The 110,873-nt window shown below is 66.5% G+C and carries 113 protein-coding genes, 1 tRNA gene and 1 pseudogene; 65 read left to right on the plus strand and 50 right to left on the minus strand.

Going from position 1 to position 110,873, the window contains the following annotated elements:
- The first annotated feature begins 134 nt into the window (after positions 1-134).
- The 4 genes from S2M10_RS09120 (at position 135) to S2M10_RS09135 (ending at position 2,036) form a co-directional block, all read left to right on the plus strand.
- Complete coding sequence (locus S2M10_RS09120) at positions 135-554, plus strand: helix-turn-helix transcriptional regulator (RefSeq protein ID WP_168845853.1); 420 nt, start codon at positions 135-137, stop codon at positions 552-554.
- A gap of 63 nt (positions 555-617) precedes the next feature.
- Positions 618-965, plus strand: coding sequence for a hypothetical protein (locus tag S2M10_RS09125; RefSeq protein WP_168845756.1), 348 nt, complete (start codon positions 618-620; stop codon positions 963-965).
- 56 nt (positions 966-1,021) lie between these two features.
- Positions 1,022-1,510 (plus strand): hypothetical protein, encoded by a 489-nt coding sequence (locus S2M10_RS09130; protein ID WP_168845757.1) that lies wholly within the window; start codon positions 1,022-1,024, stop codon positions 1,508-1,510.
- The gene (locus S2M10_RS09135; RefSeq protein ID WP_211090957.1) at positions 1,461-2,036 is read left to right on the plus strand and encodes a MarR family transcriptional regulator; all 576 of its coding nucleotides are present in this window, start codon (positions 1,461-1,463) and stop codon (positions 2,034-2,036) included. Before S2M10_RS09130 ends, S2M10_RS09135 begins: the two co-directional genes overlap by 50 nt.
- A 60-nt stretch (positions 2,037-2,096) precedes the next feature.
- Here the strand turns inward: S2M10_RS09135 and S2M10_RS09140 are convergent, their stop codons facing one another.
- Entirely contained in the window at positions 2,097-2,309 is a 213-nt protein-coding gene (locus tag S2M10_RS09140) for a hypothetical protein (protein WP_168845759.1), read from the minus strand.
- 693 nt (positions 2,310-3,002) lie between these two features.
- Between S2M10_RS09140 and S2M10_RS09145 the strand changes: the two genes are divergently transcribed.
- Positions 3,003-3,437, plus strand: coding sequence for a hypothetical protein (locus S2M10_RS09145; protein ID WP_168845760.1), 435 nt, complete (start codon positions 3,003-3,005; stop codon positions 3,435-3,437).
- A 24-nt stretch (positions 3,438-3,461) separates the two neighbouring features.
- On the opposite strand, the gene S2M10_RS09150 is transcribed toward S2M10_RS09145, so the two are convergent.
- Positions 3,462-4,583, minus strand: coding sequence for a hypothetical protein (locus tag S2M10_RS09150; RefSeq protein WP_168845761.1), 1,122 nt, complete (start codon positions 4,581-4,583; stop codon positions 3,462-3,464).
- 263 nt (positions 4,584-4,846) lie between these two features.
- On the opposite strand from S2M10_RS09150, the gene S2M10_RS09155 reads away from it, so the two are divergent.
- The 6 genes from S2M10_RS09155 to S2M10_RS09180 all read left to right on the plus strand — a co-directional run bounded on the left by S2M10_RS09155 (position 4,847) and on the right by S2M10_RS09180 (position 12,277).
- On the plus strand, positions 4,847-5,704 hold the full coding sequence (locus S2M10_RS09155) for a hypothetical protein (protein ID WP_168845762.1): 858 nt from the start codon (positions 4,847-4,849) through the stop codon (positions 5,702-5,704).
- A gap of 147 nt (positions 5,705-5,851) precedes the next feature.
- On the plus strand, positions 5,852-6,304 hold the full coding sequence (locus S2M10_RS09160) for a hypothetical protein (RefSeq protein WP_168845763.1): 453 nt from the start codon (positions 5,852-5,854) through the stop codon (positions 6,302-6,304).
- Between the two features lie 141 nt (positions 6,305-6,445).
- The gene (locus tag S2M10_RS09165) at positions 6,446-8,776 is read left to right on the plus strand and encodes a hypothetical protein (protein WP_168845764.1); all 2,331 of its coding nucleotides are present in this window, start codon (positions 6,446-6,448) and stop codon (positions 8,774-8,776) included.
- Positions 8,769-9,806, plus strand: a complete 1,038-nt coding sequence (locus S2M10_RS09170) for a TniB family NTP-binding protein (RefSeq protein ID WP_168845765.1) — start codon at positions 8,769-8,771, stop codon at positions 9,804-9,806. The genes S2M10_RS09165 and S2M10_RS09170 overlap by 8 nt, the downstream gene beginning before the upstream one ends.
- A complete protein-coding gene (locus S2M10_RS09175) occupies positions 9,806-11,614 on the plus strand; it encodes a hypothetical protein (protein WP_168845766.1) in 1,809 nt (602 codons plus the stop codon). The genes S2M10_RS09170 and S2M10_RS09175 overlap by 1 nt, the downstream gene beginning before the upstream one ends.
- Positions 11,615-12,001: 387 nt before the next feature.
- The gene (locus S2M10_RS09180) at positions 12,002-12,277 is read left to right on the plus strand and encodes a hypothetical protein (protein WP_168845854.1); all 276 of its coding nucleotides are present in this window, start codon (positions 12,002-12,004) and stop codon (positions 12,275-12,277) included.
- A 12-nt stretch (positions 12,278-12,289) separates the two neighbouring features.
- On the opposite strand, the gene S2M10_RS09185 is transcribed toward S2M10_RS09180, so the two are convergent.
- Together S2M10_RS09185 and S2M10_RS09190 are read right to left on the minus strand one after the other, a co-directional pair.
- Complete coding sequence (locus tag S2M10_RS09185) at positions 12,290-13,582, minus strand: MFS transporter (protein ID WP_168845767.1); 1,293 nt, start codon at positions 13,580-13,582, stop codon at positions 12,290-12,292.
- A complete protein-coding gene (locus tag S2M10_RS09190; RefSeq protein ID WP_168845768.1) occupies positions 13,579-13,902 on the minus strand; it encodes an antibiotic biosynthesis monooxygenase in 324 nt (107 codons plus the stop codon). Before S2M10_RS09190 ends, S2M10_RS09185 begins: the two co-directional genes overlap by 4 nt.
- A 62-nt stretch (positions 13,903-13,964) precedes the next feature.
- Here S2M10_RS09190 and S2M10_RS09195 point away from each other — a divergent pair, with 62 nt between their 5' ends.
- Positions 13,965-14,726: a sulfite exporter TauE/SafE family protein gene (locus tag S2M10_RS09195; RefSeq protein WP_168845769.1), complete on the plus strand. Its 762-nt coding sequence runs from the start codon at positions 13,965-13,967 to the stop codon at positions 14,724-14,726.
- Positions 14,727-14,841: 115 nt separating this feature from the next.
- Here S2M10_RS09195 and S2M10_RS09200 read toward each other — a convergent pair whose 3' ends face one another.
- Positions 14,842-15,777, minus strand: a complete 936-nt coding sequence (locus tag S2M10_RS09200) for a ribose-phosphate pyrophosphokinase (RefSeq protein ID WP_168845770.1) — start codon at positions 15,775-15,777, stop codon at positions 14,842-14,844.
- 116 nt (positions 15,778-15,893) lie between these two features.
- Between S2M10_RS09200 and gltX the strand changes: the two genes are divergently transcribed.
- The 8 genes from gltX to S2M10_RS22660 all read left to right on the plus strand — a co-directional run bounded on the left by gltX (position 15,894) and on the right by S2M10_RS22660 (position 22,086).
- Positions 15,894-17,225 (plus strand): glutamate--tRNA ligase, encoded by a 1,332-nt coding sequence (gene gltX, locus S2M10_RS09205; protein WP_168845771.1) that lies wholly within the window; start codon positions 15,894-15,896, stop codon positions 17,223-17,225.
- An 88-nt stretch (positions 17,226-17,313) separates the two neighbouring features.
- The gene (locus S2M10_RS09210; RefSeq protein ID WP_168845772.1) at positions 17,314-17,988 is read left to right on the plus strand and encodes an energy transducer TonB; all 675 of its coding nucleotides are present in this window, start codon (positions 17,314-17,316) and stop codon (positions 17,986-17,988) included.
- Between the two features lie 73 nt (positions 17,989-18,061).
- Positions 18,062-18,409, plus strand: coding sequence for a hypothetical protein (locus tag S2M10_RS09215; protein WP_168845773.1), 348 nt, complete (start codon positions 18,062-18,064; stop codon positions 18,407-18,409).
- 14 nt (positions 18,410-18,423) lie between these two features.
- Positions 18,424-19,371 (plus strand): bifunctional diaminohydroxyphosphoribosylaminopyrimidine deaminase/5-amino-6-(5-phosphoribosylamino)uracil reductase RibD, encoded by a 948-nt coding sequence (ribD, locus tag S2M10_RS09220; RefSeq protein WP_168845855.1) that lies wholly within the window; start codon positions 18,424-18,426, stop codon positions 19,369-19,371.
- Positions 19,371-19,979, plus strand: a complete 609-nt coding sequence (locus S2M10_RS09225) for a riboflavin synthase (RefSeq protein ID WP_168845774.1) — start codon at positions 19,371-19,373, stop codon at positions 19,977-19,979. Before ribD ends, S2M10_RS09225 begins: the two co-directional genes overlap by 1 nt.
- A complete protein-coding gene (ribB, locus tag S2M10_RS09230) occupies positions 19,966-21,102 on the plus strand; it encodes a 3,4-dihydroxy-2-butanone-4-phosphate synthase (protein WP_168845775.1) in 1,137 nt (378 codons plus the stop codon). Before S2M10_RS09225 ends, ribB begins: the two co-directional genes overlap by 14 nt.
- Entirely contained in the window at positions 21,102-21,521 is a 420-nt protein-coding gene (gene ribH, locus S2M10_RS09235; protein WP_084584239.1) for a 6,7-dimethyl-8-ribityllumazine synthase, read from the plus strand. The genes ribB and ribH overlap by 1 nt, the downstream gene beginning before the upstream one ends.
- A gap of 193 nt (positions 21,522-21,714) precedes the next feature.
- On the plus strand, positions 21,715-22,086 hold the full coding sequence (locus tag S2M10_RS22660) for a hypothetical protein (protein ID WP_348770560.1): 372 nt from the start codon (positions 21,715-21,717) through the stop codon (positions 22,084-22,086).
- Here S2M10_RS22660 and S2M10_RS09245 read toward each other — a convergent pair.
- Positions 22,074-23,189, minus strand: a complete 1,116-nt coding sequence (locus S2M10_RS09245; RefSeq protein WP_168845776.1) for an alkene reductase — start codon at positions 23,187-23,189, stop codon at positions 22,074-22,076. The genes S2M10_RS22660 and S2M10_RS09245 overlap by 13 nt on opposite strands.
- A 55-nt stretch (positions 23,190-23,244) precedes the next feature.
- On the opposite strand from S2M10_RS09245, the gene S2M10_RS09250 reads away from it, so the two are divergent.
- Positions 23,245-24,150 (plus strand): DMT family transporter, encoded by a 906-nt coding sequence (locus tag S2M10_RS09250; protein WP_168845777.1) that lies wholly within the window; start codon positions 23,245-23,247, stop codon positions 24,148-24,150.
- A 39-nt stretch (positions 24,151-24,189) separates the two neighbouring features.
- Complete coding sequence (locus S2M10_RS09255) at positions 24,190-24,846, plus strand: COQ9 family protein (protein ID WP_168845778.1); 657 nt, start codon at positions 24,190-24,192, stop codon at positions 24,844-24,846.
- Here the strand turns inward: S2M10_RS09255 and S2M10_RS09260 are convergent.
- Genes S2M10_RS09260 through hemC form a run of 6 tightly spaced genes read right to left on the minus strand, consistent with a single transcriptional unit; the run spans position 24,831 to position 30,137 of the window.
- Positions 24,831-25,949 carry a CaiB/BaiF CoA-transferase family protein gene (locus tag S2M10_RS09260; protein WP_168845779.1) on the minus strand — a complete coding sequence of 373 codons (1,119 nt, stop codon included), beginning with the start codon at positions 25,947-25,949 and terminating at the stop codon, positions 24,831-24,833. The two genes, S2M10_RS09255 and S2M10_RS09260, sit on opposite strands and share 16 nt — an antisense overlap.
- Positions 25,946-26,464 carry a GNAT family N-acetyltransferase gene (locus S2M10_RS09265; protein ID WP_168845780.1) on the minus strand — a complete coding sequence of 173 codons (519 nt, stop codon included), beginning with the start codon at positions 26,462-26,464 and terminating at the stop codon, positions 25,946-25,948. Before S2M10_RS09265 ends, S2M10_RS09260 begins: the two co-directional genes overlap by 4 nt.
- Complete coding sequence (locus tag S2M10_RS09270) at positions 26,464-27,648, minus strand: acyl-CoA dehydrogenase (RefSeq protein WP_168845781.1); 1,185 nt, start codon at positions 27,646-27,648, stop codon at positions 26,464-26,466. Before S2M10_RS09270 ends, S2M10_RS09265 begins: the two co-directional genes overlap by 1 nt.
- A gap of 1 nt (position 27,649) precedes the next feature.
- Positions 27,650-28,540, minus strand: coding sequence for a hypothetical protein (locus S2M10_RS09275; protein ID WP_168845782.1), 891 nt, complete (start codon positions 28,538-28,540; stop codon positions 27,650-27,652).
- Between the two features lie 32 nt (positions 28,541-28,572).
- Entirely contained in the window at positions 28,573-29,235 is a 663-nt protein-coding gene (locus S2M10_RS09280; RefSeq protein WP_168845783.1) for a uroporphyrinogen-III synthase, read from the minus strand.
- Positions 29,232-30,137, minus strand: a complete 906-nt coding sequence (gene hemC / locus S2M10_RS09285; RefSeq protein ID WP_168845784.1) for a hydroxymethylbilane synthase — start codon at positions 30,135-30,137, stop codon at positions 29,232-29,234. The genes S2M10_RS09280 and hemC overlap by 4 nt, the downstream gene beginning before the upstream one ends.
- A 106-nt stretch (positions 30,138-30,243) precedes the next feature.
- Between hemC and tsaD the strand changes: the two genes are divergently transcribed.
- Together tsaD and S2M10_RS09295 are read left to right on the plus strand one after the other, a co-directional pair.
- Positions 30,244-31,269, plus strand: coding sequence for a tRNA (adenosine(37)-N6)-threonylcarbamoyltransferase complex transferase subunit TsaD (gene tsaD / locus S2M10_RS09290; RefSeq protein WP_168845785.1), 1,026 nt, complete (start codon positions 30,244-30,246; stop codon positions 31,267-31,269).
- Positions 31,266-32,243, plus strand: a complete 978-nt coding sequence (locus S2M10_RS09295; protein WP_168845786.1) for an NAD(P)H-dependent glycerol-3-phosphate dehydrogenase — start codon at positions 31,266-31,268, stop codon at positions 32,241-32,243. The genes tsaD and S2M10_RS09295 overlap by 4 nt, the downstream gene beginning before the upstream one ends.
- 160 nt (positions 32,244-32,403) lie before the next feature.
- Here the strand turns inward: S2M10_RS09295 and S2M10_RS09300 are convergent, their stop codons facing one another.
- Both S2M10_RS09300 and mgtE read right to left on the minus strand, forming a co-directional pair.
- Complete coding sequence (locus tag S2M10_RS09300; RefSeq protein WP_168845787.1) at positions 32,404-32,805, minus strand: DUF1489 domain-containing protein; 402 nt, start codon at positions 32,803-32,805, stop codon at positions 32,404-32,406.
- A 36-nt stretch (positions 32,806-32,841) separates the two neighbouring features.
- Positions 32,842-34,245, minus strand: coding sequence for a magnesium transporter (mgtE, locus tag S2M10_RS09305; RefSeq protein WP_168845788.1), 1,404 nt, complete (start codon positions 34,243-34,245; stop codon positions 32,842-32,844).
- Between the two features lie 116 nt (positions 34,246-34,361).
- On the opposite strand from mgtE, the gene S2M10_RS09310 reads away from it, so the two are divergent.
- From S2M10_RS09310 to S2M10_RS09335, 6 genes are all read left to right on the plus strand, one after another.
- Positions 34,362-34,817 carry a peptidylprolyl isomerase gene (locus S2M10_RS09310; RefSeq protein WP_168845789.1) on the plus strand — a complete coding sequence of 152 codons (456 nt, stop codon included), beginning with the start codon at positions 34,362-34,364 and terminating at the stop codon, positions 34,815-34,817.
- 265 nt (positions 34,818-35,082) lie between these two features.
- Positions 35,083-36,282, plus strand: coding sequence for an ADP-forming succinate--CoA ligase subunit beta (gene sucC, locus S2M10_RS09315; protein WP_168845790.1), 1,200 nt, complete (start codon positions 35,083-35,085; stop codon positions 36,280-36,282).
- Complete coding sequence (locus S2M10_RS09320; RefSeq protein ID WP_348770561.1) at positions 36,279-36,752, plus strand: GFA family protein; 474 nt, start codon at positions 36,279-36,281, stop codon at positions 36,750-36,752. The genes sucC and S2M10_RS09320 overlap by 4 nt, the downstream gene beginning before the upstream one ends.
- A 60-nt stretch (positions 36,753-36,812) precedes the next feature.
- Entirely contained in the window at positions 36,813-37,562 is a 750-nt protein-coding gene (locus tag S2M10_RS09325) for an electron transfer flavoprotein subunit beta/FixA family protein (protein WP_168845791.1), read from the plus strand.
- A complete protein-coding gene (locus S2M10_RS09330; protein WP_168845792.1) occupies positions 37,562-38,491 on the plus strand; it encodes an electron transfer flavoprotein subunit alpha/FixB family protein in 930 nt (309 codons plus the stop codon). The genes S2M10_RS09325 and S2M10_RS09330 overlap by 1 nt, the downstream gene beginning before the upstream one ends.
- Positions 38,492-38,498: 7 nt before the next feature.
- Positions 38,499-39,161, plus strand: a complete 663-nt coding sequence (locus S2M10_RS09335) for a phytanoyl-CoA dioxygenase family protein (RefSeq protein ID WP_168845793.1) — start codon at positions 38,499-38,501, stop codon at positions 39,159-39,161.
- Positions 39,162-39,243: 82 nt separating this feature from the next.
- Here S2M10_RS09335 and S2M10_RS09340 read toward each other — a convergent pair whose 3' ends face one another.
- From S2M10_RS09340 to S2M10_RS09350, 3 genes are all read right to left on the minus strand, one after another.
- Positions 39,244-39,807: a fasciclin domain-containing protein gene (locus S2M10_RS09340; RefSeq protein ID WP_168845794.1), complete on the minus strand. Its 564-nt coding sequence runs from the start codon at positions 39,805-39,807 to the stop codon at positions 39,244-39,246.
- Positions 39,808-39,892: 85 nt separating this feature from the next.
- Positions 39,893-40,588 (minus strand): anti-sigma factor, encoded by a 696-nt coding sequence (locus S2M10_RS09345; protein WP_168845795.1) that lies wholly within the window; start codon positions 40,586-40,588, stop codon positions 39,893-39,895.
- Positions 40,581-41,156 (minus strand): sigma-70 family RNA polymerase sigma factor, encoded by a 576-nt coding sequence (locus S2M10_RS09350; RefSeq protein ID WP_168845796.1) that lies wholly within the window; start codon positions 41,154-41,156, stop codon positions 40,581-40,583. The genes S2M10_RS09345 and S2M10_RS09350 overlap by 8 nt, the downstream gene beginning before the upstream one ends.
- A 107-nt stretch (positions 41,157-41,263) precedes the next feature.
- On the opposite strand from S2M10_RS09350, the gene S2M10_RS09355 reads away from it, so the two are divergent.
- Entirely contained in the window at positions 41,264-42,343 is a 1,080-nt protein-coding gene (locus S2M10_RS09355) for an AI-2E family transporter (protein ID WP_247650721.1), read from the plus strand.
- 141 nt (positions 42,344-42,484) lie between these two features.
- Positions 42,485-43,603, plus strand: coding sequence for an MFS transporter (locus S2M10_RS09360; RefSeq protein ID WP_168845859.1), 1,119 nt, complete (start codon positions 42,485-42,487; stop codon positions 43,601-43,603).
- Here the strand turns inward: S2M10_RS09360 and nhaA are convergent.
- Both nhaA and S2M10_RS09370 read right to left on the minus strand, forming a co-directional pair.
- On the minus strand, positions 43,504-44,769 hold the full coding sequence (gene nhaA / locus S2M10_RS09365) for a Na+/H+ antiporter NhaA (protein WP_168845797.1): 1,266 nt from the start codon (positions 44,767-44,769) through the stop codon (positions 43,504-43,506). The two genes, S2M10_RS09360 and nhaA, sit on opposite strands and share 100 nt — an antisense overlap.
- A 25-nt stretch (positions 44,770-44,794) precedes the next feature.
- Positions 44,795-46,390 (minus strand): lysine--tRNA ligase, encoded by a 1,596-nt coding sequence (locus tag S2M10_RS09370; RefSeq protein WP_168845798.1) that lies wholly within the window; start codon positions 46,388-46,390, stop codon positions 44,795-44,797.
- A gap of 220 nt (positions 46,391-46,610) precedes the next feature.
- Here S2M10_RS09370 and S2M10_RS09375 point away from each other — a divergent pair, with 220 nt between their 5' ends.
- Positions 46,611-48,164 carry a PQQ-binding-like beta-propeller repeat protein gene (locus tag S2M10_RS09375; protein WP_168845799.1) on the plus strand — a complete coding sequence of 518 codons (1,554 nt, stop codon included), beginning with the start codon at positions 46,611-46,613 and terminating at the stop codon, positions 48,162-48,164.
- A gap of 45 nt (positions 48,165-48,209) precedes the next feature.
- Here the strand turns inward: S2M10_RS09375 and S2M10_RS09380 are convergent, their stop codons facing one another.
- The 3 genes from S2M10_RS09380 to S2M10_RS09390 all read right to left on the minus strand — a co-directional run bounded on the left by S2M10_RS09380 (position 48,210) and on the right by S2M10_RS09390 (position 51,407).
- Positions 48,210-50,066 (minus strand): ferrous iron transporter B, encoded by a 1,857-nt coding sequence (locus S2M10_RS09380; protein ID WP_168845800.1) that lies wholly within the window; start codon positions 50,064-50,066, stop codon positions 48,210-48,212.
- Positions 50,063-50,341, minus strand: a complete 279-nt coding sequence (locus S2M10_RS09385) for a FeoA family protein (protein WP_168845801.1) — start codon at positions 50,339-50,341, stop codon at positions 50,063-50,065. The genes S2M10_RS09380 and S2M10_RS09385 overlap by 4 nt, the downstream gene beginning before the upstream one ends.
- A 262-nt stretch (positions 50,342-50,603) precedes the next feature.
- On the minus strand, positions 50,604-51,407 hold the full coding sequence (locus S2M10_RS09390) for a DUF72 domain-containing protein (protein WP_168845802.1): 804 nt from the start codon (positions 51,405-51,407) through the stop codon (positions 50,604-50,606).
- Positions 51,408-51,470: 63 nt separating this feature from the next.
- On the opposite strand from S2M10_RS09390, the gene S2M10_RS09395 reads away from it, so the two are divergent.
- Positions 51,471-52,166, plus strand: a complete 696-nt coding sequence (locus S2M10_RS09395) for a FadR/GntR family transcriptional regulator (RefSeq protein ID WP_168845803.1) — start codon at positions 51,471-51,473, stop codon at positions 52,164-52,166.
- 381 nt (positions 52,167-52,547) lie between these two features.
- On the opposite strand, the gene S2M10_RS09400 is transcribed toward S2M10_RS09395, so the two are convergent.
- Both S2M10_RS09400 and S2M10_RS09405 read right to left on the minus strand, forming a co-directional pair.
- Positions 52,548-53,285 (minus strand): class I SAM-dependent methyltransferase, encoded by a 738-nt coding sequence (locus tag S2M10_RS09400; protein ID WP_168845804.1) that lies wholly within the window; start codon positions 53,283-53,285, stop codon positions 52,548-52,550.
- A gap of 126 nt (positions 53,286-53,411) precedes the next feature.
- Positions 53,412-53,486, minus strand: a tRNA-Gly gene (locus tag S2M10_RS09405).
- A gap of 219 nt (positions 53,487-53,705) precedes the next feature.
- Between S2M10_RS09405 and S2M10_RS09410 the strand changes: the two genes are divergently transcribed.
- The 4 genes from S2M10_RS09410 (at position 53,706) to S2M10_RS09425 (ending at position 57,130) form a co-directional block, all read left to right on the plus strand.
- Positions 53,706-54,602 carry a tetratricopeptide repeat protein gene (locus S2M10_RS09410; protein WP_168845860.1) on the plus strand — a complete coding sequence of 299 codons (897 nt, stop codon included), beginning with the start codon at positions 53,706-53,708 and terminating at the stop codon, positions 54,600-54,602.
- Positions 54,599-55,207 carry an LON peptidase substrate-binding domain-containing protein gene (locus tag S2M10_RS09415; RefSeq protein ID WP_168845805.1) on the plus strand — a complete coding sequence of 203 codons (609 nt, stop codon included), beginning with the start codon at positions 54,599-54,601 and terminating at the stop codon, positions 55,205-55,207. Before S2M10_RS09410 ends, S2M10_RS09415 begins: the two co-directional genes overlap by 4 nt.
- Before the next feature lie 145 nt (positions 55,208-55,352).
- Positions 55,353-55,691 (plus strand): P-II family nitrogen regulator, encoded by a 339-nt coding sequence (locus S2M10_RS09420; protein WP_010542740.1) that lies wholly within the window; start codon positions 55,353-55,355, stop codon positions 55,689-55,691.
- 14 nt (positions 55,692-55,705) lie between these two features.
- Positions 55,706-57,130 carry an ammonium transporter gene (locus tag S2M10_RS09425; protein ID WP_168845806.1) on the plus strand — a complete coding sequence of 475 codons (1,425 nt, stop codon included), beginning with the start codon at positions 55,706-55,708 and terminating at the stop codon, positions 57,128-57,130.
- Between the two features lie 264 nt (positions 57,131-57,394).
- On the opposite strand, the gene S2M10_RS09430 is transcribed toward S2M10_RS09425, so the two are convergent.
- Positions 57,395-57,820: a TIGR01244 family sulfur transferase gene (locus tag S2M10_RS09430; RefSeq protein WP_168845807.1), complete on the minus strand. Its 426-nt coding sequence runs from the start codon at positions 57,818-57,820 to the stop codon at positions 57,395-57,397.
- Positions 57,821-57,884: 64 nt separating this feature from the next.
- Positions 57,885-59,654 (minus strand): DNA helicase RecQ, encoded by a 1,770-nt coding sequence (recQ, locus tag S2M10_RS09435; protein ID WP_168845861.1) that lies wholly within the window; start codon positions 59,652-59,654, stop codon positions 57,885-57,887.
- Positions 59,655-59,766: 112 nt separating this feature from the next.
- Here recQ and S2M10_RS09440 point away from each other — a divergent pair, with 112 nt between their 5' ends.
- The gene (locus tag S2M10_RS09440; protein ID WP_247650722.1) at positions 59,767-60,276 is read left to right on the plus strand and encodes a GAF domain-containing protein; all 510 of its coding nucleotides are present in this window, start codon (positions 59,767-59,769) and stop codon (positions 60,274-60,276) included.
- Between the two features lie 75 nt (positions 60,277-60,351).
- Positions 60,352-61,803 carry an ATP-binding protein gene (locus S2M10_RS09445; RefSeq protein ID WP_168845809.1) on the plus strand — a complete coding sequence of 484 codons (1,452 nt, stop codon included), beginning with the start codon at positions 60,352-60,354 and terminating at the stop codon, positions 61,801-61,803.
- 3 nt (positions 61,804-61,806) lie between these two features.
- Here S2M10_RS09445 and S2M10_RS09450 read toward each other — a convergent pair whose 3' ends face one another.
- Together S2M10_RS09450 and S2M10_RS09455 are read right to left on the minus strand one after the other, a co-directional pair.
- Positions 61,807-62,481: a phosphatase PAP2 family protein gene (locus S2M10_RS09450; protein WP_168845810.1), complete on the minus strand. Its 675-nt coding sequence runs from the start codon at positions 62,479-62,481 to the stop codon at positions 61,807-61,809.
- Between the two features lie 213 nt (positions 62,482-62,694).
- A complete protein-coding gene (locus S2M10_RS09455) occupies positions 62,695-64,980 on the minus strand; it encodes a CDC48 family AAA ATPase (RefSeq protein WP_168845811.1) in 2,286 nt (761 codons plus the stop codon).
- A gap of 294 nt (positions 64,981-65,274) precedes the next feature.
- Between S2M10_RS09455 and S2M10_RS09460 the strand changes: the two genes are divergently transcribed.
- The 4 genes from S2M10_RS09460 to S2M10_RS09475 are packed head-to-tail and all read left to right on the plus strand — an operon-like array spanning position 65,275 to position 69,383.
- Positions 65,275-66,180 (plus strand): LysR substrate-binding domain-containing protein, encoded by a 906-nt coding sequence (locus S2M10_RS09460; RefSeq protein ID WP_168845812.1) that lies wholly within the window; start codon positions 65,275-65,277, stop codon positions 66,178-66,180.
- 59 nt (positions 66,181-66,239) lie between these two features.
- Complete coding sequence (locus S2M10_RS09465; RefSeq protein WP_168845813.1) at positions 66,240-66,740, plus strand: sterol desaturase family protein; 501 nt, start codon at positions 66,240-66,242, stop codon at positions 66,738-66,740.
- Between the two features lie 34 nt (positions 66,741-66,774).
- Complete coding sequence (msrB, locus tag S2M10_RS09470; RefSeq protein ID WP_168845814.1) at positions 66,775-67,188, plus strand: peptide-methionine (R)-S-oxide reductase MsrB; 414 nt, start codon at positions 66,775-66,777, stop codon at positions 67,186-67,188.
- Between the two features lie 44 nt (positions 67,189-67,232).
- Positions 67,233-69,383, plus strand: a complete 2,151-nt coding sequence (locus S2M10_RS09475; protein WP_168845815.1) for a PBP1A family penicillin-binding protein — start codon at positions 67,233-67,235, stop codon at positions 69,381-69,383.
- Positions 69,384-69,419: 36 nt separating this feature from the next.
- Here the strand turns inward: S2M10_RS09475 and S2M10_RS09480 are convergent, their stop codons facing one another.
- Genes S2M10_RS09480 through S2M10_RS09490 form a run of 3 tightly spaced genes read right to left on the minus strand, consistent with a single transcriptional unit; the run spans position 69,420 to position 71,100 of the window.
- Positions 69,420-70,091, minus strand: coding sequence for a SprT family zinc-dependent metalloprotease (locus tag S2M10_RS09480; protein ID WP_168845816.1), 672 nt, complete (start codon positions 70,089-70,091; stop codon positions 69,420-69,422).
- Positions 70,088-70,531: a YcgN family cysteine cluster protein gene (locus tag S2M10_RS09485; protein WP_168845817.1), complete on the minus strand. Its 444-nt coding sequence runs from the start codon at positions 70,529-70,531 to the stop codon at positions 70,088-70,090. Before S2M10_RS09485 ends, S2M10_RS09480 begins: the two co-directional genes overlap by 4 nt.
- A complete protein-coding gene (locus S2M10_RS09490; protein WP_168845818.1) occupies positions 70,519-71,100 on the minus strand; it encodes an SCO family protein in 582 nt (193 codons plus the stop codon). Before S2M10_RS09490 ends, S2M10_RS09485 begins: the two co-directional genes overlap by 13 nt.
- 71 nt (positions 71,101-71,171) lie before the next feature.
- Here S2M10_RS09490 and S2M10_RS09495 point away from each other — a divergent pair, with 71 nt between their 5' ends.
- A complete protein-coding gene (locus S2M10_RS09495; RefSeq protein WP_168845819.1) occupies positions 71,172-71,792 on the plus strand; it encodes an ankyrin repeat domain-containing protein in 621 nt (206 codons plus the stop codon).
- Between the two features lie 7 nt (positions 71,793-71,799).
- Here the strand turns inward: S2M10_RS09495 and S2M10_RS09500 are convergent, their stop codons facing one another.
- From S2M10_RS09500 to S2M10_RS09550, 11 genes are all read right to left on the minus strand, one after another.
- A complete protein-coding gene (locus S2M10_RS09500) occupies positions 71,800-72,267 on the minus strand; it encodes an MmcB family DNA repair protein (RefSeq protein ID WP_168845820.1) in 468 nt (155 codons plus the stop codon).
- A gap of 115 nt (positions 72,268-72,382) precedes the next feature.
- Complete coding sequence (locus S2M10_RS09505) at positions 72,383-73,000, minus strand: cell wall hydrolase (protein WP_348770565.1); 618 nt, start codon at positions 72,998-73,000, stop codon at positions 72,383-72,385.
- Between the two features lie 197 nt (positions 73,001-73,197).
- Entirely contained in the window at positions 73,198-73,539 is a 342-nt protein-coding gene (locus tag S2M10_RS09510; RefSeq protein WP_168845822.1) for a DUF1491 family protein, read from the minus strand.
- A complete protein-coding gene (locus S2M10_RS09515) occupies positions 73,536-74,003 on the minus strand; it encodes a PaaI family thioesterase (protein WP_168845823.1) in 468 nt (155 codons plus the stop codon). Before S2M10_RS09515 ends, S2M10_RS09510 begins: the two co-directional genes overlap by 4 nt.
- A complete protein-coding gene (locus tag S2M10_RS09520) occupies positions 73,990-74,457 on the minus strand; it encodes a PTS sugar transporter subunit IIA (RefSeq protein ID WP_168845824.1) in 468 nt (155 codons plus the stop codon). Before S2M10_RS09520 ends, S2M10_RS09515 begins: the two co-directional genes overlap by 14 nt.
- A gap of 43 nt (positions 74,458-74,500) precedes the next feature.
- Positions 74,501-75,100 carry a ribosome-associated translation inhibitor RaiA gene (gene raiA, locus S2M10_RS09525; RefSeq protein WP_168845825.1) on the minus strand — a complete coding sequence of 200 codons (600 nt, stop codon included), beginning with the start codon at positions 75,098-75,100 and terminating at the stop codon, positions 74,501-74,503.
- A gap of 35 nt (positions 75,101-75,135) precedes the next feature.
- On the minus strand, positions 75,136-75,846 hold the full coding sequence (gene dnaQ, locus S2M10_RS09530) for a DNA polymerase III subunit epsilon (RefSeq protein WP_168845826.1): 711 nt from the start codon (positions 75,844-75,846) through the stop codon (positions 75,136-75,138).
- Positions 75,847-75,853: 7 nt separating this feature from the next.
- Positions 75,854-76,459, minus strand: a complete 606-nt coding sequence (gene coaE / locus S2M10_RS09535; RefSeq protein WP_168845827.1) for a dephospho-CoA kinase — start codon at positions 76,457-76,459, stop codon at positions 75,854-75,856.
- Positions 76,456-77,265 (minus strand): shikimate dehydrogenase, encoded by an 810-nt coding sequence (gene aroE, locus S2M10_RS09540; RefSeq protein WP_168845828.1) that lies wholly within the window; start codon positions 77,263-77,265, stop codon positions 76,456-76,458. The genes coaE and aroE overlap by 4 nt, the downstream gene beginning before the upstream one ends.
- Complete coding sequence (locus tag S2M10_RS09545; protein ID WP_211090960.1) at positions 77,262-77,855, minus strand: nucleoside triphosphate pyrophosphatase; 594 nt, start codon at positions 77,853-77,855, stop codon at positions 77,262-77,264. The genes aroE and S2M10_RS09545 overlap by 4 nt, the downstream gene beginning before the upstream one ends.
- Before the next feature lie 5 nt (positions 77,856-77,860).
- Entirely contained in the window at positions 77,861-78,676 is an 816-nt protein-coding gene (locus S2M10_RS09550) for a pyruvate, water dikinase regulatory protein (protein WP_211090965.1), read from the minus strand.
- A gap of 302 nt (positions 78,677-78,978) precedes the next feature.
- On the opposite strand from S2M10_RS09550, the gene hemE reads away from it, so the two are divergent.
- From hemE to S2M10_RS09570, 4 genes are all read left to right on the plus strand, one after another.
- Entirely contained in the window at positions 78,979-80,010 is a 1,032-nt protein-coding gene (hemE, locus tag S2M10_RS09555) for a uroporphyrinogen decarboxylase (RefSeq protein ID WP_168845863.1), read from the plus strand.
- Positions 80,007-80,459 (plus strand): CopD family protein, encoded by a 453-nt coding sequence (locus S2M10_RS09560; RefSeq protein WP_168845830.1) that lies wholly within the window; start codon positions 80,007-80,009, stop codon positions 80,457-80,459. Before hemE ends, S2M10_RS09560 begins: the two co-directional genes overlap by 4 nt.
- A gap of 176 nt (positions 80,460-80,635) precedes the next feature.
- Complete coding sequence (rho, locus tag S2M10_RS09565; RefSeq protein WP_010542711.1) at positions 80,636-81,892, plus strand: transcription termination factor Rho; 1,257 nt, start codon at positions 80,636-80,638, stop codon at positions 81,890-81,892.
- Between the two features lie 135 nt (positions 81,893-82,027).
- Positions 82,028-82,747: a YjbE family putative metal transport protein gene (locus tag S2M10_RS09570; protein WP_168845831.1), complete on the plus strand. Its 720-nt coding sequence runs from the start codon at positions 82,028-82,030 to the stop codon at positions 82,745-82,747.
- 59 nt (positions 82,748-82,806) lie between these two features.
- On the opposite strand, the gene S2M10_RS09575 is transcribed toward S2M10_RS09570, so the two are convergent.
- Positions 82,807-83,502, minus strand: coding sequence for a dienelactone hydrolase family protein (locus S2M10_RS09575; RefSeq protein WP_168845832.1), 696 nt, complete (start codon positions 83,500-83,502; stop codon positions 82,807-82,809).
- A complete protein-coding gene (locus S2M10_RS09580; protein WP_168845833.1) occupies positions 83,499-83,978 on the minus strand; it encodes a methylated-DNA--[protein]-cysteine S-methyltransferase in 480 nt (159 codons plus the stop codon). Before S2M10_RS09580 ends, S2M10_RS09575 begins: the two co-directional genes overlap by 4 nt.
- Before the next feature lie 52 nt (positions 83,979-84,030).
- On the opposite strand from S2M10_RS09580, the gene S2M10_RS09585 reads away from it, so the two are divergent.
- From S2M10_RS09585 to S2M10_RS09645, 13 genes are all read left to right on the plus strand, one after another.
- Positions 84,031-84,267 (plus strand): DUF6489 family protein, encoded by a 237-nt coding sequence (locus tag S2M10_RS09585; RefSeq protein ID WP_168845834.1) that lies wholly within the window; start codon positions 84,031-84,033, stop codon positions 84,265-84,267.
- A gap of 9 nt (positions 84,268-84,276) precedes the next feature.
- Positions 84,277-85,560 (plus strand): tRNA uridine-5-carboxymethylaminomethyl(34) synthesis GTPase MnmE, encoded by a 1,284-nt coding sequence (mnmE, locus tag S2M10_RS09590; RefSeq protein ID WP_168845835.1) that lies wholly within the window; start codon positions 84,277-84,279, stop codon positions 85,558-85,560.
- Positions 85,561-85,642: 82 nt separating this feature from the next.
- Entirely contained in the window at positions 85,643-87,478 is a 1,836-nt protein-coding gene (gene mnmG / locus S2M10_RS09595; protein WP_168845836.1) for a tRNA uridine-5-carboxymethylaminomethyl(34) synthesis enzyme MnmG, read from the plus strand.
- Positions 87,475-88,098, plus strand: coding sequence for an RsmG family class I SAM-dependent methyltransferase (locus S2M10_RS09600; protein ID WP_168845837.1), 624 nt, complete (start codon positions 87,475-87,477; stop codon positions 88,096-88,098). Before mnmG ends, S2M10_RS09600 begins: the two co-directional genes overlap by 4 nt.
- Positions 88,095-88,877: a ParA family protein gene (locus S2M10_RS09605; RefSeq protein WP_168845838.1), complete on the plus strand. Its 783-nt coding sequence runs from the start codon at positions 88,095-88,097 to the stop codon at positions 88,875-88,877. Before S2M10_RS09600 ends, S2M10_RS09605 begins: the two co-directional genes overlap by 4 nt.
- A complete protein-coding gene (locus S2M10_RS09610; RefSeq protein ID WP_168845839.1) occupies positions 88,874-89,770 on the plus strand; it encodes a ParB/RepB/Spo0J family partition protein in 897 nt (298 codons plus the stop codon). Before S2M10_RS09605 ends, S2M10_RS09610 begins: the two co-directional genes overlap by 4 nt.
- Before the next feature lie 62 nt (positions 89,771-89,832).
- Positions 89,833-91,035: an FAD-binding domain-containing protein gene (locus tag S2M10_RS09615; protein ID WP_168845840.1), complete on the plus strand. Its 1,203-nt coding sequence runs from the start codon at positions 89,833-89,835 to the stop codon at positions 91,033-91,035.
- 297 nt (positions 91,036-91,332) lie between these two features.
- On the plus strand, positions 91,333-92,019 hold the full coding sequence (upp, locus tag S2M10_RS09620; RefSeq protein ID WP_168845841.1) for a uracil phosphoribosyltransferase: 687 nt from the start codon (positions 91,333-91,335) through the stop codon (positions 92,017-92,019).
- 61 nt (positions 92,020-92,080) lie between these two features.
- Entirely contained in the window at positions 92,081-93,019 is a 939-nt protein-coding gene (locus S2M10_RS09625) for a DUF808 domain-containing protein (RefSeq protein WP_168845842.1), read from the plus strand.
- Positions 93,020-93,224: 205 nt separating this feature from the next.
- A complete protein-coding gene (locus tag S2M10_RS09630; RefSeq protein WP_168845843.1) occupies positions 93,225-93,725 on the plus strand; it encodes a 2Fe-2S iron-sulfur cluster-binding protein in 501 nt (166 codons plus the stop codon).
- Positions 93,722-94,705, plus strand: a complete 984-nt coding sequence (locus S2M10_RS09635) for a xanthine dehydrogenase family protein subunit M (protein WP_168845844.1) — start codon at positions 93,722-93,724, stop codon at positions 94,703-94,705. The genes S2M10_RS09630 and S2M10_RS09635 overlap by 4 nt, the downstream gene beginning before the upstream one ends.
- Before the next feature lie 14 nt (positions 94,706-94,719).
- Positions 94,720-96,906 (plus strand): xanthine dehydrogenase family protein molybdopterin-binding subunit, encoded by a 2,187-nt coding sequence (locus tag S2M10_RS09640; RefSeq protein WP_168845864.1) that lies wholly within the window; start codon positions 94,720-94,722, stop codon positions 96,904-96,906.
- Positions 96,907-97,107: 201 nt separating this feature from the next.
- Positions 97,108-97,845, plus strand: coding sequence for a Crp/Fnr family transcriptional regulator (locus tag S2M10_RS09645; protein WP_348770566.1), 738 nt, complete (start codon positions 97,108-97,110; stop codon positions 97,843-97,845).
- Between the two features lie 6 nt (positions 97,846-97,851).
- Here the strand turns inward: S2M10_RS09645 and S2M10_RS09650 are convergent, their stop codons facing one another.
- Both S2M10_RS09650 and S2M10_RS09655 read right to left on the minus strand, forming a co-directional pair.
- Positions 97,852-99,783: an ATP-binding protein gene (locus S2M10_RS09650; RefSeq protein ID WP_168845845.1), complete on the minus strand. Its 1,932-nt coding sequence runs from the start codon at positions 99,781-99,783 to the stop codon at positions 97,852-97,854.
- A 116-nt stretch (positions 99,784-99,899) separates the two neighbouring features.
- On the minus strand, positions 99,900-102,302 hold the full coding sequence (locus S2M10_RS09655; protein WP_168845846.1) for a membrane-bound PQQ-dependent dehydrogenase, glucose/quinate/shikimate family: 2,403 nt from the start codon (positions 102,300-102,302) through the stop codon (positions 99,900-99,902).
- Between the two features lie 243 nt (positions 102,303-102,545).
- Between S2M10_RS09655 and S2M10_RS09660 the strand changes: the two genes are divergently transcribed.
- From S2M10_RS09660 to S2M10_RS09670, 3 genes are read left to right on the plus strand one after another with little or no spacing between them, the layout of a single operon-like run.
- On the plus strand, positions 102,546-103,733 hold the full coding sequence (locus S2M10_RS09660; RefSeq protein ID WP_168845847.1) for a hypothetical protein: 1,188 nt from the start codon (positions 102,546-102,548) through the stop codon (positions 103,731-103,733).
- Entirely contained in the window at positions 103,730-104,728 is a 999-nt protein-coding gene (locus S2M10_RS09665; protein WP_168845848.1) for a KpsF/GutQ family sugar-phosphate isomerase, read from the plus strand. The genes S2M10_RS09660 and S2M10_RS09665 overlap by 4 nt, the downstream gene beginning before the upstream one ends.
- Positions 104,721-106,049, plus strand: a complete 1,329-nt coding sequence (locus tag S2M10_RS09670; RefSeq protein WP_168845849.1) for a hypothetical protein — start codon at positions 104,721-104,723, stop codon at positions 106,047-106,049. The genes S2M10_RS09665 and S2M10_RS09670 overlap by 8 nt, the downstream gene beginning before the upstream one ends.
- Positions 106,050-106,150: 101 nt before the next feature.
- Here S2M10_RS09670 and S2M10_RS09675 read toward each other — a convergent pair whose 3' ends face one another.
- The 4 genes and pseudogenes from S2M10_RS09675 to dinB all read right to left on the minus strand — a co-directional run.
- The gene (locus S2M10_RS09675; protein WP_168845850.1) at positions 106,151-106,375 is read right to left on the minus strand and encodes a DUF3072 domain-containing protein; all 225 of its coding nucleotides are present in this window, start codon (positions 106,373-106,375) and stop codon (positions 106,151-106,153) included.
- An 81-nt stretch (positions 106,376-106,456) separates the two neighbouring features.
- Complete coding sequence (locus S2M10_RS09680; protein ID WP_168845851.1) at positions 106,457-108,820, minus strand: hypothetical protein; 2,364 nt, start codon at positions 108,818-108,820, stop codon at positions 106,457-106,459.
- Positions 108,821-108,885: 65 nt separating this feature from the next.
- Complete coding sequence (locus tag S2M10_RS09685) at positions 108,886-109,827, minus strand: YihY/virulence factor BrkB family protein (RefSeq protein WP_168845852.1); 942 nt, start codon at positions 109,825-109,827, stop codon at positions 108,886-108,888.
- Between the two features lie 84 nt (positions 109,828-109,911).
- A pseudogene (gene dinB / locus S2M10_RS09690) lies at positions 109,912-110,748 on the minus strand (DNA polymerase IV); the annotation flags it as partial.
- Positions 110,749-110,873 lie beyond the last annotated feature (125 nt).

Below are 110,873 nucleotides of genomic sequence, written 5' to 3' on the forward strand. Positions count from 1 at the left end.
CCCAACGATCAGGCTTCTCATCCCCCGGCAGGTGGCCGGGAATTAATCGGAATACCGGCCGGGATCAGGTCGGAACGCCGGCCGGGATCAAATCGGAATGGTGGCCGGGATAACCTCGGAATCCGCAGCCTTCGCTGAAGAAACAGCAGGAAGCATGTCTCGAGCTTGTTGCGGAAGGAATGAGTTCGAAAGAGATCGCGCAGCGCCTGGGTCTGTCCCCAAGGTCGGTAGACGCATATCTGACTGCTGCGATCGCCACCCTGCAAGCTACGAACCGTCGAGAAGCTGCCCGAATTTTCATATCGCAGAAGCGACTGCAAAAATTACCATCGCAATCGCCACCACTTGCGGAGCCTGTGATCATCGAGAATGTTGATCACGGGACGGGATTGAAGTGGCTAGCGCACGCCATCTTCCCGATCCCGATGGGAGGCCGGATCAATAGCCTTGGCGCGTCGGAGAAGCTCTTCTATTCTGCTAGGATTGGCTTGTCGGGAATAGTGCTTCTACTTGCGATCACCACTACGTTCATGGGCTTGTTGGCCGTCCTCTGAGCACGCCGAAACGATAGATAGCCGCGTTGCCATTGAGGTTGCGCGTTTAGAGGAGCCTGTCCGATGCATACGTTCGATGCTGGTGTTGCCTTGGTCATCGCGAACGATGTTCGTTCGACCTTGCAGTCTGTGGATAGTGCGCTGGCGGACGGCGCGCGGCTGCTCGGAGCTATGCTGGAAACGGCGCACGCATCGGGGCTGCCGGTCACGGAAAGTCAGCGGGTGCTGGAGAACGTCACGTCGTGTCTGTCCAACGTCGTCCAAGGCCGCAGCGACATGGTCGATGCGGTGAAGCGAATGACTGTGATCAAGCGGAACAGCAATCTCGATGTGGTGGATGTTGGCTGCGACAATCCGCTGCCGGCCAAACCAAGCACGTTCTTTACGACAGCAGAAGCGAAGGTGGCGTAGAGGCGCCGCGCGAATGTATGGTCTGGCGCCTTTGCTGCCGCTGGGAGCGTCGGATCATGCTGATAGTCTACATGTTCATCGCGCTTGCGGGCCTGTGCTGCGCTGTCGCGGCCGTGAACGGCGGGTGGGAAGGAAGGTGGGCCGGCGGCCTGACCATGCTGACCATCCTCGCTGGACGTGCCGTCGGCACGTTCGACCTGCAGCTCGCCACGTCCCCGGAATTCAAACTGTGCCTTGACGGCGCGCTACTCGCCGCCTTCGCTGCAATCATGCTTCGTAGTCGGCGCTGGTGGCCGATCTGGCTCGTTGGGCTCCAGGGGAACGCGGTGCTCGCCCATGTATCCGGCATCATGATCCCGAGCCATACGGCAATCATCTATCGAGGGCTCGAGAGTTTTTGGGGCATCCCCATGGTGCTGGTGCTGGCGACGGGGCCGCTGTTGGACCGTGCGGTGAAACTGGCCACGAACCAAGGATCCGATGGAGGTAGGGGAGATGGGACAACTTCATCGAGCGCGTGCGCTCGTCCAGATGCTGGCGGATGAACTCGAGCTACCGAGCGGTATGGCAAGTCGTGTGTTGCTTGCGGCACCGCTGCACCAAGACCTGCTGCCGAACGAGCGGGATCCCAGGGGCGAGGGTGCGCTTGCAGTAGTGGTGCGGCGCTACGCGAAGCTGCGCCGGAAGCGCATCCACTATCTGCACGCGGACGTGTTTGCCGATCCAGCGTGGGACATAATGCTCGACCTCTTTGCCGCCTCGTTGGAGGGGAAAACTGTATCGGTGAGTAGCGCGTGCATCGCCGCAGACGTGCCCTCGACAACCGCTTTACGTTGGCTGTCCGTTCTCGAACGGGAGCGCATGATCGAGCGCGTCTCTGACCCCAACGATCGACGCAGGACCTTCGTCCGGTTGATGCCGTTGGCCCTCGAAGGGGTCCAGGCGTGGTTTGAAGCTATGCTGGACAGCCTGAAACCGTCACATCGACACGGGGCGCCCCGCCTCGTCGAAGGCGGTTCCGCTCACCCTGCCGACATGGAGCAGCCAGCCTCCATAGTCATAGGTCTCTAGGTCAATGTGCCAGCGATGCGCCAGCCAGTTGGTCCGCGCGATCGCATCCATTGTGGGGCGTCAGGCACGCGTCTGCTGCGCGAACAACGTCAATTGCCGAGCCCGCTCGTTGAGGATGGTCCGGGCCTGCTGCGCTGCGCCGACTGCTTGCAAGTAACGCGCAGTTCTGAAGCTTTCTGCCTCGTCGAAGCGAAACGCCGTCCCATCTTCACCTGCGTAGCAGGAATCGTAGATTGCCCGCGCAGCCGCGCGCAGCTTGAGGTCATGCTCCACAGCCAAGCTCCCAGAGATGTCGAGTCGCCGCCTCTCGCGGCAAGGCACAAATAGAACAAAAAGGGTACAAGCTTGCAAGGGCGGATCGCGCTATTGGGCACACTGCCAAGAGTAGCGATCTCCCTGCGGCGGCCGGCGCTCGCGGTTTGCGCCTGCTCCAACACCGGCGGAGATGGAAGATAAACCTTTGATCTAATGGAGGAAAAAATGAATGAATGTCTAGACCTAGCGGATGTCGATCCGCTTAAGTGGGCAGAGATCCGTAAGCGAGTAGCGGTCATACGCGATTACCTCGCCATCCCTCACCCGACTGGCGCTGACCGAGACCGGCACGCAGCCCAGCTCGGGTTGGGACCAGGGCAATTCTATAACCTTGTGCGCGCGTGGCGAGCGCACCGAAAGCCGTCGGCACTGATTACGGGAATTCGCGATGTCGCGCGTCCCAGTAAAAGTCGACGTGGAGGCGTCGATCCCCGCGCTCGCGAAATCGCGCGCGACGTGATTTCGGAACTCGGTAGAACGGCAACTCTCACCACGCTTACTACGGAGGCAAAACGACGCTGCGCGCTAGAGCACATAAGCCCACCTTCTCGTGGCACAATCTATGCGCTCGCCAGGGAGGGGGGAGAATCCGTAGACGCATCGCCCGCGCAAAGCATTCTGGTAGCGCGCGCATTTATGCGACTGCCCACAATGATCGAGGGCAATGTGACATTTCCGACATCGCTTTTGGCGGTGGAAATCCCAAACGGTCGCATTCTGAGAATTGTGTTGACGGAGGGGGTTAATAGCGATGAGGTGAGTCGTCTGGTCCCCACGCTCAGGGAGCGCCTCCTTCAAGCGGACCTCCCCATTACGGCCGCCGAAGCGGACATAGGCTCCTTGGAGCAGGCACTGCCCGACGCGCGATATAATCGCGCAACGAGCCAAAACGTCGCGAGGCTGCTGGCGACCACCGTCGGACGGCGCATTGGATACATCGAACTGCGCACAAGCCATCCTACGGCTTCAACAGCGGCGGTCATGCAATCGGCCCGCGATGAAGCCTTGTCCAAGGCAGACGCAGAGACAGCTTTAGAAATCGCTCGGCAGCATCACAACCGGTCAAGGCTAGAGCCAAACGCCTGACCTCGCCCCGCCGACATGACTACGTCAGCGTTGCGAGACCAGCTCGAGCAATCTGATCATTTCTCTCGGCGCTTCTGCCGCGCCACAACCGCTCAAGCCCGATAGCACCTCCCCGTTGTGGGCAGATACCGCCAGTTCCATCCGAGCCTGAGCATCGGACGCACTCAGTCCGTCGGCCGCCTTCCACTCTGTCGGCGGCGCATTCTCCACCGTGCGGTTAGGTAGAAACCTGATTGGCCCGATTTTCAGACTGAATTGCTGTCGCGCGTATCTGCCGTAGCTTCCGGCCCTCAACAGCTGCGGCGCAACGCCTCCTAGTACATCGCGGATGTTACCGGAAAGCGCTGCTAGCGCTTCAACGTCTGTCCCGGGCACGAGTTGGGAACGCTCAGTCGCAGTTGCCCATATATTGCTGGGGAGCAGCCCCTTGAGGATACGTGAGCGGCAATCTGCGGCTGCGGCAGCATACCCTGCTGCACTGTTCGAGACGTCCCCTATGGAATGGCCGATGATCATGCTGCTACCAGCATCGATCACCAAGAATGCCACATGGTGGGAACCATCTACCCTGCGCAGTGACGTTGCCGTGCAGTCGAACTGAATCTCCTGCCCGGCCAACCCCTTCTGCTCGATGCGACGCAGTTCGCGCTCGACGAATGGCCGGAGGGTATTCGGCGCCTTCTTTACACCAGTCTGTTGCCCCAGCCTTCTGACAAGGGCCGCTACCGAGTCGTTGGGATTTGCTGCAACGATCTCAACGACGGCTGCCTGGAGAGCTTGCGCCACTTCTGGATCGATACGCTGACGTGTCTGTGTCGTGGACGCGAAGGCGCCCACACTCGCCAAGGACTGCCTTTCAGACCATGCGCGTGCCATCTGGTAGAATCGCCCGAGCGTAACCCCTGCTTCCTGAGCTGCTTGCTTCGCAGAGACTGCACCGTCCGCACGAGCATGGCGATCCAGAGCTACCAGTCTCTGCAAGGCCTTATCTCGCTTGGACGGCGGGATCGAGGCCCAGATCTCCAATTCCGCATCCGGAACCGGCTTTCCGAAGAAGCCTTCCAGCTTCTCGGCACCCGGCACTCCTTTCGAGGGGGAGCCTTCATCCATCGATTTGGCCACTTCGATCTCCACTGCGTCGGCCAAACCATAGCAGTCTATGGCTAACGATCAAATAAGCATTATTGTCATTCAAATAGGGATTGCACAGCCTTTTGCGAATGCATATACAGGCTGTCTAATCCTTATTTGAAAGGAATCTGAATGCCTGACTACCTCTCACCGATCATCTGTGCCGCGCCTCCGCTGCAGTGTAGTCACACCATCGCGCGAACGAACTTCAGTACCTCCGACTCGCAGAACGCCACCGCACACCGCACCCGAACACGTTGCGCGGTGGAGGGCTGAATATGCGGATCAAAGATCAGCAGCGTCGACCACGAACGAGGCGGATTGAAATTCGCCATCCTGATAAGCGTATTCCTAGCTATCTGGATGCGAACGAGCCGGCATCACGCTCACGCGTCCGTCGACCGGTCAAGCGCTGGGAGGGGCTCGAAGAAGCCAGCAAACTCGCTCAGGTCGTAGTCTTGCGCCACGGGGGTCATGCACGACCCGTTATCAACCGTGGACAGCGCCATCTGCGATCACGGATGAGTTCGCGCAAAACGGGCTTACAGCAGGTGATCGAAGGGCGGGGACACCGCGATTTTGCGATGTGGAACGAGGTGAATCCACACGTCATCGATTTCGAGGCGCATCCCTTTCACTTCATCGTCCACGTCAATGGGAAGCGTGTAGCCTATTATCCCGACCACGTGCGGTTGCTGCGCGATGGTACGATCGAGCTGATCGAGGTGAAACGAACGCCAGCAGATCTCGACGATGAGGATTATCGCCAAAAGCTGGGCGTCGTCGCGGAAGTCGCGCGCCGCTGCGGCTGGGTGTTCCGGATCCTCTATCATGCTGATATCACGGGCCCGAAGTGGCGGATGCGGAACGTCGAGGCCATCTACTCGCGCCGCTACATGATCGTCACGCGCGAAGAGCAGGACGCCATCAGCCAGTTCGTTGCGCGTGGTGCGCCGGCGACCTGGGCAGCATTGCGCGATGCCGTTGCGCCTGACGACACACGTCGCGGCAACGCCGTGTTGGAAAACGCAGTTGCGCTCGGCCGCATCGGCATCGAACTCGACGATCGCATCACCGACGATACAGAGGTCACACCGCTTCCGCCTGTCGCTCACCGCAATCAGATTCGCCTCTGACGATGGGTGATGCAACCGAAGAGCTGACAGCTCCGCGCCCGCCGCCGCCACCGCATCAATCTCAGCTTTAGAAACCTCATCATCGCGCAAGTTCTCCTCGCCGACACGGTCTGCGGGGGCTGAACTTCTGCGCTTAGGAGAATTGAGATGAAATCGTCTCTTAAACAGTCGCCAGGCGACATATTTGCATTTGACGGCATTGAATACATTTTTGAACGTAGAGATCCAGACGGGAAACTCACGTACCGTCACATCTATACCGGCTTCGAGTACACGATTACCGACATAGAGACAGGCTACCCGTGCAAGCCGACGGATGAAGACATCGTCCGGCTTATGGCGGAGGGCAAGGTCGTCCAGTGTGCTGAGGATTTAGAAGAGCGTCCTCGGCGCGCAGGGCGGAAGCGCCACCTCAACGGCGCAGCTGCACGCGCTGCCAATCCGCGTTTCGAGTTCCGGACCATCTGTCGCGGCAACGCCTTGTTGGAAAACGCAGTTGCGCTCGGCTGCATCGGCATCGAGCTCGATGATCGCATCACCGACGATACGGAGGTCACACCTCTTCTCCCTGTCGCCCACCGCAATCAGATTCGCCTCTGACGATGGGTGATGCAACCGAAGAGCTGACAGCTCCGCGCCCGCCGCCGCACAGAACTCAGCTTTAGAAACATCAACATCGTGCAAATTATCCTCGCAGATTGGGTCTGCGGGGCGTGAACTTTTGCGTCCAGGAGAAATCGAATGAAACCGTATCTTAAACAGTCGCCCGGCGACATATTTGCCTTCGAAGGCACCGAATACATCTTTGACCGTCGGGATCCAGACGGAAAACTCACGTACCGGCACATTTCTGAAAGTGTCGAGTACATGATCACTGACCCTAAGACGGGTTTCCCTTGTAAGCCTACTGATGAGGACATTGTCCGGCTTATGGCGGAGGGCAAGGTCGTCAAGCGTGCTCAGGATCTAGAAGAGGGTCCTCGGCGCGCAGCGCGCAAGCGCGAGCTGAACGTCGCCGCTGCGCGTGCAATGGATCCGTTATGCGAGTTCCGGACCGTTTATAACCGCGCATACGATGCGGCACCTTGCGGCAAGTCCGATCGAAAGCTGCGGGACTTGAACCGGAAATTGCTGACAGATCCGGCCATTGCCGGGCTGCCTGGGGCGAAGTTGTACGCCGGCTCAACGCTTCGCGAGTGGGTGAACAAGCGGGGTAAGCCTGGAGACCGTCGGATGCGCGACGGCGTCGCGATGACTGGCACTGGTCGCGGGCGCCGAGTCAATCACCCCAAGGAGATCCTCGTTCACCATCTTGCGGTGGCAGTCGGTCGAAAAACCACATCCTCGGCTCATGCTGCGGCCAAGGCACAGAAGGCTTGGACCAGCTACCGCGCAGAGATCCAGCGGATTAACCGCGGGGCGCCCACTGGGCGACCTGACGCCGTCTATCCCCAGCCGAAAACCCCTTACAAGGGTGTCAGCTACACGACATTTTGGAGGATGTGCCGCGATCTTAGGTCCTCTGCAGCGCTCGCTGCAGAGCATGGCGCACAGGCAGTCTACCAACTAACCGGCGGCGGGGGCGTCGTTGATCGTCACACCCGCATCGGCGCGTTCGGCATGATGGACGACACGAAGATTCCTGCGCTGTTCCTGGTGGATGACGAACTTGGCATCCCACTGGGGCAGGCAACCCTCACTATCGTGATGGAGTGTGTCTCCAAATGCATTTTCGGTTGGGGGCTGAGCTGGGATGAGCCTTCGAGCGCAACTGCGCTCGAAGCATATGCCCATGCGAACACCCCCAAAGCGATCCCGAAGGACCTCGACGAGCTGTACCCAGAGTTGAAATGGATATGCGGTCGGCTGTCCGCCATTCTCCTGGACAACCTTGCGGGCCATCATTCCCGCCACTTCGAGGATGCGATGATGGACGTGGGAACCGACGTCCATTTTTCGGGCGCGCACATGCCGCGCGACAAATCCGAAATGGAGCGGGTGATCGGCACGATCCTGGGTCTAGCCTTCAAAGATTTGCCGTCAGCTACCTATGACATCCCTCGCGCGAGAGAGTTCGGCTTCGATCCCTCGAAAATGACGATGATTTCTATCCAGAAAGCTCGGGAGCTCCTGACTCGGGCGATCTGCATCTATCATTTGTCACCTCATAAGGGGCTCGATGGCCGCTCGCCTGCGCTCGTCTTCAGCCGGCACGCCGCAAAAGTGGGCGTGTCGGTTATCGATAACCTTGACGAGTTCAGCAAGGGGAACGGCGACGTCGAGTATGAGGCGCAGGCGAGGCAAAGCGGCGTCGTAGTGTTTGGCGTGCGATACTCCGCCGCAAGGGCAATGAGGCAGCTTTATGATGACCTCGTCTCGTTGCAGCCCCCATCCGAGGCAAAGACAAAGATTGTCGCCTTTAAGGTAAAGGTGAAGTATTCTCGCAATGACATCGGTCGTATCCACGTCTGGAACGAACGAACAAAGCGGTACGTAACCTTGCCGGCCGTCAATCAGGACTATGCCTCCGGTTTGCCTGTTTGGGCACACAAACGCGTCTGCGAAATCGCTAAGCTCGATATGCGTGAGTACGCGGGTGAGACCGAGGAGACGGCTGGCCAGAAGCTTATAGAGATTCGAGCCAGCCTGTTCAACGAGATCCGTAACATCACGCCAGAAGCTTCCGAGCACGACCGGAAGAACTTGGCCAAGCTCATGGATTCATCGCTCTTCAAACGAGTGGTTGGCGACATCGTTGAGGTCGTAGACGAGGATCTCAGCAACCTGGTTCAACCTGTCGCAGCGGACGCCCCGCAGTTCCAGCTGCGCGATCAGATGGCAGCGCCATTCCGCCAGGATGCGACGACCCAGACACCACGCGCCAATGAACGGCGCGGATCCGGGACCCGTAGGCCCCCGGCTGGCGGCGCAAAAACGTCGAATGCAGCCAACCGCCAGAAAGCCGGCCTGCATCAGGGCCAGGCGATGAGCGCCGCACCGGAAGCGGCAGCCCGTCCAAACACATCCTCTGCGTCACGCAAGCGCGCAAAATGGGGTCAGAAGTATGACTGATAGCAAACGCCCACAAACCTCCTCGCACTCCTACCAGGCCATTGTCCCGAACTACTTGTCAGTTCCTAACCGAGGTGACGAAAGCCACGGCGAATCTGAGCGGGAAGATGCGCCCTTCCCGCGTCCAGGCTCCTTGGCCTGGCACTCGCGCCAGGTGGCGAAAGCTGTCGCAGCAGTTCGGAGCATTCGACTCGAAGAGCCGCGTCAGCTTGAGATACATGCCGAGTTCGACGAACTTCTCCATACTGGCGTTTTGATGCGAGGCCGGCCCATGCTCGGCATGACCTTGTTCGAGGTGACCGGCGCAGGCAAGACTACGACTGCCGAGGAATACGCCAATCGGGCCAATGCGAGCGACGGAGACGGGCAAAGGTCCGTCCTTCATGTGCGCCTGGATAATTCCGGAACGGCCCGCAGCCTGTACGTGGAAATCCTCGCAGGACTCGGCGACGGATTCGCGTTGAACGGCACCGAGCACAGCCTTCGTCGACGTACCCTCGAAGCGCTAGAGGAAGCCGAAACCAAGCTGTTGATCATCGACGAAAGTCAGCACGGCGGAAAACGATCCGGCTTCGGAGGAGAAATCACTTCCTCGGTGAAGCTGCTTCTGGACGGCGGCGTCGTTCCAGTAGCGCTGCTTGGTACAGACGAGGCTGTGCCCGTGTTTGCGAAGGACAAGGAGCTCAGTGGGCGCCTTGCTGCTCCTTGCAGGCTGGGCCGGCTAGAATGGCATGACGAGTACGACAGGGAGATCTGGATTGGGCTTCTGCAGCATCTTGATGCCCGGCTTGTGTCAGACGGGATCCTAACGAAGCAGATCGGACTGGCGGCAGAGGAACTGTGCCATCCACTGATCGAGGCTACCAATGGGGTCATCGGGCAACTGATGGGCACAGTCAGAACCGCCGTGCGCGGCGCCGTCCGCGATGGTCGCGATCATGTCGATTTGCAGGATCTGGTCAACGCCATCGACGCGTGGAACGTTGGCCATGGCTTCGTCAATTCCAACCCTTTGAGGATGATGTACTAATGGCGCGCCAGGCCTTCCGCGCCGCAACCCTGGTCCCCGGAGCGTCGCTCCGGGGACTTGTCTTCGACGCATGCTTCCAAAACCGCATCCCGCACACATACGGCATGTTGAACCACTTCGGCATGCCAAACAGAAACCGTGTGCTTGTCTCGGAAAGCCCGGACCTTGATGTCGCAGGCCTCGCGACGGCACTACGCCTTCCCGAGGAGGAGGTCGAGCTTCGCCGATATCCGCTATCCGAGAAAGGACACCGGAAATTCTTCGGACTGGACGTCCTCAAGAGTCGCATCGAGGATAAAGTACGGCGCTTCTCTCCGGCGGCCATATCTGGGGGGCATCGCTACCACCCAGCAACGCATGAGCTGCGTGATCTGCCGTTCTCCACGGTCGGGTGGGATATGCTGCAGGATACCTGTCCCTGTGAGGAAAAGGGTGTGAAGCAGAACTGGGTAACCTCGAACGGGTCGGACCGTTGCCATGCATGTGCAGGCGATCTTGGAAAGCTGCCGTCGGTGCCCGTCCCCGAGGAGTTAAGGCCACAGCTCGAGTTCATCGCCAATTTGGTTAGCCCCGACCCAGCGTCACACGAGTTAGCGCTTTCGATGCTCCCTGTCGCAATCCGGCAGACACGGCGCAACCTGCTCTATGACGTCGTCATGAGCGCCGTTCGGGCTATTTCCGGCGAAGACCCGGGAGCAGATCCCCTTTCCCAGACCGAGGCCATAGCCAAGGCATGCAAGGCAGTGATGTTGTGGCCGAACGGTTTGCATCTCCTACAGCGATCAGAGGCGTGTCCGAGGTATGCGTGGAATCGACTTTGCCGCGCATACATCCTGCTCGATAGCATTGGCGACAAGCCCCCGGCCTTTCCTACGGAGGAAGAACGAGAGCAGGTTTCCGGGACGCCGATATACCGCCCCTCCGGCAAGATCGGGAGGCTCAGTTCGCCATTCATCAGTGCGATGGAGGCTGCGCGGCTTAGCGGCGTGGACGAACCCGCTCTCAAACAAGCCTGGGATGACCGTAAACTTACACAGCATACGTGGGCCCTAGGTGCGCAACGCATTCGAGCGTTCGATCCTGCCGAGGTTGCCGCTATCGCACCAAAGCTACGGGTTTTTGGCTGCCGCAAAATCATCGCGAGAGAGCTAGGCTTGCCGTTGTACGGGGTGGAACAGCTCCTAGAGGCATCTCTAATTGCGCCGGATGCGCCTAGCAGCCACGCTAAACAGCTCGAGGTACATCGCGAAGCGGTCCGTTCTTTCACCGCGCTCCTCGAGCAGAAGGCGTCGAGCATCACGGGCGAGCGAATTCCGTTCCGCGAAGCGATTCGGCATGTGTCCGGCCGGCCGAAACCGTGGGCTGAGGCAATCTCAGCGATGTCGAAAAGCCACGTCTGTTTTGAGCTAACCTCCGACACCCGGGGAAAAGCGCTGGTCGACCGCATTCTGGTCGACCGCAGAGCGATACGCAGTTTCGTAGCGATGAATCATAACCGTCAACCGGCCACGCAGATCGAGCGGTGCGACTGGTGGAGCGGCAGCGACGCCCTCGAATGCCTCAATGGTAACCGCAGCGCCTATGATTTGCTGACAGGGCTCGGCGGCAAAGGCGACGGGGTGCGCAAGCAATACACCGTCGGTGAAGTGCTCAAGCGGGCTGCGACCGGCGTGACGACATTCGATCTAACCCGTCGCACCGGCGTCGCCACTAGGTGTGTGGCCGACCTTTTAGAGAAGAACCGCGTGCCACAAATCGTGCCCGGGCTCTGGCATCGCCACCAAGCCGAAGCTTTGCTTGTGGCTTGATTTTGCGAGTCGTCTTCCTGGTCCAGGAGCCGTGCGGGCTTTCAGCAAGGTGCCGGCAGATTTCTGATCTGCCGGCATTTTTTTTAATCCGCGAGGGAGATGACGGGATTGAACAAGGAGTTGCGCCCAGCGCTCAACCAGCGCATCGCGGTCATATCGAACTCACAGTTGAGCGGGAGGTTTGCAACGAATGGCTGAAATGAGCGGAAGGTCTGCAATATCGAGTTTTCGCTCAGATTGAAAACAATATTGATTTACAGGACTTTAGGTGAGCGGACTTTGGTGAAAGCTGACAACAGCACTCCAGCCGCTACAAATCCGGATATCCTGCTCCTCGCCGGGTGTCGCGTGGTGCGCGAATGCTGGTCGGTCGACCATGAGGATGCCATGGCCAAGCGGAAACGGTATCTGACGGCGACGCTGGCCGACGGCTATGTCAAGACGATCGGGCCCACTGCCGCGCCCTTCACCCATTACTGGCGCATCGTTGCGGATCTCGGCAACGGCCGCACCGAGGTTTTCTGGGGACACGCGAAGTCGCTGAAGGAAGCCACCGGCAAGCGGGTGGCGACGGAGGAAGCGGCCCGGCAGCGCGGCTGGGCGCGCTACGACTTTGAAATCGTCGAACTGACCGAGGAGGATCGCCCGCGCGACCGATCCTGATCCGTCCGCGGCTCAGGACGCGGGGAAGCGTGCGCGTGTCGCCACCCAGCCATAGACGAACATCGCGGCCAGCGCCGCCGCCGCGACCAGGAAGGGGAGCGATCCCCGATATTCGTACATCGCCACGCCGATCGACGGCCCCAGCACGAAGGCAGCGCCGTTGATCGAGGTCACCCGCCCGGCAACCGAGCCTTGCGCATGCGGGCCCACCGCGAGCGACGCCCCGGCGGTGAAGCCCGGCCGGGCAAAGCCCATGCCCAGCGCGATCGTCGCATAGCCGAGCGCGATGCCGTACAGCGATCCCGCCATCGCCGTCATGCCGCAGCCGATCGCCCCCAGCGCCGCGCCCGCTAGGATCAGCGCGCGCGGCTTGAGATCGAGCAGCGGGATCAGCCCCCATTGCACCAGCAGCGAGGCGCCGGCGCCGATCATCAGCACCAGCCCGGTGGGCTCCAGCGCGGCGGCGGGGGCAAGCGCGAGCCGGTCGATGATCAGGAAGCCGATCGCCTGGCCGGTCATCGCCTGGGCATGGCCCGCGACGAGGCCGACGATCATCCAGGGGCGCACGCGCGGGTCAAAGGTGCGGATATGCTCGGCATGCTCGCCGACCGCCGCGGCGATGCTCGCGCCCGTGCCCTGGCCGCCTATCGAGGGGTAGCTGGGGGCGGCGCCATGCTCGATCGCCCCCGATTCGCGGGGCAGCAGCCGCAGCACGGCGACGAACAGCACCAGCCCCAGCAGGCTGGCGGCGAAAGCGGGGCCGGACAGGCCGATCAGCGGGCCGCCGGGCCAGAGATGCCCCATCACCAGATAAGGGGCGACGGCGGGCCCTAGGATCGTCCCCAGGCCGAAGGCGGAGGCAAGCAGGGTCAGCGCCTTGGTACGATCCTCGGGGCTGGTGCGCGCCGCGACGATCGCCTGCACCGCCGGCGGCGCGGCCGATCCGAAGGCGCCGTAGAGCATCCGCCCGACCACGAAGGCGGCGAAGGTGGCAAAGGGGCTCAGCACGCCGTTGATGCCGAGCGCCAGGCACAGCCCGCACAGCCCCAACGACGCGGTGAAGCCGAGAATGCCGAGCAGCACCATCGATCGCCGCCCCGCCCGTTCGGAGCGCGCCGCCCAGAAGGGGGCGGTGAGCATCCACAACAGCGCCGAAACCGAGAAAACCGCGGCCACCGCGCTGTCGGCGGCGTGGAGCGACCGACCGAGCGCCGGCAGGATCGATTGCAGCGCGGTGTTGCCCGCGGCGATCATCAGCATCACGCCGAACAGCAGCGCGAAATCGCGATCGATGGCGCGGCTCATGCCCGGCGCCACCGATAGCCGCGCTCGACCCGGGTGACGATTACCTCATACCATGCGTACCAGCGCGCGCGGCCCTGCGCGCGGATCGCGGCGTGCGCGGGGTGGTCGCGCCATGCGATCGCGCTGGCATCGTCGGCCCAATAGCTGATGGTGATGCCGACGCCCGCGTCCCCGCGCTGCGATTCGATGCCGCGATAGCCGGGCTGCTGCGCGGCGAGCACGTCCATGGCGGTCGCCGCCTCGGCATAGCCTGCATCGTCGTCGGCGGTGCGCTTCGATATGAACAGCACCGCGATCTGGCCGGTACGATCCTCTCCCATAGCGAAATCGTAGAACAGGTTCGGCGCTTTGCAATGCGTCCGCGCCCTGCAAAAGCAAACACATGATCACCGACTGGCATTTCTATGCGCTCGCCGTGCCCGCCGTGCTGCTGCTCGGCCTCTCCAAGGGCGGGTTCGCCGGCATGGGCGCGCTGTCGCTGCCGCTGCTGGCACTGGCGATCGATCCGGTGCGCGCCGCCGCAATCACGCTGCCGATCCTGATCCTGCAAGACGTGGTGAGCGTCTGGGCGTTCCGCCGCACCGTCGACTGGCGGCTGCTCGCCTGGATGCTGCCGGGATCGATGGCGGGGATCGCGCTCGGCTATGGCTTCGCTGCCAGCGTGTCGCCGGTGCTGGTGCTGGCGGCGGTGGGGGCGATCTCGATCCTGTTCGGCTGCTACCGGCTATGGGCGAGCGGCCGCTCGGCGCCGGCAATGGCGGCGCGTTGGCCCGAATGGGTGGGCAGTCTGTTCGGCGTCGCCTCGGGCTTCACCAGCCAGATCGCGCATGCCGGGCAACCGCCCTTCCAGCTCTGGGTGCTGCCACGTGGCCTGCCGCGCGATCGGCTGGTGGGAACGACCGCGATCTTCTTCGCCGCGACCAACTGGATCAAGGTGCCGGCCTATTGGGCGCTGGGGCAGTTCACGCCCGCCAATCTGCTGACCTCGGCGGTGCTGTTCCCATTGGCGCTGGTATCGACGCTGGCGGGCGTTTGGCTGGTGCGGCGGGTGTCGCCGGAGCGCTTCTACACGGCGATCTATGTGCTGATGATCGCGGTGGGCGGGGCGCTGGTGTGGGAGGCGGTGGCGAAGGCGGCCTCGTAAGCCCCTCCTCCTGGGAGGAGGGTTGGGGGTGCAGGGATCCCAGACCAGAAGTTGGTCTCGGTGAGACACTTCCCCACCCCAACCCCTTCCCTGAAGGGGAGGGGCTAAGTCTGACTCAATCGAACAGGCTCGACACCGAGCTTTCGTCCGCGATGCGGCGGATCGCCTCGGCGATCAGCGGCGCGATGGTGAGGTGGCGGACCTTCTCGCCGGCCGCGACGATCTCGTGGTTGCCGATCGAATCGGTGATCACCAGCTCGCGCAGCTCGGACTTGGCGACGCGCGCCATCGCCGCACCCGAGAGCACGCCGTGGGTGCAGTAGGCGACCACGTCCTCGGCGCCTGCCTCCTTCAGCGCGGCGGCGGCGTTGCACAATGTGCCGGCCGAATCGACGATGTCGTCGATCAGGATGCAGAAACGGCCCTTCACCTCGCCGATGATGTTCATCACTTCCGATTCGCCCGGACGTTCACGCCGCTTGTCGACGATCGCGAGCGGGGCGTTGTCGAGCCGCTTGGCGAGCTGTCGCGCGCGCACCACGCCGCCGACGTCGGGCGAGACGACCATCCACTGCTTGTCGATGAAGCGCGTCTGGATGTCGGCGGACATCACCGGCGCCGCGAACAGATTGTCCGTGGGGATGTCGAAAAAGCCCTGGATCTGCCCGGCGTGCAGATCGACCGAGAGCACGCGGTTGGCGCCCGCGGTGGTGATCAGGTTGGCGACGAGCTTGGCCGAGATCGGGGTGCGGGGCCCGGGCTTCCGGTCCTGGCGGGCATAGCCGAAATAGGGGAGCACCGCGGTGATCCGCTTGGCCGACGCGCGGCGGAGCGCGTCGATCATGATCAGCAGCTCCATCAGATTGTCGTTCGCCGGATAGCTGGTCGACTGGAGCACGAACACGTCCTCGCCGCGAACATTCTCGAGAATTTCGACGAAGATCTCGTCGTCGGCAAAGCGGCGGACATTTGCCTGGGTGAGCGGAATTTCCAGATAGTCGGCGATGGCGCTCGCCAGCGGCAGGTTCGAATTGCCGGCCATGAGTTTCATAGAGTGGTGGCCTCCTGAGCCGCTGCGATGTCCCGATGCCCGCGCCCTTTAGTGCGACGTTTCCGTGACGCAAAGAGGGCATTGCCGCTTGGCCTGTGCCAGCCTAGGCCGCAGGCATGACCGTCGTTACTCGTTTCGCCCCCAGCCCCACCGGCACGCTGCATGTCGGCAACCTGCGGACCGCGCTGCATAACTGGCTGTTTGCGCGTCGCCATGGCGGCACCTTCCTGTTGCGCATCGACGATACCGATTTCGCGCGCTCCGAGGAACGATTTGTCGAGGCGATCCGCGCCGATCTCGCCTGGATGGGGCTCGCGCCCGATGCGGAGGCGCGCCAGTCTGCGCGATTCGACCGCTACGAGGCGCGATTCGGCCAGCTCGTTGCCGATGGCCGGATCTATCCGGCCTATGAGACAGCGCAGGAACTGGACCTGAAGCGCAAGGTGCTGCTCGGCCGCGGGCTCCCTCCTGTCTATGATCGCGCCGCGCTGGCGCTGACCGACCAGGATCGCGCGAAGCTGGAAGCCGAGGGCGTGCGCCCGCACTGGCGCTTCAAGCTGGATCACGATGCGCCCATCGGCTGGGACGACCTGGTGCGCGGCCCCCAGCGTTTCGAAGCGAGGCTGCTCAGCGATCCGGTGGTGCGCCGCGCCGATGGCTCTTGGCTCTATCTGCTGCCGAGTGTGATCGACGATATCGACATGGGCGTGACGCATGTCGTGCGCGGCGAGGATCATGTCTCCAACACCGCGACGCAGATCCAGATGTTCGACGCGCTGGGCGGTGCGGTCCCCGGCTTCGCGCACGAGGCGCTGCTCACCGGTGCCGAGGGCAAGCTGTCGAAGCGGCTCGGTTCCCTCGGCATCGCCCATTTCCGCGAGGCCGGTATCGAGCCGCAGGCGCTAATCGCGCTGCTCGCCCGACTCGGCACCAGCGATCCGGTGGAGCCCTTTGCCGATCCGGCGCCGCTGATCGCCACCTTTGACTTCGGACGCTTCGGCCGCGCCCCGGCCCGGTTCGACGAGGCCGAGCTCGCCCAGCTGAACGGGCGCATCGTCCATCAGCTGCCCTACACGACGGTCGCCGATCGCCTGCCGGCGAACATCGACGCCGCCGGCTGGGAGGCGATCCGTCCCAACCTCGCCACCGTCGCCGAGGCAGCAGACTGGTGGGCAGTGGTGGAGGGACCGATCACCGCGCCGCCGGTGGCGGAGGAAGACCGCGACTTCCTGGCGCAGGCACGGATCGCGGCCGAAGGGCTCGACTGGTCCACCGATCCGTGGCGCGCGCTCACCGATGCGCTGAAGGTCGCCACCGGCCGCAAGGGCAAGCCGCTGTTCCTGCCGCTCCGCCGCGCGCTGACGGGGCGTGATCACGGGCCGGACATGGCGGCGCTGCTGCCGCTGATCGGCAAGGATCGTGCGCTGGCCCGGCTCGCCACAGGCTGACCCGACCGATCTTTACGACAATCGTGTTACGATGTACCATCACCTTCATCCGGCGTTCAGACCGGTGTTGGAGAAGGAGTGCAACGTCATGCATGCCGATACCCGTTATCATGCCAGTGCACCGCGGTCGGTCAGCTTCGGGGCGGCGCTCGCCATCAACGGGGCGATCATCGCGGGGATGATCTTCGCCGCCCCGAATTTCCTGCCAAAGCCGCAGCCCAAACCGTTCAAGGGCGTCAACATTCCGCTGCCGCCCCCGCCGCAGCCGGCGGACCCGGTCAAGCCGCAGCCTAAAGTCGAAAAGATGGTCACGCCAACCGCGCCGCGGCCGACCATTCCCGATCCCGTGATTCCCACCACGTCGACCAACCGGATCGACGGGACCGACGTCCTTCCGGACATCCTGCCGCCGACGCGAACCGTTGATACCGGGCCGACGACGGTGATCGATCCCCCCAAGCCGGTACCCGCGCTGATCGGCGCCAGCACCGATCCGCGGTTCGCCCAGGACTTTCAGCCCGAATATCCGTCGCAGGAAATCCGCGCCCAGCGGGACGGGCTCGTCACCCTGCGCGTGCTGATCGGCACCGACGGCCGGGTGAAGGCGGTGGAGCCGGTGAGCGCTACCAGCGATGCCTTTTTCGCGGTCACCAAGCGCCAGGCGCTCGGCAAATGGCGCTTCCGCCCCGCCACGCGCGGCGGGGTGGCCGAAGAAAGCTGGAAGACGATGACCGTCCGGTTCCGGATCGAAGACGCTCGCTGATCGCCCCGCGATCCGAGCGCCGTGGACGCGGGGGCTGGCCCTGGAGCCCCCGCGTCCCTATCTTCGGCCATCGATGACCTTCCTCAAGAACATCTCGCCGCTCCGGGCACTCCGCGACCTGCGCGGCTATCTGGCGACCCGCAAGCGCCACGAGCTCTGGTTCATGATGCTCGCGCTGGCGATCACCTTCGGCATCATCGTGATGTTCGTGAAGGATTCGCACGTGCCGGTGCCGTACAAGAAGAACATTATCTACGTGGACAGCTGGCCGATCACCCGCACCGAGGAAGAGATCCGGGCCAAGCAGAAGGTCGACGAGGCCAAGCGGCAGGCGGAGGAAGCTGCGTTGCTCGAACGCCAGAAAAAGCGCCAGGCCGAATTCAAGAAATACGACGACTGGCTGAAGAAGCACGGGATTTGAACGACGCGCGCTGGATGGCCGGTGCGCTCGGGCTGGCCGAGCGCGGGCGGGGGCGGACGGCTCCCAATCCCAGTGTCGGCTGCGTGCTCGTGCGCGAAGGCCGAGTCGTCGGGCGCGGCTGGACCCAGCCGGGCGGGCGCCCCCATGCCGAAGCGATGGCCCTGGCGGAGGCCGGCGAGGCCGCACGCGGCGCCACCGCCTATGTGACGCTGGAGCCCTGCGCGCATGTCTCTCAACGCGGCCCGGCCTGCGCCGATCTGCTCGTCGCAGCCGGCATCGCCCGCACGGTCGCGGCGCTGCGCGATCCCGATCCGCGTACGGACGGCACCGGCTTCGCGCGGCTCGAGGAAGCCGGCATTGCGGTCGAATCCGGCCTGATGGCAGCCGAGGCACGCCGCAGCATGGCGGGCTTCCTAACCCGCCTCGCCAAGCGCCGCCCGCACGTCACGCTCAAGCTCGCCACCTCGCTCGACGGCCGCATTGCGCTGTCCACCGGCGAGAGCAAGTGGATCACCGGCCCCCAGGCGCGCGCGCATGCGCATCTCGAGCGCGCCCGGCATGACGGCATTCTGGTTGGCCGCGGCACCTTCCTCGCCGATGTCCCGAAGCTGGACGTGCGGCTGCCCGGCCTGGCCGATCGCACGCCGCGCCGCATCCTGCTCTCCTCCACCGGCCCCACCCCGCCGGGCTGGGAGCGCATCGCCGACATCGCCGATATTCGCCACCTCACCGGAATCGACACGCTGATGGTGGAGGGCGGCGCCAAGGCGGCGACCGCGTTCCTGCGCGCCGACCTGGTCGACCGGCTCCTGCTCTACCGCGCGCCGATCCTGCTCGGCGGCGGCAAACCCGCGGTCGAGGGCTTCGGCCTCGCCGCATTGTCCGAGGCGCATGATCGCTGGCGCCTTATGGACTCTCGCCTGCTTGGCAGCGATCGGTTCGAGGTCTACGAGCGCAACTGATGTTCACCGGAATCGTAAGCGATGTCGGCACGATCGACGCGGTAGCGCGCCAGGGCGACCTGCGCGTGCGCGTGGCGACGGCCTATCCCACCCATGAGATCGATCTCGGCGCCTCGGTCGCCTGTTCGGGCGTGTGCCTGACGGTGGTCGACAAGGGGCCCGGCTGGCTCGACTTCGACGTGTCGGGCGAGACCGTCTCGCGCACCGCCGACGACCAATGGACTGCCGGCCGCAAGCTCAACCTGGAGCGCGCGCTGCGGCTGGGCGACGAGCTGGGCGGGCATATCGTCACCGGCCATGTCGACGGCATCGGCCGGGTCAAGCTGATCGAGGCGATCGACGGCTCGCACCATGTCGTGATCGCCGCCGGGCCGGAGATCGCACCCTATGTCGCGCCCAAGGGCTCGATCACCGTCGACGGCGTATCGCTGACGGTGAACGCGGTGGACGACACGGCGCAAGGCGTCGAATTCCACCTCAACATCATTCCCCACACCGCCGCGGTCACCACCTTCGCCACGCTGGCGGAAGGCCAGGCGGTCAATCTGGAGATCGACGTGCTGGCGCGCTATCTTCAGCGCATGGAGGCGTTGCGTGCCAAAGGCTGAACTTGCCGCGCTCAAGCACGGTTTCCTCTCCTCGCCCGAGGAACTGATCGACGAGGCCCGCAACGGCCGGATGTTCATCCTGGTCGACGACGAGGATCGCGAGAATGAGGGCGATCTGGTCATCCCCGCCCAGATGGCGACGCCCGATGCGATCAACTTCATGGCCAAATATGGCCGCGGCCTGATCTGCCTGGCGATGACCAAGGCGCGCGTCGACCAGCTCGGGCTCGAATTGATGAGCCGCGCCAATGGAACGCGGCACGAGACCGCCTTCACCGTCTCGATCGAGGCCAAGGAAGGCGTGACCACCGGCATCTCCGCCGCCGACCGTGCGCGCACCATCTCGGTCGCGATCGATACCGGGCGCGGGCGCGAGGACATCGTCACGCCGGGCCATGTCTTCCCGCTGGTCGCGCGCGACGGCGGCGTACTGGTCCGCGCCGGCCATACCGAGGCGGCCGTCGATGTCGCCCGCCTCGCCGGGCTCAACCCCGCCGGCGTGATCTGCGAGATCATGAAGGACGACGGGACCATGGCGCGGCTCGACGATCTCGTCGGCTTCGCCCAGCTCCACAATCTCAAGATCGGCACGATCCGCGACCTGATCGCCTATCGCCGCCGCCACGACCATCTCGTCGAGCAGCGCGCCGAAGCGAGCTTCACCAGCCCCTGGGGCGGCGACTGGCGCGCGCTCACCTTCTGGAACAAGGCCAGCGGCAGCGAACAGATCGCGCTGGTCAAGGGCCGCATCGATCCCGCCAAGCCGACACTGGTCCGCATGCACGCGCTCTCGCCGTTCAGCGACCTGTTCGGCGAGGACGGCCCGCGCGGCGGGCTGCTGCGCAAGTCGATGGAGATCATCGGCAAGGAGGGCGCGGGCGTGATCGTGGTGATCAACAAGCCGCGGCCCGACCAGTTCACCCTGGCGCTGCAGGCGCGTGCCGGCCAAATCGAACCCAAGGACATGGACGAGCTGCGCGACTATGGCGTCGGCGCCACCATCCTCACCGAACTCGGCGTGCAGGACATGATCCTGCTCACCAACACCCATCACACGCTGGTCGGTCTCGACGGCTATGGCCTGTCGATCGTCGGCGAACGTCCCCTGGATCCGGAGCAATAATGGCCAACATCCTCATCGTCGAAGCGCGCTTCTACGAGCATCTCAACGACATGCTGATCGCCGGCGCCAAGGCGGCGATCGAAGCAGCGGGGCACAAGGCCGAGGTGATTACGGTCCCCGGCGCGCTGGAGATCCCGGGCGCGGTCGCGCTCGCGGCGGACAGCGGCCGCTATGACGCGTTCGTCGCGATCGGCGTGGTGATCCGCGGCGAGACCTATCATTTCGAGATCGTCGCGGGCGAAAGCGCGCGCGGGCTGATGGCGCTGTCGATGGACGGCGTCGCGATCGGCAACGGCATCCTGACGGTGGAGAACGAGGCGCAGGCGCTGGTCCGCGCGGACCCTGCGCAGAAGGACAAGGGCGGCGAGGCCGCCAAGGCGGCGCTGGCAATGCTGGCGCTCAAGGCCAAGTTCGGCTGATCCCATGGACATGCCGCCTTCCCGCTATCGCGTAGAAGAGCGGGGGCGGCGGCTGGTCGTGGTGGATCGCGCCACCGGACGCGAGGTTTCCCACCCGAAATCTCCCCTTCCGCTTTCGGGAGGGGTTGGGGGAAGGGACGGCAGCCGGAAGGGTTCGGGCCGTGGATCAACCCCTCCCCCGTCCCAGCTTCGGGTGAACGACGCCCCGCGTCGTTCAGATCAGGCCGGAGGCCTGATCGGCCCGAAGCTCGCAAGCGGAAGGGGTGCGCAGGGCTGGAAGTTCGGCCTCAAGCAAGCGCGCGCCACGCCGGACAGCTTCGTCACCCGCAGCTGGTTCGACGCCAAGGCGCCGCGCACGCTCAAGCTCAACTATACCGCGCATTCGCGGCTGGCGGCACTGCGCTTCGGCGGCGCGATCCTCATTGCACTGCTGGTGACCGGAAGCTTTCTGTTCTGGCCCTGGTTCCCCTTCACCCTCGCCGTGGTGCTGGCCGCGCCGAAGATGCGTGCGCACCTCCGCGAGGCCAGCACCCGCTGGCTGGACGGCTTCGATCAGGCCGGCTGAAGCGCGGCTTCGTCGGCTGTCGGGTAGTCGGTATAGCCCTCGGCCCCACCGACATAGAAGAGTTCCTCGCGCTGCGGGTTGAGCGGCAGCCCCTCGCGGAGGCGGCGCGGCAGATCCGGGTTGGCAAGGAAGGTCCGCCCGAACGCGATCGCATCGGCCTCGCCCGCGTCGAGCGCCGCCTGGGCGCTTTCCGCATCATAGTCCGAGTTGAGCGCCAGCACCCCGCGATACGCCTTGCGCATCACCGGATGGATCGGCGACTGATCGGGCTCGCCGCGGGTGCCGCCCGGACGCGGCTCGCGCATCTCGAGGAACGCCACGCCGATCTCGTCGAGCGCAGCGGCGGCGGCTTCGAACAACGGCACCGGGTTGCTGTCGTTGACGCCCTGCACCTCGCCATTGGGCGACAGGCGCACGCCGGTGCGATCGGCGCCGATCGTGTCGACGACGCGCTGGCTCACCTGGCGAAGCAGGCGGATGCGGTTCTCGATCGAGCCGCCATATTCGTCCTCGCGGAAATTGGCATTGTCGCGGAGGAATTGGTCGATCAGATAGCCATTGGCAGCGTGGATCTGCACCCCGTCGAAGCCGGCGCGGATCGCGTTCTCGGCGGCGCGGGCGTAATCGTCCAGGATGCCGGGGATCTCGTCGGTGCGCAGCGGGCGGGCCTGGGTGTAGGGGCGCTTGATCTCGCCGGCATCCTCGGCCGGATAGGTACGCACGTCGCCCGGCGCTGTCGTGGTCGAAGAGGAGACCGGCGGCTCGCCGCCGAGAAAGTCCGAATGGACCAGCCGGCCCATGTGCCAGAGCTGGGAGACGATCTTGCCGCCAGCTTCGTGCACCGCCGCAGTGATCGGCTTCCATGCCTCGACCTGTTCGTCGCTCCAGATGCCCGGCGCATAGGCCCAGCCGAGCCCCTGCTGGCTGATGCCGGTCGCCTCGCTGATGATCAGGCCCGCGCTGGCGCGCTGGCGATAATAGTCTGCCATGATCGGCGTCGGCACATGGCCGCGGGTCGAACGGCCGCGGGTGAGCGGCGACATCCACACGCGATTGGCCGCGTGGATCGCGCCGAGCTGGATCGGATCGAACAGGCTGGGCATAAAAATTCCCTCATGCTGTTTGTGACTTGGGCCAGATAGGGCGCTACAGGGCGCCATGCACCGCACCGCACCGACAACAAAAACTTCCACCGCACGAAGCCATGTTGCGACCGCGCTGATTGCAGCGCTGATCGCGAACACCGCGCTCGCCACCGGGCCGCTGTTCGTGCGGATGGCGGATGTGGGGCCGGTGTCGGCGGCGTTCTGGCGGCTGATCATCGCCACGCCGATCCTGTTCGCCGTCGCCGCGGCGATGGGCGAGAAGCCGATCGCGGCAGGGCGCGGGCGCTGGTGGATCCTTGCCATCGCCGGCGCGGTATTCGCGCTCGACCTCGCCAGCTGGCACATCGGGATCGTCCGCACGACGCTCGCCAATTCCACCCTGTTCGGCAATTCGGCGTCGCTGATCTTCCCGATCTACGGCTTCGTCGTCGCGCGCGCCTGGCCGAGCAGGATGCAGGGCGCGGCCTTGCTGCTCGCCGCGATCGGCGGCGCACTGCTGCTCGGGCGCTCGGCCGAGCTTTCCTCACGACATCTGGCGGGCGACCTGTTCTGCCTGCTCGCCGGCGTCTGCTACGCGGTCTATTTCGCGCTGATGGCGCGGGTGCGGGTGTCGCTCGGCCCGGTGCCCGCGCTGGCGCTGTCCTCGCTCGCCACCATCCCGCCCCTGCTGGTGATCGCGCTGGCGCTGGGCGAGCAGATCGTGCCGCATCTCTGGTGGCCGCTGCTCGCGCTCGCCATCGTCAGCCAACTGATCGGGCAGGGCTGCATGATCTATGCGCTGGGCCATCTCTCGCCGCTGGTGATCGGCATCGCGCTGCTGGTGCAGCCGGCGGTGGGCGCGGCGCTCGGCTGGATCATCTTCGACGAGCGGCTCGCCGCCGCCGATCTGCTCGGCGCGGCATTGGTCGCGGCGGCGCTGGTGCTGGTACGGCAGGGCGCGATACGGCCCAAGGGGTAGGCAGTTGCCGGGGCGCGGCTTCGGGCCTAGATCAGGCCCATGGATCTCGCCGACGCCACCCTAGACGAACTGCGCGCGGCGCTCGCGCCGTCGCTTGCCGCCAACGCCGCCTTCGATGGCTGGAACCAGCGCGCGCTTGATGCCACCGCCGACGGCATGGGCGTCGACCGCGACGTGGCGCGACTCGCCTTCTCCGACGGCCCGCTGGCGATGATCGATGCGTGGTTCGCGCATATCGACCGCGCGATGCTCGACGAACTTTCGCCCGAGACGCTGGCGGGCATGAAGATCCGCGCGCGCATCACGGCGCTGGTGGAGGCGCGACTGGCACTGCTCGCCCCCTATCGCGACGCGCTGCGCCGGGCGCTGGCGATCCTCGCCATGCCGCAGAACCTGGCCAAGGCGAGCAAGCTCGGCTGGCGCGCGGCCGATGCGATGTGGCGCGCGGCAGGCGATACCGCGACCGACTATAACCATTATACCAAGCGGATGACGCTCGGCAGCGTCTATGCCGCGACCATCGCCGTGTTCGTGCAGGACGAGAGCGAGGAATGGGCCGACACCCGCGCCTTCCTCGCGCGCCGGATCGAAGGGATCATGCGGTTCGAGAAGGCCAAGGCCGGGTTCGTCAATCGCACGACCAACCGGCCGAGCCTCTCGCGCTTCATCGGCCGGCTGCGCTACCCGGCAATCTGAGGCCGGGCCGGGCTGGCGCACTCGGCGACCATGCGTTCGCCGTCGATCGTAATCGGGCTGGCGAGACCCGGCAGCCCTTCGCGCATAATCGCCATCCCGCGCGCGATTACCTGCGGATCGGCAAACACCTCGTCGATCCGGTTGATCGGCCCGGCCGGCACGCCCTGCGCCTCCAGCGCCTCGTACAAATCCGCCTTGGCCCAATCGAGCATCGCGCGGGCGAGCAGGGGAATCAGCGCATCGCGATTGGTGACGCGCGCCGGGTTGGTGGCGAAACGCGGATCGCTCGCCAGATCGAGGCCCAGGATCGCGCAGAGCCTGGCGAACTGCGAATCGTTGCCCACCGCGACGATAAGCTCACCGTCACGACAAGCGAACGCCTGGTAGGGCACCAGATTCGCGTGACCGTTGCCCATCCGGTGCGGCACCTTGCCGCTCGCCATCCAGTTGAGCGCCTGGTTGGCCAGCACCGCCACCTGCGTGTCGAGCAGCGCCATGTCGATATGGGCGCCGGTGCCCTCCACATCGCGGCGACGGAGCGCGGCGAGGATCGCGACGGCCGAATAGACGCCGGTGAAGATGTCGGCATAGGCGACGCCTGCCTTTTGCGGGGCGCCGTCGGGCTCGCCGGTGAGGCTCATCGCCCCGCCCATGCCCTGGATGATGAAGTCATAGCCGGCGCGGGCGGCATAGGGCCCGGTCTGGCCGAAGCCGGTGATCGAGCAGACGATCAGCCGCGGGTTCGCCGCACGCAGGCTGGCGGCGTCGAGCCCGTACTTCACCAGCCCGCCGACCTTGTAGTTCTCGATCACCACATCGGCATCGGCGATCAGCGCCTTGGCTGCCGTCTGACCCTCGGGCGTGGCGATATCGATGCCGATACTGGTCTTGCCGCGGTTGCAGGCATGGAAATAGGCGGCGTCGCGGTTCACGCCCTCGGCATCGTGGAGGAAGGGCGGCCCCCAGTGGCGGGTATCGTCCCCCGCCCCCGGCCGCTCGACCTTCACCACCTCGGCCCCCAGATCGGCGAGCAGCTGCCCGCACCAGGGCCCGGCGAGGATGCGGGCGAGCTCGACGACCTTGATGCCGGCAAGCGGCTTCACGGGCGCCGAATCGCGTAGACGACGTGATCGGAGAAAACCTGCCCACCGCCGCGATGATGACGCCCAGGGATCAACTCCCCGCCGATCTTCGCCATCGCTCCGCGCGAACGCAGATTGTCCTTGCCGACGAGAAACACGACCGTGCCCACATAGCGATGAATATGGTCCAGCATCAGCCGCTTCACCTCCCGGTTATAGGTGCCGCCCCAATAGGCGCGGGCGAGGAAGGTCCAGCCGATCTCGATCTCGTCTTGTTCCGGCACGTGATAATCATAGCGGCTGGAGCCGATGATCGCACCGGTTGCCTTGTCCTCGATCGCCAGCCCGCCGCCGCAGGCCAGCGCCTCGGCGAAGAACTGGCGGAATACCGGCTCCTGCCAGCGGTCCGGCCGGGGATGCACTTCCCAGATCAGCGGATCGGAGGCGACGGCGTAGAGCGCATCCCAGTCCGCCGCGACCAGCGGCCGGATGCGGACCAGGTCGCCCTCCAGCACCGGCTGCCGATCGGCCGCCATCAGAACGCCGCGATACCGGTGATCGCCCGGCCGAGGATCAGCCCGTGCACGTCGTGCGTGCCCTCATAGGTGTTCACCGTCTCCAGGTTGATCGCGTGGCGGATCACGTGGAATTCGGCCGAGATGCCGTTGCCGCCATGCATGTCGCGTGCGACCCGGGCGATCTCCAGCGCCTTGCCGCAATTGTTGCGCTTGATGATGCTGATCGCCTCGGGGCTGAGCGTGCCCGCATCGAACATCCGGCCGCAACGCAGCGCCGCCTGCAGCCCGAGCGCAATCTCGGTCTCCATGTTGGCGAGCTTGAGCTGCACCAGCTGGGTCGCGGCGAGCGGCCGGCCGAATTGGTGGCGATCCAGCGTATATTGCCGCGCGGCATGGAAGCAGGCCTCGGCAGCGCCCATCGTGCCCCAGGCGATGCCGTAGCGAGCGCGATTGAGGCATCCGAACGGCCCCTTGAGCCCCTGGACATTGGGGAGCAGCGCGTCTTCGCCCACTTCCACCCCGTCCATCACGATCTCGCCGGTGACCGAGGCGCGCAGGCTCAGCTTGCCCTCGATCTTCGGGCTGGTCAGCCCTTTCATGCCGCGCTCGAGCACGAAGCCGCGGATGGCGCCGTCATGCGCGTCGCTCTTCGCCCAGACGACGAACACGTCGGCGATCGGCGAATTGGTGATCCACATCTTGGCGCCGGTGATCCGGTAGCCGCCATCGATCTTCGCGGCCCGCGTGCGCATGCCGGCGGGATCGGAGCCCGCGTCCGGCTCGGTCAGGCCGAAACAGCCGACCCATTCGCCACTCGCCAGCTTGGGCAGGTACTTCCGCCGCTGTTCCTCGCTGCCATAGGCATGGATGGGGTGCATCACCAGCGAGCTCTGCACGCTCATCGCCGAGCGATAGCCCGAGTCGACGCGCTCCACCTCGCGCGCGACCAGGCCATAGGCGACATAGCCGAGCCCCGCCCCGCCATAGGTTTCGGGGATCGTCGGCCCGAGCAAACCGAGGGCGCCCATCTCGGCCATAATTGCGCGGTCGAACCGTTCCTCCAGATAGGCGGAGGTTACGCGCGGGAGCAGCTCGCCCTGCGCATAGTCGCGCGCGGCGTCGCGCACCATCCGTTCCTCGTCGGTCAGTTCGCCGTCGAGCCCGAACGGATCCTGCCAGTCGAACCGGCCCATCTCTGCCATTTCAGTCGTTCCTCGGTGTCTCCGGTGCCGGGGCGGGGGCGGGTGCCGGCGCCACGACCGGGGGTTTGGGCGGCGTTGCAGCGGCCGCCTTCTCTATTTCGTCCAGTGCCTTGCGGGCGTTGACATAGCGCGACGCCGCGCCCGTCCATCCCTCCGCGACCGACGCGCCGGGCATATGCACTACTTCGGCGATCGCGGTCTCGACATTGCCTGCCGCCAGCGCGCTGCGGGCGCGACGGAGGCGCTCGGCCGGGCGCGGGCTGGGCATGCCGGCCTGGTGGAGCACGAACAGGTCGCCCACGAAGCTGCGGAAGCGTACCCAGAGGCTGTCGTCCGGCCCGGTGCCGAGCCGCGGGGCGATCGTATCCAGCGCGATGCGCAGATCCTCGATCGTCAGCGGATCCGCCGCCGCGGTGACGATCGCCGCCACCGCCTGCGGGTGCGCCCCACCGAAGCGGGCGCGCAGCTGCTGCTCCAGGCTGCCCAGCGGCTGGCCGCGTTCGACGGCGCGGCGTACCGCGGCGGCGACCATCAGCCGTTCGGCCTGGGTGGAATATTGCGCAGCATTGCGCGCGCTTTCGTCGGCTTGACGCAGCTCCAGCTCAAGCGCGTCGAGCCGGGCGGCAAGCGCGGTCTCGCGCGCGTCCAGCGTCGCGACATCGGTGGCAGGCGCCAGAACCTGCGGCGGTATCCGCAGCGGCTCCGGTGCGGGCGACGGTGCCGCTGCAGGCTTGGTGGTGGCGGGCGTGGTCGCCAGGTGCGGGCCGGCAAGCTCGATGGCGCCCGCCGTCAGTGCGACGCCGGCGAGGAAACCAAGCCCGACGGGGATCATGCGGTTGCGGCGCGGACTCAGGGTTCGGACCGGCTCGGGCGCCAGGGGCTCGTCGCTCATGGGCGCCCTTTTCGCCGCCTGTGCCGCGCGGGTCAATCGGAGAGCGCGATCGCGGTGTCGATCAGCGCTTCGGTCTCCGGACGCGGCGCGACCGCGACGGCGCGCCAGCCGTTGCCGGCGCCCGCAGCGGCGGCGTGAGAAACCGCAGCGAGCATGATTGCGCCGCGATCCTGCGCGATCTCCGCCAGCCGCTCCCCGGCCCGTGCGGACTGAATCAGGGCGACGGTGCCCGCCAATGCGGCGATGTCCGCAGGGGCGACCGGCAGTGCCTCGCTGGCATAGACCGGGAGTATCTGAGCGATGATTCCGCCCGCTTCCAGGGTGCGTTCCCGGCCCGCCAGATGCAGCGCGCGACGCACGCCGGCGGTGTGTGCCTGCTCGATCAGCGCCGCAGCACCTGCGCCACCCACGGCGACCACGTCGAAATGGGCGCGGCGCGCTGCCGACGCCGTGGCTTCGCCGACCGCATAGACCGGCAGGCCGCGCAGCCCGCCCAGCGCCTCCCCGGCGAGGCGGACGGCGTTGGCGCTCGTCAGAATCAGCGCGTCGAACGCCAGCGGGTCAGGCATGGTCCAGGCGAGCGGTCGCGTCTCGAACAAGGGCAACCGCAGCGCGGTGCGCCCCCGCCCCTCGATCGCGGCGGCGGTGATGCGGTTACCCGGCTCGGGCCGGAGGACCGCGATTGCACGGCTCATCCGGCGAACAGCGTGCGCACGGCCTCGGGCGCACGGTCCAGCAGATCGCGGGCCAGCGTCGCGGGCAGCATCGGATCCTCGGGCGCGCCCTCGATCATGCCATGGACATGCGCGCTGCCATCGGCAGCGTAGAGCTCTGCCTCAAGGGTGAGGATCGCCCCCTCGATCGTCGCCAGCGCCGCGACCGGCGAATGACAATCGGCCATCAGTGCAGCGAGCAGCGCGCGTTCGGCCAACACGCAGGCGCGGGTCTTCGGATGGTCGATCGCGGCGAGCAGCGCGAGAGTCCGCGTGTCGTCGGCCCGCGCCTCGATACCGACTGCGCCTTGCGCCGGGGCCGGTAGCAGCTGGTTGGTCGGCTGGACATGGCCGACATCATGGTGCCCCAGCCGCTCCAGCCCGGCCGAGGCGAGCAGGGTCGCGTCCGCCTCGCCCGCCGCCAGACGTGCCAGCCGGGTGTCGACATTGCCGCGGAACAGCACGGTGGAAACATCGGGCCGGTGGCGCTTCACCTGCGCGGCGCGACGCGGCGAGGCGGTGCCGATCACCGCACCGGGCTTCAGCGCGGCAAGCGATTCCGCCCCCACGAGCCGATCGCGTACATCGGCGCGTTGCAGGATTGCGGCGATGGCGATGCGCTCGGGCCGGATCGTCTCGACATCCTTCATCGAATGCACGGCGCAGTCGATCTCGCCTGCCAGCAGCGCGCGATCCAGCTCCTTGGTCCACAGCGCCTTGCCGCCGATCTCGGCCAGCGGACGGTCCTGCACCTTGTCGCCGGTGGTGCGGACGACGAGGATCTCGCCCTCGATGCCGTGCGCAGCCTTGAGCGCGTCGCGAACCATATGGGCCTGGGTAAGGGCGAGCGGCGAACCGCGCGTGCCGATGCGAAGTGCAGTCATGCGCTGGGTGCTAGGATCGGCGCGAAGCGAGAGCAATGGGGGACTTCGCGGAGCAAAACCCGCTCCGGCCTCTGGACCCTGCCGCCAAGCGGCTTAGATGAGGACCATGGCACTCATCCTCGGACTTGAATCGAGCTGCGACGAAACCGCGGCGGCCCTGGTGACAAGCGACGGCACGATCCGCGCGCACAAGCTGGCGCGGCAGGAAGAGGCGCATCGGCCCTATGGCGGCGTGGTGCCCGAGATTGCCGCCCGCGCGCATGTCGAGATGCTGGGGCCGCTGGTCGAGGCGGCGCTGGAAGAGGCCGGCGTGACGCTCGACCAGGTCGACGCCATCGCCGCCACCGCAGGTCCCGGCCTGATCGGCGGGGTGATGGTGGGCCTCGTCACCGGCAAGGCGCTGGCGCTCGCCGCCGGCAAGCCGCTGGTTGCGGTCAATCATCTGGAGGGCCATGCGCTCTCGCCCCGGCTCGGCGACCGAAGCCTGGAGTTTCCCTATCTGCTGCTGCTCGTCTCGGGCGGGCATTGCCAGTTGCTGCTGGTCGAGGGGGTAAACCGCTATCGCCGACTTGCCACCACGATCGACGACGCGGCGGGCGAGGCGTTCGACAAGACCGCCAAGCTGCTCGGCCTCGGCTTCCCCGGCGGCCCGGCGGTGGAGAAGGCGGCCGAGCGGGGCAATCCCAAGGCGGTGCCGCTGCCGCGCCCGCTGGTGGGGTCGGGCGAGCCGCATTTCTCCTTCGCCGGCCTCAAGAGCGCGGTTGCGCGGGCGGTGAACGACTATAGCGCCGAGGATCTCGCCGCGTCGTTCCAGCAAGCGGTGGTCGACTGCCTGGTCGATCGCACCCGGTTGGCGCTGGCGGTCACCCGCCCGACCGCGCTGGTCGTCGCGGGCGGCGTCGCGGCGAACACGGCGGTGCGGACCGCGCTGGAGGCGTTGGCTGGCGAACACGCCCTGCCTTTCGTCGCGCCGCCCTTGTGGCTGTGCACCGACAATGCCGCGATGATCGCCTGGGCAGGCGCCGAGCGCTTCGCACAGGGCCTGACCGATCCACTTGATGTGCCGGCGCGGCCGCGCTGGCCGCTCGATCCGGATGCGGAAAAGGTGCGCGGCGCGGGTGTGAAGGCATGAAGATCGGGGTGATCGGCGGCGGCGCCTGGGGCACCGCGCTCGCACAGGTGGCGGCGCGCGGCGATACGCCGGTGTTGCTCTGGGCGCGCGAGCCCGAGGTGGTGGAGAGCATCAACGCAGAGCATGAGAACCGCCAGTTCCTCGCCGGCGTGCCGCTCTCGCCCAGTATCCGCGCCACCGGCAGCCTCGGCGATCTCGCCGGCTGCGAGGCGCTGCTGGTGGTGACCCCGGCGCAGCATGTGCGTTCGGTGCTCACGGAGATGAAGCCCGGCGCGACGCCGCTGGTGCTGTGCGCCAAGGGCATCGAGGCAGGCACCCGGCTGCTGGTCGGCGAGGTCGCGCGCAGCGTAGCGCCGGATGCTCCCATCGCAGTGCTCTCCGGCCCCACCTTCGCGCACGAAGTCGCGGCCGGAAAACCGACGGCGGTGACGCTGGCCTGCGAGGACGCGGCCCTGCGCACCCGGCTGAGCGACCGCCTCGGCGCGCCGGCCTTCCGCCCCTATGCCTCGGCCGACGTGATCGGCGCGGAGATTGGCGGGGCGGTGAAGAACGTGCTCGCCATCGCCTGCGGGGTGGTGGAAGGCGCCGGGCTCGGCCTGAATGCCCGCGCGGCGCTGATCGCGCGGGGTTTCGCGGAGATGACACGCTTCGGCCTCGCGCGGGGTGCGCAGGCGGAGACGCTGACCGGGCTTTCGGGGCTGGGCGATCTGGTGCTCACCTGCTCGTCGACCAACTCGCGCAACTTCTCGCTGGGGGTGGGACTCGGTCAGGGGCGCAGCGCGACCGCGTTGTTGTCCGATCGCAAGACCGTCGCCGAAGGCGCCTTCACCGCGCCGGTGCTGCGCGAGGCCGCGGCGGACGCGGGGGTGGAGATGCCGGTGACGCTCGCGGTCAACGCGCTGCTCGAAGGCGCGCCGGTGGCCGAGGTGATCGACGCGCTGCTCAGCCGCCCGCTACGGTCGGAGGCGGCGTGACACTATTCTAAGCCCCTCCCCTCCAGGGGAGGGGTTGGGGTGGGGACTGAACTGGGACCGAACGCGGCGTGGGAGGCGGCGCTTAGCGTCAAAGCGCGTTCTGGAATCCCTCCACCCCCAAACCCCTCCTCCGAGGAGGAGGGGCGTAAGAAGAGAAGCGCTACAGCAGCCCCAGCCCGGCCAGCTCGCCCATCAGCGAGGGCGGCAGCTCGTCCGCGCCGCCCTCCAGATCGCCGAGATCCGGCGGCGCATCGGCGGCTTCCAGATAGCGCCACCCCTGGTGCGCCCGTTTGGGCCGCGCCTGAACCAACACCAGCCTGGGCTCCAGCAGGATCGCGGTGCGGCCGCCCTCGGCCTCGCCGAAGCCGAGGATCGGCGAGCGGCCGACCAGCTGGTGCTTGAGGATCCAGAACAGCGAGCCGCCAACGATTTCCTCGTGGCGCTTCGGCAGATAGCGCGTGGTCAACGCGACGCCGCCGAGGGGGGCGCGTGCCTCCAGCCTGGATCGCAGGAAATCGACGCTGTCGCAGGCAAAGGCGACCTTGGTGAGATGCAGTGGCACGTGCCCGATTTGGGCAATCGCATGCCCGCGATCAAGTCAGCCGCCCAGCCCCACGAGCGTCGCCAGGCCGAGAAACGAGAAGAAGCCCATCACATCGGTCATCATCGTCACGAACACCGCCGAAGACACCGCCGGATCGACGCGGAGCCGATCGAGCGTGACCGGAATCAGCACGCCGGAAAGCCCCGCGATCAGATTGTTGATCACCATCGCCAGCGCGATCACCCCCGCCAGCCAGGGAATGCCATAGATCAGCATCGTCCCCGTGCCGATCGCCAGGCCCAGTGCGATTCCGTTGGCGGCAGCGATGCGCAGCTCGCGCAGGATCATGCGCAGCGTGTTCGACTCGGTAAGCTGGTTGGTCGCGATCGCGCGGACCACCACTGCCAGCGTCTGGGTCCCTGCATTGCCGCCCATGCCCGAGACGATCGGCATCAGCACCGCGAGCAGCGCGAACTTGGCGATCTCGCCCTGGAACAGCCCGACGACCGACGCGGCGAGGATCGCGGTGCCCAGGTTGACGAACAGCCAGGTCAGCCGCGTCCGCACCGTCAGCAGCACCGGCTCGTTGATGTCGCCCTCGCCCGCGCCGGACAGGCGGAGGATGTCCTCCCCGGCTTCCTGCGAGATGATGTGGACGATGTCGTCCACCGTGATCATGCCGACCAGCCGCCCGCTCAGGTCCACCACGGCGGCGGAGATCAGCGCATATTTCTGGAAGCGCAGCGCCACTTCCTCCTGGTCCATGTCAACCGGGATCAGCGTCTGCTCGCGCTTCATCACGTCGCCGATGGTGATCCCGCGCGGGGTGCGCAGGATCCAGGAAAGCTCGCAGGTGCCGATCGGCTTGTGCGAGGGATCGACGACGAAGATTTCCCAAAAGTCCGTGGTCAGCTCGTCGTTGCCGCGCAGATAGTCGAGCACGTCGCCGACGGTCCAATGCTCGGGCACCGCGATCAGCTCGCGCTGCATCAGTCGGCCGGCGGATTCCTCCGGATAGGACAGTGCCTCCTCGATCGCGGCACGATCGTCGGGGTCGAGCGCGCGGAGCACTTCGCGCTGGTCCTCGACGTCCATGTCCTCGATGATCGCGACGGCGTCGTCGGTATCGAGCTCGGCGGCGAGGTCCGCGACCTGGTGCGGCTCGAGCGCGTCGACCAGCGCCTCGCGAACCCAATCGTTCATCTCGGCGAGCACGTCGCCGTCGATCAGGTCGGAAATGGCGGTGACCACATCGGCGCGCTGCTCCGAAGGAACCAGCTCGATCAGGTCGGCGATGTCGGCGGGGTGGAGGGGCGCAACCAGCATGTGCGCGGCCTCGGCGTCGCCCTCGTCGACCGCTTCCAGCACCGCGTTGACGAATTCGGGCTTCAGCCGGTCGTCCTCGTCCAGCTGGCTCTCCGGCGCCGCGGCGTCGTCGTGCAGTTCGGTCTCGCTCATGTCCGACCTCTCACGCTGCGGCCCCGTTCAAGGCGCGCTGCCATCCCCGGCCCCGATTTGCAAGTCGGCAGCGCACCCCTTAGGGCATCGAACCAGTTTCTGCAGAGAGGTGCCCAATGGCCGAACCCACCACGCTCGTACTCACGCTCGACACTGGCGATGTCCGCATTCGCCTTCGCCCCGATCTCGCGCCCAACCATGTCGCACGCATCGCCAGCCTCGCCGACGAAGGCTTTTATGACGGCGTGGTCTTCCACCGCGTGATCGACGGCTTCATGGCGCAGGGCGGCGATCCCTCTGGCACCGGCATGGGCGGTTCCGAGAAGCCGGACCTGGCCCAGGAATTCTCGAAGGAGCGCCACGCGCGCGGCGTCTGCTCGATGGCGCGTACCAACAACCCGAACAGCGCCAACTCGCAGTTCTTCATTTGTCTTGACGATGCCAGCTTCCTCGACGGCCAGTACACGGTCTGGGGCGAAGTCGTTGAAGGCATGGAGCATGTCGACGCGCTGCCCAAGGGCGAGCCGCCCGCGAACCCGGGCAAGATCGTCAAGGCCCGCACCGAGGCTTGATGCCGCTGGACCCTCTCCCTGCCGGGGAGAGGGAAGTACCCGCCGCCGCAGGCGGTGGGAGGGAGAGGGGCAGCCGCGCGGCCCCTCTCCGCTTCACCGGATAGTAAGCCCGCCACACTACGGCTCTGCACTCCATCCGGATAACGCGCCATGTTGCAACCAATTCGCAATCGCATTAATCCCTAAAAGGGTGGATTTCGCGCGCGCGCTGTGCTTAGGCGGGCGCGATCCTTTCCCCGTTCCCTTGAAAAGGCGGACTGCTCCCATGAACATCCACGAATATCAGGCCAAGGAACTGCTCGCGAAGTACGGCGTGCCCGTGCCGGCCGGCTTTGCCGCGATGAGCGTCGAAGAGGCCGTCGAAGCCTCGAAGAAGCTGCCTGGGCCGCTCTATGTCGTGAAGGCGCAGATCCATGCCGGCGGCCGCGGCAAGGGCAAGTTCAAGGAACTGCCGGCCGAAGCCAAGGGCGGCGTCCGCCTCGCCAAGACCGAGGACGAAGTCCGTCACGCCGCAACCGAGATGCTCGGCAACACGCTGGTGACGATCCAGACCGGCGCTGCCGGCAAGCAGGTCAACCGCCTGTACGTGACCGACGGCGTCGACATCGCCAAGGAATTCTACCTCGCGCTGCTGGTCGATCGCGCCACCGGCCGAGTCGCGTTCGTCGTCTCGACCGAAGGCGGCATGGACATCGAAACCGTCGCGCATGACACGCCGGAGAAGATCCACACCTTCGACGTCGATCCCGCGACCGGCTTCATGCCGCACCATGGCCGCGCCGTCGCCAATGCGCTCGGCCTCGAAGGCGATCTCGCCAAGCAGGCGCAGAGCCTGGCCGGCAAGGTGTATGATGCGTTCCTCGGCACCGACGCCTCGCAGATCGAGATCAACCCGCTCGCGGTCACCGAAGACAACAAGCTGATGGTGCTCGACGCCAAGGTCGGCTTTGATTCGAACTCGATGTTCCGTCACAAGGACCTGATGGAACTGCGCGACGAGACCGAAGAGGATCCGATGGAGCTCGAGGCGTCGAAGTACGACCTCGCCTATATCAAGCTCGACGGCGACATCGGCTGCATGGTCAACGGCGCCGGCCTGGCGATGGCGACGATGGACATCATCAAGCTGAACGGCATGTTCCCGGCCAACTTCCTCGACGTCGGCGGCGGCGCGAACAAGGAGAAGGTCACTGCGGCGTTCAAGATCATCCTGAGCGATCCCGCCGTGAAAGGCATCCTGGTCAACATCTTCGGCGGCATCATGCGCTGCGACATCATCGCCGAGGGCATCGTTGCGGCTGCCAAGGAAGTGAACCTGTCGGTGCCGCTGGTCGTCCGCCTCGAGGGCACCAACGTCCAGCAGGGCAAGGACATCCTGGCCAATTCGGGCCTGCCGATCGTCGCCGCCAACGATCTGGGCGACGCTGCCCAGAAGATCGTGGCGGAGGTGAAGAACGCGGCGTGAGCGACGCGGCCGCCTCGACTGTGAAGACGGTCGAAGGCGGCTGCCGCTGCGGCCGCGTGCGGTTCCGGGTGGCGGGCGATGCGCTCGTCACCATGGCCTGCCACTGCACCGGCTGCCAGCGCATGACCGCCAGCGCCTATTCGCTGAGCGGCCTCTACCCGGCGGAACGCTTCGCAGTGATCGAAGGCGCGCCGGTGCTCGGCGGCCTGCACGGCCCCACCCGGCATTTCCACTGCGGCCATTGCAAGAGCTGGCTGTTCACCCGACCCGAGGGTCTCGACGCGTTCGTGAACATCCGCACGACGATGCTCGATACGCCGATGTCCGCCGCGCCTCTCTTCGAGACCTGGACCGAGGAAGCGCTGCCCTGGGCGCAGACTGGCGCTTCGTACAGCTTCCCAAAATTTCCACCCGAGGAATCCTTCGGCACGCTGGTGCAGGCGTACGCCGAATCACTTGCGAGCGGTTGACGTTCGCGTAAACGTAACCCAATTGTTAGGGGGAGAGCCCCGGCAGACAGGAAGGATGCGATGAAGGTCTTGGTGCCGGTCAAGCGTGTGCTTGACTATAACGTGAAGCCCCGCGTCAAAGCGGACGGGACGGGCGTCGATCTGGCGAACGTCAAGATGAGCATGAACCCCTTCGACGAGATCGCGATCGAGGAAGCGGTACGGCTGAAGGAGAAGGGCGCGGCGACCGAGATCGTCGTCGTCACGATCGGCGTCGCCAAGGCGGAGACCGATGTGCTGCTCACCGCGCGCGCCATGGGTGCCGATCGCGGCATCCTGATCCAGACCGATGACGAGGTCGAGCCGCTGGCGGTCGCCAAGCTGCTCGCCAAGGTCGCGGAGGAAGAACAGCCCGGGCTGATCATCCTCGGCAAGCAGGCGATCGACGACGATTCGAACCAGACCGGCCAGATGCTCGCCGCACTGCTCGGCTGGGCGCAGGGCACCTTCGCCTCGAAGGTCGAGATCGCGGGCGACCGCGTGAAGGTCACCCGCGAGATCGACGGCGGCCTCGAGACCGTGGACCTCAAGCTGCCGGCGATCGTCACCACCGATCTCCGCCTCAACGAGCCGCGCTATGCGACGCTGCCGAACATCATGAAGGCGAAGACCAAGCCGGTCGCGAAGAAGACCGTGGCGGACTACGGCGTCGACGTCACCCCGCGCCTCAAGACGCTGAAGGTCGTAGAGCCGGCCAAGCGCCAGGCGGGCATCAAGGTGGGTTCGGTCGACGAACTGGTCGAGAAGCTCAAGGGCATGGGAGTCGCGTGATGAAGACGCTGGTTTGGGTCGAACACGACAATCAGAGCGTCAAGGACGCGACGCTCTCCACCGTCACCGCGGCGGCGAAGCTGGGGGAGGTGCACCTGCTCGTCGCCGGCAAGGGCGTTTCGGCCGTGGCTGAAGCCGCCGCGCAGATCGCCGGCGTGGGCAAGGTCCATGTCGCCGACGATGCGGCCTATGAGCATTTCCTCGCCGAGAATGTCGCGCCGCTCGTCGTCCAGCTGATGGATACCCATGACGCGGTGCTGTTCCCGGCGACCACCACGGGCAAGAACGTGGCGCCGCGCGTCGCCGCCGCGCTGGACGTGATGCAGCTGTCGGACATCCTTTCGGTCGAGGGTCCGGACACCTTCACCCGCCCGATCTATGCCGGCAACGCGATCGCCACCGTGCAGACCAGCGACAAGAAGCTGGTGATCACCGTGCGCGGCACCGCCTTCGACAAGACGGCGGCAACCGGCGGCAGCGGCACGGTGGAAGCGGTTGCGGCAGCCGGCGACACGGGTCTGTCGACCTTTGCCGGCTCGGAGATCGCGACGTCGGAGCGTCCGGAACTGACCAGCGCCAAGATCATCGTCTCGGGCGGTCGCGCGCTCGGCTCGTCGGAGCAGTTCCACGCGCTGATCGATCCGCTGGCCGACAAGCTGGGGGCTGCCGTCGGCGCCAGCCGCGCGGCGGTGGACGCAGGCTATGCGCCCAACGACTATCAGGTCGGCCAGACCGGCAAGATCGTGGCGCCCATGGTCTATGTCGCGGTCGGCATCTCGGGTGCGATCCAGCACCTTGCCGGCATGAAGGATTCGAAGACGATCGTCGCGATCAACAAGGACGAGGACGCCCCGATCTTCCAGGTAGCGGACATCGGCCTGGTCGGCGATCTGTTCACGCTGGTGCCGGAGCTGACCGAAAAGCTTTGAGGCGCATGTGACGTTCGATTTCGAACGCGATGGGGCGGCGCACCTTGCCGGTGCGGCCGCCCCTTTTCTTGACCGCCTGCATGCTCTGGCGGCATCGCTGCCCCCAAACAAGGCCGGGCTGCGGCTGCACGGCGTATCAGCGCTGGCCGAGTTGCTGGCAGCCGATGCGTTGGGCGCGGCAGCGGTCGACCGGCTCGGCGCCGCCACCCGCCCCGTCCGGGCCATCCTGTTCGACAAGAGCCATGCGGCCAACTGGGCGCTCGGCTGGCACCAGGACCGCACCATCGCAGTTCGCGAGCGGGTCGATGCGCCCGGCTACGGCCGATGGTCGACCAAACAGGGCCTGCTCCATGTCGAGCCGCCCTTCGCATTGTTCCAGTCCATGGTGACGCTGCGCATCCATCTTGATGCCGTGCCGGCGGAGAATGCGCCGCTGCTGATCGCGCCCGGCTCGCACCGGCTGGGGCGTGTGCCGGAGGCGGAGATCGGCGCGGCGGTGGCGCGCTGCGGCACCGCCGCCTGCCTGGCGGCGGCGGGCGATGTCTGGATCTACAGCACGCCTATTCTGCATGCCTCCGCTGCAAGTGCCGGGCGTGCGCACCGCCGGGTGCTGCAGGTCGACTATACGCGTGCGAACCTGCCCGCGGGTCTGGAATGGTTAGGCCTTTGAACGAGAAGGCCCGCCGGCAAGGAGGGTCGCCGGCGGGCCGGGCCTCGCCCAAAGGGGGGAGCGCGCGAGGCCCTCGACAGCGTCAGGGCATGAGGACGCTGTCGATCACGTGAATCACGCCGTTCGACTGATTTACGTCGGCCATGGTGATCTTGGCCTTGCCGCCCTTGGCGTCCTGAATCATCCAGCCGCCGCTCGGGCCCTTCATGATCGTGATCGGCTCACCCTCGACGGTGGTGAGCGTCGCCTTGCCGCCATGCGCCTTGGCATTGGCGGCAATGTCGGCGGCGCTCATCTTGCCGGCGACGACATGATAGGTGAGGATCTTGGTCAGCGTCGCCTTGTTCTCGGGCTTCACCAGCGTATCGACGGTGCCGGCGGGAAGCTTGCCGAAGGCCGCGTTGGTCGGTGCGAAGACGGTGAAGGGCCCCGGGCCGGACAGCGTGTCGACCAGTCCGGCAGCCTTCACCGCGGCGACCAGCGTGGTGTGGTCCTTCGAGTTCACCGCATTCTCGACGATGTTCTTCGTCGGATACATCGCGGCACCGCCGACCATCGGATAATTCTGCACGGCGGCAACGGCGCCGGTGGCGAGCAGCGCGGCACCGACGATTCCGGTGACCGAGGCGAGACGAGTCTTGCGCATCTTCTAGCTTCCTCTTGCTACGCACCCCTCTTTGCGGAGATGCGCCGGAGCTACGGGGCGCCTCACGCCCCGGATGCAGCAACTCTTAAAGAATCGTAATTTTTCCTGCCGCGACCGGAGCGCTGCCGGGCGCGGCATGCGGCGCGGTCGCTGCATCTTCCATCGTCACCGCCAGTGTCGCACCCTCGGCAAGCAGCGCACGGGTGGCGGGGGCGACCGCCATGTCGCGGCTGCCCCGGGCGGCGACCAGGCCCAGCGACACCGGCTTGCCACCCGCCGGAATCACCCAGAGTTCGGGCGCGCGCCGACTGGCCGGCAGCGCCTCGGTTCGGACGTGCAGCACCCCCTGATCGGCATTGTAGCGGGCCGCGAAGGCGGCGCCTTCGGTGCCGGTGATCTGCGCGACCACCACCGGCTGCGGCGGCAGCACCACCGGTTCCGGCACCGGCCGGGTAAGGACGATCGCGAGCAGCACGGCCGCGGCCGCTCCCGCAGCGATCGCCGTCGCGCGCCAGCGCCGCAGGCCGACCACGATGCGCTGATCCACTCCCGGCAGCCGCGCCTCGATACGCTGCCACAAGCCTGCCGAAAAAGGCGCATCCGTTCCGACCAGCGCGAGCGGCGCGAAATCGCGTACCCAGCGCTCCACCGCCGCGGCGAAGGCGGGCTCCGCGAGCTGCCGGCGGCGCGCGATTGCCAGGTCTTCGCCGTCCAGCAGACCCAGCGCCAGTTCGGCGGCGAGCGCCACCTCTTCCTCCTCGGGCCGCAACGGATCAGCCATCGCCGAGGCACCCCCGGAGTTGCAGCAGCCCGCGCCGGATCCAGCTCTTCATCGTGCCCAGCGGCACTGCCGCCGTCTGGGCGAGCTCGACATAGGTGCGCCCTTGGAAGAACGCCGCGCGGATCGCCCCGCGCGGCTTCTCGTCCAGCGCCTCCAGACAATCGAAGATGCGTGCCTGCGTCTGCCCCGCCTCCAGCAACGCCTCGGCAGAGGGGCGGCCATCGGGCAGATCCAGCGCGGCCTCAACCGGCGCCGTCTCCCCCAGCCCGCGCGCGCGGCGCCAGTCGATCGCGGTGTTGCGCGCAATGGTGCACAGCCAGGTGATTGGGCTGGCGCGCGACGCATCGAAGCGCCCTGCCCTGTCCCACACCTTCAGATACACTTCCTGCATCACATCCTCTGCGGCCTCGCGGTCCTGGCAGATACGCAAGCAGACGCCCATCAGCTTCGCCGCCGTCAGATCATAGACGATTTTGAGCGCGGCACGATTTCCGGCCGCCACATCGGCAAGCGCCCGGACCAGCCGGGCACGCGCGCCGTCGCCGGCCGAAGGGGTGGGAGCAACCACGCGCCTAGCTGTAGCCGTAAATCCGGCGGGAGCAAGCCGGCAGCGGCAATGCTGGACGCAGGGGCCGCCCAGCCGCTACGCCGTGGCGGGAAAAACGGGGTAGGAAGATGCCGGTGGTGGGTGCGAATTGGGTGCGTACGATGGCGCTGCCGGTGGTGGTGGTCGGGCTGGCGGTCCTCTGCCTGCGCGTGTTCCTGCCGTTCCTCGACGAGATCCTGTGGAGCATGGTCGGCACGATCCTGTTTCACCCGGTGCAGCGCTGGTACCTCGCCCGCAACCCCGGCCAGCCGAACCGCGCCGCGCTGGTCGCCCTGACGGCGATGTCGCTCACCCTGCTGCTGCCGATGGCGCTGCTGACGGTCGTCGCGATCGACCAGATCTCCAATTTCGGCGAGAGCGTCGCCAGCGGCCGGTTCAATCCGGCCGCGGCGCTCGGCGGGCTGTTCGCGCATTTGCCGGACAGCGTGCGCGGCCTGCTGGCGCGCGCCGGGATGGGCGACCTTGCCGCGATACAGACGAAGCTGGTCGCCGGGCTGGGGCGCGGCCTCCCCAGCTTCGCCAACCAGGCGCTTGCCGTGGGCGGCGGGCTGATGAACCTGCTGCTGTCGGTGACGGTGATCCTCTATCTTGGCTTCTTCTTCCTGCGCGACGGCGAGAAGCTGGTGCGGCGTTTCGCGGTGCTGGCCCCGATCGACGCGGGCTATCAGACGCTGATCGCCTCCACCTTCGTCACCGTCGTGCGGGCGACGGTGAAGGGCGGAATCGTCGTCGCGCTGGCGCAGGGCGCGGTCGGTGCGGTGGTGATGGCGGTGCTGGGCGTGCAGAGCTGGCTGCTGCTCGGCATCGTGATGGCAGTGGCGGCGCTGCTGCCCGCAGTGGGCACTGGGCTGGTCTGGGTGCCGGTGGCGCTCTATCTCCTCGCCACCGGCCAGACGGTGCAGGGCATCGCGCTGATCCTGTGCGGCCTGTTCGTGATCGGCATGGTCGACAACATCCTGCGCCCGATCCTGATCGGATCGGAGACCAAGATGCCCGATTTCATCGTGCTGCTCTCCACGCTGGGCGGAATCGAGGCGTTCGGCTTCGGGGGTCTGCTGGTGGGGCCGCTGGTGGCGGCGCTGGCACAGGCAGTGTTCACCCGCCTGCTTGATCGCCCGCCGGCGGTGACCAGGGCAGCGCCCCACTGAGCGCGCTTGCGTCCGGCGCAGCGACGATTGCAGCGAAGCATTGTTGACGCTGCACCGCAGCAAACCCATTTGGCCGCCGTGCACGCCCCCCTTCCCAGCTCCGCCGCCCGCTCGCCCGGGCTGGTCCATTTCGCGCTCGCCATGGGCGGCTTCGCGATCGGCACCACCGAATTTGCGACGATGAGCCTGGTGCCCTATTTCTCCCAGGGCCTGGGCATCGACGAGCCGACCGCCGGCCATGTGATCAGCGCCTATGCGCTGGGCGTGGTGGTCGGCGCGCCGCTGCTCGCGGTGGCCGCGGCGAAATGGTCGCGCCGGGCGCTGCTGATCGCGCTGATGGCGAGCTTCGCGCTGTTCAACGGGCTGAGCGCGCTGGCGCCGACCTACCACTGGATGCTGCTGTTCCGCTTCCTCAGCGGGCTGCCCCACGGCGCCTATTTCGGCATCGCCGCGCTCGTCGCCGCGTCGCTGGTGCCGTACGACCAGCGTTCGCAGGCGGTGGGCCGGGTGATGCTGGGGCTGGCGGTTTCCACCGTGCTGGGCGTCCCCGCCGCCAACTGGCTGGGCCAGGCGGTGGGCTGGCGGTGGGGCTTCGCGGTGGTCGCGGCGCTGGCGCTGCTCACCGTCGCGCTCGTCGTGTGGCTGGCGCCGAGAGACCGCCCGGAACAGGGCGCGAGCCCGCTGCGCGAGCTGAGCGCGCTGGCGAACGGGCAGGTGTGGCTCACCCTGGGGGTGAGCGCGATCGGCTTTGGCGGGCTGTTCTGCGTCTATACCTATGTAGCCTCGACGCTGATGCACGTCACCGGCACGCCGCCCTGGGCGGTGCCGCTGGTGCTGGCGGTCTTCGGCCTGGGGATGATCGCCGGCAACATCGTTGTCCCCCGCTTCGCCGATCGCGCGCTGATGCCTACTGGGGCTGCGCTGCTGATCGCCAGCGCCGTTGCGCTCGCGCTCTATCCGTTGGCGGCGCATTCGCTGGTCTGGATCGCGATCGACGTGTTCGCGATCGGGTTTGCCGGCGCGCTCGGCCCGGTCCTCCAGACCCGGCTGATGGACGTGGCGGGCGACGCGCAGGCGCTGGCCGCCGCGCTCAACCACTCCGCCTTCAACACCGCCAATGCGCTCGGCCCCTGGCTGGGGGGCCTCGCGATCGCCGCAGGTTATGGCTGGACTTCGACCGGCTGGGTCGGCGCGCTGCTGGCGCTGGGCGGCCTGGCGATCCTCGGCCTCGCCGTGCTGGTCGACCGCAGGACCGCGTAACCGACCAGCGCCGATAGGATCGACCCGACGAGCACGCCGATCTTCACCTCGTCGACCAGCAACGCGTTGCCCGGGAAGGCAAGGCCGCCGATGAACAGGCTCATCGTGAAGCCGATGCCGGCGAGCATCGCCGCACCATAGACCTGCGGCCAGCTGGCATAGGCCGGGCGGCAGGCGAAGCCGGTGCGGTCCGCGATCCAGATGCTGCCGAAAATGCCGATCTGCTTGCCGAAGAACAGGCCGGCGGCGATCGCCAGCGGCAGCGGCTCGAGCAGCACGCTCGCGCTGAACCCGCCCAGCGACACGCCGGCATTGGCGAAGCCGAACACCGGGACGATGAAGAAGGCGGAGATCGGGTGCAGCGCGTGCTCCAGCCGGTGGAGCGGCGAATCCGCCGCGTCGGGCGCACCGGGCGTCTTGCGGATCGGCACCATCATCGCCGCGAGTACGCCCGCCACGGTGGCATGCACGCCCGACAGGAACACGAAATACCAAAGCAGCGCGGCGAGCAGCAGATATACCCAAAGCCGGTGCACGCCGCTGCGATTGAGCACATACATCACCGCCATCACCAAGGCGCCGAGTCCCAGTGCCAGCGAATTGATGCTGTCGGTATAGGCAACGGCGATCACCGCCACCGCGCCCATATCGTCGACGATCGCCACCGTGGTCAGGAACAGCTTGAGAGAGGCGGGCGCGCGCTTGCCGAGGATCGCCAGCACGCCGATCGCGAAGGCGATATCGGTCGCGGCGGGGATCGCCCAGCCCCTGGTCAGCCCGGGAACGCCGCTGGTGATCGCCAGATAGATGACCGCCGGCACCACCATGCCCGCCGCCGCCGCCACGACCGGCAGCCGGCGATGCTGCCAGCTGGCCAGCCGCCCGTCGACGAACTCGCGCTTGATCTCCAGTCCCACCATCAGGAAGAACACGGCCATCAGCGCGTCGTTGATCCACAGATGCACCGTCATCGGCCCGTAGATCGGGCTGATCACCGGCCCGGTCTCCAGGTGGAGCAGGTGGAAATATTGCTCCGAGACGCCCGACAGATTGGCCAGCAGCATCGCCAGCGCCGCCGCCGCGATCAGCACGATGCCGCCGGCAGCCTCGCTCTTCAGAAATGCGCGAAGTGCCGATGCCGGCCGTTTGCGGAGTACCGCGGTCATGTCGTCTCCCTTGTTGACCCGTGCCTCAGGCGGCGCGCGCCAGCGCCTCCGCGATCAGCTTGCGGCTGTTGGCGATGCCGTACAGCGCGATGAAGCTGCCCATGCGCGGCCCCTGTTCGGAGCCGAGCAGCGTCTCGTACAGTGCCTTGAACCAGTCGCGCAAATTCTCGAAACCGCCGGTCTTGCCGATCTCGTAGACCTGGTCCTGGATCGCCTCGGCGGTCGCGTCCGCCGGCAGCGCGGCGAGTTCGGCGTCGAGCCGCTGGAGTGCCGCGATCTCCACACCCACCGGCGCACGCTTGTTGAGCGTAGGCGCAACGAAATCGCGGGCATAGGCGAGTGCATAGCCGATCAGACGGTCGAGCGCCGGATAGGTTTCGGGGCTCGCGTCCGGGACATAATTCGTAAGATAGCCCCAGACCTGTTCCTTGCTCGCCTCGCCCATGACGCCGACGAGATTCAGCAGCAGCCCGAAGGTAACCGGCAGCGTCTCCGCCGGCGGCTCGCCATTGTGGATGTGGTGGACCGGGTTGCCGAGCTTCTGCTCGATCGGCTGCGCGGCATAATTGCCGCGGAACTGCCAATATTCGTCGATCGCGCGCGGGATCACGCCGAGGTGGAGCTGCTTGGCCTTTTTCGGCTCGCGATAGGCGTAGAAGGCGATGCTCTCCTCGGGGCCATAGGTCAGCCACTGCTCGAGGCTGAGGCCATTGCCCTTGGATTTGGAGATCTTCTCGCCCTTCTCGTCGAGGAACATTTCATAGTTGAAGCCCTCGGGCGGGCGGCCGCCGAGCACGCGCGCGATCTTGCCCGACTGGGTGACCGAATCGATCAGGTCCTTGCCCGCCATCTCGTAATCGACGTCGAGTGCGACCCAGCGCATCGCCCAGTCGACCTTCCACTGGAGCTTGGCCTTGCCGCCGAGCACCGACTGGACGATCCGCTCGCCTGCATCCTCGAAGGCGATGAGGCCGGCCTCGGCATCGACCACCTCGACCGGCACCTGCAGCACGATGCCCGACTTGGGGCTGATCGGCAGCACCGGCGAATAGGTCGCCTGACGCTCGGCACGCAGCGTCGGCAGCATCACGTCCATGATGCCCTGATAGTGGCGCAGCACGCCCTTCAGCGCGTCGTCGAAGCGGCCGCCGGTATAATAGTCGGTCGAGGAGGCGAATTCATATTCGAAGCCGAACTGGTCCAGGAATTCGCGGAGCCGCGCATTGTTGTGGTGTGCGAAGCTCTCATATTTCTCGAACGGATCGGGCACCTGGGTCAGCGGCTTGCCGAGATGTTCGCGCAGCATGTCCTGGTTGGGCACGTTGTCCGGCACCTTGCGCAGGCCATCCATGTCGTCGCTGAACGCGATCAAGCGGGTCGGCACGTCGCACAGGCTCTCGAAGGCGCGGCGGACCATGGTGGTGCGCAGCACTTCGTTGAACGTGCCGATATGCGGCAGGCCCGAGGGACCGTAGCCGGTCTCGAACAGCACATGGCCTTTCTCCGGCGCGCCGCCGCTTGCGATCTGCGGATAGCGTTTGAGCAGCTTGCGTGCCTCTTCATAGGGCCAGGCCTTGGAGACGAGCGCGGCTGCGCGGAGTTCGGGGGATACGGTGCTCATGGTCCGGCGCGTGTAGCGAAGACTCGTCGGCGGAACCAGAGGCCCCTCCGTCCTTGCGCTATCGGGAACAGCGCCCCGCAACGGGGCACCGACCCGCCATTTCTGCTACGATCGCGCTTGCGTATCGCACCCTTTGTCGCACAATTCGGCGTCGGCAGAGCCTAGGTCCTCTGGCGGCAAGCAATTGCCCGCCGGAAAGGCGGGTCTGGGGGAATATGGAATGCGACTGATATTGATGGCCCTGCTGGCCGGGATGACGGCTGCCTGCTCGGGGGGCGGCGCCTCTACACCTGCACCCACACCGACGCCCACGCCGACGCCGACGCCGACGCTGGAGGTGACGCTCACCCCCTCGGCGACGAGCCAGACTGCGGCGGAGAGCAATTTCGCGGCGAGTTTCACGCTTAATGCGAGCTTCACCGGGACGAGTTCGGCCCCGGTGGTACCGGATCTGCAGTTCGATCCAGCGGTCCTGATCCAGGATGGCCCGGTGGTGCAAACCGGCAATGTCTTTGCCTACAAGTTCAAGACGCTGACCGGACTGCAGCCGAAGCGCTATTCGAGCACCATCAGCTTCCGGCTATGCCGCGAGACGGCGTGCACGACGGTGTATCCGGGATCGAGCAAGACCTTCGTCTATGCGCTGAATGTCGATCTGCTCGACTGGACCACCCTGCAGCGCAACGCGTCACATGACGGCTATGTGCATGCGGCGTTCGATCCGGCAGTCTTCACCAACAGCTGGGAATGGGCGCCCGCCAGCACAACCGGCATCCAGCCCGTCGCTGCGAAGAAGGGGTTCGTCTTCGCCACGCGGAATACCTCGAACGGCGAGACCGTCGTGCACGCGGTCGACGGCGCTACGGGTACGGAGCGCTGGCAATTCTCACTCGGCAATGTCAGCAGCGCCAGCGGTCCTGCCCTGGTCGGTAATCGCCTGGCTGTGAGCAGCATGTTCATCTCTTCGGGGAACAACCAGATCAAGATCCTGGATCCTGACAAGGGGACCTTCGCCACCAACCTGCTGTTCGCGGCGCAGTGGTCGACGTTCGCGCAGCCGACGGGCGTCGGCAACGAGCTTTACCTGGCTTCCGGCTATTACGGGAACGTCGTCTATAGCTACGACCTCGCCGCCTTGACCGATCGCTGGAACGCCAATGGCAGCGGTGGTCATACCTGGGATGGCGAGACGGTCGCGATCGACGACAAATACGCCTATTACTACTCGGGGAATCTCGACGTGTTCGATCGAGCGAGCGGCGCGCTGGTGAAGAGCATCGCCGACCCGAGTTGGGTCTGGAACGGCTATTCCTATTTCGGCTCGCCCATCGTGAGTTCGCCGAACAATGTGATTGCCTATTCGGGCACGCGGGTCCCCAGCTACAACCTCTCGCTGCCGCTGACGAGCTTCGACATTGCGGCAGGCACCGTTCGCTGGCGGAGCGCGCGCTCCTACAGCAATCTTCCGGCGGTCGCGAAGGGCGTGCTCTATGCGGGCAGCAATTCGAACGGGCAGTTGGATGCGCTGAACGAACAGACGGGCGCAGTGCTGTGGTCGTGGCCGCTGCCGGCCGGGGAAAGCTTCGTCGGCAATGTCCTCGTCACCGATACGCTGCTGTTCTTCAGCACGACCGCCAAGACCTACGCGATCGCGCTGGAAGGTGCGCACGATGTGAAATGGACCGCGCCGGTAAGCGGCTGGTTGGCGATCACACCGGATGCCAAGCTGGTCGTGACGTCCTCGAGCAAGATCGCTACCTATTCGCTGCAGTGATCCGGCGCCGGGAGGCACCCGTCGCGGTGCCTCCCGGCTAGGCTCTCAAAGCCCGAGGCCTACCGCGCTCCAATAGGTCAGCCCCGCCGCGACATAGGCGAGCGCGAACAAATAGCCGATCATGAAGGCCGGCCATTTCCAGCCATTGGTCTCGCGTCGCGTCACCGCGATGGTCGAAATACACTGCGGCGCGAACACGAACCACATCAGGAAGGCGAGCGCGCTCGGCAGGCTCCAATGCTTCTGGAGCTGTTCGCGGATCGACTCCTCGCCCGCTGCGTCATCGGGATTGTCGATCGCATAGACGGTGCCGATCGCCGCCACCGCCACTTCGCGCGCGGCCATCGCCGGGATCAGCGCCAGCGCCATGTCGCGGTTGAAGCCAATCGGCGCGACGATCGTCTGCAAGCCGGTGCCGATCCGCCCGGCGATCGAATAATCGACATTGGAGATGCCGCTGCCCTCGGGTGGCTTGGGGAAGCTCAACAGCGCCCAGAGGATCACCGTCGTGTAGAGGATGATCGTGCCGGCGCGCTTGAGGAAGATCAGCGCGCGCTGCCAGAGCCCGAGCAGCACGTCGCGTGCGCTCGGCCACTGATATTTGGGCATCTCCATCATGAAGCCCGACGTCGCGCCCTTGGTGACGGTCCGCCGCAGCACCAGCGCGACGACGAAGGCGCCGAGGATGCCGAGGATGTAGAGGACGAACAGCACCAGCCCCTGCAGCCCCACACCCGGCAGCACCGCCCGATCGGGGATCAGCGCGCCGATGATGATCGTGTAGACCGGCAGGCGTGCCGAACAGGTCATCAGCGGCGCGATCAGGATCGTGGTCAGCCGGTCCTTCTCGTCGGAAATGGTGCGCGTCGCCATGATCCCCGGCACCGCGCAGGCGAAGCTGGAGAGCAGCGGGATGAAGGCACGGCCGGACAGCCCCACGCTCGCCATCACCCGGTCCATCAGGAAGGCGGCGCGGACCATATAGCCGGTCGCCTCCAGCACCAGGATGAAGGCGAACAGGATCAGGATCTGCGGCAGGAACACCACCACCGCGCCCACACCGGCGATTACCCCATCGACGATCAACGAGCGGAACACGCCGTCCGGCAGCGCGGCTCCCACTTCGCCGCCCAGCCATTTCATCCCGTCCTCGATCCAGCCGATCGGGACTTCGGACCAGGCGAACACCGCCTGGAACATCAGGAACATCGTGCCGAGCAGTATCAGCGGCCCGGCCACGGGATGGAGGAACAGCGCGTCGAGCCGGTGCGTCCAGCGGCGCGCAGCGGTTTCCGAGACGGTGACGGCGGTGGCGATCTGGCGGGCGCGGCGCTGGAGCAGGACGATGTCGTGCTGCACCCCGGCCGAGGGGCGGACCTTGGTCACGCCCTTGACCATCTCGCCCATCCGCTCCTTGAGCGCATCGAGCCCGCGCCGGCGCACCGCGACGGTCGAGACCACGGGCACCCCGAGTTCGCGCTCAAGCGCTTCCGGGTCGAGCTTGAGGCCGTCCCGCTCGGCGAGATCGACCATGTTCAGCGCCACCACGATCGGCAGGCCCAGCGCGATCAGCTGCAGCGTGAAGCGGAGATGGTTGTCGAGGTTCGACGCATCGACGACCGTCAGGATCGCGTCGGGCAGGCGTTCGCCCTGCTGGCGGCCGAGCAGCACGTCGCGCGTCACCTGTTCGTCGGGGCTGCCGGGATCGAGGCTGTAGGCGCCGGGCAGGTCGACCAGCTCGATCGGGCGACCGTCGGGCAGCGCCATCCGCCCCGCATGGCGCTCCACCGTGACGCCGGGATAATTGCCCACCTTCTGCCGCGCGCCGGTCAGCGCATTGAACAGCGCGCTCTTGCCGGCATTGGGATTGCCGACCAGCGCAACCAATGGCGTAGTGTTCATGCGTGCCTGGCCAGCGGCGTCACGTGAATCGCGGCGGCTACATGGCGGCGGAGCGCCACGGTCATGCGGCCGATCCGGCAGGCAAGGGGACCACCGAACAGGCCGGAGCGGTGGAGCAGCTCCACCTCCACGCCTTCGTCGAGACCCAGTTCGCGCAGGCGCCGCGCCTCGGGTTCGGCGAGGCTGTTCCAATCGACTCCGGCCACGGTAGCGGGGGCATGGCGATGCAACTGGGCAAGGCGTACAGGCACGGGAATCGCGGCGGGGGCGTTCATGCTGCGAGTGATTATCAATTACCCGGGGCAATGGCTAGGTCGAAAACGCCCTTGAATGCGGCGCGGCGGACTTGGAGTCCGCCGCGCCGGCGGATCACTGATAGCCGCCCTCTTGCTCGCGCTCTTCGGCGGCTTCTTCCTGCGCTTCTTCCATCGCTTCGGATTCGTCGTCCTGCGGCTGCTGCGGTTCGGGATCGTGGATCATGCGGGCCTCCTTGGGTTGCCCGGGATCAACGAAGCGCCTGGCCAAAGGGTTCGCCGCTCAGCCGAGCCGGCGGATGAACGCCTGGGCACCCGCCGGCGCGCGGACCTTGCCGCCATGGATGAAGAAGACGAAGGTTTCGCGGGGGCGGGCTGGCGCGGGCGCGTCGGCAAAGGTCGGCAGCCCTGCCGGCTGACCGCCCGCCGCCCAAGTCTTGGCGGCGTCCACCCAGCGCGGCAGATCGGCCTCCGGGTAGCAGAACGGATTGTCGTCCTCGCCCGCTTCCAGCCGCGCATAGACGAAGTCGCCGCTGACATCGGCGATGCCCGGATATTGGGGCGAATCGGCGAAGACGATTCCCACCCCCGCCGCCCGGCACAGCGCGACGAACGCGGGCGTCTGGAAGCTTTCGTGCCGTACCTGCACCGCGTGGCGCAGCTTCACGCCGTCCTGTTCGGCCGGCAGCAGCTTGAGGAACGCGCCGAAATCCTCCGCGTCGAACTTCTTGGTCGCCATGAACTGCCAGAAGATCGGCCCCAGCTTGTCGCCCAGTTCGGTCAGCCCCTGGCCGCAGAAGCGCGCGATCGAATCGCCTGCTTCGGCGAGCACCTTGCGGTTGGTGACGAAGCGCGATCCCTTTACCGTATAGACGAAGCCTTCCGGCGCCGCCGCTGCCCAGCCGGCGAAGCTCGCGGGCTTGAAGGTGGAATAATAGGTGCCGTTGATCTCGATCGCGGTGAGCGCGGCGGCGGCATATTCCAGTTCGCGCTTCTGCGGCAGCTTGTCCGGATAGAAGGTGCCGCGCCAGGGCTCGAAGGTCCAGCCGCCGATGCCGACGCGGATGGGGGCGGGGGAATCGGACATCGGCTGCTCCTACGACGATGGCGCGACTCGCCATTTTCCATGGCCTTAGTATCGTGGGTATCGATGCCGCGAAACCTGAGCCCCGCCACTGACCAGCGCCTCGCCGACCAGGCCTATTCGCGCATCGTCGAGATTATTCTCGAAGGCCTGAGCCTCGGCGACCGACTGCCCTCCGAATCGCGGCTGGCCGAAAGCTTCGGCATGTCCCGTACGGTAGTGCGCGAAGCGCTGGTGCGGCTGGCTGCGGACGGCATTACCGAAGCGCGGCGCGGGGCGGGTTCCTACGTCATGCGTCGCCCGTCGCTGCGGCTGGGCGAACACATGGCGTTCGATGAACTGTCTGCGACGCTCGGCACCTATGAGGTGCGGTTCGTGCTCGAATCGGAAGCCGCCCGGCTGGCCGCGCGCCGACGCTCGCCCGAGCAACTGGCGGAGATCGAATCGGCGATGGTTGATCTGCGGAAGGCGTTGCTCTCCAGCGATCCGGCGCATGACGAAGATTGGCAGCTGCACCGCGCGATCTTCCGCGCCACCGCCAACCCCGCGTTCGAGAAGGCGTTCGAGCATCTGCACGAGGAAACGATGCGGATCATGCGCGCCGGCGTCGACATTGCCCGCCTCCGCGAAGCGGAGCCCATCGCCGCCATGGTGCGCGAGCACGAGACGATCGTGCAAGCGATCCGCGCACAGGACGCGGACGGCGCGGCGCTGGCGATGCGCTGGCACCTGTCGGAAGGTCGGAAGCGACTGATGCCGTGACCAGAACCTCGGCTATCGCTTTCGACCTGAACTAGATCTTCCCGCTTGCGGCGAATAGCGGGTCATGAAGCGTGGCACCGCGCAACAGCGGCAACGCGTCGTCATACGGTCGAGCTCCCAAGCGACGCAAGGAAGCAGATAGTGCCCGGTTCAAAACGGGGATCGCCTTGCCCGACAGACCGGCCGCCGCTTCCCTTCAGCGGACAGGGAACCCGGCAAACGACGTGCGCCTGATGCCGCGGGTTCCTGCGCATCCGGAACGTTCTAGCAAAGGAAAGGCACCAATTCGTCTTCGTCAAGAACGGCCGCCAAGCCGTTTATCCGCTTTTGGGAGAGGAAAGATCGCACCCCGACGTCAGCGGCCCTGACTTCCGCAACGGTCTACGATCGCTCGTCGTTGGCCTCGAGCGACGGGGCGTCCGCGACGCGCTCAAAGGCGCACATTCGCTGCGCTCTGGGATGGTTCCAGTCGCCGATATAGCGCAGCCGCCAGGGCAAGTCGCCAATAGCGAACGAAAGGTCGCGGACCGTATAGTGATACGGATCCCGAACATCATAGGTAACCTTGCCGCCCGGCTCGTGGCGGAGCGGCTGATCGGACGGCATGCCCTGAGGAAGCTCGAAGAATGTGGCAAAGAAAGTGCCGCCCGGCCTCATCTTTGGCGCGGTCCGAACCAGGCACTGTCGAATCCGATTGAAGGTCAGGTGCGTGAACACCGACTGCGCGATTGCGAAATCGAAGATCGCATCCGGCCAGGGAAGGTCAAAGGAATCGGTACAGGTCAGGTTATCGCGCGGCAGCTTGGCCTGGATGCCGGCTTCCGCCAACTCGATGTCATAGCCGGCATCGAGGAACGCCTGGTTTAGATCCGAGCCATAATAATTGCCAGGCTCCAGATAGTTCACGAAATGAACGCCGCCGCGCAGCGATCCGCACCCGATATCAAGCAGCTTGTGTTCGGGCTTGAGGCCTTCAGAAACGAGAAACTCGAACTGAAGCGACCCGATGGCATCCCATTGATCGCCGATCAGCTGGCGATGCAGGCCGGCTCGCACGCCATCCCGATTGCGCTCCAGATCGAAATAGGAATTTTCCAACGTCGTCGCCTCCCAAGCCATCCGCGCTGACCTATATCAGCCGCGCGAGAGCGAGCAAGCGACGCGCCGTGTGCGGCTCGAACGATCCACCAACGACTGGCCGGCATTTCCCGACATGTGGAAGAGACGCAGTCGCCGTTCGGCGACTGGAGCGGGCGAAGGGATTCGAACCCTCGACCCCAACCTTGGCAAGGTTGTGCTCTACCCCTGAGCTACGCCCGCTCTGGCGTCGTGGCCGGGAGCGTTTCGAAGCGCTCTCGGCGGGTGAGGCGGGCCAACTAACAGCGGCTTTCATACTGCGCAACCCCCCTTTTGCACTTTTTGGAAAAGACTTGGCGGTTGGGCCGCGAGCGCCCAAATAGGAGGCGATCCGCCCGAGCACCCATCCGAGGCGCCGGCACCCGCAGACCGCTGAAGGAGCGCATTTTGGCCACGCTTGGTTTGAGCCCCGCCGACAAACAGGCGGTCGACGCCTTCCGCAAGGACATCGTCGAGCCGTCGATGTCCAAGCTCGTCATCCTCGATTTCTGGGCGGAATGGTGCGGTCCCTGCAAGGCGCTGGGCCCGGTGATCGAGAAGGTTACCGACGAATATGCCCCCAAGGGCGTGATGCTGGCCAAGATCGACGTCGACAAGAACAACTTCATCGCCAGCCAATTCCAGGTCCGCTCGATCCCAACGGTCTATGCGATGTTCCAGGGCCAGCTGGTCGCCGACCTGACCAGCGCGCGCACCGAATCGCAGCTGCGCACGATGCTCGACCAGATCCTCCGCCAGCTGCCGATCGGCGGCGAAGAGGCCGACGCCGAGGCCGAGCTCGAGCCGCTGATCGCGATGGGCGAGCAGGTGCTGGCCGATGGCGATGCCGAGCGCGCGCTGTCGATCTTCGACCAGATCGCCGAGATTGCGCCCGACCATGCGGTGGTCGTCGCCGGCCGGGTTCGTGCGCTGATCGCGCTGAGCCGCCACGACGAGGCACAGGCCGCGCTCGATGCGATCGAGGGCGATGCCGCCAAGGCGCCCGAAGTGGAACGTGCCCGCGCCGCGCTGAGCCTTGCCCGCGAGGCGCAGCCGGTCGGCGATCTGGCCGGTCTTGCCGCCCGCGCGGCTGCGAACCCCGAGGACATGGACGCGCGCTACGAGCTCGCCGGCGGCCAGATGGCGGCGGGCGACCGCGAAGGCGCGGCCGCGACGCTGCTCGCCATGGTGCGCGATGATCGCGCCTGGAACGAGGGCGCGGCGCGCCAGCGGCTGCTCAAGCTGTTCGAGGTCGTGGGTCTTGAAGACCCCTGGGTCGCCGCCCAGCGCCGCAAGCTGTCGCAGATCCTGTTCGGATGAAGACGACGCGGCTCTCGGTGTTTCCGCTGGCGGGTGCGCTGCTGTTCCCCCGCATGCACCTGCCGCTCCACATCTTCGAGCCGCGCTACCGCGCGATGGTCTCCGAGGCTCTCGCGCGGGATCGGCGCATCGGCATGGTCCAGCCGCGCGACGATAAGGACCCGCCGACGCTGTTCGATGTCGGCTGCGTCGGCCGGATCGCCGATGTCGAGGCGCTCGACGACGGGCGCTACAACATCGTGCTGGAGGGGCTGAGCCGCTTCACCATCGTCCGCGAGCTGGAGCTGGGCACGCCGTTCCGCCAGGTCGAGGCCGCGCTGGAAGCGGCGGGCGACTCGGAATCGCTGTCGCTGGCGGGGCGCGCCTCGATCGAGATGGAGTCGCGCCGCTTCGCCGATGGCCTGGGTTATATGGTCGATTGGGAGGCGGTCACCCGGCTCGACGACGAATCGCTGGTCAACGGCATCGCCCAGATCGCACCGTTCGATGCCGCGTCGAAGCAGGCGCTGCTCGAGGCGCCGTCGCTGGCGGACCGCGCCGAGCTGATCGTCCAGCTGATGCAATTCTTCGGCCGGCACGGCGAGGACAGCGCAACCCTGCAGTGATCTGCCCAATTTTTGAGCAGATGCGCGTCGCAAAATTCACCAGTTCGTAATAATTGACCGCCGAAAACGCACATCCCCTCTGTGCGTTCCATTTGGCACGCCCCTTGCGAAGTTGCTCACCGGGACAACCGCCAGAGGGGGCGACATGAAGCTCATCATCGCCATCATCAAACCCTTCAAGCTCGACGAGGTGCGCGAGGCGCTCACCACCGTGGGGGTGACGGGGATGACCGTCACCGAAGTGAAGGGCTTCGGCCGCCAGAAGGGCCAGACCGAGATCTATCGCGGCGCCGAGTACAGCACGAACATGGTGCCGAAGATCAAGATCGAGGTCGCCGTCGGCAGCGATCTGGCCGACCGCGCCGTGGAGGCGATCCAGGCGGCGGCGAGCACCGGCGCGATCGGTGACGGCAAGATCTTCGTCCTCGACATGGGCCAGGCCGTACGCATCCGCACCGGCGAGACCGACGAGACGGCGCTGTGAGCAAGGGGGTAGCAATGAAGCAAGGATGGAAGACCGCCGGGCTCGCGCTCGGCGCGGCCGCGCTGGTCGCGGCGATGCCCGCCTGGGCGCAGACCGCACTGATCAAGGCGCCCGACGCCGCCCAGCAGGCGACGATGGTCAACAAGGGCGACACCAGCTGGATGCTGATCTCCTCGGCGCTGGTGCTGATGATGTCGGTGCCGGCGCTGGCGCTGTTCTATGGCGGCCTGGTCCGCACCAAGAACATGCTCTCGGTGCTGATGCAGGTGTTCATGATCGTCTCGGTCGCCTCGCTGGTCTGGGTGAGCTGGGGCTATTCGATCGCGTTCACCAGCGGCGGCGACAACCACTTCTTCGGCGGGCTCTCCAAGGCGTTCCTGGTGGGCGTGAGCGCGAGCACCTATGCCGCGACCTTCTCGAACAACGTCTACATCCCCGAATTCGCCTTCGTCTGCTTCCAGATGACCTTCGCCTGCATCACGCCGGCGCTGATCGTCGGTGCCTTTGCGGAGCGCGTGAAGTTCACGCCGCTGATCATCTTCACCGTGCTGTGGATGACGCTGGCCTATTTCCCGATTGCGCACATGGTCTGGTACTGGGCGGGCCCCGACTTCCTCGTCGATGCGCCGACCGACTATGGCTATCTCTGGGGCCTGGGCGCGCTCGATTTCGCCGGCGGCACCGTCGTCCACATCAATGCGGGCATTGCCGGCCTGGTCGGCTGTCTCGTGATCGGCAAGCGCGTGGGCTTCAAGAGCGAGCCGATGCCGCCGCACTCACTGACCATGACCATGATCGGCGCCTCGCTGCTGTGGGTGGGCTGGTTCGGCTTCAACGCCGGTTCCAACCTCGAATCGAACGGCGTGACCGCGGTGGCCTTCATCAACACCTTCGTCGCCACCGCTGCCGCGGCGGTGAGCTGGGCGGTGATCGAGCAGGTCGTGCACAAGAAGCCGTCGCTGCTGGGCGGGGTGACCGGTGCGGTCGCCGGCCTCGTCGCGATCACCCCGGCCTCGGGTTTCGCCGCGCCGATGACCTCGATCCTGCTCGGCCTGATCGTCTCGCCGATCTGCTTCTTCTTCGTCACCACGGTGAAGAACAAGCTGAAATATGACGACTCGCTCGACGTGTTCGGCGTCCACTGCGTGGGCGGCATCATCGGCGCGCTCGGCACCGCGATCGTCGCCGACCCGGCGCTCGGCGGGCAGGGCGTGATCGACTACACCCAGTTCCCGGCGGTTCCGGCCGCCAGCTACAGCATCGCTACCCAGCTGCTCGTGCAGCTGAAGGCGGTGGGCATCACCCTGGTCTGGTCGGGCGCGGTGTCGGCGGTCCTCTTCTACGGCCTCAAGCTCACCATGGGTATCCGCCCCTCGAAGGAAGTCGAAGTCGAAGGGCTCGACATCAACGAGCATGGCGAGCGCGCCTATAATTACTGACAAGTTCGGGCGTCGCGCAGCCTCTCCTGGCGCGGCGCCCCACCGAGGTTCCTCCTGCGGACGACTGGGCTGGTGGGCAACCACCAGCCCATTTTTTGTGCTTGGGGAAGACGGGCCGAGCGCTGCAATGCGCGTTCCCCTCCCGCTTGTGGGAGGGGCTGGGGGAGGGGCTATGAGGGTCGCGGGGCGACGACGTCGCGGAAGGAACCGACACGTCGGTCCCTCCCCCGAGCCCTCCCGCAAGCGGGAGGGGAGAAGAAAGACTCAGCGCCCGGACAGCTGCTCCAGCGCCGGTCGGATGCCGGACAGGTCGTAGCCCGCCCCCGCGCCCTTCGCGACCAATGCGTCGGGCTCGCCGCCCTTGTACGCCGTGGCCAGCGCCCAGAGGTTGCACGAGCGCGTGCCGGAGCGGCAGTACGCCAGCACCGGCCCCTGGGCCGAACGCAGCGCCTCGGCCATCGCCTCCACCTGCGCCATCGAGAAACCGCCCGGGGTCACCGGGATCGCGGTATAGCCCAGCCCTGCCGCCTCGGCCGCCTCGGCGATCTCGGCGCCGCTCGGCTGGCCATATTCCTCGCCCTCGGGGCGATTGTTGATGATGTGGGCAAAGCCCGCCGCCGCGAGCGCGGGCACGTCCTCGGGGCGGATCTGCGGGGCCACCGAGATGCTTTCGTCGATCTTGTTGGGCATGGCAGGTCCTTCTTCTGGTTCCAGCGCGAGGCTGTAGCGCGCCTGCCGGGCAGGCGGAAGCCGATCAGAACTGGCGGAGGACGTTCAGGAAGTCCTGCCCATAGGCATCGAGCTTGCGCGCGCCGACACCGGAGAGTTGCCCCATCTCCGCCAGCGACGATGGGCGCACCATCGCCATGTCGCGCAGCACCGAATCATGGAAGATCACATAAGGCGGAAGGCCCGTCTCCTGCGCGATCTCGCGGCGCTTCGCCCGCAGCGCCTCGAACAGCGGGTTGCCGACCGGGTTCGGCACCGAACCCTTCGCCCCGCGGCGACGCCGCTCGCGCTTGGGCGGCAGGACCAGCTCCAGCTTCGCCTCGCCCTTGAGGATCGCCCGCGCTTCGGGGCCAAACTCCAGCCCGCCATGTTCGTTGGTGCGCAGCGCATCGCGCAGCAGCAGCGCCCGCGACACCGGCTTGAGCATCGCCACCTCATCGCCGTCGACGATGCCGAACACCGAGAGCTTCTCATGCCCGTTCATCAGGCTGCGCTCGCTCGAAACCCCGGTAAGGATGCCCTCGATATAGCCGACGCCGTAGAGCATCCCGGTGCGGAACACCGCGGAGAGGAATTTCTGCGCGGTCACGCTCGCGTCGATCGCCGCGGGCGGATGGAGGCAGTTGTCGCAATTGCCGCAGGTCTCGGGCGCATCCTCGCCAAAATGCCGCAAGAGGATGCGGCGGCGACACCCCGCCGTCTCGACCAGCGCACCCAGCGCCGTCAGCCGCGCGCGCTCGCCGGGCTGGCGCGAGGGCTCGACCTCGCCGATCCGCTGGCGGGCGCGCGCGAAATCATCGGCGCCCCAGAAAAGATGCGCGACCGACGGATCGCCGTCGCGGCCGGCGCGGCCGGTTTCCTGGTAATAGGCCTCGATCGACTTAGGCAGCCCGGCATGCGCGACGAAACGCACATCGGGCTTGTCGATTCCCATGCCGAACGCAACCGTGGCGACCACCACCATGTCCTCGCTTGCGACGAACTGCGCCTGGTTGCGGCGGCGCACCTCGGGATCGAGCCCGGCATGATAGGGGAGCACCGGTCGCCCGGTCTCCGCTGCCAGCTTCTCGGCGAGCTGCTCCACGCCCTTGCGGGTCTGGGCATAGACGATGCCCGGGCCGGGGTTCTCGGCAACCACGTCGATGATCTGCCGCGTCGTGTTCTCGCGCGGGGCGATATGGTAGCGGATGTTCGGCCGATCGAAGCCGGCGACGATCAGGCCGTCTTCGGGAATGCCCAGCTGTTCGAGGATGTCGGCGCGGGTATGCGCGTCGGCGGTGGCGGTCAGCGCCAGCCGCGGCACCTCGGGGAAGCGATCGAGCAGCGGGCGCAGCAGCCGGTAGTCGGGGCGGAAATCATGCCCCCATTCGGACACGCAATGCGCCTCGTCGATCGCGAACAGGCTGAGCGGCGCCTGGGTCAGCAGGTTGCGGAATCCCTCGCCCGAGGCGCGCTCGGGCGCGATGTAGAGCAGGTCGAGCTGGCCGGCGCGAAAGCGCTCGATCGTCTCCGCACGATTGTCGTCGACGCTGGTAAGCGTGGCGGCGCGGATGCCCACCGCCTCGGCGGCGCGCAGCTGGTCGTGCATCAGCGCGATCAGCGGGCTGACCACCACGCAGGTCCCCTCCAGCATCACCGAGGGCAGCTGATAGGTGAGCGACTTGCCCGCGCCGGTGGGCATCACCGCGAGCGTGCGCCGGCCCGCCATGACGCGGTCGACCACCGCGCCCTGCACGCCGCGAAACGTGTCATAGCCGAAAACCCGGCGGAGATGTTCAATGGAATCGGGACGCATGGCTGCCATCAGACTGCCCGGCAAAATGCTTGCACTGTCGAGCAAATGTTAACTTGTCCTACTGTAGTAGCCCGAATGGGCCGGGGGGCGCAAACGTACGAGGATGAAAACGATGCCACTTGAGCCCGATGAACCTGCCCGCATCGCCGAGCTCAAAGGCTATGGCGTCCTTGATACGCCGAACGAGGCGGAGTTCGACGCGATCGTTCGCGAGGCTGCCGCGGCGCTGGGGGTGCCCATCGCGCTGATCTCGCTCATCGACGAGAACCGGCAATGGTTCAAGGCGCGCGTCGGGTTGGAGCCGCAGGAGACGCCGCGCTCCATTTCCTTCTGCACCCATGCGATCCGCGGGCCCGATGTGTTCGTGGTCAACGACGCCAAGGCCGATCCACGCTTTTCGGAGAACCCGCTGGTCACCGGCGACCCCAATATCCGCTTCTATGCCGGCGCACCGCTGCGCACGTCCACGGGCAAGCGGATCGGCACGCTGTGCGTGATCGATCGCATGGCACGCCCCCAGCTGACCGAGGAGGATATCGCGCGCCTCACGCTTCTCGCCGACAAGACGATGGAGGCGCTGGAGCGCCGCCGCCAGCGCCGGAATGCCGCCGACGCGGCCTGATCCGAAACAACCACCCACAGATTTCGTGGGGCGCACCCTTGCCGCTGCCCCCCCTGATCCGGCAAAGCGGCGGCGATGACCGTCAGCGTGGACATGGGCGTCGACGGCACGGGCAGCCCCGTGCCGGTCGATCTGGAGGAGTTGCTTGCGACTCGATTGCTCGTCCAGGGCAATTCCGGCTCGGGCAAGTCGCATTTGCTCCGCCGCCTGCTCGAACAGTCCGCGGGGCATGTCCAGCAGGTGGTGATCGATCCCGAGGGCGATTTCGTCACGCTCTCCGATCGCTATGGCCATCTCGCGATCGAGGCGGTGGACCATAGCGAGCGCGACGTCGCCCGCTTCGCCGCGCGCATCCGCGAGCATCGCGCCTCGGTGGTGCTGAGCCTGGAAGGGCTGGAGGCGGAAGGCCAGATGCGCTGCGCCGCCACCTTCCTCAATGCGCTGTTCGACGCGCCGCGCGACCATTGGTATCCGGCGCTGGTGGTGGTCGACGAGGCCCAGCTGTTCGCTCCGGCAGGCGGCGGCGAAGTGGCGGAAGAGGTGCGCCGCGCCTCACTTTCCGCGATGACCAACCTGATGTGCCGCGGCCGCAAGCGCGGGCTGGCCGGCGTGATCGCGACGCAGCGGCTGGCCAAGCTCGCCAAGAACGTGGCGGCGGAAGCGTCGAACTTCCTGATGGGCCGCACCTTTCTCGACATCGACATGCAGCGCGCCGCCGATCTGCTCGGCATGGAACGCCGCCAGGCCGAGGCGATCCGCGACCTCGCCCGCGGGCATTTCCTCGGGCTCGGCCCGGCGATCACGCGGCGGCCGGTGGCGATCCGCATCGGATCGGTGGAAACCAGCGCGCGCAGCTCGTCGCCGAAGCTGACCCCGCTGCCCCAGGCGCCGACCGAAGAGATCAAGGACCTGCTGCTCGCCCCCGCCGAGCCCGAATGGGTGCCCCCGGCGCCGCCGCCCGCGCCCAGCTATGCGCATTCGGAGACGATGCTCGAGGCGCTGGCCCGCTCGGTGCCCGCGCCGATGGAGGTGGAGCCGGACCGCGACCCGGCGGAAGTCGCCGGCCTCGTCGCCGATGTGCTGCGCGCGATCGTCGAGGACGAGCAGTCGATGCTGCGCTCGCCTTCGGTGCTGTACCAGGATTTCCAGGTGCGCTGTCGGATGGTAGGGCTGAATCGCCCGCCGCTGGACCTCTCCGGCTTCGTCCGCCGCCTCTCGGCGGCCCGCGCCGGCATCCATGGCGATCCCGACGAGGATTGGGCGCAGGCGCTCGAGGCGGCGCGGGCGCTGCCCGACGACATGCTGGGCCCGTTCCTGCTCGTCGCCAAGGCGGCGCGCGAGGGGCTGCCCTGCCCCAGCGATACCGATATCGCGACCAGCTACGGCACCAGCTCGCTGGGCCGCGTACGGCGGCTGATGCAATATATCGAGAGCAAGGGGCTGTTCGTCACCCGCGTCGACCTGTCGGGCAAGCGCTCGATCACGATTCCCAGGCTCGGCTGGACCACGCAGGCGTCGGACGGCTGAGGCTCAGCGGCGGTGCAGCCGGGCGTTGAGCGCGAACATGCACAGCGCCCAGACCGCGCCGAAGCACCAGCCGGCCAGCACGTCCGACGGCCAGTGAACGCCGAGGAAGACGCGGCTGCACCCGATCAGGAGCACCAGCAGCACGGCGAGCGCCAGCAGATAGGCGCGCGCCCAGCGGCTCGCCTGGGTCCGCGCGACCATCACGCCGAGGGTGAGATACACCGCCGCGGCGATCATCGCGTGGCCGCTGGGGAAGCTGGCGCTGGAAACCTCTGCGAGATGCGGCACCACGTCCGGCCGGGGACGGTGGAGGAAGAGCTTGAGCAGCGCGTTAATCACCGACGCACCGATCAGCGATCCGCCGAGCAGCAGCGCCTCGGCGCGCTTGCCGAACGCGGCCAGGAAGATCAGCGTCGCGGCGCCCGCGAGCCAGAGGACGGTGTAGCCTCCGAGCGCGCTGATATCGATCGCCGACTGGAGCAGCCAGGCCGGGCCGATCGGGGTGCCGAGGTCGCCAGGGCGGCGCAAGGCCAAGAGCAGCGCGGGGTCGAACGCGAACCCGCTGGCGAAACGCAGGCAGAGAAAGGCCGCAAGTCCCGCCAGCGACAGGCCCAGCAGGGCAAGCGCCGGCCACAGCCATTGGCGGTTGGACGGTTGAAGCGGGTTGGAATCGGCCATGCTGCTCGCGTTTTTGAAGGCGGGAGCGCTACTGCATAGGCAGCTACAGGGCGCAGCGCCTCAAAAAACCATCGTCATCCCCGCGAAAGCGGGGATCCATTCGCCTGTGCGCTGGGGGTAAAGTACCGCAGCATCAGCGCCAATGGATCCCCGCCTTCGCGGGGATGACGTGGTAGGACCACCGCGACAGAGCCCCCGACGGCGAAGAAGGACTCACCCCTTCGGCCCGCGCCCTTCCAGCATGCCCGGCGCGATGAAGCCGATCGGCTGGATCGAGGACGCCTGCTGCTTCAGCTTGCCCTGCATTGCCTCATACTCGTTCTCCATCTCCGGCGTGACGGTGGCACGCGAGTCCTTCAGCGCCTCCTCGAAATGCGCCATCGTCACCTCTCGGGTGGCGAGCGACTGGCGCAGTGCGACCAGGCCGGCCCGGCGGACCACGTCTTCCAGGTCCGCGCCGGTATAGCGCTGCGTCTGCTCGGCGATCGAACCCAGGTCGACGTCCGCGGCGAGCGGCATCTTCTCGGTCTGGATGCGCAGGATCCGCTCGCGGCCGGCCTGGTCGGGTACGCCGACATAGACCAGCTCGTCGAACCGGCCCGGGCGCAGCAGCGCCGGGTCGATCAGGTTTGGCCGGTTGGTCGCGCCGATCACCACCACGGACTGAAGTTCCTCCAGCCCGTCCATCTCCGCGAGGATCGTGTTGACCACGCGCTCGGTCACCTGCGGCTCGCCCATCGCGCCGCCCCGGGCGGGGACCAGCGAGTCGAGCTCGTCGATGAAGATCACGCACGGCGCCACCTGGCGGGCGCGGGCGAACAGCCGCGCGATCTGCTGCTCGCTCTCGCCATACCATTTGCTCAGCAGGTCGCTCGACTTGGTGGCGATGAAGTTCGCCTCCGCCTCGCGCGCGACTGCTTTCGCCAGCAAGGTCTTGCCGGTGCCCGGCGGGCCATAGAGCAGGAAGCCCTTGGCCGGCCGAATGCCGAGGCGCCGGAACGCGTCCGGATCCTTGAGCGGCAGCTCGACGCCTTCCTTGAGCCGCATCTGCGCATCGTCGAGCCCGCCGACATCCTCCCAACGAACCGTCGGCGCCTGCACCATCACTTCGCGCATCGCCGAGGGCTGGACGCGCTTGAGCGCCTCCAGGAAATCGTCCCGGGTGACCGACAGCGTGTCGAGTACCTCGGGCGGGATTGTGCCTTCCTCAAGGTTGAGGCGCGGCATGATCCGGCGCACCGCCTCGATCGCCGCCTCGCGGGTGAGGGCGGCGAGGTCGGCACCGACGAAGCCATAGGTGGTGCGCGCCAGCTCGCCCAGATCGACATCTTCAGCCAGCGGCATGCCGCGGGTGTGGATGCCCAGGATCTCGCGACGACCTCGATCGTCCGGTACGCCGACGACGATCTCGCGATCGAAGCGGCCCGGCCTGCGCAGCGCCTCGTCGATCGCCTCGGGGCGGTTGGTCGCGGCGATCACCACGATGTTGGCGCGCGCCTCCAGCCCGTCCATCAGCGTCAGCAGCTGGGCGACGAGGCGCTTCTCGGCCTCGCCGGTGACTTGGCCACGTTTCGGCGCGATCGAGTCGATCTCGTCGATGAACACGATCGAAGGCGCGTTCTTCGCCGCTTCCTCGAACACCTGACGCAGCCGCCCCTCGGATTCGCCATAGGCCGAGCCCATGATCTCCGGCCCGTTGATCAGGTGGAAGCTGGCGTCGCTTTCGTTGGCGACCGCGCGCGCGAGGCGGGTCTTGCCGGTGCCGGGCGGGCCGTGGAGCAGCACGCCCTTGGGCGGATCGACGCCCAGGCGCTGGAACAGCTCCGGATAGCGCAAGGGCAGCTCGACCATCTCGCGCAGCTGGTCGATTGTCGCGCCCATGCCGCCGATATCGTCATAGGTCACGTCGGCGCGGCGGCTTTCGCTCGCCTCTTCATATTCGGTGCGGAGCTCGACCTCGGTATGCTCGTCGATATGCACCACGCCGCGGGGCACGGTGGAGAGCACCGTCAGGCGGATCTCCTGCAGTGCATAGGCGGGGGCGCGGACGAATTGGGCAACGTTGGGCGGGACATCCGCACGCTGATGGCCGACGGTTGCAATCGTGTCGCCGGCGGTAAGGGGACGCGTGAAAAAGGTGCGCTTCAACGCCTCGCCGGTGCCGCGCAGGCGCAGATTGGCCTGGGCGGGGCCGAACACGACGCGCGTCGCCGGCTTCGAATCGGCGCGGCGCACCTCGACGAAATCGCCCGAGCCGACGCCGGCGTTGGCGCGCTGGAGCCCGTCGATGCGAAGCAGCTCCAGCCCTTCGTCTTCGGAATAGGGGAGTACGGCACGCGCAGGCGTGGTGCGCTTGCCGACAATTTCGATCACATCACCCTCGGTGATGCCGAGCGCGCCCATCAAGCTGCGTGGAATATGGGCCAGTCCGCGGCCGCTGTCTTCGGGACGCGCATTGGCGACCTGCAGCCGCCTTGCGCGGGATTCGTCATCGGCCATTCTGGATTCCTTCGTGGCGGTAGGCACGAAAGCTAAGAACGGCGGAGGCAAAAAAAAGGGCCGCCTCAAAAAGGGCGGCCTTGGAAAGTTTTAGGAGAGGATGCCTGAAAGGCACCCCCTATGTGCGGTGCGGCACGATTTTGTGCAAGTGCGAAAATTACACCGCGTAGATGCATGGCTTGCAATCGCGATTGTCTAAGGCGATATTCTCCATCAGCGGAGAGGGCAGTGGGGAAAGGCGTTGCGCTTTTGCCAGCCCTTTGCTGCACCGCACCAATTGAAAGACACGGATCGATGCGTCGCCTACCGCCGCTCACCGCGATCGAAGCCTTTGTCCAGGTCGCCCGCCTGGGTTCGATCAAGGCCGCCGCCGAGGAACTGGCGCTGTCTTCGCCCGCGCTGAGCCGGCGGGTGCAGGCGCTCGAACGCTTTATCGGCAAGCCGCTGTTTGAACGCCGTCATCAGTCGCTGCGGCTGAACGATGATGGGGAACGCTTGCTGGGGCTGATCGCCCCCGCGCTCGACACGATGACCGACGCCATCGAGACGATGACCAGCGGCAGCGAATTGCTGCGGCTCCGGCTGGGCGTGCTGCCGCTCTATGCGACACAGCAGCTGCTGCCGCGCCTGCCCGAGCTGAAGCAGCGCCACCCCGAACTCCACCTCGATGTGGATACCGGCAGCCATGGCATGGCGCGGCTGGGTGACGGGCTCGATGCCGCGATCGTCATCGCCCGCGACATCGATCCCGGCTATTATTCGCGGCGGCTGGATCGCAACCGGGTGCATGTGATCGGCGCGCGCACGCTGGTGGAAGGCGCCAATCCGGTCCGCGATCCCACCGATCTGTCGCGCCTGACGGCGCTGGTCCATCGCGAAATGCCGGAGACCTTCACCGCCTGGCGGATGGCGGCGGGCTATCCCGATCTCGAGCCGGCCGCGATCGACCTGTTCGACTCGGGCAACCTGATGCTTGAGGCCGCCGCCCAGGGACTCGGCGTCGCCTTCATGCTCGAGTCGCACTACCAGTCCGCCCGCGACGAGCGGCTGGTGCAGCTGTTCGATCTGACGGTCGAGAGCCATTACAGCTATTGGTTCGTCTGCCGCCCACGCGCACTGACGCTGCGCCCGGTGCAGCTGTTTCACGACTGGCTGATCTCGGCGATGGGCGCGGATTTGCTGGACATGCCGCGGGCCTGACCCTGCCTCTTTGGGCAAAGTCAATGGAATGGGACGGGCAGATCGCCTACATGAGCCCAATGTCGCCGCTCACCGCCTTTCTGATCTTCTTCGCCACCGTGCTCGGCATGGAGCTGTTCGCCTATGCCGCGCACCGGTGGATCATGCACGGCCCGGGCTGGTTCCTGCACGCCAGCCACCATCGCCCGCGTTCCGGCAACTGGGAGCTCAACGATCTGTACGCCGCGATCTTCGCGGTGCCGTCCTTCGTGCTGCTGCTGGGCGGCGTGCAGCTTGGCTGGTGGCCGGGCTATACCTGGATCGGGGCCGGTATCGCGGCGTACGGCGCGATCTATTTCGGCTTCCACGACCTGATCGTCCACAAGCGGATCCGCCACCGCTACATCCCCCGTTCCAGCTACATGAAGCGGATCGTTCAGGCGCACCGGCTCCACCATGCCGTGCACACCCGCAAGGGCACGGTTAGCTTTGGCTTCCTCTACGCGCCCAAGCCCGAATCCCTGAAGGCGCAGCTTCGGAAGAGCGGCGTTCTGACGCAAGCCAGCACCATCCCGGATTGACGACGCCCGGCCTTGGACCCACATCCATGGGCCTATGGAACAGCTGAATCTTTCCGAGTCCGAATGGCGCAAGCGCCTCACCCCCGAGCAGTTCCACGTGCTGCGCGAAGCGGGCACCGAGCGCGCATTCTCGGGCCGCTACAACGACAACAAGGCCGACGGCATCTATCGTTGCGCCGCCTGTCAGCTCGAATTGTTCGACAGCATCGACAAATATGACTCGGGCTCGGGCTGGCCCAGCTTCACCCGGCCGGTGGCGCCGGAGCATGTGACCGAGCATGCCGATACCAGCCATGGCATGCGCCGGATCGAAGCACGCTGCGCGCGCTGCGACGGTCATCTTGGCCATGTCTTTCCCGATGGACCGCCGCCGACCGGCCTGCGCTACTGCATGAATTCGGTAAGCCTCGACTTCCGGCCGCGCGCGGCAGGAGCTTCGGCCGCCTGATCCTTGTGGGAAGCCCCGCAAGGCTGTAATCGACCACGCCGTACATGGCCGTGAAATCGAAAATCGCAGCTGCGCCCTGGTGGCGCCGGGGCTCCTTCTGGAAGAAGTTCTTCCTCTGGTCGTTGATCAGCGGCATCGCGGTGGCGCTGATCGCCTTCATCGCGCTGGTGATCGCGGTCTATTCGGCGCGCTCGACGCTGCCCAGCTTCGACGAGATGAAGTCCTCGCCCAACGGCCAGATGATCCGCGTCCATGCGGTGGACGGCACGGTGCTGGTCTCGCTCGGGCCGAGCTATGGCGAATGGATCCGGTACGGCCAGATTCCGCAGGCGATGAAGGACGCGATCATCGCGACCGAGGACCGCCGCTTCGAATCGCACTGGGGTGTCGATCCGATCGGCGTAGCGCGGATCTTCTGGGTAGCCAAGCGGCTGCATGACGAAGGCCGGCGCCTGCAAGGCGGGTCCACCATCACCCAGCAGGTGGCGCGCACCATCTTCCTCTCGAACAAATACAGCGTTACCCGCAAGATCCGCGAGGCGATCCTTGCACTGGCGCTCGAGCGGAAATTCTCCAAGCAGCAGATCCTCGAGCTCTACCTGAACAAGGTCTATTTCGGCGGCGGCGCGTACGGCATCGACGCGGCGAGCCGAAAATTCTTCGGCCATCCTGCGACGACTCTTTCGCTCGGCGAATCCGCCATCGTCGCTGGCCTGGTCAAGGCACCCTCGCATTACTCGCCCACCGCCGATGCCGAGGCCGCAGTCGACCGCGCGACGGTGGTGCTCAAGCTGATGGCCGACGCCGGCAAGATCAGCGCGGCCCAGGCCAGCAGCACCGATCCGCACGCGGTGCAACTCGCGCCCGAGCCCAAGCAGAACAGCGTCCGCTATTTCACCGATTGGGCGCTGCCCCAGCTGGAGACGCTGATCGACGAGACCGAGGCGCCGCTCGACGTGTGGACGACGCTCGACCTCAACATGCAGCGCAGCGCCGACCAGGCGATCCGCGTCAACGCACCCGACGGCGCGCAGGGCGCGCTGGTCTCGATCGACCGGGACGGTGCGGTACGGGCGATGGTGGGCGGCAAGGACTATGTGTCCTCGATCTACAACCGCGCGACCCAGGCGCAGCGCCAGCCGGGCTCGTCGTTCAAGCTGTTCGTCTATCTCGCGGCGCTGGAAGCCGGGCACAAGCCCGACGACATCGTCGTCGACGAGCCGGTGACGATCGATGGCTGGAGCCCGCGGAACGATTCGCGCCGCAACAGCGGCCCGATCACGATCCGCACCGCCTTCGCCTATTCGGTCAATACGATCGCGGCGAAGTTTGGCCAGGAGGTGGGCTTCACCACCATTGCCGATATGGCCCGGCGCTTCGGCCTCACCACGCCGATCAACACCCAGCCGGCGATGGTGCTCGGCACCTCCAATGTGCGCCTGATCGACATGACTCGTGCCTTTGCCTCGGTGGGCAATAACGGCGTGGCGGTGACACCCTATGGCATCACCCGTGTGACCGCGAACAATCGCGTGATCTACCAGCACGAGGTGGATACCAGCCACGTGCTCGTCGCCAATTATGTGGCGGCGCAGATGATCGACCTGATGCAGACGGCGGTCGCCACCGGCACCGGCCGCGCGGCGCAAATCGGACGACCTGTCGCGGGCAAGACCGGCACGACCAGCTCGAACAAGGACGGGTGGTTCATCGGATTCTCCAGCGGCCTCACCACCGGCGTGTGGATGGGGCGCGACGACGCCAAGGTGGTGCCGGGCCTGCAGGGCGGCCGCGCGCCCGCACGCGCTTTCCACGACTTCATGATCCAGGCGGTCGCCAACCGGCCGGTCGAGCAGTTCGAGACGCAGTTGACGCCGCCCGACAATATGCTGGAGCCCGACGAGGACGCCTATGGCGCACCCGACAACGGCATGATGGTGGACGAGGACGGCAACCCGATCGTGCAGCCGCCCCAGGTGCCTGTGGAGCCGCAGGACGGCGAGGACATGGATGCCGCGCCTGCTCCCGCGCAGCAGGGAGGCCGCCCGGCCCCCGTCCAGCAGCAAGGCGACCGGCTCGACCGTGACTGGATCAACCGGATGACCGGCCGACCTCCGGCCCAGCAGCAGCAACCGGGTCGCCAGCCGCAGCGCCCGCCTGCGCCGCAAAACCAGCGACCCAACGACGAATACTGATCGCCTGGCGCGCCTCCCGGTCGCGGGCGCGCTTTGCTATTCCCGCCCCACCCAGTGCAGCCCGGCGCCGTGCGTGCGCAGCCAGTGCCGGTGCGGCGTCGGGTCGGCGCCGTAGAGCTGTTCGACCAATGCGTGGAAGTCGGGACCATGGTTCATGTGCACCCGGTGCGCGACTTCATGCGCCACAGTGGCCCGACGCACCGCGCTGGGTGCGAGGATCAGCCGCCAGCTGTAGCGGATCACGCCCGTCGACGCGCAACTGCCCCAGCGACTGCGCGCATCGCCGATCGCCACCTTGGTGACCCGCACCCCGGCCAGCGCAGCATAATGCGCGGTATCCGCGCTCAGCACCCGCAGCGCCTCGGCGCGGAGCCAGCGCTCCACGCGGCGGGGAAGCCCCTCCTCGGTGCCGCCGCAGAGGAGCTGGTCACCGTCGCGTCGCACGCTGCGCATCCCCGCCGCCGGCCAGACGATGGTCAGCACACCGTCCTCGAACGGCACCTGTGCTCCCGCCATGAAGGGTTTGCCGCCCGGCAGACGGTCACGCTGCGCGGCGATCCAGCCCTGCTGCTCGCTCACCCATTGCATTGCCTTAGCGAGCGACGCGCGCGGCGGGATGGTCAGCCGCACCTTGCCGTCGCGGGGATCGATGGCGAGCCGCATCCGCCGCGCACGGGGATGGCGGATCACTTCGAGCCCTTCGATCAAAGGCGCCGATCCGTCATGTGATGTTCGAGATCGCCGGCATCGTCCTCGGAGATGGTCCAGCCGCGCGTCGACTCGCCGGCCTTGTGCACCGCCTCGCGATCGCCCGAGACGAGATAGTGCCAGTCGGGCAGCTTCTCGCCGTTCGCGCGGAGGCGATAGGCGCAGGTGCTGGGCAGCCATTCGATGTCGGCGACGTTGCGTGTCGTCAGCCGCACGCATTCGGGCACATAGGCGCGACGATGCTTGTAATCCCTGCACAGGCCCATGCGGCGATCGAGCAGCTTGCAGGCGACGTTGGTGGCGAACAGCTCGCCGGTCTCCTCGTCCTCCAGCTTGTGCAGGCAGCATTTGCCGCAGCCGTCGCACAGGGCTTCCCATTGCGCGCGGTCCAGGGCCTCCAGCGGCAGATCTTCCCAGAATTTGATGGTCAACGCACCCAATGCTCGAGCTCGGCGACGATCGCCGGGGGATCCTTTTCCAGCGGCAGGCTGGTGATCGGTTTGCCGTCCGGCCCCATCAGATAGGCCACCTGCGTGTGGCCCATCAGATAGCCTGACGGCGTCGGCTGCTTCATATAGGCGACGGCATAGGCCTTCGCCACCTGCGCGATCGCCTGCGGGGTGCCGGTAAGGCCGATCAGCCGCGGGTGGAAGTTGCCGACATATTCCTTCAGCTGGGCGGGCTTGTCGCGCTCGGGATCGATGGTGATGAACAGCGGCACGATCTTCTGCGCGGTCCGGGGCGCCTGCTTGTCCAGCGTGCGCAACGCCGCGCCGATCTTGGTCAGGTCGGTCGGGCACACGTCCGGGCAATAGGTGTAGCCGAAATAGACGATGCGATATTTGCCCGCGAAATCGGCATCGGTAACGGTCTTGCCGTTCTGGTCGACGAGCGTGAAGGGTCCGCCGATCCGCGCGCCCGCTAGGGGCGGCTCGCCGGAGCCGCTTCCGCCGCATGCCGAGAGCATCAGCATTGCAGCAGGTATCAACGCTCGAAACATGCTGTTCATGGTATCCACCGCCAGTCTTTGCTAGGAAGCCGGTCGCATCCGTCGCCAGTATCGAAGGTACCGATCCAGCAATGACGCTCCGTCTCGCCTCTGCCGCCGCCGCCGCGGCGTTGTTTCTCCTGCCGCTCCCCGCACTCGCCCAGGGCATGGGCCAGCCGCGCGAGAGCATCCAGTTCCTCGACGCGATCCGTAAGCAGGACGGGAACAAGGTCAACGAGTTCCTGCGCGACAAGGCGCTATCGATGATCAACGTCAAGGATCCCTATGGCACCGGCGAGGCAGCGCTGCACATCGTCGTGAAGCGCCAGGATCCAACCTATCTTTCCGTTCTGATCAACCAGCCGGGCGTAAACCCCAATATCCAGGATCGCGACGGCAACACGCCGCTGATCTTCGCCGCCGGCCTTGGCTGGGGCCCGGGAGTGGACGCGCTGATCGCCAAGAAGGCCAATGTCAATCTGGCGAACAATGGCGGAGTCACGCCGCTGATCCGCGCCGTGCTCGCGCATGACGCCGAGGTGGTGAAGAAGCTGCTCGACGCCGGCGCAGATCCCGATCGCGCCGATTTCGGCGGCGGGCTTTCGGCACGGGAATATGCCACGCGCGAAACCCGCTATCCATCGATCGCCAAGCTGCTCGCCGATGCCCCAAAGCTCGGCCGCGCCGCGGCCGCAGCGGGCCCGAAGCTCTAAGCCAGGGTCAAAAACCGTCGGCGACGTCGGGGTCCAGCATGCCCAACAGCCTTCGCCCCGCCCGGCGGGCGAAGGCGAGCGTGGCCTTGCGGCGGGCAGGAGCGGCGAGCGGCACTGTCGCCGCCTCGCGTGCCACTGCGGCGTCATAGCGATCGGCCACGATCAGCCCGGTGCGTTCGGGCAGGAAATGCGGCTGGTCGAGCGGCCGCAGATCGAACCCTTGCGGCACCGCCCAGAAAAACCTATCGCAGTGCCCCAGATATTCGGGCCATTTGGCGTCGCCGAGCAGATCCGCGCGCGACACCTTGATCTCGACGATCACGATATTGCCGCGCGCATCGAGTGCCATCAGGTCCACGCGCCGGCCGCCCTCCAGCGGCACCTCGCCGATGGCCACGCAGTCGTGTCGCAGCAGCATCCGGCACACGCCACGCACGACATCGGCAGCGACCAGCGCTTCGGCTTCCGGGGTCATGGCAGGTGGCAAGGGCGTATGCGCGTTCATCACGGGAACGTAGAACATTTCACGAACGCAGAAAAGCCGCCGAATCGCTTCGGCGGCGTTTCAGGCGCTGCGGGCCGGAGCCCGATCAGCGGTAGAAGATGTGATTCCCCACGGTTGCGACCGAAGCGCGACCCTGGGCACCGTTGACGTAGCGCGCATGGAAATAGAGCGCGTCCCCGGCCGGACTTTCCCACAGATTCTTACGGGCGACCTGCGCCACCGCGAGCGCGCGGCGCCACTGGGCATTGGCCGGCGGCGTCGGGAGCTTGCCGCGACGAACGAACGAGAACTGGCCCTTCTGGGTCACCACCGAGCAGACCGAGCCGGGAAACCGGCCAGAGGTACTGCGGTTGAGGATCACGTCGGCAACAGCGAGCTGGCCCGACAGGGGCTCGCTGCGAGCCTCGAAATAGACGCCGGTAGCGAGGCAGCGGAGCTCGCGATCCTCTTCGAGCGCGGCGATGTCCTCCTGCGCAGCGACTGCATCGGAGAGGCTGGCATATTCCGGGGTGGCGTCGTCCTCGGCATCGGAACCCTGCTGCTCGACCGCGGCCTGGGGCGCGGGAACCTGCTGGGAAGCAAGGACGTTCTGTACCTGAGCCGGTGCGGGCTGCACCGTTGCCTGGACCGGCGCTTCCTGCTGCGGAAGCGGGCTCAGATTGAGCGTGGCGGCATTCGCAAGTGCGCCAGCGCAAAAAGTCACAGCTGCGAAAGTCGCAGCCCGTGGCAGAAACTTCATTTCAAATCTATATTGTGCGGTTGGCGTGCGATCGGCCGCTGCTCGCGAGGAGACTGGACCGCCGGACATACCCCCCGACTGCGTAACCGATCGACTTCACACCCCGAACGGCACAACGCGAATTGACGTGGTGAACCCTTTCGCGGGCGAAGGCCGCACTGTCAACAAAGGTTCATCGTTTCAGCGGCGAACCGTTCGGCGCCTGCGATATCCAGTTCTACGACCCAGAGATCGCTGTCGCGTTCGCGCCGCCGCCGCCAGTAGGCGCTTGCTTCCGCCTCATCGGCCAGGACCCGGGGGCCGGAAGGGAGCAGCGCGGCTACGCCATCAGGCCCCACGCCACGTTCGACGAAGCGTGGATCGGCGCCACGCTCCAGCAGCAGCAGCAGGATAGCACCCGAGGTCGCATCGCCTCTGGCCAGCACCATTGCCGAGCCGCCCGCGCCATCGGCCCGCCGCACCAGCGCGCTCACCAGCATCGCGCTGGTCAGCCGCGCCGTCATGCGGTGCGATAGCCGGGCAGGGTGGCGAGCGGGATGCGCGAACGCATGAAGGTGCCGGTGCCCCGCGCGGCTTCCTCACCATTGGCGTCGATCAGTCGCGCTTCCGCGACAAACACGCGGCGCTGACCGCTCACCCAGCGGCCTTCCGCGATCACCGGTCCCTGGGGCAGCGGCCTGGTGAGCAGCAGGTTGAAGGCGGTAGTCAGCAGGAAGCGATCGGTGACCAGGCTGTTCGCCGCATAGAAGGCGGCGTCGTCCAGCATCTTGAAGTAGCTGGTGCCGTGCGTGGCCCCGGCGGCGTGAAAATAGCGCGGATCCACCTCAAAGCGGATGCGCGCGAACCCCGCCTCCGGGATCTCCAGCACCGAGGGAAAAAGCTGATTGATCGGTGCCGCGGCGTATAGCGACTCGAGGGACCGATAATGCGCCTCGGCCCCGGTCGGGGCCGGGCTAGGCGGCGTCACGCGCCTCTACCCCGGTGAGGAGCACGTAGAGCGCATCCTTCGAGCCCGCACCGCGCAGCTTCTCCGCGAAGGGGCGCTCGCGCAGCCGGCGTGATACCGAAGCGAGCGCCTTGAGATGCTCGGCCCCGGCGTTGGTCGGGGACAGCAGCATGAACATCAGGTCCACCGGCAACTCGTCGACCGCGCCGAAGTCGATCGGCTGTTCCAGCCGTGCGAACACGCCGCACACGCGCGGCAGATCGTCCAGCCGCGCATGGGGAATGGCGATGCCGCCGCCGAAGCCCGTCGAGCCCAGCCGCTCGCGTTCGGCCAGTCGCTCGGCCACCAGCTTGGCGTCGACGCCGTAGGTCGCCGCGGCAGCGGCACCAAGCTGCTGGAACAACGCCTTCTTGTTGCCCGCCGTCACGCCGGCGAGCACCGCCTCCGGCACGAGCAAATCGCTCAAATCAGTCATTACTCGTTCCAAAGAAGCGGCTGCCCGCCGGCAAACCGGCGCCTTACGCCGGTGCGCGGTTGGGCTCAACCCAGCCGATCGTCCCGTCGCCGCGGCGATAGACCATATTATAGGCGCCCGTGCCGCTGTTGCGGAACAGAAGCGCGTTGGTATTGCGCAAGTCGAGCATCATTACTGCGTCCGAAACGGTGGCGTCGGGGACGTCGACACGAGTCTCCGCGATCACCAGCGGCGCGTCGGCGACTTCCTCTTCCTCACGCGTTTCCTGGAACAAGGTATAGCCGGCATTGTCGAAGCCATTGTCGTAGGCGCCGCCTTCGGCCAGCGCGATCACCTCGGTCGGGCGTCGGTCCTTGAGGCGTCGGACATAGCGCCGCAGCTGCTTGTCGATACGGTCCGCCGCGCCGTCGAACGCGCCATGCGCTTCCATGCCGCTGTTGGTCGCCTTGAGCACCAGGCCCTGCGTCACGTGCATCACGATGTCGCAGGTAAAGCCGTTGTCGTGCGGGCCCTTGCCGAAGGTGATCTGCGAGGAGATGGCGCGGGAGAAATATTTGTCGGCGATACCCTGGACCCGATCCGTCACCTGCGTCTTGAGCGCTGCGCCCGTATCGACCTGATGCCCCGAGATCCGGATATCCATAATGTACCTCCACTTCGCAATTAAGGACGAGCGACCTAGGGGTGCGCCGGAACCGCGTCGATTGTGGGAACACCCCATAGCGGCTCGTCCAGGGACTTCAGAAACGCTGCGTGCCGTTCAAGTTCCACCGCACTCGCGGTGAACCGCCGCGCCGGCCGGATATGTACCCGAGTCGGCGCCTCGGCGATGGTCTCCGGCATTACCGGCACCTCCTCGGCCAGGCCCAGCGTGATCTGGCGCCCGCCGGTGAGCTCGACATAGACCTGCGCCAGCAGCTGCGCGTCGAGCAACGCGCCGTGCAGCGTCCGCGCGCTGAGATCGATGCCGTAGCGGCTGCACAGCGCGTCCAGCGTGTGCTTGGCGCCCGGATGGCGGGTGCGCGCGAGCACCAGCGTGTCGACCATCCGGCTGAGGTCGATGATCGGACGGCTGCAGCGGCCCAGCTCGCCGTTTAAGAAGCTGAAGTCGAACCCGGCATTGTGCGCGACCAGCGGCGCGTCGCCGATAAACGCCAGCAGATCCTCGACGACGTCCTCGAACAGCGGCTTGTCGGACAGGAAACGTTCGGACAGGCCGTGGACGTTGAACGCCTCCACCGGCATCGGCCGCTGCGGATTGATATAGGCGTGGAAATGGTTGCCGGTGGCAACCCGGTTCACCAGCTCGACACAGCCGATTTCGACGAGGCGATCCCCGCCTGAGAAACTGAGTCCCGTCGTTTCGGTGTCAAACACGATTTCCCGCATGGAGCGCTTATCCACCCGCAGGCGGCGCGAGGCAAGCGATCACCTTGCGTACGCAATCTTCCGTAACCTGAAGGCCTTCGCCGGTAGGGATCACGAAATCGGCGCGGGCGCGCTTTTCGGCATCGGGCATCTGGCGCGCGAGGATGGCGTCCAAGCGGTCCGCGGTCATACCGGGGCGGGCAAGGACGCGTTCGCGCTGCACCTCGGGCGATGCGGAGACGACGGCGATCTTGTCGACATGCCGCCAGCCGCCGGCCTCGAACAGCAATGGTACGTCAAGGACGACCAGCGGCGAGTCTGCATACGTGGCGAGGAACGACTCGCGCGCTTCCGCCACGGCGGGGTGCAGAATCGCTTCGAGTCGGGCGAAGGCGGTGGGGTCGGCCATCACCGCCTCGCGCAGCAGCGTGCGATTCACGCCGAGTTCGGTGGTCGTGTCCGGGAATTCGGCTTCGATCGCGGCCACCGCCGTCCCGTTCGGGCCCTGAAGCTGGTGGACGGTTGCGTCGGCATCGAACACCGGCACGCCGTCGGCGGCGAACATCGCCGCAACGGTCGACTTGCCCATGCCGATCGAGCCAGTGAGCCCGAGCACGATCGGCCGCTTGCTCATGCGGTGAGCAGCGCGCGCAGTTCCTCGTCGCGCTCGCGCGGGGGCTCGGCGCCGAAGAAGAGCTCGAAGGCGAGCGCGGCCTGGCCGACCAGCATCTCGAGCCCGTCGACCGTGTCCAGCTCGCGAGCCCGCGCCTGGGCGAGCAGCGGCGTCTCGAGCGGAGCGTATACGATATCGTACACCACCGCATGTTCGGGCAGCGGATCGAGATCCAGGTCGAGCGGCGGCTGACCGGCCATGCCGAGCGGGCTGGCGTTCACCAGCAGGTCGGCAGGCGGCAGCGTCGCGCCGATCGGCAGTGCATCGCCCTTCACGCCGAAGCTGGAAAGCAAGGCAGCCCCCTTGAGCACGTTGCGGTTGAGGATCGTCACCCGGCCGATGCCTACGCGCGACAGCGCGAACAGCACCGCGCGGGCACCGCCGCCGGCGCCGACAACCACGGCATGGCGGCCTTCCAGCTCGAGCCCGGCAATCGGCGAGAAGAAGCCGCCGGCATCGGTGTTGGTGCCGATCAGCGCACCGTCCTCGCCGCGAATCACCGTGTTCATCGCGCCGATCGTGCCGCGCACACCGCCGGGATCGCCGACCAGGTCCATCACCGCCAGCTTGTGCGGAATGGTGACGTTGCAGCCGCGCCAATCGGCGTCGTCCTTCGCCTGGGCGAAATAAGTGGCGAGATCGTCGCCCAGCACTTGAGTTCGGCGATAATCGCCTTCGATCCCGAGCGCATCGAGCCAGAATTTATGGATGATCGGCGATTTGGAATGGGCGATCGGATCGCCGATCACCTCGGCATAGCAAGTCACTTGGGCATCACTCCCCGGGTGCGCAGATAGTCGAGGATCGGCAGCAACGGCATGCCGAGAATGGTGAAATGGCTGCCCTCGGTGCGGTGGAAGAGCTGCACGCCCGGACCTTCGATCCGGAAGCAGCCGACGCAGCCGGCGATGGCGGGCCATTCCACATCGATATACGATTCGATGAAGGAGTCGCTCAGGGGGCGGACATGCAACCGCGCACGATCGACATGCCGCCACACCGGCCGTCCGCCCTCCGCGATCACCGCCGCGCTGAAGATATCGTGGGTCTTGCCCGACATGCGCTGGAGATGGTCGCGCGCTTGATCACGGCTTTCGGGCTTGTCGAGCAGGCTGCCGTCGTCGAGGGCGACGAGAGAATCGCCGCCCAGCACCAGCGCCTGCGGCGCCATGCGCGAGACCTTGAGCGCCTTCAGCTCGGCAAGCGCGTCGGCGAGGTCGCGAGGGCTGACGCCTTCCGCAAGCAGCGACTCCTTTGCGCTGGCTTCGTCCACCAGCGCCGGCAGCGCCTCGTGCGCCACGCCCGCTGCATCGAGCATTGCGCGGCGGGAGGCGCTCTGGGACGCAAGAACGAGCATGGGCATTATCGGCGTTCCATCGCGCGGTCGTTGCAAAGCTGAATGATCGCGGCCGCGGTTTCCTCGATCGAGCGGCGGGTGACGTCGATCACCGGCCAGCCATTGTCGGCGAACATTCGCCTAGCGAAGGCGATCTCGCGCTGCACCGCTTCCTGGTCGACATAGTCTGTCTCCGGCGCCTGGTTAAGCGAGAGCAGCCGGTTACGGCGGATCTGCACCAGCCGATCGGCGCTCGTCGTCAGCCCGACAATCAGCGGCCGCTGGAGCTGGAACAGCTTGGCCGGCGGCGGCGATTCGACCACGATCGGAATGTTCGACACCTTGTAGCCGCGATTGGCGAGATAGATCGAGGTCGGCGTCTTGGACGAGCGCGAGACCCCGGCAAGCAGGATGTCGCTTTCCTCCCAATCCTCCCAGCCGATGCCGTCATCATGGGCGATGGTGAACTGGATCGCGTCGACGCGGGCGAAATAGGCCGCGTCCAGCATGTGCTGGCGCCCCGGCCGCGCCTTGGCTTCCTGACCGAGCAGGTTGGACAGCGCATGGCTCACCTGGTCGAGCGGCGCGATCGCCGGCAGGCCCAGCGCGCGGCACCGCGTCTCGAGCATGCGACGGATGTCGCGATTGACCAGCGTATAGATCACCAGCCCCGGGTTCTGCGCAATCTCCTGCAGGATGCGCTCCAGATGCGCCTCGCTGCGCACCATCGGCCAGAAATGCCGCCGCGGCTCGACATCGTCGAACTGCGCCAGCGCCGCCTTGGCGATGTTTTCCAGCGTCTCGCCGGTGGAATCCGAGAGCAGGTGCAGGTGCAGCCGCATCAGGCTGGGGAGCGATCTGTGCATAACATGACGAACAAGCGGTAGCGTAACCGCGGCACCCGGCCAACCCGCCCGAGTCCGCGATTCACCGCGTGATTCGTCCACAGCCGCATCCCCAACCTATGCTTTCCATGCACAGCCTGTGAGTCTTGTGGACAGATTTCCCGAATCCGGGCGTTCCCGTATGGCGACAGGAGTCAAATTGTTGGCAAGTGACTCACATCGCCATAAGCCCCGGCTTTCACCGGCCAACAGACTCCAACATCCTGAGAATCGAATCTTCTAGTAGTGGGATCCCGGCTCTGACTCTTCGCGCTTCCAAGCCGCTGCTCGCGACCCTGCAAGGGACTCGCCAGCCCGTTCCGCCCGTCTGGCTCATGCGCCAGGCCGGTCGGTACCTGCCCGAATATCGCGCGCTCCGTGCCGAGAAGGGCGGATTCCTCGCCCTCGCGATGGACTCCGAGTCCGCCGCGGAGATCACGCTGCAGCCGATCCGCCGCTTCGGCATGGACGGCGCGATCCTGTTTTCCGACATCCTGGTGGTGCCGATGGCGCTCGGCCAGCAGCTCTGGTTTGAGACCGGCGAAGGCCCCAGACTCGCCCCGACGGTGACGGCGCGCGACGTGCTCGACGGCTTCGATGCCGATTCCAGCGTCCTGGAGCCCATCTACGGCACGATTCGACGGGTGAAGGCGTCCCTGGACCCCCAGACCACCTTTCTGGGCTTTGCGGGCTCTCCCTGGACCGTGGCGACGTACATGATCGCGGGTCAAGGCAGCCGCGAGCAGGCTGAGGCGCGCCGGCTCGCCTACCGCGATGAGGGCCTGATGCAGGCGCTGGTCGATCGCATCGCCGACCAGACCATCGCCTATCTGCGCGCCCAGGCCGAAGCGGGCGTCGAGGCGGTGCAGCTGTTCGACAGCTGGTCGGGCAGCCTCAGCCCCGCCCAGTTTGAACGCTGGGTGATCGCCCCCAACGCCCGGATCGCGGCCGCGGTTCGGGATTTGGTGCCCGTGATCGGATTCCCGAAAGGGGCAGGGGGCAAGCTCGCCGCCTATGCCCGCGAAACCGGAGTCGATGCGATCGGACTCGACGAAACAGTCGATCCCGAATGGGCGAACGCGGTGCTGCCGGAAGGGCTGCCGGTGCAGGGCAATCTCGATCCGCTGGCGCTGATCACCGGCGGCGCGGTGCTCGACAGCGCGATCGACCGGATCCTCGCGGCCTTCCCGGAGCGGCCGCATGTGTTCAACTTAGGGCATGGCATCCTGCCCGACACGCCGATCGCGCATGTCGAGCAGCTGCTGGCCCGCGTGCGGGGGATGGCAGCATGATCGGCTGGCTGGGCAGTGCCTATCTTTGGGTGAAGGCGTTCCACGTTATTTTCGTGGTGTTCTGGATGGCGGGGCTGTTCCTGTTCCCGCGCTACCTGATCCACCATCAGGAGGCGCTCGGCACGCCCGAGGCGGCGGCCTGGGCGAAGCGCGAGGCGATGCTCAAGCGGATGATCCTCACGCCCTCTATGGTGATCGTCTGGGCGTTCGGACTGGCGCTGTCGGCCAATATCGGGCTGTTCGACGGGCAGGCGGGGATCGGCTGGCTGCATGCCAAGCTGCTGCTCGTGGTGCTGCTCAGCGGCTATCATGGCTGGGCGGTGGGCTATGGGAAGAAGCTGGCGCGCGGGGAGGCGCCCATCGCCACCCGCACGCTGCGCTTCCTCAACGAAGTGCCGGCGCTGGCGCTTGTCTTCATCGTCATTCTCGCCGAGGTGAAGCCGTTCTGAGAATTACCGCGATTCGGCGGGGTAGATCTGCGCCGAATCGCAGTTGACTTGGGGCCACCCGCTACCTAATTTTGCAGGCGTGTACCGAACCCCGGTGCATCCTTCCTCCAAGCATCGACTCCTGCGCGCACCCTTCGCCGATCGACGCTCTCCCCCTTAGAATTTCCGGACCTTCCATGCATCTCAAGGACCTCAAGAAAACCGCCCCCGCCGAGCTGGTCACCATGGCCGAGGCACTGGGCGTCGAGAGCGCGTCGACGCTGCGCAAGCAGGACCTGCTCTTCGCCATCCTCAAGGCCCAGGCCGAACAGGGTGACCAGATCATGGGCGAAGGCACGATCGAAGTGCTGCCCGACGGCTTCGGCTTCCTGCGCTCGCCCGAGGCCAATTATCTCGCCGGCCCCGACGACATCTATGTCAGCCCCAACCAGGTCCGAAAGTTCGGCCTGCGTACCGGCGACACGGTCGAGGGCGAGATCCGCGGGCCAAAGGACGGCGAACGCTATTTCGCCCTCACCAAGCTGGTGAAGGTCAATTTCGACGATCCCGATGCGGTGCGCCACCGCGTCAACTTCGACAACCTCACCCCGCTCTATCCCGAGCAGAAGCTCCGCCTCGACACGCTCGACCCGACGGTCAAGGACAAGTCGGCCCGCGTGATCGACATCGTCGCCCCGCAGGGCAAGGGCCAGCGCGCGCTGATCGTCGCCCCGCCGCGCGTCGGCAAGACGGTGCTGCTGCAGAACATCGCCAAGGCGATCACCGACAACCATCCGGAAGTCTTCCTGATCGTGCTGCTCATCGACGAGCGCCCGGAGGAAGTCACCGACATGCAGCGTTCGGTGAAGGGCGAAGTGATCAGCTCGACCTTCGACGAGCCCGCCACCCGCCACGTGCAGGTCGCCGAAATGGTCATCGAAAAGGCCAAGCGCCTGGTCGAGCACAAGAAGGACGTGGTGATCCTGCTCGACTCGATCACCCGCCTCGGCCGCGCCTACAACACCGTGGTGCCGAGCTCGGGCAAGGTGCTGACCGGCGGTGTCGACGCCAACGCCCTGCAGCGCCCGAAGCGCTTCTTCGGTGCCGCGCGCAACATCGAGGAAGGCGGCTCGCTCTCGATCATCGCCACCGCGCTGATCGATACCGGCAGCCGCATGGACGAAGTGATCTTCGAAGAGTTCAAGGGCACCGGCAACTCGGAAATCGTCCTCGACCGCAAGGTGGCGGACAAGCGCATCTTCCCGGCGCTCGACGTCGGCAAGTCGGGCACCCGCAAGGAAGAGCTGCTGGTCGAAAAGGCCAAGCTCACCAAGATGTGGGTGCTGCGCCGCATCCTGATGCAGATGGGCACCGTCGATGCGATGGAATTCCTGCTCGACAAGATGAAGGATTCGAAGACCAACGAAGACTTCTTCGACAGCATGAACCAGTAACGCGAACGCTTCCCGTTCGTGGATTTGGCAAGGCCGGGCAGGGTGCCCGGCCTTTTTGCGTTCGGGTGCAGGGAACGTCTCGCGGCGGGCATGCGTAGGCGTTGCGTACGCCGATCAGAGCGCTAGGGTTTCCGCATGATCGATCTTCTTCTCAGCGCCGCGGCGGGCGGCATCGGCTCCCCGCTCGACATCTGGCAGCACATCGTGGCCGATTTCTCCAACCTCGGCGACCCGGCGGCACTCGCCGCGTTCGGATCGGTACTGATGATCGACCTGGTGCTGGCCGGCGACAATGCGATCGTCGTCGGCGCGCTGGCGGCGGGGTTGCCGGCAGAGCAGCGCAAGAAGGTGATCCTGATCGGTATCGGCGCGGCGCTGGTGCTGCGCATCGCCTTCGCACTGGTGGTCAGCTGGCTGATGGGGATCGTCGGGCTGATCTTCGCGGGCGGCCTGCTGCTGCTCTGGGTAAGCTGGAAATTCTGGCGCGAGATCCGTCACGGCGGCGAGAGCGCAGGCTCGGCGGAGATCGAGGGCGACGAACGCTCGGGCGTGCGCTCGGCACGCAGCTTTGCGGGGGCCGCCTGGGCGGTTGCCGTCGCCGATGTCTCGATGAGCCTCGACAATGTGCTGGCGGTCGCCGGCGCGGCGCGCGAGCACCCGGGCATTCTCGTGGTCGGGCTGCTGCTGTCGGTATTGCTGATGGGGCTCGCGGCGAATCTGATCGCGAAGCTGATCGATCGCCATCGCTGGATCGCCTATATCGGCCTTGCGGTGATCGTCTTCGTCGCGTGCAAGATGATCTATGAAGGCTGGGTCGGCACTGCCGAGACGGCGGGGCTCACCAGCCTGTTCTGAGCCGTTAATCCGCTCCCGCGCGCTTCCGAACGGAAGCGGGGCGGGAGCGGGAAGAGTGATCAGCCGAGATGCTCGGCGAAGAAATCGGCCGTGCGCTTGTCGGCGAGCTGCGCGGCTTCTTCGGACCGGCGCTTGCCCAATTCCGCGGCGAAGCCGTGATCCTCGCCCGGATAGTCGTACAGCGTCACCTTGGGATGATCATCCAGCCCTTCGTGCATCTTGGCCTGCACCTCGGGCGAGACGAAATGATCTGCGACCGGGATGTGCAGCATCAGCGGCTTGGCGATTGCGTGCTTCTCGCCCAGCAGCCCGTCGATCCCCACCGCATAATAGCCGACGCTCGCATCGATGTCGGTACGTGTTGCAGTCATATAGGCCAAGCGGCCGCCCAGGCAGAAGCCGACCGCACCTACCTTGCCGCCGCCCAGCTCGGCGCGCGCGACCTGGATCGTCGATTCGATGTCGGCAATGCCCTTGTCCTGGTCGAACTTGCCGAACAGGTCGAATGCCTGCTGCATCTCCTCCGGAACATCGGCATCGAGTTCGATGCCCGGGCCCAAGCGCCAGAACAAGTCCGGCGCAATTGCCAGATAGCCCTCGCGTGCGAAGTCTTCGCACTTCTGGCGGATGCCTTCGTTCACGCCGAAGATTTCCTGGATCACGATGATTGCCGCGCGCGGGGTGCCTTCAGGACGCGCGACAAAGGCGGAGAAGCTGCCGCTCTCGTCCAGCGCGTCGATCGTCAGGGTGCTCATAGCAGATACTCTCCGGTTAAGCGCCGCTCATGATCGAGCAGCCAGGATTTGGTCATCGGGCCATGCCCGGCGGAGTAGGCGCCGAGCCCACCATCTTGATTCAGCACACGGTGGCAGGGCACCACCAGCGGAAAGGGATTACGCGCACAGAGCTGCCCGATCGCCCGCGCGCTGGAACCCAACGCGCGAGACAGCTCGCTATAGCTGATGGTCTTCCCGAACGGCACGGCGATCAGGCCATCCCGAAGGATAGCACCGCGCACAGTGGCGGTTGGCGCCAGTCGCAGGTCGAAATGGCGCCGCTCACCGGAGAACCATTGGGCGAGCTGTTCGACGGCCGCGCGCACGGCCGGGCTGCTGCCGCGAGCCGGCGCGCCTTCCGCGCCGATGCTGATCCGCTCCAAATGCCCTTCCGTGCCTTCGATCCGGATAGGGCCGATGGGCGTTGCGATCAGGGCATGGTCGCGCGCATACATGAGCATGGCCTAGCAGGGGGCCGGGGATGCGCTCAAGCGCGGAAGGAAGCTCATGAAGATCAATGTCGAAGTCGAGTGCACGCCGGAAGAAGCGCGCCGCGCCATGGGCTTGCCGGACCTTACCCCGGTGCATGATCGCTATGTACAGCTGATGGTCAAGGCGATTGAGAGCCACGGCACGCCGGAAGGCTTCGAGCAGATGATGCGCAGCTGGGCGCCGATGGGTGAGGCGGGCATGAATTTCTGGCGCGGTCTGTTCGATGCGGCGACCAAGAAGCCGGGGAGCTGACGCACCCGCATGGATACGATCTTCGCGGTTTCCAGCGGTGCGCCGCCGGCGGCGATCGCCGTCATGCGGATCAGCGGAACCCAGGCATTTGATTCGGTGCGCGCGCTCGCGGGAGAGATTCCTCCTCCGCGCCGCGCTGTGCTGCGAACGCTTCGAGATGCGGCGGGCGAGGTGCTGGACCACGCGCTGGTGCTGTGCTTCCCGGGTCCAGGGTCGGCCACGGGCGAGGATCTCGCCGAACTCCACCTTCATGGCGGTAGGGCCGTCGTTCGCGCGGTGGAAGCCGCACTGTCGGCGTTGCCGCACTTGCGGGCAGCGGAAGCAGGTGAGTTCACCCGCCGCGCCCTGCTTCATGGTCGGCTCGATCTGAGTGAGGCGGAGGGGCTGGGCGACCTGCTGACGGCGGAGACCGAAGGCCAGCGGCGCGCGGCGATCCGCACCGCAGGTGGGGCGGTGCGGCAACATGCCGAGGACTGGACGATAAGGCTGCTCGGCATTGCAGCGCGGATTGAGGCCGAGCTCGATCATGCCGACGAGGATGATGTTGTGGGGCTAGATCCGCTCCCGGACCTTCGTGTCGCCGCGGCGGCGCTTGGTCAGGATATTGCGGCGGTGGCGGCGCGCCCGCCGGTGGAGCGGCTGCGCGACGGGTTGCGGGTGGTGCTGGGCGGTCCGCCCAACGCGGGCAAGTCGACGCTGTTCAACGCACTTGCCGAACGCGAGGCGGCGATCGTTTCTCCGATCGCGGGGACGACGCGTGATCGGATCGAAGTGCCCGTGGTGCGGGCAGGTCTCGCATGGCTGCTGATCGACACGGCAGGGCTTGCGGAGCATACCGAGGATCCCATTGAGGCAATCGGTGTGGCGCGGGCGCGCGATGCCGTGGCGGAGGCCGATCTGCTGCTGTGGCTGGGGGACGACCCGCCGCCGCCGCATGCCTGTGCGCTGTGGGTACATGCACGCGCCGACGCCGAGGGGCGTTCGCCAGCGCAGATCAATCAAGTGGTGGTTTCGGTTCGCCACGGCACAGGGCTCGAACAGCTCTGGCAGCGCATGTCGGAGGCGGCGGCATCGCTGCTGCCGCCTCCGGATCTTGTGGCGTTGAATGCACGGCAACGGGGGTGGTGCGTTGCGGCGGCGGATGCGCTGGCGCGAGCGGCGGTCCTCGACAACCCGCTCCTTTTCGCGGAGGAACTTCGCGCTGCTCGACGCGCGCTGGATGCGATCACCGGGCGCGCTGGCGTCGAAGATGTGTTGGACGCGCTGTTCGGGAAGTTCTGCATCGGTAAATAAAGTGTTTCACGTGGAACACTCGTTTGACCGTTCCGCCGCACGTGCTCTGGACAATCTGCTCGCGAAGGCGTTTAGCGGCCCCATGCAATTCGATGTGATCGTGATCGGTGGCGGCCATGCCGGCACGGAGGCGGCTGCGGCGGCCGCGCGCCGCGGCGCCCGCACGGCATTGCTCAGCTTCGATCTGACCAAGCTTGGCGCGATGTCGTGCAACCCGGCAATCGGTGGTCTCGGCAAGGGCCATCTAGTCCGCGAAATCGACGCGCTTGACGGCTTGATGGCGCGGGCGGCCGATGCTGCCGGCATCCATTATCGCATGCTCAACCGGTCAAAGGGCACGGCCGTGCAAGGGCCGCGGGTACAGGCCGATCGTGGACGCTATGCGGCTGCGATCCAGGCCATGCTGCGGGTACAGGAAGGCCTGACCGTCATCGCCGGGGAAGCCGAAGCATTGATGCTGGAGGGCAGCCGCATCGCCGGCGTGCAGCTTCGCGACGGCACGGTGCTCGCCGCAGCCGCCGTCGTGCTGGCGACCGGCACTTTCCTAGGTGGTCGGCTGTTCCGTGGCGAAGAGCGGTTCGATGGCGGCCGGGTGGGCGAAGCCTCGGCACTTAGGCTCGCCGCGCAACTGCGCGAGTTGGCGTTGCCGATGGGAAGGCTGAAGACGGGCACGCCACCGCGTCTCGACGGACGGACAATCGACTGGGCGCGAACTGAGACGCAGCCTTCAGACGAAGAGCCCTGGACCATGTCGCCGATGGTAGCGGCACGCCCGCTGCCGCAGCTGCACTGTGCCGTCACGCGCACCACGCAGGCCACGCATGATGCGATCCGTCGCGGGCTCGATCGATCGCCGCTGTTTACTGGCGCGATCGAGGCGCAGGGGCCGCGCTACTGCCCGTCGATCGAAGACAAGGTGCATCGGTTCGGTGACCGCGACGGGCACCAGATATTCCTAGAGCCGGAAGCGCTGGATCATCACTGGATATATCCGAACGGGCTGTCGACTTCGCTGCCTGTAGATGTCCAGGCGGCGATGATCGCGTCGATCCCCGGGCTGGAAGACGCGACTATCACGGTGCCCGGCTATGCGGTGGAATATGACTATATCGATCCGCGCGCACTCGATTCCACGCTCGCGTTGCCGTTGATCCCCGGCCTGTTCTTCGCGGGCCAGATCAATGGCACGACCGGCTATGAGGAGGCGGGCGGGCAGGGGCTCGTCGCCGGCGCCAATGCGGCCGCTTTGGCCCTGGAGGCAGTGCCCTTGGTGCTGGATCGCGCTACGTCCTATCTGGGGGTGATGATCGACGATCTGGTGCTGCAGGGCGTGACCGAGCCCTATCGGATGCTGACCGCGCGTGCGGAGTTCCGGCTGCGGCTGCGCGCCCATAATGCAGAAACCAGGCTGGGCGCGATCGCCGACGTGCTTGGTCTCCTGGGGACCGAGCGGCGCGCGCGGCTGCAAGCGCGTGAAGCGGGTCGGGCCCAGCTGGACGCGCTGTTCGCCGTGGAGCGAACCGCGCACCAGCTCAACCAGCAAGGCGCCCCGGTTGCACAGGATGGCGCGCGTCGCCCCGCGCGGGAGTGGCTGCGATTTCCGGGTGTCGAGATCGCGCACGTGCTCGACGTGACGCCGGAGGCTGATCCGGAGTTGCTTGCCGAATATGTTGAGGACGCCCGCTATGCCCCCTATCTGGAGCGTCAGGACGCCGAGGTGGCACAGCTTCGGACGAACGATGCGGTACGCCTGCACCCTGGTCTCGACTATGCGTCGATCCCAGGGCTCTCCAACGAAATGGTAGAACGGCTTTCGACGGCGACACCGGAAACATTGGGTGCGGCTGCGCGGATCCGTGGGATCACCCCGGCGGCTTTGTCGGCGATCCTTCTACACGCACGAAAGGTCGTCGCATGACAGAAGCGGAAGCCCGCCTCTGGGTTCGCGAACGATACGGTGTTTCACGTGAAACACAGCTTGCTACATTTGGTTCGATCCTGACGACCGAGGCCGAGCATCAGAATCTGATTGCCCGCTCTACGTTGGAAAGCCTGTGGTCTCGTCATCTGACGGATTCGGCGCAGCTGGTTCCGCTGTCGGAGGGTGCGCCGCAGGGGGCCTGGCTTGACGTCGGGAGCGGGGCGGGGCTTCCTGGTCTCGTTGCCGCGTTGCTCACGGATCGCGTGGTCGTGTTGGTTGAGCCACGAGCAAAGCGCGTGCTGTTCCTGCGCGACGCCGCCGAGCGGCTCGGCATTGCCGATCGCGTCACCGTGATCGGTAGCAAGGTTGAGTCGTTTCGACCGGCGCTTCCGGTCGCGGTCGTTTCCGCGCGGGCGGTCGCCGAACTGTCGGCGTTGATGTTGTCCACAGTCCACTGCACGGATTTGTCCACAGTCTGGTTGCTCCCCAAAGGGCGCAGTGCACAATCGGAGGTGGATGCCGCGCGCGCGAAATGGCAAGGTCGGTTTCACGTGGAACCCAGCATCACGCAGCCGGACTCGGGCATCGTGGTCGCAACACAGATAGGCGCCAGATGATCACCATCACGATCGCCAATCAGAAGGGCGGGGTGGGCAAGACCACCACCGCCATCAATGTCGGCACCGCGCTCGCCGCCACTGGCCAGCGTGTGCTGCTGATTGACTTCGATCCGCAAGGGAACGCGTCGACCGGGCTAGGCATCGGGCGTGGTGACCGCGAGCATTCCAGCTATGATCTGCTCGTGTCCGACGCAGATCTGGAAGACGTTGCGGTGCCGACCAGCGTGCCCGGGCTGGACGTGGTACCGGCGACGCAGGACCTGTCCGGCGCCGAGATCGAGCTGATCGAGTTCGAGGCGCGCACGCACCGGCTCGATGCCGCGATCAAGCGCCACCATGCCGAGCGGTGGGATGTGATCCTCGTCGATTGCCCGCCGTCTCTGGGCCTGTTGACGGTCAATGCTATGGTGGCGGCGCATGCCTTGCTCGTGCCGCTCCAGTGCGAATTCTTCGCACTCGAGGGCCTCAGCCAGCTGCTCAATACGGTCGAGCGGATCCGCACCCGGTTCAATCCCGGTCTGTCGATTCTTGGCGTCGCGCTGACCATGTATGATCGCCGCAACCGGCTGACCGATCAGGTTTCGGAAGACGTGCGGGCGGTACTGGGGCGCGTGGTGTTTAATACCGTGATCCCGCGCAACGTTCGCCTCTCGGAAGCGCCGAGCCATGGCGTGCCGGCGCTGATCTATGACCATCGCTGTGCCGGCTCCGAAGCCTATATCGCGCTGGCGCGCGAAGTGATTGATCGACTCCCCAAGCTCCAGAAGGCCGCATGACCGATTCTCCCGCCGCCGCCCGCAAGCCTCGCCCCGGTCTTGGCCGCGGGCTTTCCGCATTGCTGGGGGACAGCCTTGCCGAGGAGCCGATCAAGGGCAACCCGACGAGCAGCTCCGGGGTACGGATGCTGCCGATCAGCTCGCTGGTCGCTGATCCGAACCAGCCGCGCCGCCACTTCGATGAGGAAGCTCTGGACACGCTGGCCGAGTCGATTCGGACGCGCGGCCTGATCCAGCCGATCTTCGTGCGCCCGCATGGGCAGAGCTTCCAAATCGTCGCCGGCGAGCGGCGGTGGCGTGCCGCGCAGCGGGCACGGCTGCATGAAGTGCCGGTGATCGTCCGGGAACTGAACGACGCCGAGACGCTCGAGATCGCGCTGATCGAGAACATTCAGCGTCAGGACCTCAACGCGATCGAAGAAGCGGAGGGCTATGCCCGCCTGATCCGGGAGTTCGGGCATACCCAGGAAGCGCTGGGCAAGATCGTCCACAAGTCGCGCAGCCACATTGCCAATCTGCTCCGTCTGCTCGATCTTCCGGAGCCGGTCCGTGAAATGGTCGTGGATCGCTCGCTGGAGATGGGGCATGCGCGGGCACTGATTGGCGCGCCGGATGCCGAAAAACTGGCGCAGGAGGTTGTTGCCAAGGGACTATCGGTACGAGACACGGAGAAGCTGGCACGCACCGCCAAACCCGCGCCCAAGCGGAAATCCGTCGAAGGCCGCACGGAGCTCGACCCCGATATTGCGGCCCTGGAGCGGCATCTGGGTGATGTGCTTGGCCTGCACGTCCGTATCGGCCATGCGGAAAAAGGCGGCACGCTCACGGTTCAATATTCGACGCTCGATCAACTTGACATGGTCTGCCAAAGATTGAGCGGAGAACGCATCTGATCTGGTTCCTCTGTCCTTTGTGGCAGGGTTGACCTTCTGCAATCACATGGCAACTTTGTGCCATGCTGCTCTTCGCACAAGATCGGGCATCAACCCTGTCCTTCGACTTCCCGCTGTCACGCACTGCGGCGCTGGAACGTCTCGCCGCCTTCGTGCCTGAGGCTGGCCGAACCTACGCCGAACGGCGCGGCCAGGATGCAGGGCCTGGTCGGCATCAGGCGGTCTCTCGCCTTTCGGCTTCGCTGCGTCGGCGGCTGATCAGCGAGGAAGAGGTGGCGCGCGCAGTCGTAACCGCTCATGGATCCGATGCTGCTGCGAAGTTTCTCCAGGAGCTGTTCTGGCGCACCTATTGGAAAGGATGGCTGGAACAGCACCCAACGGTTTGGCGTACATGGCAACAGGCATGCGCCTATTATCTCGACAAGATCCCGGCGGGATATGCGCGTGCCGTGGCGGGGCGAACCGGCATCGACGCGTTCGATGGCTGGGTACAGGAGCTCTGCGACACCGGCTATTTGCACAATTGGGCTCGGATGCAATTTGCATCCATATGGGTTTTCACCCTAGGGCTCCCCTGGGAATTGGGAGCGGCATTTACGCTCACGCATCTGGTGGATGCTGACCCTGCATCCAATACGCTTTCCTGGCGCTGGGTTGCTGGGTTGCAGACTGCCGGGAAATATTACCTCGCCGACGCTCAGCGCATTCAAAGACAAACGGGGGGGCGGTTCAACCCACAGGGTCTAGCGACACAAGCGCATGTTCCACGTGAAACATCTGTCATTGAGACACGGGATCTGCTCCCGCCTACCCCTATCGATCTTCGTGCACCCACACTGCTGTTGTTGACACCCGAGGATCTTTCGCTGGAGACACAATCGGCACTTGATGCGCTTCCTGTTGCAAGGGTTGTAGCGTGCCGCAGCCATTGCCACGGGGCCGCAGACATTGCCGCAGTCGCGGACGGTCTGCAGCGCGCGTCGAGCCACTGGCAGGTCCCCGCCGCCTGGCTAGACGATTTGGGCGACGTCGCCGCGCTAGCGAACACGCAAAGTCTAACCCAGATCGTGACGGGATATGCGGCGGTCGGGCCTACCGCCGATGCTCTCGCCGAACATCGCGCGATGTCCGTACTGCGGATTACAGAATATCGGCGAAGTTGGGACGAGCGAGCTTGGCCGCTCTGTCGCAAGGGCTATTTCGCCTTTGCCAAGTCCATACCCATGCTGCTCGCCGCAGCAGGCATCGGTAGCAGCGAAGAGTAATCTAGCCTCTATTTGGTAAAGCTAGGGTAAACGCGGAGGGCCGAAGTCGGAAGCGGTCGCGACATGCGAGCAGCGCTGACCGAAAAGCGGCAGAGCTTCCGCGAGAATGTTCGCTAAGCGGCCTTGCCTGATAGCCCATCTTGCCTTGAGCCCAAACGCGCTCTGCCCAGCACAGTAGGACGATTCGACGGTCGGGAAGGGTACACCTCGTGGAAAAGAAGTGGCCAGACTACCTTTGCCGCCGCCGTCCAACCGCATCTCCTTGCATCCTCGCTATGTATCGCGCACCAAGATTGCATGCACGCATCCCGAGACGAAATTGCGGGGCTGACGATCGTCACCCATCCGCTGGTCCAGCACCGCCTTACCCAATTGCGCGACCGGGGCACGCCGCCCGAGCGCTTTCGTGCCGAGTTACGCTCTGTGGCAGCGCTGCTTGGGGCTGCCGCCTTTGCCGATCTTCCGCTCGCACTCCAACCGATACACACCCCCATCGCGACGATGAATGCGCCTGTGCTGGTAGGCGCGCCTCCGGTGATCGTCCCCGTATTGCGCGCGGGACTCGCCATGGCCGACGGTCTGCTGGATCTGCTTCCGGAAGCGGCGATCGCGCACCTTGGCCTGTATCGCGACCCGGCGACGCTTGCAGCCATTGAATATTATTTCAAGGCGCCCGCGGACATCGCCGACCGCCCGGTCATGTTGGTCGACCCGATGCTGGCCACCGGCAACAGCGCTATCGCCGCACTCGATCGTCTGAAAGCAGCAGGCGCGCGCGACCTGCGCTTCGTCTGCCTGCTAGCGGCCCGGCCAGGGGCTGCAGCGGTTCGCACAGCCCATCCGGATGTACCAATCTGGACGGCCGGGCTCGATCCTCTGCTGGACGGACAAAGCTATATCGTCCCCGGTCTCGGTGACGCGGGGGACAGGGCGTTTGGCACCAGCCACATTGAAGATGCACAAGGATCGCGCGACGGAGCCTAACGCTGGCGCGTGCATTTCCGCTTCATCTCAGCTAGCGCGAACGAAAGAGAAGGGGGAATAGATGGCGGGTGGCCTGGTCGCATTGCTGGACGATATCGCGGCGCTGGCGAAGCTGGCAGCAGCTTCGCTCGACGACGTGGCCGGGGCGGCGGGCAGGGCCGGTGCCAAAGCCGCCGGTGTCGTCATTGATGATACCGCGGTTACGCCACGCTACGTGGTCGGTCTCAGCCCGAACCGAGAACTGCCGATCATCGGCAAGATCGCGCTCGGCTCAATCGCCAACAAGCTTCTGGTGATTCTCCCGATCGCGCTTCTCCTCAGCGCCTTCGCCCCGTGGGCGCTTACCCCTATCCTGATGCTGGGTGGCACCTATCTTTGCTTCGAAGCCGCGGAAAAGATCCTGGAAGCGCTGCTGGGCAAGCATCACGGCGACGAGGTGCGGGCGATCACCGATGTCAAAGCGCTGGAAAAAAGGCAGGTTCTGGGGGCGATCCGTACCGATCTGATCCTGTCGGCCGAGATCATGGTCATCTCGCTGTCGCAGCTGCCCGCCGATATGTCCTTCCTGACGCGAGCGGTGGCGCTGGTGCTGGTGGCATTCGCGATTACCATCGGCGTCTATGGTGTCGTAGCGCTCATTGTGAAGATGGACGATATCGGGCTGCATCTCAGCCGCAACGGGGCGACCGGCGCCGTCGCGGGGCTAGGTCGCGGGCTGGTCAAGGCGATGCCGATATTGCTCACCGCGCTGTCGCATATCGGGGTAGCAGCGATGGCCTGGGTCGGCGGCGGCATCCTGCTGCACGGGCTGGAGGAGTTCGGGTTCGGCGCGGTCCCGCACGCGTTGCATCATGCGTCAGAGGGCGCCGGCGCGGCGACGGGCGCGCTGGGTGGCGCGGTTGAATGGCTGGTCTATGCGCTGGGTTCCGCGGTGGCGGGGCTGATCGTGGGCGGCGTGATTGCGGGACTGCTCCACCTGATCCCGCGCAAGGGGCATTGAACGGACTGTTTCCCCCGGAGGGGAGAGGGACCGCAACGAAGCTGTGGGGGAGGGGTATCTCCGTCGAAGGAGAGGTCCTCCACACCAGCGTCGACACCCCTCCGTCGCGCCGCGCGCGCCACCTCCCCTTGCAGGGGAGGATCTTGCAGCAGATCGGGACCGATCCCGACCCCCGCGCGTTCGCCCCCTGACCAGGGAGGCCCGCATGCCCATCACCATCAACGGCGTCGAACACCAGCTCGACGTCGATCCACGCACCAGTCTGCTCGATTTTCTCCGCCGCGATGCCGGCCTCACCGGCACCAAGAAGGGGTGCGATCATGGCCAGTGCGGCGCCTGCACGGTGCTGCTCAACGGCCAGCGCATCAACAGCTGCCTCACCCTCGCGGTGATGCACGACGGCGACAGCGTCACCACGATCGAAGGCCTCGGCACGCCCGACGCGCCGCACCCGCTGCAGGCGGCGTTCGTCCGCCACGACGGCTATCAGTGCGGCTATTGCACGCCCGGCCAGATCTGCTCGGCCAAGGCGATGCTAGACGAGATCGCGGCGGGCTGGACCAGCGTCGTCAGCGACGATCTCGCCGGTAGCCCCAGGCTCTCCGAGGCGGAGATCCGCGAGCGGATGAGCGGCAATCTCTGCCGCTGCGGGGCCTATTCGAACATCGTCGCGGCGATTTCGGAAGTGGCGGAGGCGCAGGCATGAAGCCGTTCGACTATCAGCGCCCGCACGGGCTGGGCGAAGCGCACCAGCTGCTCGTCGCGGACGGCGCCAAGCCGATCGCCGGCGGCACCAACCTGCTCGACCTGATGAAGCTGGAGGTGGAGACGCCGACCGCGCTGGTCGACGTCAACCGGCTGCCGCTGGGCGGGATCGAGCCGCATGGCGCGGGGCTGCACATCGGCGCGTTGGTATCGAACAGCGCCTGCGCCGCCGATCCGCGCATCCGTGGGCAATATCCGGTGCTCGCCCGCGCGATTCTCGCGGGCGCCACCTTCCAGCTGCGCAACAAGGCGACCACCGGGGGCAATCTCTGCCAGCGGACGCGCTGCTATTATTTCACCGACCTCAGCCAGGCGTGCAACAAGCGCGAACCCGGCAGCGGCTGCGCGGCGATCGGCGGGTTCAATCGGATTCACGCCATCCTCGGCGCGAGCGACGCCTGTATCGCCACCTATCCGGGCGACATGGCGGTGGCGCTGTCAGCGCTCGAGGCGACCGTCGAGATCGTCGATGAGAAGGATAACAAGCGGACGGTGCCGGTGCGCGACTTCCATCGCCTGCCCGGCGACACGCCCGAGCGCGACAATGTCCTCGAACCCGGCGACGTGATCACCGGGGTGGTGCTGCCGGCGCCGGCGAGCGGTACGCAACTCTACCGCAAGGTGCGCGACCGCGCGTCCTATGCCTTCGCGCTCGTCTCGGTGGCGGCGGTGATCCATGTCGAGGGCGGCGTCATCGCCCGGGCGCGGCTCGCCTTTGGCGGGCTGGCGCACAAGCCGTGGCACGATTCGCGCGTGGAGTCGCTGCTCGAAGGCGAGGCGCCTTCGGACGCGCTGTTCGACCAGGCCGCCGCGCTGCTGCTCGACGAAGCCAGGGGGCAGGGCAGCAACGATTTCAAGATTCCGCTCACCCGCCGCACGCTGAAAGCCGTGCTGCGCGAAGCGACGGGAGGTACGCTGTGACTCGCCTGTACACGATGGACAAGCCGGACGAGCGCAACCGGCTGGATGCGATGGCGCAGGGCATCATCGGCCGCCCGCTCGATCGCCCGGATGGCAGCGCCAAGACCAGCGGCGTGGCGCCCTATGCGGCGGAATATCCGATCGACTGTGCCGAAGGTGTGCTCGTCCTCGCGACGATCAGCCGGGGTGAAGTGGTCGAGATCGAGTCCGCGCCCGTGCTCGCCATGCCCGGCGTGCTGGCGGTGATCGCCGATCCGCGGATGATCACCCGCTCGGCGCAGGGCGGGGCGGGCGAGTCGCCGGTGCGCGAGATCCATAAGGTCGATTATCACGGCCAGCCGGTCGCGCTCGTCGTCGCCGAGACGTTCGAGCAGGCGCGCGACGCCGCCACCCGGCTGCGCATCGCTTATCGCGCCGATGATCCCGCCAAGGTGCCGCTCGATTCCGAGGACGGCCGCGCCAGCCACGAACCGTTCGGCGAGCCGGTGCAGCAGGGCGATCTCGACGCGGCGATGCGCGATGCCGCGCATGCGGTCGACGTCACCTACACGACTGAGGGCCATGCCAGCGCGGCGATGGAGCCGCATGCCAGCATCGCCGAATGGGACGGCAACACGCTCACCGCCCATTCGAGCCTGCAGATGCTCAAATACAACCAGAAGGAGCTTGCCGACGCGCTGGGGCTCGAGCCCGAGCAGGTGCGGCTGATCGCGCCCTATGTCGGCGGCGGCTTCGGCTCCAAGCTCGGCATCAGCGCGGAGCTGACCGCGGCGGCGGTAGCGGCGATCGAGCTCGGCCGGCCGGTGCGGGTGGTGATGAGCCGCCAGCAGGTGTTCCAGACGGTGATGCGCCGCTCCGAGACGCGCCAGCGCATCCGCCTCGCCGCCGATGCCGAGGGGCGGCTGGACGGCTTCGGCCATGAGGCGTGGGTGTCCAACCTGCCCGGCGAGGAATTCGCCGAGCCGGTCACCCAGGCCAGCGAGTTCCTCTATCGCGGCGCGCACCGCACGCTGCGGATCGATCTCGCCCGCATCCACCGGATGACCGCGGGCTCGGTCCGCGCGCCGGGCGAGGCGGTGGGCATGCAGTGCCTCGAGGCGGCGATGGACGAGCTGGCGCTGGTCAGCGGCATCGATCCGGTCGAGCTGCGGCTGCGCAATATTCCCGAAGAGCATCCGAGCCAGGGTCTGCCCTATAGCTCGCGGCGGCTGGCGGAATGCCTCAAGATCGGCGCCGAGCGCTTCGGCTGGGACGGCAGCGACCGCCGCCCGCTCCAGCGCCGCGAAGGCGAGTGGTGGATCGGTACCGGCATGGCGACGGCATGCCGCGTCCACAATCTCAACGAGGCGCAGGCCAGGGTGACGCTGTCGACCGACGGCACCGCCATGGTCGAAAGCGACATGACCGATATCGGCACGGGCACCTATGCCATTCTCGGCCAGATCGCGGGCGAGATGCTCGGCCTGCCGCCGGAGAAGATCCTCGTCCAGCTGGGCGACACCCGCTATCCGCCGGGTTCGGGCTCGGGCGGTAGCTGGGGCGCGGCGTCCACCGGCTCGGCGGTGTTCGCGGCCTGCGAGGCGATCCGCGAGCAAATTGCCGACCAGCTCGGCTGCGACGAGGCCGATCTCACGCTCAAGGACGGCGAGGCGATCACGGGCAATCGCCGCATCCCGTTCACCGAACTGCTCAAGGCCGACCTCACCGAGACCGGTCATTTCAAGAATGGCGGGATCGACGAGCAGTTCGCCATCGCGATGTACGGCGCCTTCTTCGTCGAGATGGGCGTGAACGCCTATACCGGAGAGACGCGGGTGCGGCGGATGACCGGCGCGTTCGGGCTGGGCCGCGCGCTCAACGAGAAGACCGCGACGTCGCAGTGCCTGGGCGGCATGGTGTGGGGGATCGGCAGCGCGCTGACCGAGGCGCTGATGTTCGACCCGCGCGACGGCCACCTCGTCAACCACGACCTTGCCGAATATCACGTGCCGGTGAACGCCGACGTGCCCGCGCTGGACGTGGTGCTGGTCGACGAGCGCGATCCGGCGGGCAGCCCGCTCCAGGCAAAGGGCGTCGGCGAGCTCGGCATCTGCGGCGCGGCGGGGGCGATCGCCAACGCGATCTACCATGCCTGCGGGGTGCGCGTGCGCAGCTTCCCGATCACGCCCGACAAGCTGCTCGCCGAGCTACCCGACCTCTGACCCGGAAGCGATTGCACCATCAGACAAAAGCCTATTTCTTATAACAGGTTAAGCAAAAATGCCGACAGCGGAATGATTGTCAGCGGGCATCCGCCCCGATAGGAGACGTTTGCGATCGTGTGGGGACACGCTCGCACCCGTCGTCGTTCCGCTGACAGGCGGAATGTCGGTGGGGATACGTCCGGAGAGGGGAACATTTGGGTGCCGAACTACCCGTTGACGCGGTTCCACGAACAGGCGTCGCTCAGCGAAGTGGAAGCCGAAGTTCTGCGCAACATGGGCGATCCGGAGATCGTCTATCGCCGACAGAGCGTTATACGCCGACAGCGCGACCCGGTAGACGGGATCTACCTGTTGATCGAGGGGTGGGCCACCTCCTCGCTTTGCCTCCCCGCCGGTCAGCGGCAGATCGTCAAGGTTCACATTACCGGCGACATGATGGGAACACCCAGCATGGTGCTCGATGCGGCGGCAGATGCGCTGACAGCGGTGACGGAGTGCCGCGTGGCGAAGGTGCCGCTCACGCGCATGCGGTCGCTGCTGATCGACTATCCGCGGCTAGGGCCCTTGCTGTTCATGGCAGTGCAGATCGAACGGCTGGCATTGATGGACATCGTTGCGGCCATGGGCAAATCCTCCGCGCGCGAACGGCTGGTGCGGCTGCTGCTCGACTTCCACGATCGGCTAATCAAGATCGGGATGGTCGAGGGCGGCCGGTTCGATCTGCCATTGACCCAAGAGTTGCTGGGCGACGTGCTGGGGCTCACCGCTGTCCACGTCAACCGGACGATGCGCCTGCTCGAGCGGGAAGGGCTGATCGCCCGGCATGGCCAGTGCATCGTGCTCGGCGACATCGAGGCTTTGCGCAGAATCTCGCCCCTGCCGCCGCGCCGCATCCGGTTCGATCCGGCATGGCTGCCCGCGCCCGGTGAGATGTAAGGCTGCTCAGGCGAGCAGCGCGTCGACGGCTTCCAGCAACTCGCGTTCGCGGAAGGGCTTGCGCAGCTGCGGCACGTCGCCGGGCAGATCTTCCGCGGTATCGGTATAGCCGGTGAGCAGCAGGAAGCGCTGCGGAAGGCCCGCATGGCGAGCCCGGGCGATGAACTCGCCGCCGGTCCCACCCGGCATCATGTAATCGGTGATCACCAGCGCGGTGCCCGGTGCGCCGCTGAGCGCTGCCAGGCCCTGGCGCATCGACTCCGCCTCGACCACCCGATGGCCATGCGCGCGGAGTACCTCGGCCGCGGCTTCACGCACGGCGGGATCGTCGTCGACGAGCAGGATCTCGGCGGTACGGGTCGGCCGGGCACGCGTCTCGTCGCGCACTGGTGGCGGCGCGTCGGTTGTCGGCAGGATCAGCGTGGCGGTGGTGCCCTGGCCGGGCGCGCTTTCCAGAACCAGCCGCCCGGCGGACTGCTCGGCAAAGCCATGAACCATCGACAGACCCAGTCCGGTACCGCGATCCCCCGCCTTGGTGGTGAAGAAGGGCTCCATCGCACGGCGCAGCGTCGCGGCGTCCATGCCGCAGCCGTCGTCGCGGACGGACAGCGCGAGATAATCGCCGCGCGGCAAGTTCCGCACATCCTCGCGGCGGGGGGGACGAACGTCGACCTGGATGGTCCCGCTGATCCGGCTTCCCGTCTTGATCGCGTCGCGTGCGTTGATCACCAGGTTGAGTACCGCCAGCTCCAGCTGATTGCGATCGGCGCGAACGGCCAGCAATTCCGGCGCGGTGCGGATCTCGCAGCTGATCGTCGGGCCGACCGAGCGCTGAAGCAGTTCCTGCAGGTCCGCGAGCAGGGCGGCCACGTCGATCGCCGCCGGGGTCAGCGCCTGGCGCCTCGCATAAGCGAGCAGCCGCGCGACCAGGCTGCGCGCACGCTCGGCGCTGCTCGTCGCGCTTTCGATGTAGCGCAGCGCCTTGGGATCTTCGCCGATCCGGGCGCGCAGCAGATCGAGACCGCCGAGAATGGGCGTCAGCAGATTGTTGAGATCATGTGCGACACCACCGGTCAGCCGACCCAGCGCCTCCAGCCGCTGCGCCTGCACAATCGCCGCCTGGCGCTGGCGGAAACGGCGCAGTTCGACCATCAGGGCCAAGCCCAGCGCCGCGAACAACGCCAGCGCCACGATCCCGCCGCCAAGAAGCACGATGCGCGTCTGCCGGGTGAATGCGGTGAAGCTGCCGCGCGGCACCGCCACTTCCACCTGCCAGCCGGCCTCCGGCACGGCGGCGACGACCGATTGCACAGCCTCGCCGCCGGCCGAGCCGGCCTGTGCGATGACCGCACCACGCTTGTCGAACAGGCGCAGGCGCCAATCGGCGGGAACCTCTTCCGCGAACAACAGAGGCTGCATGGCCTTGATCGGGATAATCGCGGAAACGACGTAAGGGACGGCGCTCCGCCGCACCACCGGTGCTCGCACGGCGAATGCCGTTCGGCTTGGGCCGCGGATCGCATGGCCAACCTGGGGCTGGCGCGTTCGCACGGCGCGGGCGAGACTGGACGGATCGATTACCTTGCCCAGCTTGCCGCCGATCGGCCTGGGCAGGTCGAGCAGGCGGTTGCCATTGGAATCGGCAACGCTCAGGGTCGCCCAGTTCGGATGATCTTCCATCAAGCGCCGGGCCAGCTCCGTGAAGCCGGGGCGGTTAATAGCGCCGTCGAGCGTCGGTGAGCGGCTGATCATCTTGACCGCATCCACGGTAGCGGCGATCTCGCGACCGACCAGTCTTGCGGTCGAGCGGCTCGCCAGCACCGCCTGCCGGTCCAGCGCCGCTCGCTGCTCGCGCAGGGTGACCGCACCATAGGCCGATCCCAGCACCACGATCGGCAGCAGGCCGGTCAGACCCATGAGGATCAGCGAACGTCGCAAAATGCCCTGTCCCCGTTATGCGAGCCGATCAGGCCCGTGTCGGATCAGACATGTATTTCAGGGGGAAAGTCAAACCCATATCATGGATCAAGGGCTGCCTATAAGCATCCGCGGCATCACTGCACAGCCTTGGGGAGAGCATAGGCGACAATTGAATCACCGCGCTTCGTTCCGAGCGAACCATGGCCACCGGCGGCGATTACGATGAACTGACGCCCGCTCTTGGCCGACCAGTAGCTCATCGGCGTCGCCTGGCCCCCGGCCGGCAGGCGGCCGCGCCACAAAACCCTGCCCGTCGTCACGTCATAGGCGCGCAAATAATAATCGAGTGCCGAGCCCATGAACGCGACGCCGCCCGCTGTCAGCATCGGCCCGCCGAGCGATGGCACGCCCAGCTTGAACGGCAGGGGTACGGGCGTCTGGTCGCGCGAGGTGCCGTTGCGGTGCCGCCACACCGTCTTGCCGCTCACCAGGTCGATGCCGGCGACATAGCCCCAGGGCGGCGCCTGACACGGCAGACCAAGCGCCGAGAGGAACGGATTAAGTGCCACCGCGAAGGGTGCGCCGGTGTTCGGGTTGAAGCCCTTGATGTCCGAACCGCTGAAATCCGATCCACCGGCGGGACCCCGCTGACCGCGGGGAGCGGCGTCCGATTCCTGGCGCGGCACCAGCCGGTCGACGAACGCCATGTAGTTCGGGTGGGCAAAGGCGATCATGCGCACGGGGTCGATCGCCATGCCACCCCAGTCCATCACCCCGAAATTCCCGGGGAAGACCAGCGTGCCCTGCTGCGACGGCGGGGTGAAAGGCCCCTCGTAGCGCAGCCGCTTGAACTTGATGCGGCAGGCGAGCTGGTCGAACATCGTCGCCCCCCACATATCCGCGTCGGTGACGCGCTGCTTCTGCATCAGGCTGAGCGCGGACTCGGGCTGGGTGGGAGCCGTGCGGTCGCCCGGCGCGGCACCCTGCGGCACCGGGATCTCGCGCACCGGCACCACCGGCTGGCCGGTGCGGCGGTCGAGGACGAAGATATTGCCGGTCTTGGTCGACTGGATCAGCGCAGGCACGCGGCCGCGGCCGGGCAGGTTGAGGTCGACCAGCGCGGGCTGGGCGGGGACGTCCATGTCCCACAGATCGTGATGGACAGTCTGGAACGTCCAGCGGACCTTGCCGGTCGCCGCCTCCAGCGCGATTACCGAAGTGGCGAAGCGCTCGGTCTCGGGCGAGCGGCGGCCGCCCCATTGGTCGATCGCGGCCATGCCGGTGGGAATGTAGACCAGGCCCAGCGCCGGATCGGCGGCGGCGATCGTCCAGCTATTCGGGCTTGAGGGCGTGTAGCGGCCGGCGCCGGGGGCCTTCGGGGCGGTATCACCGGGATTGGCCGGATCGAACGCCCAGACCGCGCGGCCGGTGTTCACGTCATAGCCGCGTACCACGCCCGAGGGCATGAAGGTCGTCTTGTTGTCATAGACCGCCCCGCCGAACACGGCGAGATTGCCGATGATCACGGGCGGCGAGGTGATCTGCCACCAGCCGCGCTGCTGCCCGGGCAGGCCCGGCCACACATCGACCTGGCCGTTGGTGCCGAAGCCGGGGCAGGGACGGCCGGTCGCAGCGTCGAGCGCGATCAGCCGGGCGTCGTTGGTGCCCATGAGAATGCGATTGGCGCACACGCCGCCGGTGCCGGGTGCCGCGCCGTTGCTGTGGTAGGAGACGCCGCGGCAGGTGAGATGCTGCATTTCCTGCGAGGATCGGATCTGCGGATCATAGCGCCAAACCTGCTTGCCGCTCTCGGCATCGAGCGCGAATACAATATTGTGCGGCGAGCAGAGGTAGACGAGGTTGCCGACCTTGATCGGCGTCACTTCGTAGGTGAACTCGTCGGGGTCACTGCCGGTCTTGAGGTCGCCGGTGTGGAATTCCCAGGCCTTTTCCAGCCTCGCGGCATTGGCCGGCGTGATCTGGTCGAGCGGCGACCAGCGATCGCCGCGCCATGAGCGGCCATAGGCGGTCCAGTCCTCCTTCGGCGTGCCGCCCAACACGCTTGCCGGCGCGATGCCGCGTGCGCCGGGCAGTTCGCCGGCCAGATCGTGCGGATTGGTAAAGGCGGTGGCGAGCAGCACCAGCGCGGCGATGCCCAGGCTGCCGACGAGCGGCCACGCGCGTCCCGGCCAGCGCGCCGAGCCCAGCCGCCGCGTCACCCAGGGCAGCGCCAGCACGATGCCGAGCGGCACGAGAATGTCGCCGCGCGGGGCGAGCGCCCAGAAGTCCCAGCCCGCCTCGGCCACCGCCCAGACCATCGTCGCGATCAGCAGCACCGCATAGAGCGTCAGCGCCGCCGCGCGTCGCCGAACCAGCAGCCAGGCCGTGGCCAGCAGCGCCAACCCTGCCAGCAGATAGTAGATGGATCCGCCCAGCAGCGCGAGCCACAGCCCGCCCCCGCCGATCGCCAGGCCCACCAGCGCCAGGATCGCGGCCAGGATCAGAAGCAGGCGCGAGGATCGTTGCTGGTCGGCCATGGCATGCTCCTGCGCCGCTCGTCGGGATGCCCGCCCCAACAGGTCGCAACGGTATGGGTTCCGGGCCGGCGGCGGCACTAGGCAAGTTTTTCCTAGTACCAGCACCCGTTGGACCTGCGGCTGTTCCTATAAGAGACGGACGGGGCTGTGTTCTTGCCTCGCGAGCGTGATGGAGCAGGCATTGGCAGAACGCATCAACCGTCAAAGCGACGCCGCGCCGGGCAATCCGGGGAGCGCGAAGGCGTGAAGATCCTCTTTTACCTTCCTGCAGTGACGCCGTGGTGGTTCGAACACGTGATCGAGCCGTTGATCCGGCGCGTCGCTGGCGAAGCCGAAGTACATGTTCTCGCACCGGTTCCCTGGAACAATACTGGCCTGGGGCCGAGCGATCTGGCGCGTTGTGCCGATCTGCCTGAGCTGCATTGGGCCATCGTCGACGACGCCGACCACCCCAGCCTGCGGACGGTACCGAAGGATCGCGACGGCCTGATCGCCTATGTTCGCGCGCTCGCACCCGATCTCGTACTGTGTCGCAGTGCCGATTTCGAGACGCCGCAGGCGTTTCCCGGAACCGTGCGCTACGTGATGGAAGCGGTGACGGCGCCGTTCGGCCCGGTGTCGCCGGCGAACACCGTGCATTTCACCGATGCGCCCTTCGTCAATGGCGCCATGCCCGCGCTAGCGCCGGATGCCGTCGCGCGGATCGATGCGCTGATCGCGCCCTTCTGGACCGACATGGACGCGCATTGGCAGGCAGCAGTCTATGATCGCGACTCGGTGTTCCGCCATATCGGCATCCCTGCCGATCGGCCGGCCGTGTTGCTGCCGCTGGAATATGAGCATGCGGAGAACTTCTTTCTCCAGCATCGTCCCGGCGCACTGAGCAACCAGGCGCTGGTTGCCGCGATCGCGGCCGAGGCGCAGACCGCAGGGGTGACGCTTGTCGTCACCGATCATCCGCTGAACAAGCTGCACGTTGAACGCGATACGCTGCTCGACTTCATCACAGACCTCGACGGCACGATCCTTGTCGATGAGCCGGTATTCGACGTCCCGCCCACCATGGCACTTGCCCGCCATGTCGACGGAGTCGTGCTGGGCGACTCCAAGAGCTTTGCCATCGCCGCGGCGTTCGGCACGCCGATGCATCGCCGCTCGCGCTTCGCCAGCGCGCCCTGGCTGCACGCCGAACCTGATCTCGCCGCCTTTCTTGCAGCCATCCGAGCCGGTCGCGCTGAGCGCCCGGAATGCGCGGCAGTGCAACGCTGGTTTGGCTATCACTATGCGAATGAGGCCTTCTATCCCACCGACCCGGCGCTGACCGGCGCGATGGTGATCGATCGCGCGGTGCGCACGCTCGACAGCGCCCGCTGGGAGGCTGGAGTCGGCCGGCTTCGGCGGTTCGCCGATCCCGTCAGGGAGGCGGCATGAAGCTCGGTGCCATCGCCCGCCCGTCGGCGGCGGAGAACGGCCAGGCGCTTGCCTGGGCAGCCGAGGTGATCGCCGCAGAACGCTGCGCGCTGCAGGCATTTGAGGCGGTGCTGCCGCCGGCGCTCGCCGATGCCGTTGCAGTGATCGCGGGGCAGGCGAGCCCGCTCACCTGCCTTGGCATGGGCAAGTCCGGGCTGATCGCCGCCAAGGTGGCTGCAACGTTCTCCAGCCTCGGTACGCCCGCCTTCCCGCTCAACGCAGGCGAGGCCGCCCATGGTGATCTCGGCGCGGTGCAGGATGGCAATGTGGTCCTGCTCTTTTCCAACAGCGGCACCACCGACGAGATCCTGCGCATCCTGCCGGTGCTGAAGGGCCGGGCCTGCGTGCTGATCGGCGTCATCGGCCGGCCGGATTCGCCGCTCGGCCGGGCGGTCGACATCCTCATCCCGGCCTGTACCGCAGGGGAAGCGGACCATATCGGCATGGCGCCGACCTCGAGCACGACGCTGCAACTCGCCATCGGCGATGCGCTGGCGGTCGCTGTCAGCCGCACGCAGGGTTTCACCCGGGGCGATTTCCTGCGCCACCATCCTGCCGGCCTCCTTGGCCGCCAATCGCTCGCGATCCGCACGCTGATGCGCACGGGGGAGGAACTGCCGATGGTCGGACCCGAGGCGCCCGTCGCCGATCTGCTCGCTGCCATGTCAGCGGGAAGGATGGGCGCGGCATGCGTCGTCGGCGCCTGCGGACGCCTGCTCGGCCTCGTCGTCGATGGCGACATACGCCGGCACTTCCAGTCGCGCCGCGATGTCTATGATACGCCGGCCGCCGCGCTGATGCAGCCCCATCCGCGCGTGATCGACGTCACCGCGACGCTGGGCGATGCGCTGCTGCTCCTGCGCGAGCATGAAAGCGGCCTATTGGTTTTGCCTGTGACCGACGGGGAGGGACGTCTGCACGGCATGTTGCATGCCAAGGATATGATGCATGGCTAAGCCCCTGAAGATCGTCGCCTTCGTCCCCGCCAAGGGGAATAGCGAACGCGTATCGGAAAAGAACACCCGCATTCTGGACGGCGAGCACCTGTTCAAGCGCAAGCTGCTTCAGGCACTGGATTGTCCGGCGATAACCGAAGTGTGCCTGGACACCGAGAGCAAGGCCATGGCGGATTTGGCAAGCGACCTGCCCGTCACCTGGCTGCAGCGCCCGACTGAGCTGGCGAGCAACGCCACCGACGGCCACGGCATGTTCGCCTGGGAATGCGCGCAGCGGCCCGATGCGGACATCTGGGTGCAGCTGCTGTGCACCGCGCCCTTCGTCACTGCCGACACGATCAGCCGGGCGATCGAGCGACTGCTGGCGGAACCGGAGGCGGACAGCCTGATCGCGGTCACCCGCGCCAAGCAATATTGCTGGACGGGCCAGGGCCCTGCCTATGGCACGGACCGGATTCCGAACAGCATCGACCTGCCCGAGACGATCGTGGAGGCGATGAGCCTCTATATCGTCCGCCGCACGGGCGAAGGGCCGGCCACCCGCCGCTTCGGCACCCGCCCGATCCTGTTCGACCTCGACCCGATCGAGCAGATCGACATCAACCAGCATCACGACCTGGTGATCGCCGAGACGGTCGCCGCCGGCTTCCGCCAGGCAGAGGTCATACGGTTCCGGGCGATGCTGCCGCATCTTTCTTCGCCGGTGCTTTCGGACATCCTCAAGGAACGGGGACACCGCGTGGTACTGCCCAAGGCACTGCGCCCGACCAGCGGCGGCAAGTTCCTAGGTCGTGCCAAGACGATCGAACTGGCGGCGCTGGCGCAGCGCCCCGATCGCTCGCCCGATGGTCCGTGGCACGGCATCTACGGCGCGCTGCAATCCTATCGTTTTGTGCGACCTGGCGACGTGATCATGGTGGCGACCGACGTTCCGGAATATGCCTATTTCGGTGATCTCAACGCCAATCTTGCCATTCGTTCGGGTGCCGTCGGCGCGGTGATCGACGGGGCCACGCGGGATACCGCCGATGTCCGCGCGCTTGGCCTGCCGGTCTATGCGCGTAGCCAGACCTGCGACGACATCAAATATGAAGGCACGCTCAAGGCGATGAATCGTCCGATCACCATGGGCGAGGTTACCATCGCGAACGGCGACGTCGTGTTTGCCGATGCGGATGGGATCGTGGCGGTGCCAAGGGCCTTGTGGGCCGAAATCGAGGAAGCCGCGTGGAACGTGCTCTCGAACGAGGCCCGCATCCGCATGGCTGCTGCGCGGGGCCGCGACGTGGACGCAATCCTCGCCGAATGCGGGGCATTTTGAAGAAGCTGACGCCGCAGACGGTAGCCACCGCCGCCATCGTCTCGTCGACCGCGAGCCGTTGACGCTCCCGGCAAGCGGGGCTGAGCCCCGCCTGTCGCGGCTCAGCGGCCGAGCTGTTCCTTCAGCATGTCGATCCGTTTCGAGGCCTCCGCCTTGTTCAGTGTACCTTCGATGGGCGGCTCGCCGGCTTCCTCGAGCAAGGTGGTGAGATAGGATGCCTGCGCGCCGGTCATCGGATCGTCGCCCGAGACCCAATCATCCGGATCCTTTTCGGTATTCGAGCCGGGATGTTCGTCCAGCTTCGGGTTGTGCAGCGGCTCGGCCATGATCGCCTCCTGATTGATCCTGTTATGTTCTCTAACGGGCGAAGCGATGCGCCGGTTCCGCGTGGCGTCCGCCGCGCGCGGTCAGCCCGGCAGCGTTACCGTCGCGACATCGTCCGGTGCGTCATGCAGCCGCAGATACAGAGTCTTCCCCGCGGGGCGCGGCAGCGTGATGCTACCGCCGACGAACCCCAGCGGCACCGGCGTCGCGCCGACGAAGTCCGGCTTGTCGCCGATCGCGGCGACGACGAACAGATCGTCGCCGGAAAGGGTGCATGTCGCGGCGTCGGCAGAACAGGAGAGCCGGGCGAGCCCGGGAAGCCGCGCGAGCGTGACGAGCGGCTGCCAGTCGCCCGCCATTCCGTCCTGCACCAGTCGATAGCGCAGCTTCCCGGCAATGCCGGCGCCGAGCAGCGTGCGCGGCGCGAAATGCGCCACCACGACGTTCTTCCCTACCCGCTGCAGCGCGCCGTCGCGAAAGCCCAGACTGGCCCCATGACCTTCGGGTCCGGCAATTTCCACCATGCCGCCGTCGCCGAGAGCCCCCTTCGTGATCCGGAACGAGAAGTCCATCGCGGCATCGGCCGGCAGCACGCCGTCCGGCAGGGCGATCGGCAGGCCGTTGCGTGCGGTCTGGTCCGCCGCGGCGCGGCTGAGCAGCGTCGCGACCGGGCGGGGCGCGGTTGCCCGCACTGCGAGCTTTACCGTGCGTCCGTCCCGAAGCCGGACCACTGCTTCCCCGTCTCCGGCGGGCACGGGGGCGTCGATCGCCATGGTCAGGCGGTCGCCCTCCGCGCCGCGGGAAAGCGTGCCGGCGGTGAAGTGCAGGCCCCGCCAATCCAGTCCGGTCACTTGGTCCAGCCGCGCGCCTTCCAGCACCCCCTCGCGATCGCCTTCGTGCACCACGAAGCGATCGAGCCGACTCGCCTCTAGCCGCGCGACGAGCGGAATCGTGTCGGGCGGGGCGGTGCCGAAGCGGGCGACGTTCAGCGTCAGCGCACCCGGCTTCACGGCCTTGAGCGGCAGCGTCATGGTCAGCTCGTCCTGGCCCGTGACCTTGAACGGCACCGGCGCGCGCATGCCGGCGGGATCGCTCAGCGCGATCTGGCTGACACAGAAGGCCGCACCCCCGCGCAGCACCAGCGGATGTTCCCGACCTACCACCACGGCGCCATCCGGCAGCGCGCGCCAGGCACCCATCGCGTCGAGCTGCACCGGCAGGCGGGGCCCGGTGAAGCCGTCGAAGCCCCACTGCCCTTGGAGTACCGCGTTGGAGACGGTGCCGAGATCCGCCGGTACAGCGCCTTCCAGCCGAACACCGCCCTTCTCGACATCGGCCACCACGGGGAAGTCGTGCGTCTTGCCCTCGTTGCTGGTCACCTGCACGGATAGCGTGCGAGCATAATCGGTGGCGTAAAGCAACGGTGCGTCTTCGAGCGGGAGCGTCAGCCCTGGCTGGGCGAGGCATACCGGCGTCGGCCCGCCCGCCTGCCAGATCGGCGGGGTTGCCGCGCCGATCGGCGGCAGCGGCGCGGCGAGCACCGATCGCGGGCTCTGGAACGAGGGCGCGGCGTTGAGCAGCAGCTTCAGCGTGTCGCCGCGGCCCAGCGCCAGCGCCGGAAGATATTGATATTGCGGGCTGCGGAACGCGCCGAACAGCTTCGCCACATCGCGCGCCAGCCCGATATATGAGCTGTAATAGCCGCCGCCGGCCTGGGGCGTGGCGGCGATGCTGTAGGCGAGGTCGGCGGGGGTGCCGGTCAGCGTCTCGGCGAGCGTGGTGCCGCGCTGCGTCTGCAGCACCAGCGAGTCGCGGTTCTGGGTGAGGCAGGCCGCCTGCAGCCCGCGCGGGCGCGCCAGACAATCGGCATTGAGCTTGATCCGCAGCGCATTGGCCAGCACCGGTGCGGCGGTGGCGAGGCGTTCGGGCGCGGTATCGCCGATCCGCGCGATCGCGGCGACGAAGGCGTCCAGCCGCGCGCGATCGAGCGAGGCCTGGAACAGGTCCTGCGCGACGCGAACGAAAACGCCCGGCCGGCCGCGCACCGCGTCGCGCACCGCATCGAACCCACCGCCGGTATCCGGTGCCAGCAGCAGCACGGCCTGTTCGGCGCCCATGGGCACGGTCAGTGCCAGCCGATTCTTCTTCTTGCGCCAGGTTTCGGCAACGAAGAACCAGTCCTTGGGCGGCGGGTTGGTCGCGCCGCGCAGAAACGCAACAACCAGCAGGTAGTGCGCGGACTGATCGGGCGGCAGCGCCGCTTCCGCCGTCACCTTGTCGCCGGGCTGTAGCGACGGGACCGCGCCGATCGGCAGCGTGGCGCCGTCGCGTGTGACCGTCAGCTTCAGCTCGGGTCCGGCCAGGTCGAAGCCGTTCTGCTGGGCCTTTGCGGGAACGGTGGCGCAGAGCAGCGCCATCAGCAGCGGGATCAGGGGAAGGCGAGGCATCGTGCCGCTATAAGGGAAGCGGGCGGGGCAGGGCCACCGCCCGCGCGACGAGCCGTTGTTAGCCCTCACTCAGCAACGTTGTCCGCCACCCAGGCGCGGCGCTGGCCGAGCGGCTGGGGCGCGCCGGTGGTGGTGTCGTGCTCGGTCTGGTGTTCCAGTTCCGAGTTGAGCTCGGCACCGAACAGCAGCACATATGCGGAAAGATACAGCCAGGTGAGCAGCGCGACGATCGCGCCGAGCGACCCATAGGTCGCATCGAAGCGTCCGACATAACGAACATAGGCGCCGAAACCGAGCGTCAGCGCCAGCCACAGCAAGGCCGCGAGCAGCGATCCCGGCGTGATCCAGGTCCAGCGCGGCTTCGCGCGAGATGGTCCGAAACGATACAGCGCCGCTGCGCCCGCCGCTCCCGCCAGCGTCAACAGCACGTGGCTCGCGACCTTGCCGACCAGGAGCAGCGCCTCGGGCGCGAAGGGCAGCAGACGATCCAGCGCGCCCAGCGCCGTCATCGCGATGGCCGCCAGCACCGCCGCCAGCACGGCGCCCAGGGTGATCGCAATGGCGGTGAGGTTCACCCAGACGAAGTTGCGCTTTTCCTTCTCCTCATAGGCGATGTTGAGCGCGGCGATGATCGCGCCCGCCCCGTTGCGCGCGCCGAACAGCGCGATGCCTAGCGCGAACAGGATGCCGAACCCCTTCCGCTCGTCGGGGCTGCGGACGAGGCCAAGCAGCTGGTCACCGATGACGGCGGCGATTTCGCGGGGCAGGATGGTGGAAAGCCCCCGTACGTCGTGCAGGACCGTCACCGGATCGGCGACAAGCCCGTAGCTCAGCACCACTGCGCCGAGCAGCGGCACCAGCGCGAGGAAGCCGTAGAACGCCACGCCAGCGGCGATCAGCCCGATATTGTCGTCGCTCGCCTCGTTCCAGCTGCGCCACAGCACCGCCTTCCAGCCGCCCCATGGCATCGCCCATGGGCTGTGCGCGTCGCGCCCCTTTCGATCCATCCTGCTTCCCCTGTTCCTGTCGGCAAGAAAGCGCGCGACGCGCGAACCCGGTTCCCGGATCGCAGGGCATTGAAATCGCGCCGCTTACGGTGCGTCGGCGTGGCCGAACAGCGGCAACGGCTCGGCCAGCCCGCGCTCGAAGTTGGAGACGGTTACCCCGACCAGCCGGATGCCCTTGGGCGTCGGCAGTACCGATCGGAGCAGGGCGATACTCGCCGCGTGGAGCTGTTCGCGGCTGGTGATCGGCGCGGTGTGGCTGCGGCTGCGGGTGATGATCTGAAAATCGGCATATTTGATTTTGACGGTCGCCGTCCGACCGAATCCCTGGGTGCGTTCGCACCATTCCCATACGTCGTCGGCCTGGCCCAGCACCGCCGCCTCGATCTCCGCATCCTCGGTCAGGTCGCGACTGAAGGTGGTTTCGGAGCCAGAGGATTTCCGCTCCCGATTGGGGTTCACCGGCCGTTCGTCTACGCCGCGGACGATCTGGTGGTACCATTCGGCGCTGCTGCCGAAATGCCGCTGTAGAAAGTCGAGCGACTTGGCGCGCAGGTCGGCGCCAGTCTCGATCCCCAGCCGCTGCATCTTGGCGGCGGTCACCGGCCCGACACCATGGAAGCGCGACACCGGTAGCGTCTCCACCCACGCCGCGCCCATCTCCGGCGTCACCGCGAACTGGCCGTTGGGCTTTCGATGGTCCGAAGCGAGCTTGGCGAGGAACTTGTTGTACGAGACGCCCGCCGAGGCGGTGAGCCCGGTCTGGGCCAGGATGCGCGCGCGGATCTCCTTGGCGGTTGCCCAGGCGGTGCCAAGCCCGCGGCGGTCTTCCGTCACGTCGAGATAGGCTTCGTCAAGCGACAGCGGCTGGATCAGATCGGTATAGTCGGCGAAGATCGCATGGATCTGCTGCGAGACGGCCTGTAAACGCTCGCGCTAAATGGCGGCGTTCTGATCGCGCTATTTGTCAGTTGCCGGGTCCGATGACGAGGCAATCGCGCGCGGCCTGAACGATGTCAGCGGTGACCTCCTCGACGCGGTTGAGGGTC

This window comes from Sphingomonas sp. S2M10, from assembly GCF_012650175.1.
Lineage (GTDB): Bacteria > Pseudomonadota > Alphaproteobacteria > Sphingomonadales > Sphingomonadaceae > Sphingomonas.

Excerpts from the sequence above, each read along its gene's own strand:
- S2M10_RS09125 (WP_168845756.1), top strand. The coding sequence starts at position 618 with ATGCATACGTTCGATGCTGGTGTTGCCTTGGTCATCGCGAACGATGTT.
- S2M10_RS09130 (WP_168845757.1), top strand. The coding sequence starts at position 1,022 with ATGCTGATAGTCTACATGTTCATCGCGCTTGCGGGCCTGTGCTGCGCT.
- S2M10_RS09135 (WP_211090957.1), top strand. The coding sequence starts at position 1,461 with ATGGGACAACTTCATCGAGCGCGTGCGCTCGTCCAGATGCTGGCGGAT.
- S2M10_RS09145 (WP_168845760.1), top strand. The coding sequence starts at position 3,003 with ATGATCGAGGGCAATGTGACATTTCCGACATCGCTTTTGGCGGTGGAA.
- S2M10_RS09155 (WP_168845762.1), top strand. The coding sequence starts at position 4,847 with ATGCGGATCAAAGATCAGCAGCGTCGACCACGAACGAGGCGGATTGAA.
- S2M10_RS09160 (WP_168845763.1), top strand. The coding sequence starts at position 5,852 with ATGAAATCGTCTCTTAAACAGTCGCCAGGCGACATATTTGCATTTGAC.
- S2M10_RS09165 (WP_168845764.1), top strand. The coding sequence starts at position 6,446 with ATGAAACCGTATCTTAAACAGTCGCCCGGCGACATATTTGCCTTCGAA.
- S2M10_RS09170 (WP_168845765.1), top strand. The coding sequence starts at position 8,769 with ATGACTGATAGCAAACGCCCACAAACCTCCTCGCACTCCTACCAGGCC.
- S2M10_RS09175 (WP_168845766.1), top strand. The coding sequence starts at position 9,806 with ATGGCGCGCCAGGCCTTCCGCGCCGCAACCCTGGTCCCCGGAGCGTCG.
- S2M10_RS09180 (WP_168845854.1), top strand. The coding sequence starts at position 12,002 with ATGGCCAAGCGGAAACGGTATCTGACGGCGACGCTGGCCGACGGCTAT.
- S2M10_RS09185 (WP_168845767.1), bottom strand. The coding sequence starts at position 13,582 with ATGAGCCGCGCCATCGATCGCGATTTCGCGCTGCTGTTCGGCGTGATG.
- S2M10_RS09190 (WP_168845768.1), bottom strand. The coding sequence starts at position 13,902 with ATGGGAGAGGATCGTACCGGCCAGATCGCGGTGCTGTTCATATCGAAG.
- S2M10_RS09195 (WP_168845769.1), top strand. The coding sequence starts at position 13,965 with ATGATCACCGACTGGCATTTCTATGCGCTCGCCGTGCCCGCCGTGCTG.
- S2M10_RS09200 (WP_168845770.1), bottom strand. The coding sequence starts at position 15,777 with ATGAAACTCATGGCCGGCAATTCGAACCTGCCGCTGGCGAGCGCCATC.
- gltX (WP_168845771.1), top strand. The coding sequence starts at position 15,894 with ATGACCGTCGTTACTCGTTTCGCCCCCAGCCCCACCGGCACGCTGCAT.
- S2M10_RS09210 (WP_168845772.1), top strand. The coding sequence starts at position 17,314 with ATGCATGCCGATACCCGTTATCATGCCAGTGCACCGCGGTCGGTCAGC.
- S2M10_RS09215 (WP_168845773.1), top strand. The coding sequence starts at position 18,062 with ATGACCTTCCTCAAGAACATCTCGCCGCTCCGGGCACTCCGCGACCTG.
- ribD (WP_168845855.1), top strand. The coding sequence starts at position 18,424 with ATGGCCGGTGCGCTCGGGCTGGCCGAGCGCGGGCGGGGGCGGACGGCT.
- S2M10_RS09225 (WP_168845774.1), top strand. The coding sequence starts at position 19,371 with ATGTTCACCGGAATCGTAAGCGATGTCGGCACGATCGACGCGGTAGCG.
- ribH (WP_084584239.1), top strand. The coding sequence starts at position 21,102 with ATGGCCAACATCCTCATCGTCGAAGCGCGCTTCTACGAGCATCTCAAC.
- S2M10_RS09245 (WP_168845776.1), bottom strand. The coding sequence starts at position 23,189 with ATGCCCAGCCTGTTCGATCCGATCCAGCTCGGCGCGATCCACGCGGCC.
- S2M10_RS09250 (WP_168845777.1), top strand. The coding sequence starts at position 23,245 with ATGCACCGCACCGCACCGACAACAAAAACTTCCACCGCACGAAGCCAT.
- S2M10_RS09255 (WP_168845778.1), top strand. The coding sequence starts at position 24,190 with ATGGATCTCGCCGACGCCACCCTAGACGAACTGCGCGCGGCGCTCGCG.
- S2M10_RS09265 (WP_168845780.1), bottom strand. The coding sequence starts at position 26,464 with ATGGCGGCCGATCGGCAGCCGGTGCTGGAGGGCGACCTGGTCCGCATC.
- S2M10_RS09270 (WP_168845781.1), bottom strand. The coding sequence starts at position 27,648 with ATGGCAGAGATGGGCCGGTTCGACTGGCAGGATCCGTTCGGGCTCGAC.
- S2M10_RS09275 (WP_168845782.1), bottom strand. The coding sequence starts at position 28,540 with ATGAGCGACGAGCCCCTGGCGCCCGAGCCGGTCCGAACCCTGAGTCCG.
- S2M10_RS09280 (WP_168845783.1), bottom strand. The coding sequence starts at position 29,235 with ATGAGCCGTGCAATCGCGGTCCTCCGGCCCGAGCCGGGTAACCGCATC.
- hemC (WP_168845784.1), bottom strand. The coding sequence starts at position 30,137 with ATGACTGCACTTCGCATCGGCACGCGCGGTTCGCCGCTCGCCCTTACC.
- tsaD (WP_168845785.1), top strand. The coding sequence starts at position 30,244 with ATGGCACTCATCCTCGGACTTGAATCGAGCTGCGACGAAACCGCGGCG.
- S2M10_RS09295 (WP_168845786.1), top strand. The coding sequence starts at position 31,266 with ATGAAGATCGGGGTGATCGGCGGCGGCGCCTGGGGCACCGCGCTCGCA.
- mgtE (WP_168845788.1), bottom strand. The coding sequence starts at position 34,245 with ATGAGCGAGACCGAACTGCACGACGACGCCGCGGCGCCGGAGAGCCAG.
- S2M10_RS09310 (WP_168845789.1), top strand. The coding sequence starts at position 34,362 with ATGGCCGAACCCACCACGCTCGTACTCACGCTCGACACTGGCGATGTC.
- sucC (WP_168845790.1), top strand. The coding sequence starts at position 35,083 with ATGAACATCCACGAATATCAGGCCAAGGAACTGCTCGCGAAGTACGGC.
- S2M10_RS09325 (WP_168845791.1), top strand. The coding sequence starts at position 36,813 with ATGAAGGTCTTGGTGCCGGTCAAGCGTGTGCTTGACTATAACGTGAAG.
- S2M10_RS09330 (WP_168845792.1), top strand. The coding sequence starts at position 37,562 with ATGAAGACGCTGGTTTGGGTCGAACACGACAATCAGAGCGTCAAGGAC.
- S2M10_RS09340 (WP_168845794.1), bottom strand. The coding sequence starts at position 39,807 with ATGCGCAAGACTCGTCTCGCCTCGGTCACCGGAATCGTCGGTGCCGCG.
- S2M10_RS09345 (WP_168845795.1), bottom strand. The coding sequence starts at position 40,588 with ATGGCTGATCCGTTGCGGCCCGAGGAGGAAGAGGTGGCGCTCGCCGCC.
- S2M10_RS09355 (WP_247650721.1), top strand. The coding sequence starts at position 41,264 with ATGCCGGTGGTGGGTGCGAATTGGGTGCGTACGATGGCGCTGCCGGTG.
- S2M10_RS09360 (WP_168845859.1), top strand. The coding sequence starts at position 42,485 with ATGGGCGGCTTCGCGATCGGCACCACCGAATTTGCGACGATGAGCCTG.
- nhaA (WP_168845797.1), bottom strand. The coding sequence starts at position 44,769 with ATGACCGCGGTACTCCGCAAACGGCCGGCATCGGCACTTCGCGCATTT.
- S2M10_RS09370 (WP_168845798.1), bottom strand. The coding sequence starts at position 46,390 with ATGAGCACCGTATCCCCCGAACTCCGCGCAGCCGCGCTCGTCTCCAAG.
- S2M10_RS09375 (WP_168845799.1), top strand. The coding sequence starts at position 46,611 with ATGCGACTGATATTGATGGCCCTGCTGGCCGGGATGACGGCTGCCTGC.
- S2M10_RS09380 (WP_168845800.1), bottom strand. The coding sequence starts at position 50,066 with ATGAACACTACGCCATTGGTTGCGCTGGTCGGCAATCCCAATGCCGGC.
- S2M10_RS09385 (WP_168845801.1), bottom strand. The coding sequence starts at position 50,341 with ATGAACGCCCCCGCCGCGATTCCCGTGCCTGTACGCCTTGCCCAGTTG.
- S2M10_RS09390 (WP_168845802.1), bottom strand. The coding sequence starts at position 51,407 with ATGTCCGATTCCCCCGCCCCCATCCGCGTCGGCATCGGCGGCTGGACC.
- S2M10_RS09395 (WP_168845803.1), top strand. The coding sequence starts at position 51,471 with ATGCCGCGAAACCTGAGCCCCGCCACTGACCAGCGCCTCGCCGACCAG.
- S2M10_RS09400 (WP_168845804.1), bottom strand. The coding sequence starts at position 53,285 with ATGGCTTGGGAGGCGACGACGTTGGAAAATTCCTATTTCGATCTGGAG.
- S2M10_RS09415 (WP_168845805.1), top strand. The coding sequence starts at position 54,599 with ATGAAGACGACGCGGCTCTCGGTGTTTCCGCTGGCGGGTGCGCTGCTG.
- S2M10_RS09420 (WP_010542740.1), top strand. The coding sequence starts at position 55,353 with ATGAAGCTCATCATCGCCATCATCAAACCCTTCAAGCTCGACGAGGTG.
- S2M10_RS09425 (WP_168845806.1), top strand. The coding sequence starts at position 55,706 with ATGAAGCAAGGATGGAAGACCGCCGGGCTCGCGCTCGGCGCGGCCGCG.
- S2M10_RS09430 (WP_168845807.1), bottom strand. The coding sequence starts at position 57,820 with ATGCCCAACAAGATCGACGAAAGCATCTCGGTGGCCCCGCAGATCCGC.
- recQ (WP_168845861.1), bottom strand. The coding sequence starts at position 59,654 with ATGCGTCCCGATTCCATTGAACATCTCCGCCGGGTTTTCGGCTATGAC.
- S2M10_RS09440 (WP_247650722.1), top strand. The coding sequence starts at position 59,767 with ATGCCACTTGAGCCCGATGAACCTGCCCGCATCGCCGAGCTCAAAGGC.
- S2M10_RS09445 (WP_168845809.1), top strand. The coding sequence starts at position 60,352 with ATGACCGTCAGCGTGGACATGGGCGTCGACGGCACGGGCAGCCCCGTG.
- S2M10_RS09450 (WP_168845810.1), bottom strand. The coding sequence starts at position 62,481 with ATGGCCGATTCCAACCCGCTTCAACCGTCCAACCGCCAATGGCTGTGG.
- S2M10_RS09455 (WP_168845811.1), bottom strand. The coding sequence starts at position 64,980 with ATGGCCGATGACGAATCCCGCGCAAGGCGGCTGCAGGTCGCCAATGCG.
- S2M10_RS09460 (WP_168845812.1), top strand. The coding sequence starts at position 65,275 with ATGCGTCGCCTACCGCCGCTCACCGCGATCGAAGCCTTTGTCCAGGTC.
- S2M10_RS09465 (WP_168845813.1), top strand. The coding sequence starts at position 66,240 with ATGTCGCCGCTCACCGCCTTTCTGATCTTCTTCGCCACCGTGCTCGGC.
- msrB (WP_168845814.1), top strand. The coding sequence starts at position 66,775 with ATGGAACAGCTGAATCTTTCCGAGTCCGAATGGCGCAAGCGCCTCACC.
- S2M10_RS09475 (WP_168845815.1), top strand. The coding sequence starts at position 67,233 with ATGGCCGTGAAATCGAAAATCGCAGCTGCGCCCTGGTGGCGCCGGGGC.
- S2M10_RS09490 (WP_168845818.1), bottom strand. The coding sequence starts at position 71,100 with ATGAACAGCATGTTTCGAGCGTTGATACCTGCTGCAATGCTGATGCTC.
- S2M10_RS09495 (WP_168845819.1), top strand. The coding sequence starts at position 71,172 with ATGACGCTCCGTCTCGCCTCTGCCGCCGCCGCCGCGGCGTTGTTTCTC.
- S2M10_RS09500 (WP_168845820.1), bottom strand. The coding sequence starts at position 72,267 with ATGACCCCGGAAGCCGAAGCGCTGGTCGCTGCCGATGTCGTGCGTGGC.
- S2M10_RS09510 (WP_168845822.1), bottom strand. The coding sequence starts at position 73,539 with ATGACGGCGCGGCTGACCAGCGCGATGCTGGTGAGCGCGCTGGTGCGG.
- S2M10_RS09520 (WP_168845824.1), bottom strand. The coding sequence starts at position 74,457 with ATGACTGATTTGAGCGATTTGCTCGTGCCGGAGGCGGTGCTCGCCGGC.
- raiA (WP_168845825.1), bottom strand. The coding sequence starts at position 75,100 with ATGGATATCCGGATCTCGGGGCATCAGGTCGATACGGGCGCAGCGCTC.
- dnaQ (WP_168845826.1), bottom strand. The coding sequence starts at position 75,846 with ATGCGGGAAATCGTGTTTGACACCGAAACGACGGGACTCAGTTTCTCA.
- coaE (WP_168845827.1), bottom strand. The coding sequence starts at position 76,459 with ATGAGCAAGCGGCCGATCGTGCTCGGGCTCACTGGCTCGATCGGCATG.
- S2M10_RS09545 (WP_211090960.1), bottom strand. The coding sequence starts at position 77,855 with ATGCTCGTTCTTGCGTCCCAGAGCGCCTCCCGCCGCGCAATGCTCGAT.
- S2M10_RS09550 (WP_211090965.1), bottom strand. The coding sequence starts at position 78,676 with ATGCGGCTGCACCTGCACCTGCTCTCGGATTCCACCGGCGAGACGCTG.
- S2M10_RS09560 (WP_168845830.1), top strand. The coding sequence starts at position 80,007 with ATGATCGGCTGGCTGGGCAGTGCCTATCTTTGGGTGAAGGCGTTCCAC.
- rho (WP_010542711.1), top strand. The coding sequence starts at position 80,636 with ATGCATCTCAAGGACCTCAAGAAAACCGCCCCCGCCGAGCTGGTCACC.
- S2M10_RS09570 (WP_168845831.1), top strand. The coding sequence starts at position 82,028 with ATGATCGATCTTCTTCTCAGCGCCGCGGCGGGCGGCATCGGCTCCCCG.
- S2M10_RS09575 (WP_168845832.1), bottom strand. The coding sequence starts at position 83,502 with ATGAGCACCCTGACGATCGACGCGCTGGACGAGAGCGGCAGCTTCTCC.
- S2M10_RS09580 (WP_168845833.1), bottom strand. The coding sequence starts at position 83,978 with ATGTATGCGCGCGACCATGCCCTGATCGCAACGCCCATCGGCCCTATC.
- S2M10_RS09585 (WP_168845834.1), top strand. The coding sequence starts at position 84,031 with ATGAAGATCAATGTCGAAGTCGAGTGCACGCCGGAAGAAGCGCGCCGC.
- mnmE (WP_168845835.1), top strand. The coding sequence starts at position 84,277 with ATGGATACGATCTTCGCGGTTTCCAGCGGTGCGCCGCCGGCGGCGATC.
- mnmG (WP_168845836.1), top strand. The coding sequence starts at position 85,643 with ATGCAATTCGATGTGATCGTGATCGGTGGCGGCCATGCCGGCACGGAG.
- S2M10_RS09600 (WP_168845837.1), top strand. The coding sequence starts at position 87,475 with ATGACAGAAGCGGAAGCCCGCCTCTGGGTTCGCGAACGATACGGTGTT.
- S2M10_RS09605 (WP_168845838.1), top strand. The coding sequence starts at position 88,095 with ATGATCACCATCACGATCGCCAATCAGAAGGGCGGGGTGGGCAAGACC.
- S2M10_RS09610 (WP_168845839.1), top strand. The coding sequence starts at position 88,874 with ATGACCGATTCTCCCGCCGCCGCCCGCAAGCCTCGCCCCGGTCTTGGC.
- S2M10_RS09615 (WP_168845840.1), top strand. The coding sequence starts at position 89,833 with ATGCTGCTCTTCGCACAAGATCGGGCATCAACCCTGTCCTTCGACTTC.
- upp (WP_168845841.1), top strand. The coding sequence starts at position 91,333 with ATGCACGCATCCCGAGACGAAATTGCGGGGCTGACGATCGTCACCCAT.
- S2M10_RS09625 (WP_168845842.1), top strand. The coding sequence starts at position 92,081 with ATGGCGGGTGGCCTGGTCGCATTGCTGGACGATATCGCGGCGCTGGCG.
- S2M10_RS09630 (WP_168845843.1), top strand. The coding sequence starts at position 93,225 with ATGCCCATCACCATCAACGGCGTCGAACACCAGCTCGACGTCGATCCA.
- S2M10_RS09635 (WP_168845844.1), top strand. The coding sequence starts at position 93,722 with ATGAAGCCGTTCGACTATCAGCGCCCGCACGGGCTGGGCGAAGCGCAC.
- S2M10_RS09640 (WP_168845864.1), top strand. The coding sequence starts at position 94,720 with ATGGACAAGCCGGACGAGCGCAACCGGCTGGATGCGATGGCGCAGGGC.
- S2M10_RS09655 (WP_168845846.1), bottom strand. The coding sequence starts at position 102,302 with ATGGCCGACCAGCAACGATCCTCGCGCCTGCTTCTGATCCTGGCCGCG.
- S2M10_RS09665 (WP_168845848.1), top strand. The coding sequence starts at position 103,730 with ATGAAGCTCGGTGCCATCGCCCGCCCGTCGGCGGCGGAGAACGGCCAG.
- S2M10_RS09670 (WP_168845849.1), top strand. The coding sequence starts at position 104,721 with ATGGCTAAGCCCCTGAAGATCGTCGCCTTCGTCCCCGCCAAGGGGAAT.
- S2M10_RS09675 (WP_168845850.1), bottom strand. The coding sequence starts at position 106,375 with ATGGCCGAGCCGCTGCACAACCCGAAGCTGGACGAACATCCCGGCTCG.
- S2M10_RS09680 (WP_168845851.1), bottom strand. The coding sequence starts at position 108,820 with ATGCCTCGCCTTCCCCTGATCCCGCTGCTGATGGCGCTGCTCTGCGCC.
- S2M10_RS09685 (WP_168845852.1), bottom strand. The coding sequence starts at position 109,827 with ATGGATCGAAAGGGGCGCGACGCGCACAGCCCATGGGCGATGCCATGG.